Annotated in this window: 109 protein-coding genes and 15 pseudogenes (2 of these 124 only partly in view); 52 read left to right on the top strand and 72 right to left on the bottom strand. The window is 69.3% G+C overall.

All coding sequences use genetic code 11. The features are described 5' to 3' along the window. Positions 1 to 226, bottom strand: partial view of a GntR family transcriptional regulator gene (locus BLV72_RS01185; RefSeq protein ID WP_208905452.1) — the beginning only. It extends 527 nt beyond the left edge of the window; 226 of the gene's 753 nt are visible here — the first part of the coding sequence; its start codon is at positions 224 to 226; its stop codon lies beyond the left edge, outside the window. Positions 227 to 530: 304 nt separating this feature from the next. Between BLV72_RS01185 and BLV72_RS01180 the strand changes: the two genes are divergently transcribed. Beyond that, entirely contained in the window at positions 531 to 1889 is a 1359-nt protein-coding gene (locus BLV72_RS01180; RefSeq protein ID WP_093459656.1) for an MFS transporter, read from the top strand. 210 nt (positions 1890 to 2099) lie between these two features. On the opposite strand, the gene BLV72_RS01175 is transcribed toward BLV72_RS01180, so the two are convergent. From BLV72_RS01175 to BLV72_RS01155, 6 genes are all read right to left on the bottom strand, one after another. After that, positions 2100 to 3587 carry an aldehyde dehydrogenase family protein gene (locus tag BLV72_RS01175; RefSeq protein ID WP_208905451.1) on the bottom strand — a complete coding sequence of 496 codons (1488 nt, stop codon included), beginning with the start codon at positions 3585 to 3587 and terminating at the stop codon, positions 2100 to 2102. 112 nt (positions 3588 to 3699) lie between these two features. Next, on the bottom strand, positions 3700 to 3846 hold the full coding sequence (locus BLV72_RS49235) for a hypothetical protein (RefSeq protein ID WP_244320542.1): 147 nt from the start codon (positions 3844 to 3846) through the stop codon (positions 3700 to 3702). Continuing rightward, positions 3813 to 4931, bottom strand: a complete 1119-nt coding sequence (locus BLV72_RS01170) for an MFS transporter (RefSeq protein ID WP_244320541.1) — start codon at positions 4929 to 4931, stop codon at positions 3813 to 3815. The genes BLV72_RS49235 and BLV72_RS01170 overlap by 34 nt, the downstream gene beginning before the upstream one ends. A 112-nt stretch (positions 4932 to 5043) precedes the next feature. Next, the gene (locus tag BLV72_RS01165; RefSeq protein ID WP_093459655.1) at positions 5044 to 6438 is read right to left on the bottom strand and encodes an amidohydrolase family protein; all 1395 of its coding nucleotides are present in this window, start codon (positions 6436 to 6438) and stop codon (positions 5044 to 5046) included. A gap of 193 nt (positions 6439 to 6631) precedes the next feature. Continuing rightward, complete coding sequence (locus BLV72_RS01160) at positions 6632 to 7501, bottom strand: helix-turn-helix transcriptional regulator (protein ID WP_093459653.1); 870 nt, start codon at positions 7499 to 7501, stop codon at positions 6632 to 6634. Positions 7502 to 7557: 56 nt separating this feature from the next. Continuing rightward, complete coding sequence (locus BLV72_RS01155; RefSeq protein ID WP_093460008.1) at positions 7558 to 8442, bottom strand: helix-turn-helix domain-containing protein; 885 nt, start codon at positions 8440 to 8442, stop codon at positions 7558 to 7560. A 316-nt stretch (positions 8443 to 8758) separates the two neighbouring features. On the opposite strand from BLV72_RS01155, the gene BLV72_RS01150 reads away from it, so the two are divergent. From BLV72_RS01150 to BLV72_RS01140, 3 genes are all read left to right on the top strand, one after another. Further along, positions 8759 to 9601 (top strand): oxidoreductase, encoded by an 843-nt coding sequence (locus BLV72_RS01150; protein WP_093459652.1) that lies wholly within the window; start codon positions 8759 to 8761, stop codon positions 9599 to 9601. Between the two features lie 42 nt (positions 9602 to 9643). Next, positions 9644 to 10411, top strand: coding sequence for a meso-2,3-butanediol dehydrogenase (gene budC, locus BLV72_RS01145; protein ID WP_093459650.1), 768 nt, complete (start codon positions 9644 to 9646; stop codon positions 10409 to 10411). Positions 10412 to 10519: 108 nt separating this feature from the next. Next, positions 10520 to 12931 carry a SpoIIE family protein phosphatase gene (locus tag BLV72_RS01140; protein WP_093459649.1) on the top strand — a complete coding sequence of 804 codons (2412 nt, stop codon included), beginning with the start codon at positions 10520 to 10522 and terminating at the stop codon, positions 12929 to 12931. Between the two features lie 25 nt (positions 12932 to 12956). On the opposite strand, the gene BLV72_RS01135 is transcribed toward BLV72_RS01140, so the two are convergent. The 4 genes from BLV72_RS01135 to BLV72_RS01120 form a co-directional block, all read right to left on the bottom strand. Next, entirely contained in the window at positions 12957 to 13382 is a 426-nt protein-coding gene (locus BLV72_RS01135; protein WP_093459647.1) for a carboxymuconolactone decarboxylase family protein, read from the bottom strand. A gap of 425 nt (positions 13383 to 13807) precedes the next feature. Then, a complete protein-coding gene (locus BLV72_RS01130; protein ID WP_093459646.1) occupies positions 13808 to 14140 on the bottom strand; it encodes a cupin domain-containing protein in 333 nt (110 codons plus the stop codon). Beyond that, a complete protein-coding gene (locus BLV72_RS01125) occupies positions 14137 to 15075 on the bottom strand; it encodes an NADP-dependent oxidoreductase (RefSeq protein WP_093459644.1) in 939 nt (312 codons plus the stop codon). The genes BLV72_RS01130 and BLV72_RS01125 overlap by 4 nt, the downstream gene beginning before the upstream one ends. A gap of 132 nt (positions 15076 to 15207) precedes the next feature. After that, complete coding sequence (locus tag BLV72_RS01120; protein ID WP_093459643.1) at positions 15208 to 15846, bottom strand: HD domain-containing protein; 639 nt, start codon at positions 15844 to 15846, stop codon at positions 15208 to 15210. A 137-nt stretch (positions 15847 to 15983) separates the two neighbouring features. Between BLV72_RS01120 and BLV72_RS01115 the strand changes: the two genes are divergently transcribed. Beyond that, a complete protein-coding gene (locus tag BLV72_RS01115; protein ID WP_093459641.1) occupies positions 15984 to 16958 on the top strand; it encodes a GlxA family transcriptional regulator in 975 nt (324 codons plus the stop codon). Positions 16959 to 17060: 102 nt separating this feature from the next. On the opposite strand, the gene BLV72_RS01110 is transcribed toward BLV72_RS01115, so the two are convergent. The 12 genes from BLV72_RS01110 to BLV72_RS01055 form a co-directional block, all read right to left on the bottom strand. Continuing rightward, positions 17061 to 18698, bottom strand: coding sequence for an AMP-binding protein (locus BLV72_RS01110; RefSeq protein ID WP_167746230.1), 1638 nt, complete (start codon positions 18696 to 18698; stop codon positions 17061 to 17063). Positions 18699 to 18753: 55 nt separating this feature from the next. Beyond that, the gene (locus BLV72_RS01105; protein WP_093459639.1) at positions 18754 to 19167 is read right to left on the bottom strand and encodes a Zn-ribbon domain-containing OB-fold protein; all 414 of its coding nucleotides are present in this window, start codon (positions 19165 to 19167) and stop codon (positions 18754 to 18756) included. 1 nt (position 19168) lies between these two features. Beyond that, positions 19169 to 20332, bottom strand: coding sequence for a thiolase family protein (locus BLV72_RS01100; protein ID WP_093459637.1), 1164 nt, complete (start codon positions 20330 to 20332; stop codon positions 19169 to 19171). Between the two features lie 104 nt (positions 20333 to 20436). Continuing rightward, positions 20437 to 21063, bottom strand: coding sequence for a GntR family transcriptional regulator (locus BLV72_RS01095; protein ID WP_208905449.1), 627 nt, complete (start codon positions 21061 to 21063; stop codon positions 20437 to 20439). Positions 21064 to 21257: 194 nt separating this feature from the next. Beyond that, positions 21258 to 22412 (bottom strand): acyl-CoA dehydrogenase family protein, encoded by a 1155-nt coding sequence (locus BLV72_RS01090; protein ID WP_093459636.1) that lies wholly within the window; start codon positions 22410 to 22412, stop codon positions 21258 to 21260. Continuing rightward, positions 22409 to 23488 carry a MaoC family dehydratase gene (locus BLV72_RS01085; RefSeq protein WP_093459634.1) on the bottom strand — a complete coding sequence of 360 codons (1080 nt, stop codon included), beginning with the start codon at positions 23486 to 23488 and terminating at the stop codon, positions 22409 to 22411. The genes BLV72_RS01090 and BLV72_RS01085 overlap by 4 nt, the downstream gene beginning before the upstream one ends. Next, the gene (locus tag BLV72_RS01080) at positions 23485 to 24372 is read right to left on the bottom strand and encodes an HpcH/HpaI aldolase/citrate lyase family protein (protein WP_093459633.1); all 888 of its coding nucleotides are present in this window, start codon (positions 24370 to 24372) and stop codon (positions 23485 to 23487) included. Before BLV72_RS01080 ends, BLV72_RS01085 begins: the two co-directional genes overlap by 4 nt. After that, the gene (locus BLV72_RS01075) at positions 24369 to 25319 is read right to left on the bottom strand and encodes an SMP-30/gluconolactonase/LRE family protein (protein ID WP_167746229.1); all 951 of its coding nucleotides are present in this window, start codon (positions 25317 to 25319) and stop codon (positions 24369 to 24371) included. Before BLV72_RS01075 ends, BLV72_RS01080 begins: the two co-directional genes overlap by 4 nt. Before the next feature lie 14 nt (positions 25320 to 25333). Next, a complete protein-coding gene (locus tag BLV72_RS01070) occupies positions 25334 to 26086 on the bottom strand; it encodes an SDR family NAD(P)-dependent oxidoreductase (protein ID WP_093459631.1) in 753 nt (250 codons plus the stop codon). Beyond that, positions 26083 to 26676, bottom strand: coding sequence for a Rossmann-fold NAD(P)-binding domain-containing protein (locus tag BLV72_RS01065; protein ID WP_093459630.1), 594 nt, complete (start codon positions 26674 to 26676; stop codon positions 26083 to 26085). The genes BLV72_RS01070 and BLV72_RS01065 overlap by 4 nt, the downstream gene beginning before the upstream one ends. Beyond that, entirely contained in the window at positions 26673 to 27827 is a 1155-nt protein-coding gene (locus BLV72_RS01060) for a thiolase family protein (RefSeq protein WP_093459628.1), read from the bottom strand. The genes BLV72_RS01065 and BLV72_RS01060 overlap by 4 nt, the downstream gene beginning before the upstream one ends. Further along, positions 27824 to 28240 carry a Zn-ribbon domain-containing OB-fold protein gene (locus BLV72_RS01055; protein WP_167746228.1) on the bottom strand — a complete coding sequence of 139 codons (417 nt, stop codon included), beginning with the start codon at positions 28238 to 28240 and terminating at the stop codon, positions 27824 to 27826. Before BLV72_RS01055 ends, BLV72_RS01060 begins: the two co-directional genes overlap by 4 nt. 116 nt (positions 28241 to 28356) lie before the next feature. Here BLV72_RS01055 and BLV72_RS01050 point away from each other — a divergent pair, with 116 nt between their 5' ends. The 12 genes from BLV72_RS01050 (at position 28357) to BLV72_RS00995 (ending at position 40990) form a co-directional block, all read left to right on the top strand. Then, on the top strand, positions 28357 to 29472 hold the full coding sequence (locus tag BLV72_RS01050; protein ID WP_093459625.1) for a CaiB/BaiF CoA transferase family protein: 1116 nt from the start codon (positions 28357 to 28359) through the stop codon (positions 29470 to 29472). 203 nt (positions 29473 to 29675) lie between these two features. Continuing rightward, positions 29676 to 31007: an MFS transporter gene (locus BLV72_RS01045; RefSeq protein WP_208905447.1), complete on the top strand. Its 1332-nt coding sequence runs from the start codon at positions 29676 to 29678 to the stop codon at positions 31005 to 31007. Between the two features lie 131 nt (positions 31008 to 31138). Next, on the top strand, positions 31139 to 32635 hold the full coding sequence (locus BLV72_RS01040; protein WP_093459622.1) for an aldehyde dehydrogenase family protein: 1497 nt from the start codon (positions 31139 to 31141) through the stop codon (positions 32633 to 32635). A 48-nt stretch (positions 32636 to 32683) separates the two neighbouring features. Further along, a complete protein-coding gene (locus BLV72_RS01035) occupies positions 32684 to 33796 on the top strand; it encodes an NDMA-dependent alcohol dehydrogenase (RefSeq protein WP_093459620.1) in 1113 nt (370 codons plus the stop codon). A 49-nt stretch (positions 33797 to 33845) separates the two neighbouring features. After that, entirely contained in the window at positions 33846 to 34004 is a 159-nt protein-coding gene (gene mftA, locus BLV72_RS48585; RefSeq protein ID WP_244320540.1) for a mycofactocin precursor MftA, read from the top strand. Beyond that, complete coding sequence (gene mftB / locus BLV72_RS01025; protein ID WP_093459616.1) at positions 33982 to 34287, top strand: mycofactocin biosynthesis chaperone MftB; 306 nt, start codon at positions 33982 to 33984, stop codon at positions 34285 to 34287. The genes mftA and mftB overlap by 23 nt, the downstream gene beginning before the upstream one ends. Before the next feature lie 69 nt (positions 34288 to 34356). Further along, positions 34357 to 35550: a mycofactocin radical SAM maturase gene (gene mftC, locus BLV72_RS01020; RefSeq protein ID WP_244320588.1), complete on the top strand. Its 1194-nt coding sequence runs from the start codon at positions 34357 to 34359 to the stop codon at positions 35548 to 35550. A gap of 40 nt (positions 35551 to 35590) precedes the next feature. Then, positions 35591 to 36763, top strand: coding sequence for a pre-mycofactocin synthase MftD (mftD, locus tag BLV72_RS01015; protein WP_093459613.1), 1173 nt, complete (start codon positions 35591 to 35593; stop codon positions 36761 to 36763). A 16-nt stretch (positions 36764 to 36779) separates the two neighbouring features. Then, positions 36780 to 37568 (top strand): mycofactocin-coupled SDR family oxidoreductase, encoded by a 789-nt coding sequence (locus BLV72_RS01010; protein WP_093460004.1) that lies wholly within the window; start codon positions 36780 to 36782, stop codon positions 37566 to 37568. After that, positions 37565 to 38974 carry a mycofactocin biosynthesis glycosyltransferase MftF gene (gene mftF, locus BLV72_RS01005; RefSeq protein WP_208905446.1) on the top strand — a complete coding sequence of 470 codons (1410 nt, stop codon included), beginning with the start codon at positions 37565 to 37567 and terminating at the stop codon, positions 38972 to 38974. The genes BLV72_RS01010 and mftF overlap by 4 nt, the downstream gene beginning before the upstream one ends. Next, positions 38971 to 39669 (top strand): mycofactocin biosynthesis peptidyl-dipeptidase MftE, encoded by a 699-nt coding sequence (mftE, locus tag BLV72_RS01000; protein ID WP_093459612.1) that lies wholly within the window; start codon positions 38971 to 38973, stop codon positions 39667 to 39669. Before mftF ends, mftE begins: the two co-directional genes overlap by 4 nt. A 79-nt stretch (positions 39670 to 39748) precedes the next feature. Beyond that, on the top strand, positions 39749 to 40990 hold the full coding sequence (locus tag BLV72_RS00995) for a cytochrome P450 family protein (RefSeq protein ID WP_093459610.1): 1242 nt from the start codon (positions 39749 to 39751) through the stop codon (positions 40988 to 40990). 28 nt (positions 40991 to 41018) lie between these two features. Here BLV72_RS00995 and BLV72_RS00990 read toward each other — a convergent pair whose 3' ends face one another. Together BLV72_RS00990 and BLV72_RS00985 are read right to left on the bottom strand one after the other, a co-directional pair. Then, positions 41019 to 41231 carry a hypothetical protein gene (locus tag BLV72_RS00990; RefSeq protein ID WP_143059714.1) on the bottom strand — a complete coding sequence of 71 codons (213 nt, stop codon included), beginning with the start codon at positions 41229 to 41231 and terminating at the stop codon, positions 41019 to 41021. A gap of 265 nt (positions 41232 to 41496) precedes the next feature. Continuing rightward, positions 41497 to 43287, bottom strand: a complete 1791-nt coding sequence (locus tag BLV72_RS00985) for an ATP-binding protein (protein ID WP_244320538.1) — start codon at positions 43285 to 43287, stop codon at positions 41497 to 41499. 696 nt (positions 43288 to 43983) lie between these two features. Between BLV72_RS00985 and BLV72_RS00980 the strand changes: the two genes are divergently transcribed. After that, positions 43984 to 44856, top strand: a complete 873-nt coding sequence (locus BLV72_RS00980) for a helix-turn-helix transcriptional regulator (protein WP_093460001.1) — start codon at positions 43984 to 43986, stop codon at positions 44854 to 44856. Between the two features lie 255 nt (positions 44857 to 45111). Here BLV72_RS00980 and BLV72_RS00975 read toward each other — a convergent pair whose 3' ends face one another. The 7 genes from BLV72_RS00975 to BLV72_RS00945 all read right to left on the bottom strand — a co-directional run bounded on the left by BLV72_RS00975 (position 45112) and on the right by BLV72_RS00945 (position 51668). Then, entirely contained in the window at positions 45112 to 46023 is a 912-nt protein-coding gene (locus BLV72_RS00975) for a CU044_5270 family protein (RefSeq protein ID WP_093459606.1), read from the bottom strand. Continuing rightward, positions 46020 to 46628 carry an RNA polymerase sigma factor gene (locus BLV72_RS00970; protein WP_093459999.1) on the bottom strand — a complete coding sequence of 203 codons (609 nt, stop codon included), beginning with the start codon at positions 46626 to 46628 and terminating at the stop codon, positions 46020 to 46022. The genes BLV72_RS00975 and BLV72_RS00970 overlap by 4 nt, the downstream gene beginning before the upstream one ends. Positions 46629 to 46826: 198 nt before the next feature. Continuing rightward, positions 46827 to 48452 (bottom strand): Na+/H+ antiporter, encoded by a 1626-nt coding sequence (locus tag BLV72_RS00965; RefSeq protein ID WP_093459604.1) that lies wholly within the window; start codon positions 48450 to 48452, stop codon positions 46827 to 46829. 46 nt (positions 48453 to 48498) lie between these two features. Then, complete coding sequence (locus BLV72_RS00960; protein ID WP_244320537.1) at positions 48499 to 49065, bottom strand: flavin reductase family protein; 567 nt, start codon at positions 49063 to 49065, stop codon at positions 48499 to 48501. A gap of 160 nt (positions 49066 to 49225) precedes the next feature. Next, positions 49226 to 49516, bottom strand: a complete 291-nt coding sequence (locus tag BLV72_RS00955; RefSeq protein WP_093459603.1) for a hypothetical protein — start codon at positions 49514 to 49516, stop codon at positions 49226 to 49228. A 394-nt stretch (positions 49517 to 49910) separates the two neighbouring features. After that, positions 49911 to 50687: an SDR family oxidoreductase gene (locus BLV72_RS00950; RefSeq protein ID WP_093459601.1), complete on the bottom strand. Its 777-nt coding sequence runs from the start codon at positions 50685 to 50687 to the stop codon at positions 49911 to 49913. Between the two features lie 141 nt (positions 50688 to 50828). Next, on the bottom strand, positions 50829 to 51668 hold the full coding sequence (locus tag BLV72_RS00945) for an SDR family NAD(P)-dependent oxidoreductase (RefSeq protein ID WP_093459600.1): 840 nt from the start codon (positions 51666 to 51668) through the stop codon (positions 50829 to 50831). 234 nt (positions 51669 to 51902) lie between these two features. Between BLV72_RS00945 and BLV72_RS00940 the strand changes: the two genes are divergently transcribed. The 3 genes and pseudogenes from BLV72_RS00940 to BLV72_RS00930 all read left to right on the top strand — a co-directional run. Then, on the top strand, positions 51903 to 52184 hold the full coding sequence (locus BLV72_RS00940; RefSeq protein WP_093459598.1) for an Atu4866 domain-containing protein: 282 nt from the start codon (positions 51903 to 51905) through the stop codon (positions 52182 to 52184). A 1-nt stretch (position 52185) separates the two neighbouring features. Next, the gene (locus tag BLV72_RS00935) at positions 52186 to 52587 is read left to right on the top strand and encodes an SRPBCC family protein (protein ID WP_093459597.1); all 402 of its coding nucleotides are present in this window, start codon (positions 52186 to 52188) and stop codon (positions 52585 to 52587) included. Between the two features lie 669 nt (positions 52588 to 53256). Further along, a pseudogene (locus tag BLV72_RS00930) lies at positions 53257 to 53484 on the top strand (hypothetical protein); the annotation flags it as partial. Here the strand turns inward: BLV72_RS00930 and BLV72_RS00925 are convergent. Further along, positions 53477 to 54094, bottom strand: a pseudogene (locus tag BLV72_RS00925) (transposase); the annotation flags it as partial. The pseudogenes BLV72_RS00930 and BLV72_RS00925 overlap by 8 nt on opposite strands. A 157-nt stretch (positions 54095 to 54251) precedes the next feature. Then, entirely contained in the window at positions 54252 to 54827 is a 576-nt protein-coding gene (locus tag BLV72_RS00920) for a GNAT family N-acetyltransferase (protein ID WP_093459595.1), read from the bottom strand. 413 nt (positions 54828 to 55240) lie between these two features. On the opposite strand from BLV72_RS00920, the gene BLV72_RS00915 reads away from it, so the two are divergent. Then, complete coding sequence (locus tag BLV72_RS00915) at positions 55241 to 55882, top strand: nucleotidyltransferase domain-containing protein (protein WP_093459594.1); 642 nt, start codon at positions 55241 to 55243, stop codon at positions 55880 to 55882. 256 nt (positions 55883 to 56138) lie between these two features. Beyond that, a pseudogene (locus BLV72_RS51380) lies at positions 56139 to 56288 on the top strand (DUF6000 family protein); the annotation flags it as partial. Between the two features lie 211 nt (positions 56289 to 56499). On the opposite strand, the gene BLV72_RS00905 reads toward BLV72_RS51380, so the two are convergent. The 3 genes and pseudogenes from BLV72_RS00905 to BLV72_RS00895 all read right to left on the bottom strand — a co-directional run bounded on the left by BLV72_RS00905 (position 56500) and on the right by BLV72_RS00895 (position 58074). Then, positions 56500 to 56787, bottom strand: a complete 288-nt coding sequence (locus BLV72_RS00905) for a TMEM175 family protein (RefSeq protein WP_342030647.1) — start codon at positions 56785 to 56787, stop codon at positions 56500 to 56502. A 34-nt stretch (positions 56788 to 56821) separates the two neighbouring features. Next, positions 56822 to 57458: pseudogene (locus BLV72_RS00900) on the bottom strand (leucine zipper domain-containing protein); the annotation flags it as partial. A 280-nt stretch (positions 57459 to 57738) separates the two neighbouring features. Then, positions 57739 to 58074 (bottom strand): EthD domain-containing protein, encoded by a 336-nt coding sequence (locus BLV72_RS00895; RefSeq protein WP_093459592.1) that lies wholly within the window; start codon positions 58072 to 58074, stop codon positions 57739 to 57741. 67 nt (positions 58075 to 58141) lie between these two features. Here BLV72_RS00895 and BLV72_RS00890 point away from each other — a divergent pair, with 67 nt between their 5' ends. Beyond that, complete coding sequence (locus BLV72_RS00890) at positions 58142 to 58516, top strand: MerR family transcriptional regulator (protein WP_093459591.1); 375 nt, start codon at positions 58142 to 58144, stop codon at positions 58514 to 58516. 89 nt (positions 58517 to 58605) lie between these two features. On the opposite strand, the pseudogene BLV72_RS47110 reads toward BLV72_RS00890, so the two are convergent. After that, positions 58606 to 58794: pseudogene (locus BLV72_RS47110) on the bottom strand (IS5/IS1182 family transposase); the annotation flags it as partial. Positions 58795 to 58822: 28 nt separating this feature from the next. Here BLV72_RS47110 and BLV72_RS00885 point away from each other — a divergent pair. Together BLV72_RS00885 and BLV72_RS00880 are read left to right on the top strand one after the other, a co-directional pair. Beyond that, positions 58823 to 59602 carry a CoA transferase gene (locus BLV72_RS00885; RefSeq protein ID WP_167746227.1) on the top strand — a complete coding sequence of 260 codons (780 nt, stop codon included), beginning with the start codon at positions 58823 to 58825 and terminating at the stop codon, positions 59600 to 59602. Between the two features lie 8 nt (positions 59603 to 59610). Further along, the gene (locus BLV72_RS00880) at positions 59611 to 60393 is read left to right on the top strand and encodes an MFS transporter (protein WP_093459588.1); all 783 of its coding nucleotides are present in this window, start codon (positions 59611 to 59613) and stop codon (positions 60391 to 60393) included. On the opposite strand, the gene BLV72_RS00875 is transcribed toward BLV72_RS00880, so the two are convergent. The 3 genes from BLV72_RS00875 to BLV72_RS00865 all read right to left on the bottom strand — a co-directional run bounded on the left by BLV72_RS00875 (position 60376) and on the right by BLV72_RS00865 (position 62384). Then, positions 60376 to 60783 carry a VOC family protein gene (locus BLV72_RS00875; RefSeq protein WP_093459586.1) on the bottom strand — a complete coding sequence of 136 codons (408 nt, stop codon included), beginning with the start codon at positions 60781 to 60783 and terminating at the stop codon, positions 60376 to 60378. The two genes, BLV72_RS00880 and BLV72_RS00875, sit on opposite strands and share 18 nt — an antisense overlap. Positions 60784 to 61011: 228 nt before the next feature. Then, positions 61012 to 61224, bottom strand: a complete 213-nt coding sequence (locus BLV72_RS00870; protein WP_208905443.1) for a hypothetical protein — start codon at positions 61222 to 61224, stop codon at positions 61012 to 61014. Positions 61225 to 61547: 323 nt separating this feature from the next. Further along, the gene (locus BLV72_RS00865; RefSeq protein ID WP_093459585.1) at positions 61548 to 62384 is read right to left on the bottom strand and encodes a helix-turn-helix transcriptional regulator; all 837 of its coding nucleotides are present in this window, start codon (positions 62382 to 62384) and stop codon (positions 61548 to 61550) included. A 128-nt stretch (positions 62385 to 62512) separates the two neighbouring features. Between BLV72_RS00865 and BLV72_RS00860 the strand changes: the two genes are divergently transcribed. Both BLV72_RS00860 and BLV72_RS00855 read left to right on the top strand, forming a co-directional pair. Next, the gene (locus BLV72_RS00860; RefSeq protein WP_208905442.1) at positions 62513 to 62956 is read left to right on the top strand and encodes a nuclear transport factor 2 family protein; all 444 of its coding nucleotides are present in this window, start codon (positions 62513 to 62515) and stop codon (positions 62954 to 62956) included. Further along, complete coding sequence (locus tag BLV72_RS00855) at positions 62953 to 63819, top strand: NAD(P)H-binding protein (RefSeq protein ID WP_093459582.1); 867 nt, start codon at positions 62953 to 62955, stop codon at positions 63817 to 63819. The genes BLV72_RS00860 and BLV72_RS00855 overlap by 4 nt, the downstream gene beginning before the upstream one ends. Before the next feature lie 186 nt (positions 63820 to 64005). Here the strand turns inward: BLV72_RS00855 and BLV72_RS51755 are convergent. Further along, a pseudogene (locus BLV72_RS51755) lies at positions 64006 to 64083 on the bottom strand (transposase); the annotation flags it as partial. A gap of 843 nt (positions 64084 to 64926) precedes the next feature. Here BLV72_RS51755 and BLV72_RS00845 point away from each other — a divergent pair. The 3 genes and pseudogenes from BLV72_RS00845 to BLV72_RS49210 form a co-directional block, all read left to right on the top strand. After that, positions 64927 to 65130, top strand: a complete 204-nt coding sequence (locus BLV72_RS00845; protein ID WP_093459580.1) for a hypothetical protein — start codon at positions 64927 to 64929, stop codon at positions 65128 to 65130. A gap of 598 nt (positions 65131 to 65728) precedes the next feature. Further along, complete coding sequence (locus BLV72_RS49215; RefSeq protein WP_244320599.1) at positions 65729 to 65869, top strand: hypothetical protein; 141 nt, start codon at positions 65729 to 65731, stop codon at positions 65867 to 65869. Positions 65870 to 65976: 107 nt separating this feature from the next. After that, positions 65977 to 66072: pseudogene (locus tag BLV72_RS49210) on the top strand (aminoglycoside phosphotransferase); the annotation flags it as partial. Between the two features lie 552 nt (positions 66073 to 66624). Here BLV72_RS49210 and BLV72_RS51750 read toward each other — a convergent pair. Further along, positions 66625 to 66990: a restriction endonuclease gene (locus tag BLV72_RS51750; RefSeq protein ID WP_425288340.1), complete on the bottom strand. Its 366-nt coding sequence runs from the start codon at positions 66988 to 66990 to the stop codon at positions 66625 to 66627. After that, a complete protein-coding gene (locus BLV72_RS51745) occupies positions 66987 to 67256 on the bottom strand; it encodes a hypothetical protein (RefSeq protein ID WP_244320535.1) in 270 nt (89 codons plus the stop codon). Before BLV72_RS51745 ends, BLV72_RS51750 begins: the two co-directional genes overlap by 4 nt. Positions 67257 to 67688: 432 nt before the next feature. Between BLV72_RS51745 and BLV72_RS00825 the strand changes: the two genes are divergently transcribed. Continuing rightward, a complete protein-coding gene (locus BLV72_RS00825; protein WP_244320534.1) occupies positions 67689 to 69254 on the top strand; it encodes an FMN-binding glutamate synthase family protein in 1566 nt (521 codons plus the stop codon). Positions 69255 to 70669: 1415 nt separating this feature from the next. Here BLV72_RS00825 and BLV72_RS00820 read toward each other — a convergent pair. Continuing rightward, positions 70670 to 71575, bottom strand: a complete 906-nt coding sequence (locus BLV72_RS00820) for a LysR family transcriptional regulator (protein ID WP_244320533.1) — start codon at positions 71573 to 71575, stop codon at positions 70670 to 70672. A 119-nt stretch (positions 71576 to 71694) separates the two neighbouring features. Here BLV72_RS00820 and BLV72_RS00815 point away from each other — a divergent pair, with 119 nt between their 5' ends. The 3 genes from BLV72_RS00815 (at position 71695) to BLV72_RS00805 (ending at position 75193) form a co-directional block, all read left to right on the top strand. Beyond that, positions 71695 to 72579, top strand: coding sequence for an NAD-dependent epimerase/dehydratase family protein (locus BLV72_RS00815; RefSeq protein ID WP_093459577.1), 885 nt, complete (start codon positions 71695 to 71697; stop codon positions 72577 to 72579). Positions 72580 to 72772: 193 nt separating this feature from the next. After that, the gene (locus tag BLV72_RS00810) at positions 72773 to 73726 is read left to right on the top strand and encodes a DMT family transporter (RefSeq protein ID WP_093459576.1); all 954 of its coding nucleotides are present in this window, start codon (positions 72773 to 72775) and stop codon (positions 73724 to 73726) included. Positions 73727 to 73822: 96 nt separating this feature from the next. Next, positions 73823 to 75193, top strand: a complete 1371-nt coding sequence (locus BLV72_RS00805) for an amidohydrolase family protein (RefSeq protein WP_093459574.1) — start codon at positions 73823 to 73825, stop codon at positions 75191 to 75193. Between the two features lie 323 nt (positions 75194 to 75516). Here BLV72_RS00805 and BLV72_RS00800 read toward each other — a convergent pair. Then, a pseudogene (locus BLV72_RS00800) lies at positions 75517 to 76040 on the bottom strand (helix-turn-helix domain-containing protein). Between the two features lie 102 nt (positions 76041 to 76142). Here BLV72_RS00800 and BLV72_RS00795 point away from each other — a divergent pair. After that, complete coding sequence (locus BLV72_RS00795) at positions 76143 to 76838, top strand: SDR family NAD(P)-dependent oxidoreductase (protein ID WP_093459573.1); 696 nt, start codon at positions 76143 to 76145, stop codon at positions 76836 to 76838. Positions 76839 to 77451: 613 nt separating this feature from the next. Here the strand turns inward: BLV72_RS00795 and BLV72_RS47640 are convergent. After that, the gene (locus BLV72_RS47640; protein WP_086883752.1) at positions 77452 to 77607 is read right to left on the bottom strand and encodes a DUF6131 family protein; all 156 of its coding nucleotides are present in this window, start codon (positions 77605 to 77607) and stop codon (positions 77452 to 77454) included. 325 nt (positions 77608 to 77932) lie between these two features. Beyond that, a complete protein-coding gene (locus BLV72_RS50960; protein WP_280142993.1) occupies positions 77933 to 78061 on the bottom strand; it encodes an LPFR motif small protein in 129 nt (42 codons plus the stop codon). A gap of 404 nt (positions 78062 to 78465) precedes the next feature. Between BLV72_RS50960 and BLV72_RS50955 the strand changes: the two are divergent. Further along, positions 78466 to 78589, top strand: a pseudogene (locus BLV72_RS50955) (NAD(P)-dependent dehydrogenase); the annotation flags it as partial. Positions 78590 to 78697: 108 nt separating this feature from the next. On the opposite strand, the gene BLV72_RS46340 reads toward BLV72_RS50955, so the two are convergent. Next, complete coding sequence (locus tag BLV72_RS46340; protein ID WP_342030632.1) at positions 78698 to 78832, bottom strand: ATP dependent DNA ligase; 135 nt, start codon at positions 78830 to 78832, stop codon at positions 78698 to 78700. Next, on the bottom strand, positions 78819 to 79163 hold the full coding sequence (locus BLV72_RS00770; protein WP_093459568.1) for a helix-turn-helix transcriptional regulator: 345 nt from the start codon (positions 79161 to 79163) through the stop codon (positions 78819 to 78821). Before BLV72_RS00770 ends, BLV72_RS46340 begins: the two co-directional genes overlap by 14 nt. Positions 79164 to 79333: 170 nt before the next feature. On the opposite strand from BLV72_RS00770, the gene BLV72_RS00765 reads away from it, so the two are divergent. The 3 genes from BLV72_RS00765 to BLV72_RS00750 all read left to right on the top strand — a co-directional run bounded on the left by BLV72_RS00765 (position 79334) and on the right by BLV72_RS00750 (position 82238). Then, positions 79334 to 80110, top strand: a complete 777-nt coding sequence (locus BLV72_RS00765) for an anti-sigma factor antagonist (protein WP_093459567.1) — start codon at positions 79334 to 79336, stop codon at positions 80108 to 80110. A gap of 316 nt (positions 80111 to 80426) precedes the next feature. Then, a complete protein-coding gene (locus tag BLV72_RS00760; RefSeq protein WP_208905440.1) occupies positions 80427 to 81107 on the top strand; it encodes a serine hydrolase domain-containing protein in 681 nt (226 codons plus the stop codon). A 384-nt stretch (positions 81108 to 81491) separates the two neighbouring features. Further along, positions 81492 to 82238, top strand: a complete 747-nt coding sequence (locus BLV72_RS00750; protein ID WP_093459562.1) for a phosphotransferase family protein — start codon at positions 81492 to 81494, stop codon at positions 82236 to 82238. A gap of 76 nt (positions 82239 to 82314) precedes the next feature. Here BLV72_RS00750 and BLV72_RS00745 read toward each other — a convergent pair. Continuing rightward, positions 82315 to 83129, bottom strand: a pseudogene (locus BLV72_RS00745) (IS5 family transposase). 105 nt (positions 83130 to 83234) lie between these two features. On the opposite strand from BLV72_RS00745, the gene BLV72_RS00740 reads away from it, so the two are divergent. Then, positions 83235 to 83375 (top strand): hypothetical protein, encoded by a 141-nt coding sequence (locus BLV72_RS00740; protein WP_244320531.1) that lies wholly within the window; start codon positions 83235 to 83237, stop codon positions 83373 to 83375. A gap of 78 nt (positions 83376 to 83453) precedes the next feature. Continuing rightward, on the top strand, positions 83454 to 83738 hold the full coding sequence (locus tag BLV72_RS00735) for a hypothetical protein (RefSeq protein ID WP_093459561.1): 285 nt from the start codon (positions 83454 to 83456) through the stop codon (positions 83736 to 83738). 145 nt (positions 83739 to 83883) lie between these two features. Here BLV72_RS00735 and BLV72_RS00730 read toward each other — a convergent pair whose 3' ends face one another. Together BLV72_RS00730 and BLV72_RS00725 are read right to left on the bottom strand one after the other, a co-directional pair. Further along, positions 83884 to 84243: a hemerythrin domain-containing protein gene (locus BLV72_RS00730; protein WP_093459993.1), complete on the bottom strand. Its 360-nt coding sequence runs from the start codon at positions 84241 to 84243 to the stop codon at positions 83884 to 83886. A 72-nt stretch (positions 84244 to 84315) separates the two neighbouring features. Beyond that, positions 84316 to 84513: a hypothetical protein gene (locus BLV72_RS00725; RefSeq protein WP_093459559.1), complete on the bottom strand. Its 198-nt coding sequence runs from the start codon at positions 84511 to 84513 to the stop codon at positions 84316 to 84318. 130 nt (positions 84514 to 84643) lie between these two features. Between BLV72_RS00725 and BLV72_RS00720 the strand changes: the two genes are divergently transcribed. Continuing rightward, positions 84644 to 85228, top strand: coding sequence for a hemerythrin domain-containing protein (locus tag BLV72_RS00720; RefSeq protein WP_093459558.1), 585 nt, complete (start codon positions 84644 to 84646; stop codon positions 85226 to 85228). Positions 85229 to 86217: 989 nt separating this feature from the next. On the opposite strand, the pseudogene BLV72_RS00710 reads toward BLV72_RS00720, so the two are convergent. Then, positions 86218 to 86589, bottom strand: a pseudogene (locus tag BLV72_RS00710) (LysR substrate-binding domain-containing protein); the annotation flags it as partial. Here BLV72_RS00710 and BLV72_RS49185 point away from each other — a divergent pair. Next, positions 86555 to 86736, top strand: a pseudogene (locus BLV72_RS49185) (carbonyl reductase); the annotation flags it as partial. The pseudogenes BLV72_RS00710 and BLV72_RS49185 overlap by 35 nt on opposite strands. 331 nt (positions 86737 to 87067) lie before the next feature. Here the strand turns inward: BLV72_RS49185 and BLV72_RS00700 are convergent. Next, a complete protein-coding gene (locus BLV72_RS00700) occupies positions 87068 to 88174 on the bottom strand; it encodes an alcohol dehydrogenase catalytic domain-containing protein (protein ID WP_208905438.1) in 1107 nt (368 codons plus the stop codon). A gap of 102 nt (positions 88175 to 88276) precedes the next feature. Here BLV72_RS00700 and BLV72_RS00695 point away from each other — a divergent pair, with 102 nt between their 5' ends. Both BLV72_RS00695 and BLV72_RS00690 read left to right on the top strand, forming a co-directional pair. After that, positions 88277 to 89170, top strand: a complete 894-nt coding sequence (locus BLV72_RS00695) for a LysR family transcriptional regulator (protein WP_093459555.1) — start codon at positions 88277 to 88279, stop codon at positions 89168 to 89170. Between the two features lie 132 nt (positions 89171 to 89302). Further along, on the top strand, positions 89303 to 89923 hold the full coding sequence (locus BLV72_RS00690) for a DegT/DnrJ/EryC1/StrS family aminotransferase (RefSeq protein ID WP_093459553.1): 621 nt from the start codon (positions 89303 to 89305) through the stop codon (positions 89921 to 89923). Positions 89924 to 89929: 6 nt separating this feature from the next. Here the strand turns inward: BLV72_RS00690 and BLV72_RS00685 are convergent, their stop codons facing one another. After that, the gene (locus BLV72_RS00685; RefSeq protein ID WP_093459551.1) at positions 89930 to 90133 is read right to left on the bottom strand and encodes a hypothetical protein; all 204 of its coding nucleotides are present in this window, start codon (positions 90131 to 90133) and stop codon (positions 89930 to 89932) included. 297 nt (positions 90134 to 90430) lie between these two features. Further along, positions 90431 to 91123, bottom strand: coding sequence for a hypothetical protein (locus tag BLV72_RS47105; RefSeq protein ID WP_143059713.1), 693 nt, complete (start codon positions 91121 to 91123; stop codon positions 90431 to 90433). 449 nt (positions 91124 to 91572) lie between these two features. Here BLV72_RS47105 and BLV72_RS00675 point away from each other — a divergent pair. After that, positions 91573 to 92143, top strand: a pseudogene (locus BLV72_RS00675) (integrase); the annotation flags it as partial. Between the two features lie 250 nt (positions 92144 to 92393). Here BLV72_RS00675 and BLV72_RS00670 read toward each other — a convergent pair. Continuing rightward, positions 92394 to 93008 (bottom strand): TetR/AcrR family transcriptional regulator, encoded by a 615-nt coding sequence (locus BLV72_RS00670; protein WP_093459548.1) that lies wholly within the window; start codon positions 93006 to 93008, stop codon positions 92394 to 92396. After that, positions 93008 to 93856, bottom strand: coding sequence for an oxidoreductase (locus BLV72_RS00665; RefSeq protein WP_093459546.1), 849 nt, complete (start codon positions 93854 to 93856; stop codon positions 93008 to 93010). The genes BLV72_RS00670 and BLV72_RS00665 overlap by 1 nt, the downstream gene beginning before the upstream one ends. 296 nt (positions 93857 to 94152) lie before the next feature. On the opposite strand from BLV72_RS00665, the gene BLV72_RS00660 reads away from it, so the two are divergent. After that, positions 94153 to 95016: a recombinase family protein gene (locus BLV72_RS00660; RefSeq protein ID WP_093459545.1), complete on the top strand. Its 864-nt coding sequence runs from the start codon at positions 94153 to 94155 to the stop codon at positions 95014 to 95016. Positions 95017 to 95116: 100 nt separating this feature from the next. Here the strand turns inward: BLV72_RS00660 and BLV72_RS49180 are convergent. From BLV72_RS49180 to BLV72_RS00645, 3 genes and pseudogenes are all read right to left on the bottom strand, one after another. Next, positions 95117 to 95311 (bottom strand): annotated as a pseudogene (locus BLV72_RS49180) (NF041680 family putative transposase); the annotation flags it as partial. A gap of 55 nt (positions 95312 to 95366) precedes the next feature. Next, positions 95367 to 95600 carry a DUF5133 domain-containing protein gene (locus BLV72_RS00650; RefSeq protein WP_093459543.1) on the bottom strand — a complete coding sequence of 78 codons (234 nt, stop codon included), beginning with the start codon at positions 95598 to 95600 and terminating at the stop codon, positions 95367 to 95369. A 71-nt stretch (positions 95601 to 95671) separates the two neighbouring features. Further along, a complete protein-coding gene (locus BLV72_RS00645; protein ID WP_093459542.1) occupies positions 95672 to 96502 on the bottom strand; it encodes a SigB/SigF/SigG family RNA polymerase sigma factor in 831 nt (276 codons plus the stop codon). Positions 96503 to 96927: 425 nt separating this feature from the next. Between BLV72_RS00645 and BLV72_RS00640 the strand changes: the two genes are divergently transcribed. Next, complete coding sequence (locus tag BLV72_RS00640) at positions 96928 to 97851, top strand: SDR family oxidoreductase (protein ID WP_093459992.1); 924 nt, start codon at positions 96928 to 96930, stop codon at positions 97849 to 97851. A 258-nt stretch (positions 97852 to 98109) separates the two neighbouring features. Here BLV72_RS00640 and BLV72_RS47100 read toward each other — a convergent pair whose 3' ends face one another. Together BLV72_RS47100 and BLV72_RS00635 are read right to left on the bottom strand one after the other, a co-directional pair. Further along, the gene (locus BLV72_RS47100; protein WP_143059712.1) at positions 98110 to 98355 is read right to left on the bottom strand and encodes a hypothetical protein; all 246 of its coding nucleotides are present in this window, start codon (positions 98353 to 98355) and stop codon (positions 98110 to 98112) included. Between the two features lie 231 nt (positions 98356 to 98586). Further along, complete coding sequence (locus BLV72_RS00635) at positions 98587 to 99030, bottom strand: hypothetical protein (RefSeq protein WP_143059711.1); 444 nt, start codon at positions 99028 to 99030, stop codon at positions 98587 to 98589. A gap of 450 nt (positions 99031 to 99480) precedes the next feature. On the opposite strand from BLV72_RS00635, the gene BLV72_RS00630 reads away from it, so the two are divergent. Further along, positions 99481 to 99924 (top strand): SPW repeat protein, encoded by a 444-nt coding sequence (locus BLV72_RS00630; protein ID WP_093459539.1) that lies wholly within the window; start codon positions 99481 to 99483, stop codon positions 99922 to 99924. A gap of 611 nt (positions 99925 to 100535) precedes the next feature. On the opposite strand, the gene BLV72_RS00625 is transcribed toward BLV72_RS00630, so the two are convergent. The 5 genes from BLV72_RS00625 to BLV72_RS00605 form a co-directional block, all read right to left on the bottom strand. Beyond that, the gene (locus BLV72_RS00625) at positions 100536 to 101024 is read right to left on the bottom strand and encodes an ANTAR domain-containing protein (protein WP_093459990.1); all 489 of its coding nucleotides are present in this window, start codon (positions 101022 to 101024) and stop codon (positions 100536 to 100538) included. A 572-nt stretch (positions 101025 to 101596) separates the two neighbouring features. Further along, positions 101597 to 102103 (bottom strand): DinB family protein, encoded by a 507-nt coding sequence (locus tag BLV72_RS00620; protein ID WP_093459989.1) that lies wholly within the window; start codon positions 102101 to 102103, stop codon positions 101597 to 101599. Positions 102104 to 102293: 190 nt separating this feature from the next. Beyond that, positions 102294 to 103391 (bottom strand): alkene reductase, encoded by a 1098-nt coding sequence (locus BLV72_RS00615; protein WP_093459537.1) that lies wholly within the window; start codon positions 103389 to 103391, stop codon positions 102294 to 102296. A gap of 123 nt (positions 103392 to 103514) precedes the next feature. Beyond that, complete coding sequence (locus BLV72_RS00610) at positions 103515 to 104477, bottom strand: Lrp/AsnC family transcriptional regulator (RefSeq protein WP_093459536.1); 963 nt, start codon at positions 104475 to 104477, stop codon at positions 103515 to 103517. Positions 104478 to 105273: 796 nt separating this feature from the next. Beyond that, positions 105274 to 106011 (bottom strand): SDR family oxidoreductase, encoded by a 738-nt coding sequence (locus BLV72_RS00605; RefSeq protein ID WP_093459987.1) that lies wholly within the window; start codon positions 106009 to 106011, stop codon positions 105274 to 105276. A gap of 93 nt (positions 106012 to 106104) precedes the next feature. On the opposite strand from BLV72_RS00605, the gene BLV72_RS00600 reads away from it, so the two are divergent. Next, positions 106105 to 106944, top strand: coding sequence for a LysR family transcriptional regulator (locus BLV72_RS00600; protein WP_093459534.1), 840 nt, complete (start codon positions 106105 to 106107; stop codon positions 106942 to 106944). A gap of 394 nt (positions 106945 to 107338) precedes the next feature. Further along, positions 107339 to 107932, top strand: coding sequence for a DinB family protein (locus BLV72_RS00595; RefSeq protein ID WP_093459532.1), 594 nt, complete (start codon positions 107339 to 107341; stop codon positions 107930 to 107932). Between the two features lie 1006 nt (positions 107933 to 108938). On the opposite strand, the gene BLV72_RS00580 is transcribed toward BLV72_RS00595, so the two are convergent. The 3 genes and pseudogenes from BLV72_RS00580 to BLV72_RS00565 all read right to left on the bottom strand — a co-directional run. Next, positions 108939 to 109397 (bottom strand): peptidoglycan-binding domain-containing protein, encoded by a 459-nt coding sequence (locus tag BLV72_RS00580; protein WP_093459531.1) that lies wholly within the window; start codon positions 109395 to 109397, stop codon positions 108939 to 108941. Positions 109398 to 110338: 941 nt separating this feature from the next. Beyond that, positions 110339 to 110521, bottom strand: a complete 183-nt coding sequence (locus BLV72_RS00570; RefSeq protein WP_093459528.1) for a helix-turn-helix domain-containing protein — start codon at positions 110519 to 110521, stop codon at positions 110339 to 110341. Between the two features lie 285 nt (positions 110522 to 110806). After that, positions 110807 to 111067, bottom strand: a pseudogene (locus tag BLV72_RS00565) (MerR family transcriptional regulator) (its annotated part continues 414 nt past the right edge of the window); the annotation flags it as partial.

The raw sequence follows: 111067 nt of genomic DNA, 5'->3' as shown, positions 1-111067 counted from the left end.
CGCTGCCCTGCACCCGGTAGATGAGCCCCTCTGTCAGCAGTGTCTGCAGCGCCTGACGGACGGTGTGCCGACTGACGTTGTACCTGGTCCGCAGCACCTCCTCCGTGGGCATCTTGCGCCCCTGGGCGTACACGCCCGCTTCGATGTCCGCGCGCAGCGCGTCGGTGAGCAGGCGGTACGCGGGCGTCTTGCGCGGTGGAGAAGCGGGCTGCTCTTTGTCCGTCACTGGGGTCTCATCCTGTCCGGGGCCCGGCGCTCACACCGGGCCGGCTGCGTCCTACCGCACCCAGAATAGAGCTTGTACGGACCAATTAACAAGCAAGTCAAGGTGCCCCACAGGGTCACCATCGCCTTTCACGCTTGCAGAACGGTTGACGTGCATCCCACGCCGTCCCTACAGTCCAAAAACGTACGTACAAATTTCAGAAGTTCATGGTGTCGGGACGAAGAGCCAGAGCTGTGCACCGTCCCCGTGAAACCACCGGCCCCCGTCGTCCGACTCATCTGCGTCTCGAACAAGGACTTCAACGATGAACTCCCTTCACACCGCCTCGGCGGTCACCGTCCGCAGGGCATCCGCACGGAGAATCCTCGCCGCGTCGGCGGCCGGGAACCTGCTCGAGTGGTTCGACTTCGCCATCTACGGCTTCTTCGCGGTCACCATCGGCGAGCTCTACTTCCCGTCGCACTCCCCGACTGGCTCGCTGATGGCCGCCCTCGCGGTGTTCGGCGTCGCCTTCGTCGTGCGACCCGCGGGCGGCTTCGTCCTCGGCCGGTTCGCCGACCGCGCGGGGCGCAAGCCCGCGCTGGCTCTTTCCGTCCTGCTGATGGGCGGGTCCACCACCCTGATCGCCTTCGTCCCCACCTACGGCGTCATCGGGGTCCTGGCGCCCGTCGCCATCGTCCTGCTGCGCTGTCTCCAGGGTTTTTCGGCCGGAGGCGAGTACGCCAGCGCGGCCACCTACCTGATCGAGTACGCACCACGGGCACGCCGCGGCCTGTGGAGCAGCGTCATCTCGGCGACCGCCGCGCTGGGAGTCCTGCTGGCCGGACTCACCGCGCTGGCCATCAGCGCGTGGCTGTCCGACGACCAGGCGAGCGCCTGGGGCTGGCGCCTCCCGTTCCTGCTCGCGGCCCCGCTGTCGATCGTGGGGCTGTACATGCGACTCAAGCTGGAGGACACGCCGGTCTACCGCGAGCTGGAGCAGAGGCAGCAAGTCGCCAAGGATCCCGTGCGCCGGCTCGGCCGGCATGGCATGGCTCGTATCGCCCTGGTGTTCGCCTGCACCGCCATGGCGGGCCTCGGCTTCTACTACCTGGCGGTCTACGTCGTCACCCACCTCACCACCGTGGTCGGCTGGGGCAAGACGGACGCTCTACTCCTCACGGTCGCCGGACTCGTCCTCTACTCGCTCCTCTGCCCGCTCGCCGGGATGGTCGGCGACCGCATCGGCCGCCGCAGGACGGTGGTCGCCGGTGGCATGGGCTTGGGCGTCATCGCCGTCCCGTGCTTCCTGCTCATCGGAACCGGCGACGTCGGACTCTCCCTCGTGGGCCTGACGCTGTTCGCCGCATTCGAGGCGCTGGTGAACGTCATGCTGGGCGTACTGCTCGTTGAGCTCTTCCCACCCCACACCCGCGTCAGCGGCGGCGCCATCGGCTTCAACCTCGCCCAGGCCGTGATCGGCGGCCCGGGGCCGCTGATCGCGGCAGCATTGGCCACCGGTACCGGCATCGCCTTCGCCCCGGCCTTCTACATCGCGGGCGTTGCGCTGATCGCCTCGGTGGCGCTCCTGCGCTACCTGCCCGAAACCCTCGGAGCCGATCTCTCCGAGCGCGGGGAACCCGCCCATGGGCCGGGAGCCACGACGCAGGCCGCCGCCGGCTGATCCCGGCGGACGCTCCCCCTGCGCTCCCCGCGCAGGAGGCAGCTCCTCCGGCGAGCTCTCCGGTGTCTGCGACGCGACCGGCGCGCACGGGCTTGGGAAGTGTGTCGCCCGGCCACTCCCCAGGCCCAGCGGGCTGCGCACCATTGCGCATCCGGCCTTCCCCCCACGGCCACCCGGCGCGGCTCCAAGGGCTCCATCGGAGCGGCCTGGTCAGCCGAGCGGGATGCTGATCGTCTTGGTCTCCAGATAACCCTCAAGGCCGTCACGGCCGCCTTCCCGGCCCAGCCCCGAGGTCTTGTAGCCGCCGAACGGGGCGGTCGGGGTGGCGACGAAGAGGCTGTTGACGCCGACCGTCCCGGTGCGCAGCCGGCGAGCGACGCGGACCGCCCTGGAGGTGTCGCGGGTGTAGACGCCGGCCGACAGACCGTACTCGGAATCGTTCGCGATGCGGATGGCCTCCTCCTCGGTGTCGAACGGGATGGCCACCAGCACCGGGCCGAACACCTCCTCGTGGGCGATTTCCATGTCGGGGGTGACATCGGTGAACAGGGTCGGCTCGACCCAGTTGCCACCCCCGGGGACGGTGATCCGGTTTCCGCCCATGACAGGCCGCGCACCCTCGGCAATCGCACCCTCGATCAGCTGCATGACCCGATCGGCCGCGGCCGGGTTCACCAGCGGAGTGGAGGTGACGGCCGGATCGAACGAGTCGCCCAGGTGGACCTTCTTGATCTGCTCGGCCGCGGCGGCGATGAAATCGTCGTACACGGACCGATGTACCAGCGCGCGGGTCTGGGTCGAGCACAGCTGTCCGGACAGGCCCATGGAGACCAGGCTCATCGCGTACTGCGCGGTCCGGCCGACGTCTTCGACGTCGTCGAACACGATGCTCGGACTCTTGCCGCCCAACTCCAGCTGCACGCGTTTGAGACCGGGGGCGGCGGCTGTGAGGATCTGCTCGCCGACGGAGCGACGCCCGGTGAAGGCGACCTTGTCGACCAGCGGGTGCGCCACCAGGGCCTGTGACGTGCTCGCCGTTCCCGGAACCAGGTTGAACACACCCGCCGGCAGATCGAGCCGCTCGATGAGTCGTGCGTAGAGCGCGGCGACGTTGCTGGCGTACTCCGACGGCTTGAAGACCACCGTGCAGCCGGCGGCAAGGGCGGGCGCGACCTTCTGGGCGAACTGCATCACCGGCGCGTTGAACGGGGTGATCGCCGCTACAACGCCCACCGGCTCCTTGACGGTGATCAACTGGTTGTTGATCTGTTCCGTGTAGACGGGCGGGGCGAGACCGTCGAGCTTGTCGATCCAGCCGGTGAAGTACTCGAAGACGTCGGCGGCGAAGTGCGCCGAGAACCGGAATCCGCCGCCGACGGTGACCGGAAGGCCGTTGTCGAGCGACTGAAGCCGGGCGAACTCACGCTCGTGGGCGCGGATCAGGTCACCGAGCGGACGCAGTGCCAGCTTGCGTTCGCGGGCGGTCATCCGCGCCCAGGGTCCCTCGTCGAAGGCGCGCCGGGCGGCGCGGACCGCGCGGTCGACTTCGTTGGAGGAGCTGACGCAGACCGTGAAGTCCGGTTCGCCGCTCGCCGGGTGATGGTGCTGCCACCGCTCATCCGTCACGGCGTCGTGCCAGGCGCCATCGATATAGGTGCGGGCGACGCCCGCACCCAGCTCGCGGGCGCGCTCGCTCATCGGTAAGCCACCGGTGGTGACGAGCACGCCGCTGGAAGTGCGGGTTTCGGTGGTCCCTTGGAGGTCTGGCATGTCGCTGCCCTTCATACGGGGGAAGTGGGGGCCGGGGTGGTCATTCGGAGCGTTGGTGGCGCAGCGTCGGCAGGGCCAGGACGATGCCCAGGAGAAGCGCGGCGGCGGCGATGCGCAGGATGCCGCCGAACCCCTGGGCCGTGAGGGCACCGGTCAGCTGCGGGCCCAGGCTGGCGCCGATGAACATGCTGCAGGCATAGAGAGCCACGGCCGCGCCGCGCGCGCGGGGGCGGTGGCGTTGACGGTCTCGACGACGGCGGGTGCCGCCGCCGCGACAGCGGCCACGAACAGCAGCAGTGCTAGCGCCAGCAGCAACGTATGGCCGCCGAGCAGGGATCCCGCTGCGACGGTGACGGCGGCCACGGCCATGGCGAGGACTATGCGCAGCGGTGCGGGGAAGCGCTGAAGGACGGAGGCGAGCAGGGGGATGGCGACCATGGCGGGCAACGCGCTGGCCCGCAGGGTCATGATGGCGGAGGAGCGTCCGGCGATACCGGGCGGCCCGGCGATGGCCACCGCCGTGTAGACGGCGACAAAGGCCGCCATCAAGGTCATGGTGGACGCGTACAGGGCGACCAGACGCGGCCGGCGCAGCAGCCGTGGCATCGCGGCGAATGCCTGGAGCAGACCGCCGCTGGTCTGACGGCTCGGTGTGGAGTGCAGGATGCGTCGCACGGGCAACAGGCCCAGGGCGATGAGCGCGGCGCTGAGCAGGAAGACCGCGCGCCAGCCCAGTGCGGCTTCGACCGCCTGGGCGCCGATCTGCATGAGCACGGCGGCGGCGAGCATGCCGCTGGTGACGCAGGTGAGAGCGATGCCCCGGCGATGCGGTGCGATGTGGTGGGCGACATAGGCGAACGCGGCGGGCGTGAACGTCGCGGCCGTCAGTCCCTGCAGGACGCGCAGGGCGATGCCCCAGGCGAGGTGGGGGGCGGCGCTGACCGCCGCGGTGGCGATCGTGGCCGCCACCAGTCCGGTGCTGATCACTGCGCGTGGTCCGTAACGGTCGGCCAGCGGCCCGGCGACCAGGAATCCGGTCGCGTAGGCGAAGCCGAACGCCGTGGCCGTCCAGGTCACCTGCCCCGATGTGGTGGCCCATGAGTCCGCCATCGGGTGGAGCATGGCCAGGACCGTGTACATCTGGCCGACGACCAGGACGCCGAGTGTGGTCAGCAGTGCGATGGTCGCCGCGGCAGGCGCCCAGGCCGGGGGCTGCTCCGGGGCACTGGCCACTGGTACGGACGGTCCGGGAGAGGTGGTGGGGAGGGACACGAGAACTCCAGATGTGGCGCGTGGCCGGTTGGCCGCACGGTGCGCAGAGCGAGGTGGGCGCCGCCGGGCGAGAAATGACCAGAAGCCACCGGCGATGGTGGGAGAGTGCCGCTCAGCCGACGGGAGTGCTCAGCACGTGCTCACGTGAGGCGCGCACCTGGTCCCGGAGGGCGGGCAGGTCGACGTCGAGGACCTGGCCGTTCCATTTGCGGGGTTCGCCGTTGACGAGGACGGCGCTGATGTTGCGGGCGTCGGACCCCAGGACGACGGTTCCGATGGGGTCGTTGAGGGGCATGTTGTTCAGGTCCTCGGCCTGGATGACCAGCAGGTCGGCCCTCTTGCCGGGGGTGAGTGAGCCGGTGACCCCGGCCAGCCCGTTGGTGTGGGCGCCCTGGAGGGTGGCGAAGTCCAGGACGTCGCGGGTGGTGATGCGGGACGGCTGTCGATCGGTGTCGTAAACCGCGTTGACCGCGCGCATCCGCTGGATGGCGTGCAGCGCCCGCATCTGGGTGAACATGTCGCTGGCCAGGGCGACTTCGACATCGATGCTCAGACCGGGACGGATGCCGACGGCCAGCGCCTCATCGACCGCCGGGATGGCGGTTTCCAGTCCGATCTGTGCGTCGGAGGTGGGAGCGAGGGCCACGGTGGTACCGGACTCTCCCATCGCGCTCCATGCCTCGGAGGTCAGGCCGGTCGCGTGGATCAGGGTGACGTCGGGAGCGAGGATGCCGTCCTTCGCCCAGCGCAGGACGGCTTCGGAGGACGACGCGCCGAAGACCGCGTCGACGCTCACCCCGATGCCCAACTCCTGGGCGACTCGGGCGAGCTGGGGTCCGTAGGCGAGGGCCGGTCCGGCGATCTCCTCGGTGGCCAGCGTGGCCAGGCGCAGTGTCAGCAACTGGTCATCGCTGCTGAAGTACCGGTCCTTGAGCCGGGTCAGGTCGCCGGGCCACTGCCGATCCCAGTCGCCGAAGTGCGGGCCCATGGAGGCGTGCACACCACGGATGCCGGTGTCGAGGAGGGCTTGGATGGCGGCGTCGGAATGCTCGCGGGTGCGGGAGTTGTGGGAGAAGTCCAGCATGCAGGTGATGCCGCTGTCGATCGCCGTCAGGGCGGCCAGTTTGGTGCCGATGTACATGTCCTCGGGCCGGTAGACCGTGGCGTATCCGGCCAGCGTGGCCATGACGTAGCCACCGAGGTCGTCGACGTCCGGCATGATCCGTCGCAGTTGCGCCTCCCAGGCGTGCCGGTGGGTGTCGACGAAACCGGGGGTGAGGATCGCGCCGGTGGCGTCGACGACCACCGCGTCACGCGCGCCCAGGTCGGGTCCGACCGCCACGATGGTGTCGCCCTCGACGAGCAGGTCGGCGCGGTCGAGGACGCCGAGTGCCGGGTCCATGGTGACGATGGTCGCGCCGGTGAACAGGATGCGCCGTCGTGGGTCGGCGGACTGGTGGCGCAGCTGATCGAGCGCGGCGGCGCTGGTCGTGTCGTTGACGTCCATGAAGCGTCCTCCTCGTGGCCGGGGCGGTGGGTCCGCGCGGCACTGCTTCTGGACTCAGCTTCGTCCCGCCCAGCACGGGCAACCAGGCCGCCGTTTCCCCGGGAGTCCCACACCCACGATCGCGGCGTGACGGACGCGGTCACAGCCGGGCCCCGGTGGTGAGGGGGCCCGGAAACCGATGACGGAAGTGGGGTTACTTCTGCGTGGGAGCGAGATCCTGCTGGGTCATATCGCGGTCCGCGGCCGCGGCTTTCCCGGCCAGCGAGTGCCACAGCGCGAACGCGTCCGCGGTCGGGCTCGCCGGTTCGGCCTGGTAGACGACGAGCTGCTGGTGCGGGGCGCCGTTGACGGTGAAGGCGGAGAACTGGATCTCGAGGTCGCCCACCTGTGGATGCCTGAGGTTCTTTCCCTCCTGGGACTTGCTCTTCACCTCATGCCTGGCCCACAGCTCGGCGAACTCACCGCTGCTCGCCGAGAGGGTTTCGACGACCTCGGCGATCCGCGGGGACTCGGGGTCGTACCCATAGGCCGCACGGAGTTCCGCGACACAGGACTGGGCGGCCCTGTCCCAGTCCCGGTAGAAATCGCGGCCCGCCGGGTCGGCGAACACCATACGGGCGAGATTGTCGAACCGCTCGAAGCCACTGTGCAGCGCGGTGGCGAGGGCGTTGCCCGCCAGCACGTCCAACGCGGGGCCGAGAAGGAAGGCCGGAGCATGAGGCCAGCTGTCCATGAGCTGAAGAAGTTGCGGACTGACATCCGCCTGGCCCGAGCCACGGCGCTCGCGCCGGCCGAGGGTAAGCCTGCGCAGGTGATCGGTGGCCTCGTCATCCAGTCGCAGCGCCTGGGCCACAGCGTCGATGACCTGGGGCGAGGGGCTGTTCTCCCGGCCCTGCTCGATCCGCATGTAATAGTCCGCGCTCACCCCCGCCAGCAGGGCGACCTCCTCCCTGCGGAGCCCCGGAACACGGCGTCGACCGCCCGCCGGCAGGCCCACATCCTGCGGGGTGAGGGCTTCGCGCCGTGCTCTGAGGAAGGCGCCCAACGGCGTTGTATCGCTCATATCGCCAGGCTAGAGGAATGGGCCGCCGGCCGTATTGAAGCGATCAATAGATCTCCCTACTTCTGCGGTATCGTCCGGGCACCGCTGTCGGCAAGGGGTTCCCCCGACCATGCCGCCAGGAGCCGTAGGGCGGTCTCGGAGGGCGACCCCGGCTCGGTGGTGTAGACGAACAGGGTCTGGTCGGTCCCGCCGGGCAGGGCGAGAGCCTGGTACGTCACCGTGAGGTCACCGACGACCGGGTGGTGGTACCGCTTGGTTCCCTCGGTGCGCTCGTGCACCCGGCGCTCGGCCCAGTACTCGCGGAAGCACTCGCTGTGAGCCGCGAGTTCCACGACCAGCTCACCAAGCCGCGGATCGTCGGGGTGGCGCCCCGCGTCCATGCGCAGCATCGCGGCCGTGTCCGCGGCGACGGCTTCCCAGTCCGCGTACAACGTGTGCGCGGCGGGGTCGAGGAAGACGAACCGGGCCTGGTTCCGCTCATGCGCGGGCATGGCGTCGAAGTCGGCGATCAGCGCACGAGCCAGCGGGTTCGTGGCCACCACGGCGGTGTGCCGTCCCAGGACGAACGCGGGGCAGTAGGCCGCGTCGAGCGTGGTGAGCAGCTGGCGGGCCGCCGGGCTGATGCGCTCGGGCGGGGCGGACCCGACCTGGCGGGGCTGGGCGGGACGCCGATTCGCCAAATCAAACAAATGTGCGTGCTCGGTGTCGTTCAAGCGCAGCGCGATCGCCAGCGCCTGGAGGATCTCGGGCGACGCGGTACGGCTGCGCCCCTGCTCCAGGCGGGTGTAGTAGTCGACACTGACGCCCGCCAGCTGGGCGAGTTCCTCACGGCGCAGCCCGGGAACCCTGCGCCGCGCGGTCCTCGGCATTCCGGCGGCGACCGGGTCCAGCCGGCCACGGCACGAACGCAGGAATGCTCCAAGCTCCACGATGTGATCCATACCGCCATTCTGCGCCGCGCCCATCGCCACGTAGCGGCGGAAGAGTGGCCCTAATGCTCCCAGGATAAAAAGGGCGGGCCCGGACGACGGTTCATCGCCCCTCCCCGGCACACCGAGATCATCGTCCCTGCGCCCTATCGGGGTCCACTGGCCCGGACGTGCTCCGGCCGACCCGCATCACCGCGCCTGGGTATGGCGCACCCAGGAAATACCTGGCCTTCATCCGCGCGACCCGAGCCGCGAGTCTCGATTGTGCGCACACGGCGGCGAACGAAATGCGGCAGCCGGTGCGGATTCACACGAAGGGATACCGACCATGAACACACCGGATACACCGGTCTGGCTGGTGACGGGCTGCTCAACCGGTTTCGGCCGGAGCATCGCGGCTCACCTGCTGGATCAGGGCTATCGGGTCGTGGCCACCGCCCGCAAGACCGAGCAGCTCAAGGATCTGGCGGAGCGCGGGGACGCCCTCATCCTGCCGCTCGACGTCACCAGCGACAGCAGTGTCGCCGAGGCCGTGCGACGCGCGGAGGAGCACTTCGGACACATCGACGTCCTGGTCAACAACGCCGGTATCGGCTACTTCGCGGCGATCGAGGAGAGCGACCCGGCAGCGATCGAGAAGCTCTTCGACGTCAACTTCCATGGGGTCTCGCGGATGGTGCGTGCCGTGCTGCCGGGCATGCGCGCCCGGCGCTCCGGTTCCATCGTCAATCTGACGTCTGTCGGCGGCCTCCTCGGCCATCCGGCCGTGGGCTACTACTGCGCCACGAAGTTCGCGGTCGAAGGGTTCTCCGAGTCCCTGCACAGCGAAGTCGCGTCGCTCGGCATCCACGTCATGTGCGTCGAGCCGGGCGCGTTCCGCACCGACTGGGCCGGTTCCTCTCAGGAGACGCAGACACCGATCGCGGACTACGACGCCACCGCAGGCCAGGCCCGGCGCGACTACAACGCCTCCGTCGGCACCCAGCCCGGCGATCCGGCACGCGCTGCCCAGGCCATCGAAGTGGCGGTCACCGCCCCGACACCGCCACGCCATCTGCTGCTGGGCAACATCGCCTATGACGCCGCTGTCGCCAAGCTCGACGATCTGCGCGGTGAATTCGGGACCTGGGAGAGCACGGCCCGCGGGGCCGACTTCCCCACCACGGCCTGACCTCGCTCCTACCGGAAATCACCCCTCAAAGGATCACTGTCAATGAACCGTTTCCAGAACAAGGTCGCCGTGATCACCGGCGGCGGCTCCGGTATCGGCCTGGCCACCGCCCGCCGCCTCCTCGACGAAGGCGCCTGCGTCGTCATCTCCGGCCGCCGCAAGGAGCGCCTGCGGAAGGCCGCGGAGAACATGCCCGCCGACCGCCTGCTGGTCTTCCCCGCCGACGTCTCCGTCCGCGAGGACTGCGACGCCCTCATCGCCGCGGCCATCGAACGCTTCGGCCGCCTGGACACCCTCGTCAACGCCGCCGGCATGAACCTCGTCGGCACCCTCGAGGACACCACCGACGAGGACTGGCACAAGTGCCTCGGTGCCGATCTCAGCAGCGTCTTCTACACCACCCGCGCGGCTCTCCCCCACCTGCGCGCCGTCAAGGGATCCATCGTCAACATCGGATCCGTCTCCTCCCTCGGCGGCGGCTGGTCCCATGCCGGCTACAACGCCGTCAAGGCCGCCGTCGCCAACCTCACCCGCTCCATCGCCTGTGACGAAGGGAAGAACGGCGTCCGCGCCAACACGGTCTGCCCCGGCCTGACCGTGACCGAAATGGTCGACGCCATCATGGACGACGACGCCCTCCTCGAAAAGGCGTGGGAGCGCATCCCCCTGCGGCGCGCCGCCCAGGCCGATGAGGTCGCCTCCGCCGTGGCCTACCTGGCCAGCGACGAGGCCGCCATCGTCACCGGCGTCACGCTCCCCGTCGACGGTGGCCAGACCTGCACCGACGGCGGTCCCGAGTGGGGCAAGTAAGCCACTCGGCGTCCACCAGTGCCGCCCCGGTGCGTGCCCTCAGTTCCCGACATACTCCAAACCCGTCCGTGTCGCTCATACTGGAGTTCTCAGGACGAGGGGGAAGATATGGCATCTTCCATCGAGCACGCCGACGTCCTGCCGTTCTCCTGGGACACCGTCGCGGCGGCCGTGCTCGACCGGGACGGCACCGTACTGCACTGGTCGGGTGCGGCGGCGGAACTGCTGGACCGTAGTGCCGCGGAGGTCTGCGGGAAGCCGGTCGGGCACCTGCTCGCCGACACCTCGCACGGGCGCCTTCGGGACGTGGCCGACCGCGCCCACGTCCCGAAGGCGGGGCGGGCCCGGCTCCGACACCGGTCCGGCGACGACATCGAGGTCGCCTTCCAGATACTGCCGCTGGAGACCGGGTCCGGGTTCGTCGTCCTGGCCGCGTCCGCCCGTTGGGTCGGCGACGCGGCGCAGGGCGCGGCTCTGCTGCGTGCGCTGCTCGCTCAGGACCGGATCGGGATCAGCATTCACGACGCCGACTTGCGGCTCGTGCGGACCAACATCACGCCCGAGAGGTTCGGCGGACCGGGGACGCCCCTTGACCTCCGGCACGGTGCGGGGCTGTCCGCGGCGGACGCCGGGGCCGTGGACAGCGCACTGCACCGAGTGCTGGCCACCGGTGTACCGCTGGTCGGGCACGAGCCGCGGCCGAGCCCATCGCAGCGGGCCCCCGGCCGGCAATCGTCCTCCTCGCTGTCCGCTGTCCGGCTGGAGGACGCCCGAGGGCGTCCGGCCGGCGTCGCCGCGCTGATCACCGACACCGGCGGCCAGCACCGTTCTCACCAGCACGTGGAACTGCTCCACCGGGCCTCGGCCCGTATCGGCCGTTCCCTCGATGTGCGACGCACCGCTCAGGACCTCGTGGACGTCCTCGTCCCGGCGCTCGGCGACGTGGCCTGGGTAAACCTGGCCGAGGCCGTGTTCCACGGGGACGAGCCCCCCAAGCTGGTCGGCGCGGGAGATCCACACCTGCGCCGCGCCGCGCTGGCCTCGGCCGTCGAGCCCTGGCCCGACGCGCTCCTCCAGCCCGGCGCGCCCATCCCGCCCTACCGCGACACACCCGGCCTGCGGAGCCTCCAGCACGGCGGGGCCGTCATCCTCGACCCGGAGAGAGCGATCGATCTGGTCAACAACCAGGAACCGGACGAGCGGTACCTTCCCGAGCACGGCCACTCGGCCTTGTGGGCCCCGCTCTTCGCGCGCGGCCTCGTGCTGGGCACCGTCACCCTCTGGCGGACGGAGGAGCCCGCCCCCTTCGAGCAAGGCGACGCGGACCTGCTGACCGAGATCACCTCCCGGGCGGCGCTCAGCGTGGACAACGCCCGGCGCTACACCCGCGAGCACCGCGCGTCGCTCGCTCTGCAGCATCACCTGCTCCCCCGGAGGGCCACCGACACCGCGGCGGCCGAGACAACCGGCATCTATCTGCCCGCCGCCGACGGAGCCGAGGTCAGCGGCGACTGGTTCGACGCGATCCCCCTGCCCTCACTGCGCACGGCCCTCGTCGTCGGCGACGTCGTGGGCCACGGCCTGCGCGCCTCCGCCACCATGGGCCGTCTCCGGACCGCCATCCACACCCTCTCCGACCTCGAGATGGACCCTGACGAACTGCTCACCCATCTCGACGACCTCGTCACCCACTTCACTGCCGAGACCGACCCCACGTACAAAGACCCCATCGCCGCCACGTGCCTGTATGCCCTCTACGACCCGGTCACCCGCCGCTGCACCCTGGCCACCGCCGGGCACCCGCCTCCCGTCCTGGTCCTTCCCGACGGCACCGCACGCCTGATCGAGCTCACTCCCGGACCGCCCCTGGGCGTCGGCGGCATGCCCTTCGAAACCACCACCCTCGAGCTGCCCCCCGGCAGTGTCCTGGCCCTGTACACCGACGGACTGATCGAGGGCGCGGACCACGACCCGGTAGCCGGCCTCCGGCGCCTGATCGACCGCCTCGCGACACACTGCCGCGGAGACCGTCCCCTGGACGCCCTCGGCCGCGTCGTGCTCGCCGAGACCGCCGACCCGTCGCCCCGCGACGACATCGCCCTGCTCCTGGCCCGCACCCGTGCCCTGGCACCCGACGCGACGGCCGCTTGGGAATTCGCCGCCGACCCCGCCGTCGTCGCCCAGGCCCGCTCCGCGGCCACCCACCAGCTCGCCGCCTGGGGGCTCGACGAGGCCGCCTTCGTCACCGAGCTGATCGTCAGCGAACTGGTGACCAACGCGATCCGCTACGCCGGTGGCCCCGTCGGCCTGCGCCTCATCCGCGATGAGACGCTCATCTGCGAAATCACCGACTCCAGCAACACCCAACCCCGCCTGCGCCGTGCCCGTACCAGCGACGAGGGAGGCCGCGGTCTGTTCCTCGTCGCCCAGCTCGCCAGGCGCTGGGGATGCCGTTACGGCCAATCCGGCAAAACGATCTGGGCGGAGGAGCGGCTGGCCGCCGAGCCGATGACGGTGTAGACGTGAGCCCGGGGCTCCTTCGGGCTCACCCGGTGGCGACGGGGAGCAGGCCGTGCTCGCCGAAAACCCTCTTGGCGACGAAGGTGGCGTTGAGAGCCCTGGGCATGCCGCAGTAGACCGCGGAATGCAGGAATGCCTCGACGATCTGCTCAGGGGTGAGACCGACGTTGAGAGCGGCGTTGATGTGAACCTCGAGCTGAGGTTCACAACCGCCGAGGGCGGTGAGCATGCCGAGCGTGACGAGCTGACGGTCACGCGGGGCGAGTCCGGGGCGGTCGTACATTTCGCCGAAGGCCCACGAGACGACTTGGTGGCCGAGCTCCGGAGATACGTCGGCGAGGGAGTCGATGACCTTCTGACCGCCCTCGCCGTCCACGCGGCGCAGCACCTCCGTGCCGTGCTCGAAACGACGCCTGCGGGCCTCGTCGGTGTTGTTCTCGTCAGCGTTCATGAGTGTTCCGTTCCCGGCAACCCGTCCAGCTGCCGTTCGTAGGGGTGAGGGAGCTCCGGCCCGGCGCGCCGAGAGCGGCCTCTGTCCGATCCGGGAGGCGGTCCAGGGGGCCGGAGCCCGGCGGCGCCCGGACCGGCGAACCGCGTCAGGGGGATGAGAGGGAGTCGCGGCGCGGCACGCTCCCGAAGGCGAAGGGGACCGAGGCGGCCCCGGCTGTCTCCACACTGCGCCTCTCCGGCAAGGGGCAACCAGGCCGGTCTCTTCCCGGGTGCGCCGCACCCAGGGTCGGAGCGGTGGCTCATCGTGGCGTCGCTCCCCTGGAATCGCCCGCCAACGGCGCATCCCCCAAGACACTCGCGGACCGGTCCCGGCTCAGGCGATTGCCAAGACCTGGTCCGCGGTGAGTACGGCCGTGGCGGCGTTGGCTATGACTGCCGGTCGTCGACCTTGAGCTTGTCTCCTGTGTTGGAGACGTAGACCACCAGGAGCTTGGCCCGTTCGGTCCGGCTGGTGTTCTCGGTCAGGACGTGGCGCGCGCCCGGCCGCGGGAAGTCGACGACCACCGAGGTGAACGTCTTGCCCTTCACATTCGGGAGGGCCTGCTGGTGCAGGGGCTTGACGGTTTCGGTGGGATGCTTCGATGTCACGGCCGCGGTGGGTGTCTTGGCGTGGACGGACTGCTCCGAGGCGGTGCAGGCCGTGGCCGCGGTCAGCATGGCGACGGCCAGCAGGCCACCGGCGATCCGCACTCCGGTCACGAGGGGTCTCCTGATCCGTCTTCCGCGACGCGGATGATCGTCTTGCCCGGGGTACGGGTGGCGGGGGCGAACGCGGCGGGTGCTTCGGTGAGTGGCCGTACGGCGCCGACGACCGGCTCGAGCCGGCCGTCCCTCACCCGCGTGGCGAGGTCGGTGAGCCGGGCGCGGTCGGGTTCGACGACGAAGAAGACGGCCCGCCCGTCCTTGGGCTGGACCTTGGGCGGCATGACGACGGTGACCAATGTGCCGCCGGCCCGGACCAGGGCGGCCGAGCGGTCGAGGATGTCTCCGCCGATCACGTCGAACACGACGTCGGCCTCGCCGACATCCTCCAGCTTCTCGGTCTGCAGGTCCAGGAAGGTGTCGACGCCCAGCGCGAGCGCCGTGTCCCGGTCGGCGGAGCGGCCGGTGCCGATGACGCGGGCGCCGGCCCCGCGGGCGAGCTGTACCGCGATCGAGCCGACGCCACCCGCGGCACCGTGGATCAGGACGGTCTGGCCCGTGGCCAGGCGGCCGTGATCGAACAGGCCCTGCCATGCGGTCAGCCCGGAGATCGGCAGCGCGGCGGCCACGGTGTGGTCGATGTCCGCCGGCAGCGGCGCGAGATTGCGGGCCTCCACCGCGGCGTACTCGGCGAGCGAGCCGTTGCGGGCCCAGTCAGCCAGGCCGAACACCCGCTGGCCGACACTCAGGCCGGTGGTGCCGAACCCCAGCTCTTCGACGACACCCGACAACTCGTGCCCGGGCACGCTCGGCGTCCGGTCGCGGCCTGCGCGATCAGTCCACGTGGCGGGCCAGTCCAGCTCACCAGGGGTGAAGCCCGCGGCGTAAACCCGCACGATGACGTCGTTCTCGGCCGCATGGGGGTAGGGCATGTCCGTCAGGGACAGCCCGGCGAGACCGGCATCACGGTCCCGCACAGTGATGGCCTGCATAAAGGTCCTTACTGGGAGGAGCGAAGCGGCTCTCACCTGCTGTGACAGCTCGGACGCGCACGAGTTCGCCGGGATTGATGACCCCGCGGTACGCGGTGATCGGACCGTGCGGGCCCGTGCCCGTCGCCTTGATCAGCTCGGCCAGGGAGCGCCGATGATGCGCTCGACCGTGGTGGTGCGGCGGAAGCCGGGAACGAAGTGCTCCAGCACATCCGCATTCACGGTTCCGTTCGTGGTCTCCGGACGGTACTTCAGTCCGTCGACATAGGCCCGCAAAAACTCGTTCTTGAAGTCGCCCCGCGGATGGGCGGCGATGGTCTCGTCCACCTGGTCGCGATCCAGCTCGTCCAGACCCAAGCCGAGCACGTCCGTCAGAACCCCGAAATGCGTGATGGCGATCTCCGGGCCCATCCGCCCGGGAATTTCCGGAGTCGTGTGCAGCGCGATCGCCGTCCACACCACGTCGGCGGCCGTGGCCGGGAAACCGCGGTCGAGCATGAACCTACGTGCGTGGTCGGCTCCATCGACCTCGAAGCGCTGCTCTGCGTCGGAAAACGGCGTCAAGAGGCCGGTGTCATGAAACATGGCGGACAGATAGAGAAGCTCCGGGTCAGGCTCCAAACCGAGCCTGCGAGCATGAATGACGCCGAAGACGAAAACCCGCCGGGAGTGATCGTAGATGAGGGGACTCGTCATCTTCTGCATGAGGCGGGTGGCTTCGGCGACCGCCGCCGATTCAGGAATCTCCACCCCCGCGATGATCTCGCTCATGACCTCTGCGCCTTTCGATATCGGTGTGCTACGAATGGACGGTGCGTCCGTCTTCCACAGTGCCGACCACCCGGTGTCCGGCGCCGCCTCGGTCCGGCCATGAGTCACCCGAATCCGGACAGGCGAGCGGCCCGGGTGTGGGCTCCGCCACGCATCGGGTCGCGATCCTCGTCTATGACGGGGCCAAACTCCTGGACGTCGCCGGCCCCGCGGAGGTATTCGCGGAAGCGAACGGGCTCGGTGCCGACTACAAGATCGTGCTGGTGTCACCGACCGGTACCGATGTCACCTCGTCCAACGGGATCCGGATCGCGGTCGACGCCGCCGCCACCACGGCGCCTGCTCCCGACACGTTCCTGGTGGTCGGCGCAGACCTCTACCCGCGCACACCTGTCCCCCGTGAGCTGATCGAGGCCGTGCGGACGCTGGCGGTGAGGGCCGCCCGGGTCGGGTCCATCTGCACCGGAGCATTCATCCTCGGCGCCGCCGGCCTCCTGGACGGCAAGCGTGCGACCACGCACTGGAAGGTCGCGCACGAGCTCGCCGCCCGCTGCCGGGCCAGCCGCGTCGAACCCGACGCGATCTACGTCCGTGACGGCACCACCTACACCTCGGCGGGCGTGACCGCGGGCATCGACCTGGCACTGGCACTCGTCGAGGAGGATCACGGCCCTGATCTGACCCGCGATGTCGCCCGCGCCCTGGTGGTCTATTTGCAGCGTTCGGGCGGCCAGTCACAATTCTCCGCCCCACTGCAAGGACCGCCGCCCCGATCTCCGGCCCTCCGCAAACTCACCGACTTGATCACGGCGAATCCCGGGGGGAAATACTCACTCGGCGAACTCGCCAAGCACCTCAATGTGAGCCCTCGGCATCTCACGCGGCTCTTTCACGACGAGCTGTCCACGACGCCGGCCCGGTATGTGGAGATGATCCGGTTCGGCATGGCGAAAGCGCTACTGGACCAAGGGCATACCGCAACGCGGACGGCATCCCTTGCCGGGTTCCCGAATTACGAGAGCATGCGGAGAGTTTTCGTTCGGCAATTGTCGATCAGTCCCGCCGCCTATCAGCGCCGCTTCAGTACAGCGCGCCGAGCCAACGCGGGGTAACGGTAGGGCGATGTCCTCGCCGCACGGACATCGCCGCGTTACCGGCACGGCCTTCCCGGGCGAGCTCAGCGAGTACGTCCACCGCCTGGCCTACGGCCGCTCTCAGAGGCCGAGGCCGATCTCGCGCCGGGCGATCTCCCGGAGGGCGGCCTTGGGCACCTTTCCGCTGGCGACGCGGGGCAGCTCGGCGGCATCGCGGAAGATGACGTGGTGCGGCGTCTTGTACTTGGCCGCGGCGGACCGCACATGCCGCGTCACATCCTCGGCGGACAGCCGCTCGGGGTCGGCGTCCACGAACGCCACGATACGGTCGCCGAGCTGCGGATGCGGGACCCCGACCACATGGACCTCGCGGACGGCGTCGAGTCGCGCGATGATGAGTTCGACCTCCAGCGGGCTGACATTGATCCCGCCGGGTTTCATCATCTCGGACAACCGGGAGTGGAAGACCAGGTCCCCGTCGGCCGTGAAACTGGCGAGGTCGCCGGTGCGGAAATAGCCGTCCGAAGTGAAGGTGTCCTTGTTGCGCTGCGGGTCTTTGTGGTAGCCGCGCGTGGCATGGCCGCGGATGAGGACTTGTCCGACGGCCCCCTGGCTCAGCTCCTCGTCCGTCACCGGGTCGGCCACCTTGATGTCCCAGCCCGGCAGCGGGCGGCCGATGGTGTCCCTCGCCCTCTCGAACGAGTCGTTCCGATCACCGGCGGCGCACAGTCCGTAGGACTCCGTCAGACCGTATATCGCCGTCCCGTGAGTGAGTCCGAGGGCGTCGTGCGCGAGGCTCTTGTCCACGGGGGTCAGCCCGAGGACGCCCTTGGTGAGGTTGATGCGGTGCTTGCCCCAGGCCGGGTGCTCGACCAGGCTCCGGGTCATATTGCCCAGCCCGTAGAAGGCGGTGCAGCGCTCGGACTCGAGAACGCGGAGTGCCGCGCCCGGCTCGTACACCTCCATCAGCACGACACAGCCGCCGTGGGTCCACGTGGCGCCGACGGCCTGCAGCAGGCCGAGCCCGTAGAAGAGAGGGGTGGCCAGGAAGGAGCGGTCCTCGCAGGTGATGCCCTGCCTCTCGCCGATGTGGAAGGTGTTGTCGATGAGATGGCCGTGCTCCAGCAGAACCCCCTTGGGCCGTGCTGTGCTCCCGCTGGTGTAGATGAGATAGAGCAGGTCGTCATCGCTCACCGCGGCTTCCGCCGCGTGCAGCTCCGCCACCGGCACCGACTCCGCCCGGGCCAGGAAGTGCCGAAGCGTCTCGGCACCCGGCAGGCGGTGGGGCCCGAGCTCGATGACGCGCTCGAGGCACGGCAGCAACGGCTCGTCAAGGCGCGAATCCTCGGAGGGCCGGCGGGTGGCGGCCGGAACGGCTTCGGCCATGATCTGGGCGTAGTCGGTGGAGCGCAGGCGGTCCGTGCAAAAGGCGATCTTCACATCACCGTGCTCCAGCACATAGCCGAGCTCGTCGGCCCGATGCCAGGTGTTGAGGGGGACCAGCACCGCGCCGATCCGCGCCGATGCCATGGCGACATAGAGCCACTCGGGGCGATTGCCCGCCAGCACGCTCACCGACTGCCCCTGTTCAATGCCGCAGGCGAGGAGCGACCGCGCCCATCGGTCCACCGTCGCGTCGAGTTCGGCGAAGGAAATCTGCCGCCCCTCGAACGCGATCGCCGGGCGGTCTCCGTACCGCGCGGCCATCTCACGGAGCAGGGCGCCCATCGTCCGGGAGGCTGGTGCTTGGGATGTCATCTCGGCTGTTCCTTGTCTGTTCATGGTGCAACAGGCGGCTTCACAAGGGGATGGGTCACTCGGTGGTGAAGATCAACTCGCGGCCGTGTCCGGTGTCCTCGAACCGGGCGGTGACCGGCATGGCGACCTCGAGGTCGGCGTAGGGGGCGTCGACGTTGCCGTAGATCAGAGCGCCCTCCTCCAGCTCGATCACGGCCACGACGTAGGGAGCTGCCAGCTTGAAAGTGCTCGAGTACGTCTTGTGGAACTCGACGAAGGACCACAGCCGGCCGCGGCCGGACGAGACGATCCAGTAAGCCCGGCCCACGGTGGCACACCGGCCGCACACCGGTCGCATGGGAAGGCTCACATGGCCGCAGCCGGCGCATCGTGCGACCAGCAGCCGGCCTTCCTTCAGGCCCTCCGCATGGGGCCCGACCGGATCGATGACCTTCTGGGACGGGTCCGGGCCGGTGAGGGGAGTGGGCACCTCACGCCTCCGTTCCGTAGAGAATGGACGAGACGATGGGGGCCGCCGCCACGTACTGGACGCAGGAGGCGCCCTCGACCTGGCGGGGCCCGCACTCGCCGCGCAGTTGCCGCACGGCCTCCACGTTCAGCGCCCATCCCTGCATATAGCTCTCGGACAAGTGGCCGCCGGAGGTGTTCAGCGGGAGTTCACCGCCGAGTCCGATGCGCCCGTCCTGGATCCAGGCACCGGATTCACCGGGCTCGCAGAAGCCCAGACCTTCGAGGGAGAAGAGCACGTTCGGGCTGAAGTTGTCGTACACCATGAGCGCGTCGACATCCTCACGCTCACGGCCGGCCATGTGGTAGGTGTCGCCACCCGCGGCGCCGATGGCAGCGTGCCAGTAGTCCTCGGGCGGATAGTCCGAGTCCCGCAGCCGCCCCCGCTGGCCGAAGCCCACGATGTGCACGGGGCGGTGCGGGAGGTCGCGGGCGATGTCCGCGCGGGTGATGATCATGGCCACGCCGCCGTCATTGATCAAGCAGTAGTCGAACAGGTGCATGGGCTTCACGACGTACCGGGAGTCCAGGTAGTCCTCCGTGGTCAGCGGGGTACGCAGGACGGCGGAGGGGTTCAGGCCCGCGTGGCGCCGGAAGGTCGTCGCCACGGTCGCCAGCTGCTCCTCGCTGGTGCCGAACTGCGCTCGGTGCCGCTGCAGCATGAGGGCGTAGTAGGCACCGGGCGAGGTCATGCCGTACGGCCGGGTCAGCTCGGGTACCGTGCCGTATCCCTCGGCCGCGGCGCTGGAGCTGGCCCCCTCGCCACCGTAGGTGTGACGGCCTGATTTGCCGTTGTTGCCGTACACCAGCGCCACCGTCGTGCACATTCCGGCGGCGATGGCGAGGACGGCGCTCTGGATGGCCGGACCGGTCATCCGGCCTTCGGCGGGCAGCTGGAGCGACCACCGCGGTTCGATCCCCGCGCGAGCGGCCATGGTCTCGTAGCCGCTGACCCGGCTGGCCACCAGGCCGTCGATCCGCGAGGGAGCGAGCTCCGCGTCGGCCATCGCCGCCACCAGGGCCCGAAGGCCGAGATCATCCGCGGAGCAACCGGGCAGATGCCCGAACTCCGTGCTGCCGAGGCCCACCACGGCGGCCGCTCCCCCGGGCCACGAGCTTGTCGCCATCGAACCCTCCTTGATATTTGATACATTATCTAAGCCTTCTTCTGTCAGGGCAAGAGGTTGTTCCGCAGGACAGGTGGTGCCCGTCTCTTCCGCCGGGACTCTTCTCAGTCCAGGTCGTCGGCCAGTATGCCGTCGCGCTTCAGCTTGGCGATGACATAGTCCGCTTCCCTGGCCATGTGCTGCCGGGACAGCGTGTCGGCGCGCGCGCCATCGGCCGCTTCGAGCGCCTCGATGAGCTCCTGGTGGTCCCGGCTGGCTTCCGGGTCGGCCCCGGGAGCCACTTCGTACACCTCGCGCGGCAGGTTGCGGGCCAGTTGCCGCAGGACCGAAAGCAGCCGACGACTGCCTCCCGTCTGGTTGATCAGAGCGTGGAACTCCCAGTTCAGGCTGTGCAGTTCACTCTCGTCCTCGGTCTTCCGCATCAGCTCGTGCAACTGCTTCAGCCGCGCCATGGTCGGCTCGGTGATACGCGTGGCCGCACGGCGCGCGGCCAACCCTTGCGCCATCCCGTACACCCGGTAGTGATCGGCGATGTCCTCCTGGAGGATCGGCACCACATAGGTACCACGATGCGGCTCGGAGACGACGAGCCCTTCCGCCTCCAGCGAGATCAGCGCCTCACGCACCGGCAGACGACTGACGCCGAGATCGCGCGCGATCGTGTCCTGCGGCACCCGCTGCCCGGCCTTCAACGTGCCGTCGAAGATCAAAGCGCGGATCCGGTCGACCACCTCACCGCTCAGGTTGCGACGCGCGACCCGTCCGGAGCCACCGTCCCGTGAGCGTCCTGTGGACGCCGACCGTTCCCTCCGGGGACTCGGAGCGTCACCGAGACCTTCCACCACACGAATCAGCCTCCCAGCACATACACGACTGGATAATACATCCACGTGAAGGGGTCCCGTGTGGTCACGGGCAGTCCGCGTCACGGTTCGATGCCCCCTCGCTTGACCATCTGTGAGGCGATGACGCCGCGCTGGATCTCGTTCGTCCCCTCGCCAACGATCATCAGGGGAGCGTCGCGGAAATACCGCTCCACGTCGAATTCGGTGGAGTACCCGTATCCGCCGTGGACCCGGATCGCGTTCAAGGCGATCTCCATGGCGGTCTCCGAGGCGAACAGCTTGGCCATCCCGGCTTCCATGTCGCACCGGGCGCCGGAATCGAGCCGCTCCGCGGCGTACAGGACCAGTTGGCGGGCGGCCGTCAGCTTGGTACCCATGTCGGCGAGGTAGTTGCCGATGGACTGGTGCTTCCAGATCGGCCGGCCGAAAGACTCCCGCTCCTGCGCGTACCGCAGGGCATCGTCCAGCGCCGCCCGCCCCACACCGGTGGCACGGGCCGCGACCTGGATGCGCCCGATCTCCAGGCCCTTCATCATCTGTGCGAAGCCCTTGCCCGCCACGCCTCCGAGCAGCGCGTCGGCGGGCACCTCCGCCCCCGCGATGGAGAGTTCGCAGGTCTCGATACCCTTGTACCCCAGCTTGGGAAGGTCCCTGGAAACCTCCAGGCCCTCGCTCCTCTCCATGAGGAGGATGCTGATGCCCGCGTGGACCGGGCTCGCGGAGGGGTCGGTCTTGCACAGCAGCGCCACCAGCCCGGCGCGGCGGGCGTTGCTGATCCAGGTCTTCGTCCCATTGACCACGTACCGGTCGCCGACGCGCCGGGCGGTGGTCCGCATCGCCTGCAAGTCGGATCCGCCCCCGGGCTCGGTGAGGGCCATCGTCGCCCGCAGCTCGCCCGTGGCCATGCGCGGCAACAGGCGCTGTTTCTGTTCCTCGGTGCCGTAGAGGTCGATGAGTTTCGCCACGACGGTGTGGCCGCCCATGGCCCCGGCCAGGCTCATCCAGCCGCGGGCGAGTTCTTCGGTGATCAGGGCGTAGCAGGGGGTGGAGACCTTGATCTCCCCATAGGGCTCCGGCACCGCCAGCCCGAAGATGCCCATCTCCTTCATCTGCTCGATGAGCTTCTCGGGGTAGGTGTTGGCGTGCTCCAGTTCCTGGACCACGGGCCGGACGTCCTTGTCGACGAAGTCCCGGACCGTGGCCACGATGAAGCGTTCCTCTTCGCTCAGGTTCATGCTGTTCTTCCTTCCGGGCCATGTGGTGCGCGGATTTCCGTGCCGCGGGGCAGGAGTGCGGTGTATCGCCAGTCCAGTACGAAGCGGGGCTGGTCCTGAGGGGTGCTGCGGGCCCACACCTGCGAGCGCAGGCGGATGAGTTGTGCCGCCGGGGAGAAGGGCTCGACGGACTCGATCTCCAGCTCGCTGTGCAGGGTGTCGCCCTCGCGGACGGGACCGGTGTGGTCGCAACCGCGCCACCCGGTGACGGTGATCAGGTCGGGCAGGACGCGGTTCGCCTGGGACAGGGCCAGCCCGATGGTGTGTCCGCCGTAGACCAGGCGGCCCTCGGACGACGCGGTGGCATCGTGGTGCACGGCGGCGATGTTGAGCGTCAGCCGCGCCAGTTCGGGAGCGGACGAGACCACATCGCCGCCCTGGACCGCGACCACCTGCCCCTCGGGCGGGACACCGGCTCCCCCGGCGGAGGGGAAGGCCGTCAGGTCCCACGTGCCCACCTGTGCGGCCACGCTCTTCTCCTCGGCCTCCGCATCGGTGTCGGTGATGCCGACGAAGTCGTCCGCGTGGCCGGTTTCGGCGCTCTGGTCCCCCAGCGGGAGCATCGCGCAGCGGACGAAGTCCAGCACCGGTCGGCCGGCTTGGTCCGTGGTCGTCACCCTGAGGGCGGCCAGCCCGGTGGGGGCGCGGCCCGGCTTCCGGCTGTTCTGGCGCAGGCCGACGACCTCCGTCCGCGTGTGCAGGGTGTCGCCGATGACGGGGTACCGGCGGAAGACGAGCCCGCGGTAGAAGAGGTTGGCCACCACGTGGTGGGTGACGGTCGTGGACTGTCCGATGGCGACGTTCCAGACCAGGGCGGGAGGGGCGAGGGGGGTGTCGGCGCCGGTGACCCGCCGTGAGAGCGTCGTGTCGAGGGACAGGCGCATGCGGTCCCCGAGGATGGCGCGGTGGGTGTCCGCCATACCGCTGGTGAGGGTGAGTGCCGGAGCCGACTCGAAGGCATCGCCGACGGACAGCTCCTCGAAATAGGGCCCTCCGCCCTCGAACCGTACGCCTTCGGCCCTGCGTGTGTTCGTCATGGTGTGCTCAGCTCTTTCGCGTTGGCCAGGACCCGTCGTGCTCTCACCACGACGGCCTCGTCCACCATCTGTCCGTCCACGGCGACGGCACCGGCCTTCCGGCGGCCCGTCCGATGGTCCAGTGCGTCGATGATCTGGCGGGCCCACGCTACTTCTTCGTCGCTGGGGCTGAACGCGGCCGTCACCGTCGGCACCTGACGGGGGTGTATCGCCCATTTTCCGTCGAAGCCCAGATCCCGGGCCCGTCGGACCGCGGCCTCGAACCGCTCGTCCGCCGTCAGCCCCAGGTAGGGACCGTCGAGGGCCTGAAGCCCATGGCGGCGGGCCGCCCACAACAGGGCCTCCTGGGCCGGCAGCCACGTGTCGGTGTCCGCCGAGCGGCGTCCGAGGGAGGCGGCGAGATCGGCATAGCCGAGGATCAGCGTCCGAAGCCGCGGAGAGGCCGCGGCGATCTCCGGAAGCCGCTGCAGTCCCTCGGCCGTCTCCACCAGGGCCTGGATGCCGATGGGCCCGGACCGGCCGGCTTCCCGCTCCGCACCGTCGAGCAGGCGGTCGACGAACTCGACGTCACCGGCGCTCTCCACCTTGGGCACCACGACCGTGGTGAGCGGGAGGTCGATCCGCGCGCAGGCCATGAGGTCCAGATGCGCCCAGGGCGTGCGCGGGGCGTTGACGCGCACCGCGACGGACGGCGCGCGCCACGCGGTGCCCGCGAACGCGGTGCCCAGTGCCTGCCGGGCGTCCGCTTTGCGCTCGGCCGCCACCGCGTCCTCCAGATCGAGGACGATCTCGTCCACGGCGAGGGACGCGGCCTTGGCCACTTTGCGCGGGTCGTCGGCGGGCACGGACAGGCAGCTGCGGCGAGGTGTGGAGTGGGCGCTCATGGACGGTCTCCTGTCGGCTGCCGCCTCTGCCCGGGGACGGTCCGGCCGGGGAGGTGTGGCCGCCACACCGGCAGCGGGAGGCCGGGGTGGGGCGGCCGCAGCAGCAGAACGGACCCCCGCTTGGGGGACGTGACAACGAGATGTTCCAGGCCGGGCCCCGCGAAGCAGAGGCTGGTGGCGAACATGCCCTCGCCGAGATCGATGTCCTCGCGCAGCCGGCCCGAGCGGTCGAAAGCCATGATGTTGTTGCCCCGGCTGCCGGCGACCCACAGCCAGCCCTCGGCGTCGACGGCGATCCCGTCGGGGTGCCCGCGAGGGATTTCGGCGCACCATCCGTCGGCTGTCGCTCCGGTCGCGGTGGCCTGGTAGCGGCGGACCACCCTGGCCGACGTCTCGGCGACATAGAGTTCGGCCGGATCGGCGCCGAAGGCGATGCCGTTGGGGAACATCAGGCCGTGCAGACGGGTTTCGATGCGGCCCGATGCCGGGTCCCAGGTGCGCACCCGGCCCGGCTTCCCCGGCCCCTCCATCACGTGGTCCGCCGGGTCGGTGAACCACAGCAGGCCGTCCGGCCCGGTCACGCAGTCGCTCGGCGCGTCGACCCGGTGGTCCGAGGGGGACGTCAGCCGGTCCCCCGCCAGGGTTTGGATCGAGGGCACCGCCGGCACCGAAGAGCGTGACGGCATGGCGGTGGCACCGTTCTGGGCGATGTGGATCTCACCGCCCGTGCCCAGGGCGAGTCCATTGGGCCCTCCCCCGCAGTCGATGAGCGGTTCGGGATCGCCACCGTCGAGGCCGAGGCGGTAGACGGTGCCACGGTTGACGCTGGCGACGGCGAGGGTGTTCCCGTCCAGGACGATGGGCCCTTCCGTGAAGCCGAGCCCCGTGGCGAGCACAGTGGCTTGTCCAGGTGGCGGAAGAGAGCGGCTGTCGCGGGATGTGATCATGGGATCCTCCGGGGTCAGGAAGCTTCCGCTATGGGCCGGCCGATGCCGCGTCCTCCGCATATGAGCAGCGTTTGGCCGGTGCAGTAGCCGTTGGAGGCGAAGAAGACGACGGCCTCCGCGACGTCCGCGGGGTGGCCCGGCCTGCCGATCGGAATGGCGGCGAGGATCCGTTCACGGATCCTCGGCGGGAGTGTGGAGGTCATGTCCGTCTCGATGAACCCTGGCGCGACACAGTTGACGGTGATTCCGTCCGGCGCCAGTTCCAGGGCCAGCGACCGCGATGCCCCGACAAGGCCGCCCTTGGCCCCGGAGTAGGCGGTGGAGCCGAAGGTGCCGAGCCAGGCGCGTGAGGCGACGTTGACGACCGATGCGGTGCCGGCCGCCCGCAGATGCGGCAGTGCGGTATGGATGAGGGCGAGCGGGCCGATGAGGTTGACCTCGAGCATGGACTCGAACAGGGAATCCTCCAGCTTCTCGATGCGTGCGTCGCGCAGGACGCCCGCACAGTTCACCAGGAGGTCCAGCCCGCCGAGTTCACTCACGCAGCGGCTGACGGCGGCCCGGCGCGAGGTGTCGTCGGTGACGTCGAGCGCGATGGCGACGGCACTGCCGCCGGCCTCGGTGATCGCGTGCACGGTCCGCTGGGCGGCCGCCTCGTCGATGTCCGTCACGGCCACGCGGTGGGAACGGTCGGCCAGGGCCAGGGCGCTGGCCCGCCCGATGCCGTTGCCGGCGCCGGTGACCAGAGCGACGCGTTGACGCGTCATGGGTGCAGCCTCCCGAGATCCGCTCCGCCCGCGACGAAGACTTCCTGCCCGATGACCGGTGCCGTGTCCCCGAACAGGAGGGTGTCGAGGAGGGCGGTGAGAGCCTTGGTGTTCGCGGAGGCCGACAGGTCACCGCTGTAGAAGAGGGTGTTGACGCTGATGTTCCGCCGCTCCAGCTCCATGGCCAGGGTGCGCAGCATCGAGACCGCCGCTCCGCATACGGCGGCGGCGGGGAACCCGTCGGCGGCCCCCATGCTGGGCTTCTCGGGGAGCAGGACGACGATCCTGCCGCCTTCCGGATTCCGGCCCATCGCCCGTGCGGCCTGGCGGAGTTCGGTCATCAGGAGGGTGAGCGTCCCGCCGATGGAGGCGTGCAGATGTTCCGCGGACGAGTCCTGGAACGCACAGGGCTCGGGCATGGCCGGGACGAGGCACAGCCGTCGCACCGGCCCCGGCGTGTGCTCCAGGGAGCTCGCCGTGCCGACCCCGCGGCCGAGCAGGGAGGCCAGCACGGAGGCCGCTTCGGGGGCGCCGATGATCCAGTCGCCGGTCGAGGCGGCCGGGATGGTGATCGCGTCCGAGTCGTTCATCGGCTGATCACCAGCGTCGTCACCGATCCCCCGTCCGTTCCGCTGACGGTGCCGCCCTTGCAGTAGGCGAGTCCCACCCGGGCTCCGTCGACCTGGCGTCCGGCTGCTTGTTCCCGTAGCTGCCACGTCAGTTCGCACGCCTGGGCGACGCCCGTCGCTCCTACCGGGTGGCCGCGCGAGAGCAGCCCACCGCTGGCGTTGACGGGCAGCTTTCCACCGATCCTGGTGTGCCCGAGCTCCGTCCACCGGGCCCCTTCTCCTCGCGGGATCAGGCCGATTCCCTCCAGCCGTACGATCTCGGCGATCGTGAAGCAGTCGTGCATCTCCACCAGATCGATGTCCTCGGGTCCGACGCCGGTGAGCTCCCACGCCTGTTCGGCGGCGCGGCGCGAGACGTCTTCGGCGTTGAGATCGTCGGTTCCCAGCTGCACGCTCCCGCTGACCAGGGCGCAGCCGAGTACCCGCGGGGTAGTGCCGCCGATACCCAACCGGGCCAGGCCCCGTGGGGTGCACAGGATGAGGGCGGCCGCCCCGTCCGAGATGGGGCTGCAATCCAGCAGGCCCAGCGGTTCCGCGATCGGGCGCGCCCCCAGGACCTCCTCCAGCGACACCGGCCGCTGATACTGCGCGTAGGGGTTGTGGACGGAGTGGGCGTGGTTCTTGACGGCGACCGCGGCGATCTGGGCACGGGTCGCGCCGTGATCGGCCATGTAGCGGCGCGCGCTCATTCCGTGCCCGGCCGCCATGACGAAGCCCATCGCGGCGTCCAGGTCCCCCGGGTCCGGCCGGACACCGCCTGCCACTCGGTCCGTCATCTTCTCCACGCCGATGACCAGCGCCACGTCGTGCAGTCCCGCGGCGAGTGCCGTCCATGCCTCCCTGATCGCCGTCGCACCGCTCGCGCAGTAGTTCTCGTGGTTGGAGACGGGCAGACCGTCCAGTCCGAGCTGCACGGCGATGCGCTGGCCCGCGACCGGGCCGCCGAAGACATGACCGACGTAGACGGCGTCCACCTGGGACGCCGTCGCGCCCGCGTCGTCCATGGCCGCGTGGGCGGCCCGCACGGCCATGGACTCCAAGGTCACGTCGGCCGGGTACTTGCCGAAGCGGATCATTCCCGCCCCGGCCACATGGGCGGGTGCCGGTGTCATGACGACTCCCTCGGGATGACGCGGAAGCGGTAGCCGACGGCGTCCGGGCCGGTGGCCCGGAGCATGGCCATGGGTTCCAGTTCGACCACATCGCCAATGGCGTAGGCGTGGCCTTCCTCGGCGACACACGTCGCCATGACGCGGCAGCCTTCCGGCAGGAGCACCTGGGCCAGGACGTAGGGAACCTCCGTCCCGGGCGGCGCCTGCCGGACCACGGTGAACGTGTGGATCTCCCCTCTCGCCGACAGCTCGATCTCGGTGAGCTCCCGTCCGCGGCGGCAGCGCGGGCAGAAGGATCGGATCGGGTAGGTGACATGGGCACACAGGTCGCAGCGCGAGCCGAGCAGCCGGAACGGTGATCGGCGGAACAGCCCCGTTCGGAAGGGCTCGGCCTCTGCCAGAGCGTCGCTCATGGTTACCCGCCTCCTCTCTTCGGTGATGAACATGACGAGATAGGTGTGGCGCACATCGAGTGTGGCTTATATTTGATACATTATCAATGACGTCTTCTGGAAAGGAAGTGCCACCGATGGGCCCCCTGGACGGTACGAAAGTCATCGAAATGGCCGGACTGGGACCGGTCCCCTTCTGCGCGATGATGCTGGCGGACATGGGAGCGGACGTGGTCCGGATCGAAGGTCCGGTCCGCAACACGGAAGATCCGCACGACCGCCGGGGACCCATCTGGCGAGGGCGTTCCACTGTTTCCCTGGACCTCAAGAACCCGGCGGACCTGGCCCGCGCCAAAGAGATCCTCGGCCACGCGGACGTGGTGCTGGAAGGTTTCCGGCCCGGCGTCATGGAACGCCTCGGACTCGGCCCGGACACCCTGCTCGCCGGGAACCCGGCACTGGTGTACGGGCGCATGACGGGCTGGGGGCAGAGCGGGCCCCTCGCCTCCGAAGCGGGACACGACATCAACTACCTCGCCGTCGCCGGCGTGCTGCGGCAGATCGGCCGGGCGGGCGAACGGCCGGTACCGCCCCTCAACCTGGTGGGCGACTACGGCGGCGGGGGCATGCTCCTGACCGTGGGCGTGCTGGCGGCGCTCCTGGAGCGAACGGCCTCCGGCCGGGGACAGGTCATCGACGCCGCCATGATGGACGGCGCGGCCCTGCTCATGACGTCCGTCCTGGGATGGATGGCGCGCGGTCAGTGGGCCGAGCCCCCCGGCAGCAACATCATTGACACCGGCGCGCCCTTCTACGAGGTGTACGAGACGGCGGACCTGCGCCATCTGGCCTTCGGCGCCGTGGAGCCGCGCTTCTACAAGCGGCTGGTATCCGTGCTCGGCTTCGCCCCCGAGGACCTTCCGCCGCAGTACGACCGCCACACCTGGGCCGGGACCAAGGAGCGGTTCGCCCGTGTCGTCGCGCGCAGGACGCTGGCGGAATGGGTCGACGCTTTCGAAGGGCAGGACGCCTGTGTGAGCCCCGTCCTGACGCTGGCGGAGGCGGCGGATCACCCCCACCTGGCCGACCGGCGGGTCTACACGACCGCGGACGGCACGCTTCATGTGGCTCCGGCGCCGCGGTTCTCGCGTACCCCCAGCCAACTCCACGGTCCGCGCGCGGTGGAGACGCCCTCGGGCCTCGTGGCCAGATGGAAGGCGGGCGAAGCGGCGCGAGCCACGGACCGGCCTTAGGCCCCCACACGCATCGGGCACCGTGATCCGTTCTTTTGATGGGCCCAGGGGGTTGCGGTCCCGCCTACGATGAAGGACTGTATCAAATATCAAGTCTCGCCCATCCCGTCGTCCCCATGGATGGGCGACGGCACTACCCACCCCAGCCATGCAAGAGGACCGCTGTGTCTACAACGATGTCGACCAAGCTCCCCGCTCCGGGTTTGTCAAGACGCAAGATCTTCCTGGCCACGTCCTTCGGCCACGCGATCGAGTGGTATGAGTTCTCCGCCTACGGCTTCATGGCGGTCTACCTCGCCGCCGTGTTCTTTCCGAGCGGAAACCCGACCACCGGCCTGTTGGCCACCTTCGGAGTCTTCGGACTGACCTTCTTCATCCGTCCCCTCGGAGCCGTGGTCTTCGGGCCGCTCGCGGACCGGATCGGCCGTAAGCGCGTGCTCGTGATCGTCCTGCTCCTGATGTCCGGCTCGACGGCGCTGATCGGAGCCCTGCCGGGCTATGCCACGATCGGCGCCGCCGCGCCCCTGCTCCTGGTCGCACTGCGAGCGCTCCAGAACTTCTCCGCCGCCGGCGAGCTCGGCAGCGTCAGCGCCTTCATCGTGGAGTACTCCGGCCCCCGGCGCCGTGGCTTCGGCACCAGCTGGCTCATGTTCTCCGCGACCATCGGGTTCACCTCCGGCAGCGCGCTCGTGTCGGGTCTGGTCTCCCTGGTGGGCGATACCGCGATGGAGCAGTGGGCCTGGCGCATCCCCTTTCTGCTGGCCGCCCCCCTCGGGCTGATCGGCCTGTACATACGGCTGCGGCTGGAGGACACCCCGGAGTTCCGGACGCTCAAGAAGGCCGACAAGGTCGCGAAGTCCCCGCTGCGGGAAGCCCTGAGCTACCGTCGGCAGATCTTCACGACGATGGGTCTGGCCGGTCTGCACGCCTCCTCGTACTACATCGTCCTGACCTTCATGGCCTCCTACATCACCACGACCTTGGGCTTCGGCTCCGGCGTCGCCCTGACCGGGACGCTCTCGGCAGCCGTCGCCACCATGGCGGTCATCCCGGTGGTGGGGGCGCTCTCCGACCGGGTGGGCCGCCGCCCGATCCTCATCACCGCCAGCGCCGCGCTCGTGATCGCCCCGTTCCCCGTCTTCTCCCTGATCACCACGTCACCTACGGCCGTGGTGGTGGGCCAGGTCGTGCTCGGGCTCCTGGTCGGCACCCTCGTCTCCACGACGCTGGTCTCGATGACGGAGATATTCCCGGCCCGGGTGCGGGTGGCCGGCTCCTCGTTCGCGTACTCCATCGCGAACGCGGTGCTCGGTGGGTCGGCCCCCTTCATCGCCACCTTCCTGATCGACAAGACGGGCAGTGCGATATCACCGGCCGCCTACCTGGTCTTCACCTCCCTTCTCGGCCTGGCCGCGAGTCTGGCCTACCGGGATGCCTCCGACGCGAAGGCCGTCGGCGCCCCGGTACCCGACCCGGCTCACACCACGGACCCTCAGCGACTGCCGCTCCCGACCCCGGAGCGGGGCAGCGGCTGAGCGGCGCCCCGGGGCGGGCCCTCGCACAGCCCTCCCCGGGGACAAGACTCGCGACGTCGCCAATGGCGTGTCGCAGCGTCCGCCCCATATGCCTATCGGATCAAAGATTTAAAGAAGGTGGCTGCGCTTCCATGACGATGACAACTCCCTCACACGTCTCCCCGCGGGTGCGCGAGCGGCTGGCGGCCCCGCCTCATCTGTTCATCGACGGCACGGCGGTGTCCGGGGTGAGCGGGGAAGTCCTGTCCGTGACCGATCCGGCGACCGGGTCGCGGATCGCCACCGCCGCGTGTGCTGGACCGGCTGATGTCGCCCTGGCGGTGGCGGCCGCGGAACGCGCGTTCGCCGACGACTCCCCCTGGCGGCGGTTCAGCCCGCTGGACCGAGGCCGGATGCTGTACCGCATCGGCGAGCTGATCTACGAGCACGCCGACGAGTTCGCCGAACTCGAAGTCCTCGACGCGGGCAAGGTCCGTCAGGCTGCGCGCACGATCGATGTGGAGTTCGCGGCGCGGGTGTTCCACTACTTCGCCGGCTGGCCCACCAAGATCGAGGGCGCCACGATCCCCGTCTCGCACCCGGGCATCCACGTGCGCACCGAGCGGGAACCGGTCGGTGTGACGGGCGCGATCACCGCATGGAACTTTCCGCTGCTGCTGTTCGCCTGGAAGGTCGCACCCGCGCTCGCGGCCGGCTGCACGGTGGTGCTCAAGTGTTCGGAGGAGACTCCGCTGTCGGCCCTGTGGCTCGCCGAACTCGCGACCGAGGCCGGTCTGCCGCCCGGTGTGATCAACGTCGTTCCGGGCCGGGGGCCGGAGGCCGGCGAGGCGCTGGTGACACATCCGGGTGTCCGCAAGCTTTCCTTCACCGGCTCGACACAGGTGGGCAAGCGGATCGCGCGCCTGGCCGCCGACCAGGTCAAGCGGGTGACCCTGGAACTCGGGGGCAAGAGCGCCAACATCGTCTTCGCTGACGCCGATCTCGACGCCGCCGTCGCCGGCTCCGCCGGCGGCATGTTCTGGCACTCCGGACAGACGTGCAGCGCACCGTCACGTCTGTACGTACATCGCGATGTCCATGACGAGGTGGTCGAACGACTCGCCGCCGCCGCGGCCGATCTGCGCATCGGCCATGGGCTCGACGAGGGCGTCGATTTCGGCCCGCTGGTCAATGAACGACAGCTGGATCGCGTGCGGGGCTACGTCGAGCGAGCGGCGCACGACGGGGCGACGGTGCACCAGGGGGCCGAGCTCCCGGAGAACACCGCGGGTTTCTTCCACCGGCCGACGGTGCTGGCCGGAGTCCGTGACGACATGGAGTGCGTCCGCGAAGAAATCTTCGGGCCGGTGGTCGTCGTGCTCCCCTTCAGCGAAGCCGACGAGGTGGCGCATCGGGCCAACGCCGGCGACTACGGCCTCGCGGCGGGCATCTGGACCTCCGATGTGAACACCGAACACCGCGTCACGCGCAAGCTGCGGGCCGGCACCGTCTACGTCAACGGATGGGGCCTGACGGACCCGGCGGCCCCGTTCGGCGGCTTCGCCCAGTCCGGCTACGGACGCGACCTCGGCCCGGAGAGCCTCGACGGCTACCTCGAGACGAAAGCCGTGTGGACCATGCACGGCTGACCCGCTCTTCCTTCCCGCCCCCGCCATGCCCTTCCGATCGGAGCAGACATGAAAACCCGAGCCGCGGTGCTCACCGCGCCCCACGCGCCCTTCGAAATCATGGAACTCGACCTCGACGGCCCCGCGCGGGGCGAGGTGCTGCTACGGGTCACCGCCGCCGGACTGTGTCACTCGGACCTGCACATGATGGACGGTGACCTCACCGTGCGCTACCCGATCATCGGCGGCCACGAGGCCGCCGGGATCGTCGAGGAGGTCGGGCCCGGCGTCACCAAGGTCGCCCCCGGTGACCACGTCGTATGCAGCTTCATCCCCAGCTGTGGCACCTGCCGCTACTGCTCGACGGGCCGGCAGAACCTGTGTGACGCCGGCGCGACGATCCTCGAGGGCAGCATGCCGGACGGCTCGTTCCGGCTGCACAAGGACGGCACCGACTACGGCGCCTTCTGCATGCTCGGCGCGTTCTCGGAGTACACCACCGTCTCCGAGCTGTCGGTGGTCAAGGTGGACGACTGGCTCCCCCTGGACAGTGCGGTCCTCGTCGGCTGCGGCGTGCCCACCGGCTGGGGCAGCGCGGTCAACGCCGGTGGGGTGCGGCCGGGCGACACCACAGTGATCTACGGCATCGGCGGCGTGGGCATCAACGCCGTACAGGGTGCCGTGCACGCCGGGGCCAAGTATGTGGTGTGCGTCGACCCGATAGCGTTCAAGCGCGAGACCGCCGTGAAGTTCGGCGCCACCCACGTCTTCGCCGACGCGGCCGAGGCGCAGGCCGAAGTCGAGAGGTTGACCTGGGGTCAGGGGGCCGACCAGGCGCTCGTGGTGATCGGCACGATGGATGAGCCGACCGTCTCCGCCGCGTTCGCCGTGGTGGGCAAGGGGGGCACCGTCGTGATCACCGGTGTCTCCAACGCCGCCAACCTGACCGTCCAGCTGTCCGGATCCGACATGGTCTTCCTGGAGAAGACCGTCAAGGGGACACTGTTCGGCTCGTCGAACCCGCAGTACGACATCGTGCGCCTGTTGCGCCTGTACGACGCGGGCCGCCTCAAGCTCGACGAACTCATCACCACTCGTTACTCACTGGACGACATCAACCAGGGCTATCAGGACCTGCGCGACGGCAAGAACATCCGCGGCATCATCGACTTCACCGGATGAGCGCGCCGCGATCGGTCACCCGCCAACCATCACACGAGGAGTGAAGACGGTGCGCACACCAGAGCACATCGCCGCCGAGGTCGCGGCCGAGGCCGCGGGCGACAACCGGTCCGATCCGCGGCCGGACCAGGGCCCCGACGGACGGGAGCCGGTGGAGGAGTTGCTGGTCGAGGAAGTGTCCATCGATGGCATGTGCGGCGTCTACTGAGACCGCAGGCGGGGACCGCCCCTTCGACCCGGGGCGGCCCCACCGTCTCAGCCCCACCGTGTCCGTGCGCCCCGAGCCGTTCGGTGCGCTGGTCTACGACTTCGACACCCGACGATTGTCCTTTCTGAAGGCCCTCCCCCTGGTGACGGTCGTCCAGGAGCTGGAGCGCCACCCCGATGTACACGGCGCGCTCGCCGCCGCGGGGATCCCGCCCGGCGAGCGGTCCCGCTATGTCGACGCGCTGGCGGGACTCGCCGCCGCGGGCACCATTCAGCCCCGGTGAGTCCCCGGGCGCCCGCGCGGCCCCCGTCCCGTCACACACCTCGTCCCGCAAGGAGGAACCTTGAGCCTGGTGGACCATTTCCAGCGTGGTCTGGACGCACCGATCTGTCTGACCTGGGAGCTGACGTACGCCTGCAATCTGGCGTGCACCCACTGCCTCTCGTCGTCAGGCCGACGGGATCCGCGGGAACTGTCGACGGCCGAGTGCAAGGCGGTCATCGACGAGCTGCGGCGCATGCAGGTCTTCTACGTCAACATCGGCGGTGGTGAACCGACCGTACGCCCGGATTTCTGGGAACTCCTGGACTACGCGCTCGCCCATCAGGTCGGGGTGAAGTTTTCCACGAACGGTGTCCGCCTGACCGCTGAGCGTGCCGCGTATCTGGCCGCGACCGACTACGTCGATGTCCAAATCTCCTTGGACGGCGCGACCACCGAGGTCAACGACGCGGTTCGCGGCCACGGCTCATTCGCCACCGCCTGGCGGGCCATGGAAAACCTCGCCGAGGCCGGTGTCCGTGATTTCAAGGTCTCGGTGGTGATGACGCGTCAGAATGTCGCGCAATTGGATGCGTTGAAGGCCATCGCGGACAGGTTCGGCGCGCGGTTGCGCATCACCCGGTTGCGGCCGGCGGGCCGGGGCGCGGACGTGTGGGACGAACTGCACCCCACCGCCGCCCAGCAGCGCACGCTCTACGACTGGCTGGTGGCACACGGCGAGGGCGTGCTGACCGGCGACTCGTTCTTCCACCTCAACGGACTGGGAGCGACGCCGCTACCGGGGTTGAACCTGTGCGGAGCGGGCCGGGTGGTGTGTCTGATCGACCCGATCGGGGACGTGTACGCCTGTCCGTTCGCGATACACGACCAGTTCCTCGGCGGCAACGTCCGCGATCCGGGCGGCTTCGAGGGAGTGTGGCGCACCTCGGAGTTGTTCGGCGAGCTGCGCCGGCCCCGGACCGGTGGTGCGTGCTCCTCGTGCTCGGCCTATGACTCCTGCCAGGGCGGATGCATGGCCGCGAAGTTCTTCACCGGCCTCCCCCTGGACGGACCGGACCCGGAGTGCGTCAAAGGCAACGGCGAGCGGGCCCGTGCGACGGCCGTCGCCAGGGGCGATGCGGTCCCCAGACCGGAGAAGGACCATTCCCGCCGCGGGGCGCCGAGGCGCTCCGGCGTACCGGTCACCATCGGCTGGGGTCCGCCCGCGCCCGACCGCCGTCCCGACCGTGCCTGCGACACCAGCCCGCTCACCGGCCTCCCCTAGGCCCTGTCCGAGCCCGCCTCCGACGGAACAAAGGAGCCCCATGGCCAGCACCAAGCAATGGTTCGAAACGGTCGCCGAAGCCCAGCGCAGGGCGAAGAAGCGGGTGCCGAAGTCCGTGTATCTCGCGCTGCTCGCCGGAGCCGAAGAGGGCCGGACCCTGTCGGAGAACGTCGCGGCGTTCGGGGAACTGGGTTTCCGCCCCCGGATCGCCGACCTGCCCGCGCAACGGGATCAGACCACGACCGTCATGGGCCAGGAACTCTCCCTCCCGGTCATCCTTTCCCCCACCGGCGTGCAGGCGGTCGCACCGGACGGCGAGCTCGCCGTCGCCCGTGCCGCCGCCACCTCCGGCACCGCGCTCGGGCTCTCGTCATTCGCCGGCAAACCCATCGAGGATGTCGTCGCGGCGAACCCGAAGACGTTCTTCCAGGTGTACTGGCAGGGAGACCGCGAGGCCATCGTGCGACGGCTGGAGCGGGCCGCTCGGGCCGGGGCGAAGGGCCTGATCGTCACGCTGGACTGGACGTTCGCCCACCGCCGGGACTGGGGCAGCCCCGCCCTGCCGGACAAGGTGAACCTCAAGTCCATGCTCGCCTTCGCCCCGCAGGTGATCGCCCGCCCCCGATGGCTCACGGCATTTCTCCGGCGGGGCACTCTGCCCGATCTCACCACGCCCAACCTTGCCGAGGCCGGGCAGGCCGCGCCCACCTTCTTCGGCGCCTACGGCGAGTGGATGGGCACGCCACCGCCGACCTGGCACGATCTGGCGTGGCTGCGTGAGCGGTGGGACGGCCCGTTTCTCCTCAAGGGGATCAGCCATCCGGAGGACGCCCGCCGCGCCGTCGACATCGGCGCCTCCGCGATCTCGGTGTCCAACCACGGCGGCAACAACCTCGACTCCACCCCGGCCTCCATCCGGCTGCTCCCCGGAATCGTCGACGCGGTGGGTGGCCAGGTGGACGTGGTGCTCGACGGTGGCATCCGGCGCGGCGGAGACGTGGTGAAGGCGCTCGCGCTCGGGGCCCGGGCCGTTCTCGTCGGACGCCCCTACCTGTGGGGCATGGCCGCGAATGGCGAAACCGGTGTGCACAACGTTCTGGAAATCCTGCGCGGCGGCATCGACTCGGCCCTGCTCGGCCTTGCCCGGTCCTCGGTCCGCGATCTGGTCCCCGAGGACGTTCTCGTGCCTGACGGATTTCGGATCGACCACTGAGGAGGTGACGATCCAGATGCACACGGGACGGACCGCTGTCGTCACCGGCGCGGCACGTGGCATCGGTGCCGCGACCGTTCGTGGACTGGCCGGAGCGGGCTGGCGCGTCGTGGCCGTCGACCGGTGCGCCGACGATCCGCGCGTCCGCTACCCCCTCGCCCGGGGTGAGGACCTCGCAGCGCTGGCGCGTGAGTTTCCGGGCACCGTCCTGGACGTCGTCGCCGATGTCCAGGACCGGGGGGCGCTGCGGCACGCGGTGGCGCTCGCGGAGGAACGCTTCGGCGGGCTCGACGCCGCTGTCGCGGCCGCGGCGGTGATCGCCGGTGGGCGGCCGCTGTGGGAGGACACCGAGCAGGAGTGGGCGGCGCTGTTCTCGGTCGGTGTCGATGGTGTGGCCAACCTCGCCCGTGCCGCGATCCCCGCGCTGTTGCGCAGACCCGCGCCACGGTCCGGGCGGTTCGTCGCGCTCGCCTCGGCCGCCGCCCACCGAGGTCTGTGGCACCTCGCCGGGTACAACGCGGCCAAACACGCCGTCGTCGGTCTGGTCAGAGGACTCGCCCACGACCTGCGCTCCACGGGAATCTGCGCCACCGCTGTCTCCCCGGGTTCGACCCGCACCCCGATGCTCGACGCCTCCGCGCGCCTGTACGACCTGGACTCCGCGGACGGCTTCGCCCAACACCAGCTGGTGGGCCGCCTCCTGGAGCCCGCGGAGGTCGCCGCCACCGTGTGCTGGCTGTGCTCGCCGGACTCCGCCGCGATCACCGGATCAGTCGTCCACGCCGATGGAGGGTTCACCGCATGATGCCGATCGGCCGCCCCCGGAAGACGTCCGCACCGCGCGAGCGGCGCACGCCACTTCCAGCCGGGACGCGTCTGGTGCCCGACGACTCGCTGCGCCGCTTCGACGGCGGCAGGGTACTGCTGGGCGGGTCTCCGCTGCGACTGCTCCGTCTGCGGCGCGACGCGGCGGGGCGCGTGGAGGACTGGCTGGAGGGCCGGCCAACCGACGGCGACCGCGCCGAGGGCGCCCTGGCCAGACGGCTGATCGACGCCGGGATGCTGCATCCCCTGCCCGGAGCGAGCGCGCTCGGCCCTGCCGATGTGACGCTCGTCGTGCCCGTGCGCGACAACCCCGAGGGCGTGGCCCGCCTGCTCGCGGCGACCACCGGGCTCGCGGCCCGGATCGTCGTCGACGACGGCTCCGTCGTCCCGCTCCCGCAGGCGACTCACCGGCACCGCGCACCAGCGGGCCCGGCCGCCGCCCGCAACACCGGCTGGCGTCAGGTCACCAGCTCGCTCGTCGCGTTCCTCGACTCCGACACGATTCCCGAGCCGGGCTGGCTGGAGTCGGTCCTCCCGCTGTTCACCGATCCGGAGGTCCTCGCGGTGGCGCCGCGTGTCCGCAGCCTCCCCGGCCCCGGCGCCCTCAGCCGCTACGAGGCGGAGCGGTCCAGCTTGGACCTGGGGCGCAGGCCCGCCGCCGTCCGGCCGATGAGCCGCGTCGGTTACGTCCCCAGCGCCGCTCTCGTGATCCGCAGGACGGCGCTGTCCGCCGTGGACGGATTCGACGAAGCCCTGCGGTTCGGCGAGGACGTCGACCTCGTCTGGCGGCTGATCGCGACCGGCGGAACCGTGCGCTACCAGCCCCAGGCCACAGTGTGGCACCAGCCCCGGCCCACCCTGCGAGCCTGGCTACGGCAGCGTTTCGCGTACGGCACCTCGGCCGCTCCGCTGGCTCTCCGGCACCCGGAGAACCTCAGCTGCGCCAGCCTCTCCCCCTTCAGCGCGGCCGTCTGGGCATTGCTGATGACGGGGCGTCCGCTGGGCGGCCTTTCGCTCGCCGCCGCCACGTCGGCCCTGCTGCCCCGCAAGCTCCGCGGTCACGCCATCCCGGTCGGCACCGCCTTCGGCCTCGCCGCCAGGGGTCACCTCGGCGCCGGGCGGATCCTCGCCGACGCCACCCGGCGCGCCTGGTGGCCCCTGGCACTGTCCGGCAAAGCGGGCAGGCGCGCCCTGATCGCCGCCCTCCTCCCCTGCCTCATCGAGGGGTGTTCGTACGGCCACGAACTGGACCCGGCACGTTGGACCGCGCTCCGCATCACCGACGACCTCGCCTACGGCGCCGGTGTGTGGACCGGTTGTCTCCGTCACCGTGTCATGACCCCGCTCCTGCCACGTCTCACCAACTGGCCAGGACGCACCCCATGAACCTCGGCGGTATGCGCTCCCCGCAGTTCGCCGGGCGCGGCGAAGATCTGGTGCTGGCCGTTCCGATCGGCGCGACCGAACAGCACGGACCCCATCTCCCGCTCGACACCGATACGGCCATCGCCGCCGAACTGTGCAGACGCCTCGCGACACGAATGACGGACATCGTGGTGGCACCCGCCATCCCCTACGGCTCCAGCGGGGAGCACGCCGGGTTTCCCGGCACGTTGTCCATCGGCCATGACGCCCTCGAACTCCTTCTCGTCGAACTCGTCCGCTCCGCCGACCACTTCCACGGCGTCGTCCTCGTCAACGCCCACGGCGGCAATCACCAGCCCCTGCGGGCGGCCGCCTGCACCCTCCACGCCGAGGGGCGGCGGGTACTGGCCTGGTCCCCCTCCTCCGCCCCTGGTGACGACAGCCACGCCGGACACACCGAAACCTCAGTCATGTTCCGGCTCCGCCCCGAGGACGTCGTGCCCGAACTGGCCGAGCCGGGCAACACCCAGCCGCTCTCCGGCCTCATCGGCCGCCTCCGGGCCCATGGGGTCGCCGCCGTCAGTCCGAACGGTGTACTCGGCGACCCCACCGGCGCCAACCCGGGCCACGGGGAGACCGTCCTTCGGCGATGGACCGGCTCCCTGGTCACGGAGGTCACCCGCTGGATGGGGCCCGCCGCCGATGGTTCCTCCTAGGTGATGCTCGGTGCGCTGACCCGCACATGACCCCCGAACGCTCTGGTGGCTGAGCACATCCCGGGCCGAGGGTGGCGTCATGACCACGCGCCATCTCATCGACCCCGCTCAGGACCCCGTCCCCGTGGGCACCCCTGAATTCAAAGCACACGCGCACGAGCGCTACGCGCAGTTGCGTTCGCTCGCGCCCATTCACCGGGTACGTCTGGCCGACTCCTCAGTGAGCTGGCTCGTGGTGGGGTACGACCTCGCCCGCGAAGCGCTCGCTCATCCGAAGCTCAGCAAGAACCCCGAACCGTACGCGGAGGCCCTGCGGGCCGCGGGCCGGGAGATCCTGCTGGCCGGTACCGGCTTCGGCGGCAACATGCTGATGGCCGATCCGCCGGAACACACCCGGCTTCGCCGTCTGGTCGCCGGCGCCTTCACGTCCGGGGCCGCGGAGAGGCTCGCGCCGAGGATCGAGGAGCTGGCACACGAGCTGATCGACGCCATCGCGGACCGCGGGGAGGCTGACCTGGTGGCCTCGTACACCGGGCCCCTGCCCATGGCGGTGATATGCGAGCTGCTCGGCGTCCCCGCGCAGCGACAAGCCGATCTGCAAGCCTGGACCCGCACTGCCGTGGGTAACCCCTCGGCGCCGCAGCGGTCGAGTCTGCTCGCGCTCAACGCCTACCTACGGGACCTCCTGGAGGTCAAGCGGCAAAGCCCGGCCAACGATCTGCTCTCACGGCTCATCGCGGTCCGTGACCAGGACGGTGGCCGACTCTCCGAAGCCGAACTGCTCGGCACGACCGTCATCCTGGTCGTGGCGGGGCACGAGACCACGGTCAACCTGCTCGGCAACGCCGTGGTCGCGCTGCTGCGCCATCCCGACCAGGCGTGCGCGCTGCGGGCGCGGCCGGAGCTCATTCCCGGAGCCGTGGAGGAGTTCCTGCGGTTCGACGCCTCCGTGGAGACGACCCCCGCGCGTTTCGCCACCGAAAGCTTCACGCTCGGCGGCCAGACCATCAAAGCGGGAGACACCGTCGTCGTCGCTCTCGGGTCAGCGGGACGGGACGCGCCGGTGGAGCCGGGAGGCGACCCCGATCGGCTGGACGTGGGGCGAGCGTCGTCCCGGCACCTGTCCTTCGGTCATGGGATCCACCACTGCATCGGTGCTCCTCTCGCCCGGCTGGAGGCGGCCATAGCGCTTCAGGCCCTGCTCACCCGGTTGCCCGATCTGCGCTGGGCCGACCCGGCCCATGAGGTGGAGTGGCTGCCCGCCGGCATCACGCGCGGACCCGTGCGGCTCCCGGTCCGTTTCACTCCGGCAGAGCGCTGACCGGCGTCAGCGACCTGCCGGAGTGCCATCACTCCCCCGCGTCGTCACCGCCATCGGCACGTTCTTCCCGGAGAATGCCGCGGGCGATGATCGTCACCCATAACCCTCCCACCATGGTCCCCACGCCGAGGCCGATATCACCACGCCACAGGGACGGGATCGCGACCAGGAGGGTGATCAGAAGTATGGCGGCAGTTGTCGCGCCAGCCACAGCCGAGGTCTTCCTGCGCACACCGTTCATTGATTCTCCATGTCAGCGATGGGACGTCCGTAACGGCCATGTTGCGTTCCCACGACGCCCTGCCTGCTGGTGGGATCGCATGTCCACACCCGGCTCCCGCCCTCTCCATCACCTGGCGGAGTGGCTTCGCTTCCTTGCCGTGAGCGATGAGGGGAGCCTGTCAGCGAGTGCTGGGCGCCGAAGTTCGGCCGTGTGAGCCAGGTTTCAACAACCTCGCGCTCAGCCACCAGGTCGCGTCCGGTTCACAACCGGTTCACGCCGCGGGTCAGCGCTGTGGGGTGTCGGCGCCGCGGAGTTCCTGGTTCCAGAGGTCTTCGATGAGCCGTTCCATACCGCGCGCGAGGTGACGGCGGTACGTGCTCAGCGAGACGCCGAGCCGCCGGGCGCGTGCTTCTCTCGTGGTGGCCCCCCGCATGAACGTCGCGGCCACGGCCCGGTGCCAGGCTGCCGCGTCGGGGTCGGCACCCAGAGCGTCGACGGCATCGGTGATCACTTCCCGAACCGCTGCCACCGGGTCGTTCTCCGGACGCCCGGAGACGAGCCGACTCCTGGTGAGGGGGTTGTCGGCGAGGTGACCCCTGCGATGCCAGGCGTTGAGGGCCTCCCGCACCGCCAGCCCGAACTGCTCTCGGGTCAACACGGCCAACGGCCCCGGCGCTGATTCCGCCGCGGCGGCAGGCTGGGCGACCGGCCCCTCCAACTCGACGAGCCCGCTCACCTCCAGCCATCGCTGCACCGAGACCGTCCGCCAGTCGTGGGCGTACACGGTGTAGTGGTGTTCCCCGACGCTCACCGGCTGTACCAGCGGACGCTGATCGATGTAGGTCATCAGGCGCTGCCAGAAGGGACTCTCGGCCATGACGACGAAAGACCAGGCAAGTTTCTCCCCGTGGATGAATTCCGCGAGGATCCGGTGGATCATCAGGTCCATGACCGGCGAGGGACGCTGGTAGGCGTCGGGGGCGACCATGTATCTGGCGATGGCGAGATGCTCGCCCGAGCGAAGAGGCCGCCGAGACCTGGCGTGCCGCCAGCACGCGGCAGTCACCGGGTCCCGGGCCACCTCTTCGTCCAGGGGGAGGCTCAGCCTCAGCCACGCGGCTACGGCGACCGCTTCCCCGTCCCTGCGGTAGACGCGGAACGCGGCGGGCTGCCGGTCCAGCCAGAAGGCCGCGATGTGAGCCGACTCCGCTCCCTCGGCCACTTCGATCAGGCTCAGTACCGCTCCGCGGTCGCTCGGGCGGTAGGTGTCCTCATGCACTCCGTCCGGGCTTTTCCAGGTGATGAAACGGGATACGAACCCGTTGTGGCGATGCAGGTACGTGAGGGCGAGGGTGGCCGGGATGACGGCCGTAGTCGTCGCGCTCCTGGCCTGTTCGACCAGATGGCGGCGTATTTTTCCATGCGTCGTCTCGTATCCCGTCCGATCACGCCAGCGGTGATCGGAGTCGATGACCTCCCGTATCAACTCCCACGGATGGACACCATTCGCTCCCGACTCCACGTACGGGAGCCTTCGAAGCCAGTCAAAGGCGCTGGACGCGTCCTCAGGAAGGACGGCCCGCAGCAGACTCTCGTCCGTCGTCCACGCATGGGCGCAGACCTCCAGTGCCTGACGGTGCGCCGGCGAGGGCAATTCTCCGACGATGCGATCCAGCAACTGCCGGGCCAGCGGCGGCGTCAGCTGCCGGCCTCGGCTGTGTTGCCCCTCTCGTACGGCGGCTGCCGCAAGGCCGAGAGCGAGCGGGTAGCCACGAGCGAACCCGAGCACGTCCTCGTGCCATGCGGTCGGCACCCCGGCACTCTGGAGATACCGGGCGGCCTCTCCGGGGAGCAAGGGTCCCAGACGGCGCACCACAAGCGCCCGGCTCCAGCCGAGGTCCAGGTGCCAGGCCGACGCGGGCGGAAGCCGAGCGACGATGACCGCGAGGGCACCGACAGGCAGCTGTGGAAGAATTCCTTCGGCCAGCCACTCCTCGATCTTCGGGTATCTCTCGACGCCATCGACGAGGAGCAGACCGCCGGGATCGTCCGATATCGCTTGTGCCTGGGCCAACGACGCACTCGTCGCCTCGCCCGGGCATCCCCTCACCTGGTAGACCGTGCGCTTGTGCAGCCGCGCTTCCGCACCGATGCGCTGAAGCAGTGCCGTCTTCCCGATTCCGCCGGGACCGTGGAAGAAGAAAACCGACGGAGCCGTTTCCCCTGCGCCCAAGGCCGCTCGAACCGCGTTTAACTCTTCGGTACGTCCGACGAAGGTGTCAGCACGAACGGTCTCCAGACTTTCGGCGAGGTGAACGAGGTGGCGACTGGTCACGTGGCGTGCTGTTCCTGTACGAGTTACGGGGCTGCTGCCGAGACATGACTCGGGCACGGGTGAGGAACCTGATCCGGTCCCTCCTTCGACCTACGGCATTCTCGGTCCGAGGCAGTGCCACGGGTAAGGGCGAAGGGTAGCCCCATCACACCCAGGCAAGACCATCGGCAGCACGGAACGGGTCACGCTGATCAGACCGAACACATTCAGGTCGAACAGCGAACGGGCCATCGAGTCTGCCCGTCGTGCCCAGGAGCGGGAAGGCCAAAGGTTTCCTGGGAGGACCACACCCAGGCCGCGGAATCGCGGTGTGGGCGCGCGGCTCCGCCGCGTACCAGACCCGCGGCACTTCGCGGGAGGTAACACGATTCCTGGGTGCAGCGCGCCCACCCTCACTTCACCGACCAGGCCGAATTCCGCCTTAGCCTCAAGGCCATGGACAGTGACAAGCGCCCCGCCGCCGAGAACGTACTGGGGGGGTTTCTCCGAGCCCGGCGCGCGCTGCTGCGCCCTGAGGACACCGGCCTCACGACGTCCGGCCGACGCAGGGTGCCCGGTCTGCGCCGGGAGGAGGTCGCAGCCCTCGCCGGAGTCAGCACGGACTACTACACACGCCTGGAACAAGGCCGGGAACGCCACCCCTCACAGCACGTGCTCGAAGCCGTGGCGAAGGCCCTGCGCCTGGACGAGGAGGCGATGGCGCACTTGCGCAGGATCGCCGTCCCGACAGCACGCCGCACGCGCCGCTCGTCCCGAGCCGAGCGTGTCAGGCCGCAACTGCGCCGACTGATCGACGCCTGGAGCGACACACCCGCCTTCGTTCTGGGCCACGCCCTGGACGTACTGGCCCGCAACCGGCTCGCCACCGCCCTGCACTCCGGTTTCGGCCGGCCCGAGAACCTCCTGCGCATGACATTCCTGGAGCCGGCCGCACACGACTTCTACCGCGACTGGAACCACGCCGCCACCTCGTCGGTCGCCGCACTGCGGCGGGCGGCCGGGATGGATCCGGACGACCCCCGGCTCATCGAACTGGTCGGGGAACTGTCCATGAGGAGTGACGACTTCCGCACCCTGTGGGCCCGCCACGACGTACGCGGCAAGACCCATGAGGCGAAGCTCTTCCACCACGCCGAGGTCGGTGACCTGGACCTGCACCATGAGGCGTTCAGCGTCAACAGCGCCCCCGGCCAGCAGCTCATCGTCTACCAAGCCGAACCCGGCAGCCCGTCCGCTGACGCGCTGGCGCTTCTCGGATCCCTGAACGCGGCCCCCATCGCCCGGCGCTCGACGACCACTCCCGACTGACGGAACGGTTGGCCAACGCGGTTCGGCCCCCGCACCACACGCCGGCTGCCGCTGAAGCGAGTCAGGCTCCCTGGCGGCCGGCCAGGCGGTGCAGGCTCCGCCGTGGCCGGCCGACATGGGTCATATCCGCTTCATGAGGTGGGGAGAGTGCGGCGCCGAGCGGCGTGTGCGTATCCCCTGGAGCAGGCTGGTGCCCTGTTCAATGTCGCCGCCCATGGCACCAGCCTGAGGATGGCCGAGGGACACGGACCCGGTTCAGGGGCGCTGACCGGCCTTGTCGACGACGGCGCGCTCCAGGACCGCACTCGTGCCCCGCAGCTTGCCGTTCTCGTCGACCACGCGCTCGCCGAGATACGTGGAGGTCTTCGCGTCGAAGATCTGCTCCTCGCGCCCGTGGCCGCTGTGCAGGGTGACCGCGATCCCCACACGGCCCACGGAGTCCTTCACGTTCTGGGTCACCTGGACGCCCGGGATCTTCGCGGCGGCCCGGTAGAGCGCCGCACTCACCCTCGGCGGCATGAGCGACTCCTTGATCATGTCGCCGAAGAGGACGAAGGCCGCGTAGTCCCTGTCCGACCGCTCATCATCGACCTGCTCGGAGCTCACCCGGTACAGCCAGTCGCGCATCTTGTCCGGGTCGGTCGGCAGTTTGGACAGCGCGCGGTAGTTGGCGGCCCGCTCACTGCCCGGCAGGCCGGACTTCAGCACCTCGCGGCCGACGCCCTCCCTGCGGTCCTCCACAAGCCCCGGGTGCTCGCCGTCCACCGAGAGCCAGATCTCCCGCTCGCGGACGGGTCCGAGCTTCTGGGTCCCGTTGTCGGTCTGGGACGTGTAGGCGTTCTTGCTCTTGATGTAGACGAACTGATCGTCGCGGATGCCGGTGGACGCGTCGGTCTTGTCGGCCGCCAGTGCGACGTTCTCCAACAGTCGCACGGCCTGCTTCGAGGGCGCGGGCCTGCCGCTGTCGCCGGACGACGGCAGGACCGTGAAGGTGACGGCGGCCGCGCTGGCGACGGCGGCCACCACGATCGCGGGCCGCAGCCATCCCCTGCGCCGGGGTACGGACGTGGTGGGGCCGTGCTGTTCGCGCCGGATCTCGGTCATCAGATGCTCCTTGAGGAGTCGGTGGCGGCCCGGCGGAAGGTCTTTCTCGGAAAGCTGGTTCATCGGTTTCCCTCCCTCAGGGGCCTGACCGCTCTGCCGCGGTCACCTCTCATCTGTCCGGGATTTGGGTATGGTTCCGCGTCTTCGACATATTTAGCGAGCTTTGTCCTGGCCCGCGAGAGCCGCGACCGTACGGTTCCCACCGGAATCCCGAGAGCCTCGGCGGCCGCCGCGTACTCGAGTCCGGACCACGCGCAGAGGGCCAGCACCTCGCGCTCGGCCCGCCGCAGTTTCGCCAGCGCGGCCTGTACGCGGGCGAGCTGCGCCGAGTCGTCCAGGCGCCCGGTGAGCTCGTCGGCGAAGTCGTCCACCACCTCGTTGGGCGGCAGCCGGGCCACGGCGGCCGCATGTCTGCGGGCCGCCCGGCGGGTGTTGCGGGTGACATTGGTGGCGATGCCGAGCAGCCAGGGCCGTAGCGAACCGCCCTCCTCGTCGACCTTGCCGCGCAGCCGCCAAGCGTCCAGGAAGGTGAGCGATACGACGTCCTCGGCGGTCGCCCACTCCCCGGTGAGCCGGAAGGCATGGTTGTAGACGGATCGCGCATACGCATCGAAGAGCTCGCCGAAGGCGACATGATCCCCCGCGCGAACGCGTTTCCGTAGATTCATCTCCACGCCCCTTCCCTGTCCGTGCGACGGAAGCCGGTTCCACGGTGCGGCCGGGACCGTGGAACTGACGCCGGCCAGCGGCCGCAAGGCAGTCGGGGGCATATCGGCGACCATCGCGTTCACTCCGGGGCCGGGACCGGCCGGTGTACTCCGCGCCCTGCCCACCGAGATGATCGAGACGGGCAGGCCGCGCTCCCGTCACCGCGTGAAGCCTCCATCGGTACCGTCGGCGTCGGGTGGAAGCAGTGCGGTTCTCAGCCGCAGGTGCTGCTCCTCCGCGTCCAGGAAGCGCTGCACCCGCAGCAGCACGACGTCGTCGATGCGGCTGTGCCGACGCAGGTCGCTGAGTGCGGCACGCTTGATGTCCAGGAGCGCCGCCTGCAGCGCGTAGGCGGCGTTCATCTGCCGCCGCAGGTCCGGACTCCCGTCGTCGTGCGTCCCTCCCGAGCCCACGGTGGCCTGCTTGCGCAGATCCTTGGCGATCTGAGCCGTGGCCGCATCCGGCGTGTCGAAACGGTGGGCGAGGGCGGCCATCTCCGCGAGGGCGGTGGTGGCCAGATGGCGTACGGCGAGGGTTTCCTCGGCCGCTTCGGTGGTGTCCTCGCCGAACCGTGCCCACCGTACGACGGCTGGGAGAGCCGGGCCGAGCACGGCCAGCGTGACGACGATGACGACCACGGTGATGAAGACGACCGCGTCGCGCTGCCCGAGCGGACGGCCACCGGACGTGGTCGCGGGGATGGTGAGCGCGGCGGCGAGGGAGATCGCCCCCCGCATGCCGGCCCATGCGAGCGGCAGCCGCTGCCGTGCGCTGATGCGCCGCTCGCGTTGCCGCGGCCGGCGGTCCAGCAAACGGATCACGTAGGGGATGGTGTAGAACCAGGCCACGCGCGTGGCGATGACCGTCGCGCTGACCACGGCCGCGATCACGGTCGCCTGGAGTAGCGAGATGGAGGTCAGTGCGCGCACCGCGGCGGGGAGCTGTATGCCGACGAGGACGAACAGCGCGCCGTTGAGCAGGAAAGTCGTGACCTCCCAGAAGGAGGTTGCCTGCAGTCTCGCGTCGGATCCGATGACGCGCGGACCGACGCGGCTGGTGACCAGACCGCAGGTGACCACGGCCAGCACCCCCGAGACGTGCAGGGCCTCAGCCGGCAGACAGGCGAGGAACGGGGTGACCACACTCAGTCCGCTGTGCAGGATGCGGTCGCCCACATACCGGCGCACCGGCACGAGGAGCAGAGCGGTCGCCGCGCCGACGGCCGCACCACCGGCGTAGGCTTCGAGGAACCGCATCGCGGTGTGCGACCAGGAGAACGGCTCGCCCGTCGTGAGGACTTCCAGGCCCACGGCCAGGAGGACCAGGGCCATGCCGTCGTTCAGAAGGCTCTCCGTGCGCAGCAGCGTCAGCATGCGGCGCGGCATGGCCCTGGCCACCGCGGCCACGGCCGACACGTCAGTGGGCGCAAGCACCGCACCGAGCACGAAGGCGAGCGGCCATGAGTAGCCCAGGGCATGGGCGACCACGGCCACGGCCAAGGCCGTCACCAGGACCAGGCCGGTGGCCTGCAGCGCGATCGACCGGAAGTTGTTCTTGACCTCGCGCAGCGAGGTGGTCAGCGACTCCCAGTACAGAAGCGCCGGCAGGAAGAGCAGCAGCACCACATCGGAGGGCGGGTGGATATCCGCGAAGCGCGGCAGGAGCCCAATGAGGATGCCGCCGATCAGCAACAACAACGGTTCGCTCACCCGCAGGCGGTGGGCGGTCCAGGTCATCAGCAGTACGGCGGTCACCACCACCACGATGAGCTCGAGGCCCGTCACGGGTGCTCCTCACCCGTGTGACGCGGACGCGTCGACGGTGTGGGGATCACAGGAGGTACTGCCATTTGTGCATGCGGTCTTTGAGGTCGATGGCGTCACCGTCACACGTGAAGGTGCCGTCGCCGCGGTGGTGAAGCATCCGCAGCCGCGGATGCGACGGATCGGTCCAGGCCCGGACCGCTTCGAGGACGAACAGGTCGTACGTGCCGACGAGAGTGGTGTCGACGACCCGGCATTCGATGTTCGCGAAACACTCGGCGATCAACGGCGCCTGGACCTGCTGCGCGGCCACGGGAGTCAGGTCGAACTCCTGGAACTTGTCCACGTCCTGGCCGGAACAGTTACCGATGTCGACCACGGCCACGGCGAGTTCGCGGTCAGGGATGGAAATGACGCACTCCCCCGTCTCCCGCAGCGCGGAATAGCTGTAATCCCAGGGTCCGATGGTGCATCCGATCAGCGGCGGAACATGGCGGATCATCATGTTGAAACCATTGGTCATCACGTTCGGAATACCGTGCTGCTGGGTGGTCACAAGGATCACCGGGCCAGGTTCCATGAGGCGGTGGACCTGGTCCAAAGGGTGCTCCCGCAAATCGTCGACAGTAATCATCGCTGTCCCTCCTGGAGGTTGCCGGGAAACCCGAGCGAGAGTCCCGGTCCAAGGACGGACTGCTCGGGGAATTCCGTTGTATCTCCAGTCTGGCCAGTGAAAGGTGTCTGTGAAGGCCGAGAATATCCTGGGTGTGGGACGGCCACCTTACGGTATGTGCTCAGCGCGGCACCGAGCCGCCGGACCCGGGCAGATGCCACTCACCCACGGGGTCACGCCGCATCTGGCGAATCTCAGTCCAGTCAGGGTCGACCGTGGCGTCGCGGCGGGCTCCGCGCTCCGCCACACTGTGGACGCGACGCGCCGCCAGCTGCCTCGCATGCTCCGCGTCCGTGGCTCCGTCGACGAGGTAGTAGTGACGTACCAGCCGGCCCGTCGCCGCCCGGAAGCGGAACCCCACCAGCCACCGCTTCCCGCCGGGTGCGGCGGGCAGAGAACGGCGCTCATCCACCCCGTCGCCTCCACCGGGGCCCGACACATCCCGCGACCCTTCGATCACTCCCGATGACGAGAGGTGCGGGACTCCGTGCGTGCTGCCGGGACAGCCGTTCCCGGGTGTCTGACGCTGGGGGGCCTGGGGCCGCGGGGCGTGGCCCGGATCGGTGGCTTCGATCATGGAGTCGTGGACACGGTCGTCACCGCCGCCCGCTCCCTTCGCCGCGGGCGCTTCGGCCGGGGTCCGTGGGGTCGGGCTCCTCATATCAGGGCACTCTCTCTCCGCATGGGCTGGTCGCGATGGCAGGTGCTGTTTCCGGCTGTCTGACTCCCGAGCTCGGAGGGGCCGGCGCCCTGGCCGGGCGCCGGCCCCTTCTGTTCCGGGCGGTTCAGGTCGATGCGGTGGGGTGTCAGATGGCTTGTGCGGTGGGCATGATGGTGAGTTCGGTGAGGTTGACGTGGCGGGGGACGGCGGCCATGAAGGCGACCGTCTCGGCGATGTCGGCGGACTGGAGACAGTCGATGTCGTGGATGAGATTGGCCATGAGGGTGCTGGCGTCGGGGTCGGTGACGTGGTCGGGGAGTTCGGTGTCGACCATGCCGGGCTCGATGGCGGCGACACGGACCATCTTGGGCCCGAGTTCCACGCGCAGCAGCCGGGTGAGGTGGCTGATGTATGCCTTGGTGCCCGAGTAGATCGAGAACTTCTCCAGGATGCGGGTGGCCGCGATGGAGGACGTGTTGATCAGGTCGGCGGGCCTGCCGTCGGCGGCGGAGGCGGTGAGCTGGGGCAGGAAGGCGCCGATGACGTTCATGACACCGGTGACATTGAGGTCGATCTGACGCTGCCATTCGTCGACCTTGAGTTCCTCGATGCCCGAGATGAGCTGGACACCGGCGTTGTTGAACACCAGGTCCACCGTGCCCAGCTCATCCGCGATCCGCTGGGCCGCGGCCTTCACGCCCTCGCGGTCGGTGACGTCGACCGCCAGGGCCAGGGCGGTGCCGCCCGCCGCGTGGATGTTCTCCACCACGCCGTCGAGCTTGTCCTTGCGGCGGGCCAGGACGGCGACCTTGGCACCGAGCTGTGCCAGGCGTTCGGCGGTGGCGGCGCCCATGCCGCTGGAAGCACCGGAGACGACGGCGACACGACCGGTGAGCGGAGTGCCGGACAGGAGAGCGGACATGTTCAGGTCCCTTCGGGTGTGGTCAGGTGTGGGGTGGGGTGCCCGGCCGGGCCGGTGCGGGGGATTGTCCGGCCCGGCCGGGCTGTCAGAGGGTCCTGCTCTCGCAGGCCCAGGGGGGTGCGCGCCTGGTACGAGCTGGGCTCAGACGGCGTCGTCGTGGGCGGTGGCGGCGGACTTCTCACGCCAGGGGGCGAGGTCGTCCTGGATCCGCTGGAGCTTGACCTCCAGGCGCTCGAGGGTGTCGCGGCCGAGGTAGAGGTGGGTGGGCAGCTTCTCGCCACCCGCCACCTCGACGATCAGTGCGGCGCCCTTGATGGGGTCGCCCAGTTGGGCGTGGTTGGCCTGGTCGATCCAGTCCAAGGTCACGTGGGCGGGAGTACCGTCGTAGTCGCTGATCCGCTGGGCCGCCACCGACAGGGAACTGGCGTCGAGGAAATCAGTACGGAACACGCCCGGCTCGACCACCATCGACTGGATGCCGAACGGGGCCATCTCCACCGACAGCGCCTCGCTGACGCCCGCGACAGCGAACTTCGAGGCCGAATACATGCTCACTCCCGGCTCACCCTCGAAACCGGAACGTGACCCGATATGGACGAGCTTGCCCGAACCCTGCCTGCGCATCACCGGCAGCACCGAACGGGTCACGTTGATCAGACCGAAGACATTCAGGTCGAACAGCGAGCGCGCCTCGGCATCGGAGATCTCTTCCAGCGCACCCAGCAGACCACGCCCGGCATTGTTCACCAGAACATCGATACCGCCGAAACGGTCCACAGCGGCCTGTACAGCACCCGGAATACTGTCGTTGTCGGTCACGTCCAGCGCGACGGCCAGAACATTGTCCGCGTTCTTGAGGTCCTCCGGGATCCGGTCCGGACTGCGAACCGCGACCACGACATTATCCCCGCCTGCGACCGCGGCCCGGGCGACTTCCGCGCCAAGGCCCCGGGAAGCACCGGTCACAAACCACGTAGCCATGAAAAAACTCTTTCCTGAGGAGGATTCGATTCACCGGTGGATCGTCCGCCGGCGAAATCGAGTCTGCCCGTCGTGCCCAGGGGCGGGAAGGCCAAAGGTTTCCTGGGAGAACCACACCCAGGCTGTCCGGTGGCAGCGGACCGTCGAAAACACTGGGTGGGCGGCACCCAGGAAGCGCGCCCCCGGGGAGAGCACGGCCTGGTTGGTCCTCGCCACCGGGCCGACCCTGGAGCCATGACGAGCAACGCCATGCCCCACCCTCCGCATCCGTACGTCGGGATGTGGGTGACCGCGGACGGACTCATCCGGCAGGAGCTCCTTGCCAACGGCCGCTACGACGAGGCCCGCGGAAACCGCAAGAGCGCTTACACCGGCAGTTACACCGTCACCAGCCATCACATCGACTACCGCGACGACACAGGCTTCACCGCCACCGGCGACGTCCGGGACGGCATTCTCTTCCACGAGCACCTGGTGCTCTACCGCCAAGGCGACCAGCGCGCCAAGGGAGCGTGACATGACCCAGCTCCACCTGAAGGTGGTCTCCGAGGCCACCCCCGACCAAGTGTGGGACCGCATCAGCGACTTCTACTCCATCCACACCTGGCAGCCCCTGATGACGGCCACCACCCCGGACCCGGAGCACGCCGACGCCCGCCGCATGACGCTGGTCGACGGTGGTACGGCCGTCGAGCAGCTCATCGAACAGACCGGCCGCTCCTGCCGCTACCGGCTCCTGAGCGGGCCCGTTCCCGTACGGGACTACGAAGCCGTCCTCGCCGTGCACGACAACCCGCAAGGGGCCGGTGCTCTGATCACCTGGGACGCCACGTTCGAGCCGGAGGGCGCCGACGAGGACACAGCCGTGGCCGTGATGACCGGGATCCTGCAGGCCGGGCTGGACGCCCTTGCGCGATAGCCGGAATGCCCGTCGGTCTCGTTCCCGCCTCAGGGAACGAGACCGGCTCTGTCGCGCCCGCCCGGTGTCCGCTGCCGCAGCCGATCGCTCCGTTCACGGACCGCGTGCGTCAGGCAAGGACGTGCTGCGGATGCCGTCCCCGAAGCTCTACCGGGTCGTGCTATTACAGATCGCGCCGCACGCCCGGCCCACCGGGCAGCAGCCGAGCAGCACGAGCGGGAGCACGAGCACGAGCAGCGCCAGGAGCGGCGGTCGGGTGCAGCGAGCAGCAGCTGCGGGGGCTGGGCGCGGGGTCTCGCGGTAGCCGAGGGGTGTTGCCGCCGCCCCGAGATGGCTTCTGGCGGCGGCTCGCCGGGCCGCCGCGATCCTTGGCGGCATGCTCTGCGGCGGGCTGTCCCCGCCGACGGCCTCAGCCTCTTCGAACCGGACGGGCAGCACAGGGCCGGCCCGGTCCAGGACGTTGGACCAGACGCCGCCGAACGCCTTCAGGGGCCCACTCCAGTCAGGGGCGTCAGCCACAGGTCCGCGTACGACTGGGGCCGCCGTTCCCCACAGCGGTGGCCGAGCATGACCTCACGCGGCATCCAGCCGTCGCCGTGCGTGGCCCACGGTGCCGGGCCGGCACCGCCCGGAGGGGGTGCCCCTATGCCTTTGGTCAAGGGAAACGGGGCTGCGTTCCGTTTCCATGCCGACGATGAAGTCGACTTCGACGTCGACCTGCGGGAGTTGCGGGGCCAGGATCGACTCGATGTGTTCTGCGGCTTCCTTCGGGAGATCGGCCGGCGGTTGGGCAAGCCGGTGCTTATGGACCCGGAAGGCGACTGTGGCCATCCGATGCTTGGCTCCGATGTCGAGGCCGATCGAGTCGTTCTCCTCGCAGACCCGCAGGTCAGGTGACTGAGGCCGACGGCTGGGGTTCGTAGAAGGTGCCGTCGCGGAGCATCGCGAAGAGGACGTCGGTCCGGCGCCTGGCGAGACAGAGCAGGGCCTGGGCGTGGTGCTTGCCCTGGGCCATCTTCTTGTCGTAGTAGGCCCGGGATGCGGGGTCGCCCAGAGCAGCGAAAGCGGAGGGGAAGAAAGCCCGTTTGAGCTGCTTGTTCCCTCTCCTGGAGGGCTGTTCGCCGCGGATTGATGAGCCCGAGCACCGGGTTGCCGGGGCGAGTCCGGCGTAGGCGGCGAGGTGGCCGGCCGTCGGGAAGGTGCTGCCGTCGCCGACCTCGATCAGGATCCTGGCTCCGGTCCTGACGCCGACTCCCGGCATCGACGTGAGGACTTTGGGAAGAGGGTGGCCCTCCAGCAGTTTCTCGATCCGCCCGGCCAGGAGTTTCCGCTGGTCGAGGGCGGCCGTCAGCGAGGCAGCCAGGCTCGGGACGATCAGCGCGGCCGCCTCGGTGCCCCGGACCGTCACGGTCTGCTCATCCAACGCCGCGAATATCTCCTCGACGAGCCGCTCGGCCATCCTCGGAGCCTGCGGCCGCAGCAAGGTGATCAGCCGCCGCCTGCCGGCCTATCGCGCTCGATTCGCCAACTACCGCGCTGCTCCGCCAGCTGAAGCGCTCCGGTTGAGTTGGCCGGGGTGAGCGTCGTGGTTGGCCCGCAGGGCGACGGTCAGCGCTTTCACTTTCGGGGCTTCGGGCGGTTGAACTGTCGGTGGCCTTGAACCCTCATCTGAGCTGATCTTGATTGGTGGGCCGCGCGGTTGTGTCCGCCATCCCGGCGGTGATGGCCCAGCGCTCATGGTCTCGCCACTCGCCGTTGATGCACTGGAAAGCAGCCGAGTAGCCCTCGCGCTGGAAGCCCAGGCGCTTGACGAGGTTCAGCGAGGTGATGTTGTCCGGCTGGATGTTCGCCTCCAGTCGGTGCAGTCCGAGCTCGACGAAGGCGTGTTGGATGACGAGCCAGAGTCCTTCGGTCATGTAGCCGCGGCCGGTCGTGGAGGCGTAGGCGGTGTAGCCTAGAGTCCCGCTCTGGAGGGCGCCCCGGACGATGTTGTTGATGTTGACACCGCCTACGATTGCGCCAGTGTTGCGGAGGCAGATCACGAAGCCCTCGTGGGTGGGCTGCTCGAACCGCTTGAGGTAGCCCTCGAACACCTCCACCGTGCTCTCACGTGCGCCTAGCCAGCGGCTGAGCATCTCGGCGCTCTCCTGGGCCAGCGCCGTGAGCTCGTCGTAATCTTGACGACGGACGTGACGAATGACCACTCGCGGCCCTTGCGAGAGGTAACTGGTGATTGCCATCCGGGGATCCTATGCAGCCCACGCATACAGGCAGCCGGGCGCCCACTTCGCCTGATAACACCGCAGGTGAGAGCGCTAACCGTTACCCTGCGGGCCAACCACGACGCTTACCCGGGCCAACTCAACCGCTCGCGGGCCACCTCAAGGACTCAGTCACAGGACCTGTGGCTGAGCGCTCGACTTGGCCCCGTTTCGCCAACTGAAGCGCTAATTTCTCAGGCGCTTCCGCGGCACGCTTTGGGGAAACCGGCCTCGGTACTGGTGGGCTCGCGTAATCAACTGTCGCCAGTGCTCCCCGGAGCTCAACCGGCTGGTGACCTTATGTGATCGCCAGCGGTGCACGGCGCAGGTCCCGCCGATCTCCTTCATTGACCACAGCCAGGGGCCTTCGAGTCCGCTGATAAGTTCCTGCGGTGAGCGATCAACTGCCCAGCGGCGGCATCGAGCTGTCACCCGACGAGATCGAAGCTCTCCACGCCAGGTGGTCGTCGTGCTGGAGCCCGAGTGAGGTCGCGCAGCAGTTGGCCGGCATCAGCACACCCTGGTACGTGGCTGCGGGCTGGGCACTGGACCTGTTCCGCGGCAGGCAGACGCGCGCGCATGGGGACATCGAGATCGCGATTCCGGCCTCGAGCTTTCCCGAGGTCCGCAACCGCTTCCCCGGGTACGTCTTCGACGCGGCAGGCAGCGGCCGGATCTGGGAGGACGCCACACCGGAGGTGCTGGACGCCGTGCATCAGACATGGCTGCGCGATCCGGCCACCGGCAGCTACCTGCTCGACGTGTTCCGCGAACCGCACGACGGTGACATCTGGATCTGCCGACGCGATGAGAGGATCCGGCGCTCCTACAGCGACATCATCCACCGCACCCAAGACGGCATCCCGTATCTGGCGCCCGAACTGGTCCTGCTGTTCAAGGCCAAGCACGCACGCCGGAAGGATCAAGCAGACTTCGACGCGACTGTCCCGCATATGACCTCGGCTCAGCGCGAGACCTTGGCCCAGCTACTCACCCGCGCACATCCGGGGCATCCCTGGCTCGCGGATCTTTAGCCCCCGCTTCGTTTGGTTTCGGACTGAGGCGCACAAGCCCGAAGAGGTCCTCGGTACTGGTTACTGGTGGGCTCTCGTATCAGCTGTCGCCGGTCCCCCGGGGAGCCCAGCCTGTTGGTGATCGTTTGCAGTGCGGGCAGGTCATCGGGGCGGAACGGCTGGGCCCGATCGGCGGCCCGGAAAGAGCTCTACCGCTGCTTCCCGAGACCGTGATCGGTTTCGGCGCCCACCACAGTTCGATCGTTCCCCGGAGCCGATGTCAGCCGTACAGCGACCGGACGTTGAACGATACGGTTACCTCGACCGCTATCTGCCCCGACCCGACCTCTACGACGACCAGGCAGCCGCCCTCGGCACGCTCCTGTTGCTCGACGGCAGGCTCGGTGCCGGCCAGGCGGCCCGGTTCCTCACCCCAGACGGCCTCTGGCAGCAGTGGATCGACGGACCGCCCAGCAAGGACTCGACGCCCCCGACAGCTACCGCGAGTTCATCGGCCAGCTCTGCGATTTGGCTGATGAGAGTGCCAGACATTGCATGGCAAGAACCACGAACAGGCGGTGCCGTTCAGGCGAGGCCCGAAGCCGGTAGCCGCTCCACGACCGGCGGGCCCGCGGCCGTTACGTCCGGTTCCCGCGGCCGCGTCGACGCCGGACCTTGGCGATCTCGCCCGCGATGGGAAACCAGCAGAAAGCGGTGCCGTGGAGGACGACGGCGGTGCGCTGCCCGTGGCCGTCGCGGAACGCCTCTGCCAGTACGGAGGTGGCGAACGGCAGGAACGCGATGTCCATCAGCAGCACGGTGTTGAGGAACAGCACCACCCGGTCGGCGCCGCGGATGTGGTCGAACATGAGGTGGTGGTTGGCCCACACCTGCCCGATCAGCATGAAGGTGACGACATAGGCCAGGTAGGACGGCCAGAGCGCGGCGAGGCCGTGCCTCGACCCCGCGTGCGGCGAACCAGTCGGTGGCCCGTCGCAGGAAGGCCGCGCAGGTGGCGGCTTTCTCGTCGGACAGGTTCTGGCTGTAGGCCAGGCGGGAGTGGTCGTCCAGGGCGGTGTGCGGGTAAGCGTAGCCGGTGCCGTTGCGGCGGTCCTGGTTGGCCCGGCCGGCTGCGCGGCCGAGGACTTTGTGGCCACCGCCGTCGAGGACGCGGCCGAGCATCTTGACGTCGATGTGGACCAGTTCGGCTGGTTGGGAGCGTTCGTAGCGGCGGACGGGTTCGCCGGTGGCCCGGGTCGCAGGCGGCAAGTGGTGGCTGGCCGTGACGGATGAGGATGCGGTGAGCGGTGGAGGCGGCGACGGCGGCACGGGCGGCCGGCCACAGTGGGCCGATCCGGTGTTCCCGACGCATCCGTAGTACCTGATCCTCCACACAGGCGGGTGTCCGGCGTGGTGAGTGGTGGGGGCGGCTGGAGTGGTCGGTCATGCCTGCCGCCCGTGGTGGCGGTAGCGCCGGGCCCAGCGCGCGGCGGTGGTGTGGCTGACCTGGAAGCGTTCAGCGGCCAGTCGTCGTCCACGACGCACGGGCCAGACGCAGCCTGCCGGTCGGGGTCAGCGGGGCGTTACGGTGGATCAACGAGGGCCTCCTGCGTGCCGGTGCAGATGTCGCAATCCCCACCGAAACCAGAAGGCCCTCGCCGCGTTCAAGCACCACTCACGGCGCGTCGCCCGTCACCAACGTGCCGGGACAACACACCTGGGCCGTTTCGTTCGGATCATCTGATCGTGGGTTCGGGTGTGCCGTTGACTGATGCGCTCTGAGCCCGGGACGTCAACGATGTGGCGGGCGCGGACATCAACGTGTAGGCGGGTCGGCCGCAAGGGCTGAGTTCGTATCCGCCCGTCGAGTCGGTCCGTCAGATGACCTCCTTCTCCTCGGTGACCATCACGGCCACCGAGTCCATGTCGATGAAGCGCGCTTCGTCGGGGTTGACCAGCGTCCGGTAGTTGTCGGAAGCGAAGAAGGCGTCGTGGTCCTCCCAGTCCTCGAACCAGATTTCCGTCAGGCCGTCGTAAGCCCGGGGCGGGTAGTTCTCGGCGGGGATCGGGTGGGACACGGTGTACTTGCGGACGTAGCGCTCCGCCTCCGGGATGGAGGTGAACAGCGGCGCGTGCTGATCCCGGTGGTGCTCGACAAAACGCTCGTACGACATTCCCTCGAAGCGGTTGATCATGAAGATGAGCTTCAGCATGGAGTTAACCTAAAAGCTCACATCGATGTCAGGGGCAAGTGAGCCAGGAGCATGGGAGGGGTTCGGCATGCGCATCGGTGAATTGTCCGCCCGGACGGGAGTCAGCCGCCGGTCGCTGCGCTACTACGAGGAGCAGGGCCTGCTTGTCAGCTCCCGCTCGCCCAGCGGACAGCGCCACTACGAAGACGAGCACGTCCAGCGGGTGCGCCTGGTGCAGGCGTTCCTGGCGGCGGGGATGTCCAGCGGCACCATCGCCGAGATGGTGCCCTGCATGGCCGAGCCGAGCGAGGACAGGGCGCGGCAGGCACTGGAGATCATGGGCCGCGAGCGGGCCCGGCTGTCCGAGGACATCGACGGCCTCGCCGCCGCCAGGGACGCGCTGGACCTCCTCATCGAGGACAACCATGCGTACCTGACACAGTCGGCGGACGACGAGGCGTGAACCGGGCGGCGTTTGGATCAGCGTGCGGACCAGAGGAAGACACCTGCGACGTGGAGTCCGGCCAGGTAGATGGTCGCGGTCTTCTCCTAGTGGGTGGCGATGCCGCGCCACCGCTTCAGGCGGTTGATGCACCGCTCGACGGTGTTGCGCTGCTTGTACGCCTCCCGGTCGAAGGCAGGCGGTCTGCCACCGGCCCGTCCGCAGCACATCCGGTTGGCCCGCTGGTCGGCCCGTTCCGGGATCACCGCGCGGATACCGTGCAGCCGTGCCACCCTCCTTCAGGCGGCGCTGGACCACCGCCTCGCCGTGCCGCCGGTCCGCACGCCACGTGAACTGCGGTACGACCCGCAGCTGCTGTCTGGCGCGACACCGAATTCGGCGGCACGAAGCGCCTGGTACTGGGACCTATGTGGCGACCGATCAGCTACGTTCCCGGCGCTGACGCGTTCCGGGCACCAACAGGCGCTTGACCTGTGCCGGAACAGCGACCTGGTGATCACGAACTTCGCTCCCGGCACCATGGACCGCCTCGTCCTCGGCTTAGACGAGTTCCGCAAGGTGAACCCCACCACCGTGCTGATCGAAATGTCAGGGTTCGGCGCAACCGCCCCACTGCGGGCGCACCGCGCCTACGGCCAGACCATGGAAGCGATGGCGGGGATCACGTCGCTGATCGGGTATTCGGCGGAGTCCGGCCCGCTGGGCTCCGGGTCCGCATACCTCGACCCCATGGGCGGACTGGCCGGCGCGGCAGCAGCCATCACCGCCCTCCAGCACCGCAACCGCACCGGGCGGCCCCAGCATGTCGAGCTCGCCCAGCGCGAGGCCGCCACGTCCTGGATCGGCGAGATCATTCTCGGTGCCATCGAAGCTGGCGTGGACCCCTCGCTGAACGCAAACGCGCACCCCTCGGCCTTCCCGCATGATGCCTCCCCGTGCCTGGGCGAAGAACAGTTGCACTGGCCATCACCCTGCTCCCCCCTGCTCACCAGCTGGCTCAGCCGGCACGACTCCCGGATCGCGCTCGGCGGCCTCATGGCGTTGTTCGCCCTGGGAAATCTCGCCGTCGCTGCCGCTCCAACCTGACCGGCCTCATGATCGGCCGCGCGGTCGCCGGCGCCGCCCATGGCACGGTCTTCGCGCTGGGCGCGCCCGTTGCCGCCTCCCTGGTCCCACGGGACAAGTCCGGCAGCGCCATCTCCTTGATGTTCATGGGCCTGACCGTGGCGATGGTCGTCGGTGTCCCGGCCGGCACCGCGATGGGCACGGCCATCGGCTGGCGCGCTACCTTCATCGCCGTCGCTGCGCTCGGGCTGGCTGCCGCCATCGCCGTCTGGGCGCTGATCCCCAACGCCCCCGCCGGACAGGGCGTACGCCTGCGCGAGCAGCTGTCCCTGTTGTCCCACCGCTCGCTTGCCCTGACCTACGCCATTACCGCGCTCGGTTTCGGCGCCACCTTCGCCGTGTTCACTTACCTCGAACTTGCTCACCGGCCACGCCGGATACACCTCGACAGCGGTGACCTGGGTACTGGTGCTGTTCGGCGCGGCCACCGTGATCGGGAACCTGACAGGCGGCCATCTCTCCGACCGTCACGGCACGGTGTTCGTCATCCGCACCGCGCTGACAGGGCTGATCGTTTCGCTGAGCGCCCTTCTCGTGACCCCGGGCCACCCGTTCCTGGTCGCGGTCAATGTTGCCGTCTGGGGCGTGTTCGCGCCCGCCACTCGGCGAAACCCCCACCCTGGGCCGGCCGACCGTACGAGGTCGTACGGTCGGTCGACCCGAGCGTCAGCGCGTGTCCGGCCCCCGCCGCACCGTGGTGGCCGGAGCGCCCTCGTATGCGCCTCGGTGGCAGCTCAGCCCTGGACAGCTGACGAGTCCATCCACACCACTTCCCAGGTGTGACCATCGGGGTCCTGGAAGGACCGGCCGTACATGAAGCCGTGGTCCTGGGGTTCTCCTGCGGGCGCGCCGCCCGCGGCCAGTGCCTTGTCCACCAGCTCGTCGACCTTCGCGCGGCTCTCCGCGCTCAGGCACAGAAGCACCTCGGAGGTCTTGGCGGAGTCCGCGATCTCCTTGTTGGTGAAGTCCTGGTAGCGCTCTCTGGTGAGCAGCATGGCGACGATCGTCTCGCTGATGACCACACATGCGCAGTCATCCGTCGTGAACTGCGGGTTGAGCGAGTAGCCGAGCTCGGTGAAGAACTTCTTCGAGGTCTCCAGGTCGTTCGTCGCGAGGTTTACGAAGATCATCTGCTGGTACACGGGCCGTCTCCTTCGTCTGTGGCCTTTCACAGGGATAGACCGCGTCGCCCCACGGAACTCATCGCCAGCCGAGAGGAATCTCCGAGAGGTTCTCAGGCACGCGATGGCGGCGGCGCACGGGAGACGTGGCCCGGCCGGCCCGCCCCCACCGAGAGGTCGACGGCGGCCCACTCCCCCGCCGCGGGCGAAACGGGCACGCATCTCCGACCGCCCGCCGACCCGGCGGCACTACCGGAACACAGTGTCGCCATTGCGTGTTCCGACGGGGGCGTCGATCCGCTTGATCACCACGATCGCGGCGAACGCTCCGGCCGGAGGGGCGAACGCGTAGACGGGCGGCAGCGAGGGATTGCCGGAGAACTGGGCGGGGACGAACTCGCGGGCGAGGTTGGCGATTTCGCCCGACAGGCTACCCAAGGCGATGATCTGGGCGGCGATCATGGTGCCGACGGGCCCAGGAAGTGAAGGGGCAGCCGGGGACCGGGGTCGCACCGGCTCAGCTTCTCGATGCCATCCGCCGCTGCCCGGGAGGCGGACGCCGCGCGGACGCCCTGACCCCCACGGGCCCAACAGGCACAGTCCGGTGACCGACTTCCGGGCCGAGCCGACCGACCACGCGCCCGAGACCGGACGGGTCCGCCGCTGGCCCTGTGCTCCGCTTATGGCCGCGGCGGTGACGTACGGCGCCCGCCGCCGCGTCCCGCGCTGCAGGCGTCGAGCGCCGAGCGCCGAGCAGACCGGACAGCTAGAGGTTGGGGAAGGGCTCACTGCGGGGTCTCGAGCCGGGCGAGTGCGAGGGCGGTCGGGCTGCCGGGCTCCGCCGTGTACATCACCAGCTGCAGGTTGGTGCCGGGCAGCAGCAGGGTGTGGCGCTCCACCTCCAGTTCGCCCATCTTTGGGTGGTGCAGGTGCTTGCGCAGCGTCGGTATGGGGCGTACGTCGTGGCCGCGCCAGCCGGCGGCAAAGTCCGGGCTGTGCGCGGCGAACTCGTTGACCAGCTCGCCGAGGACGCGGTCGGCCGGGTAGCGGGCGCTGGCCGCGCGCAGTTGGGCGGCGGACTGCCGAGTGAACTCGCCCTCCGCGCCCGCCGGTGCCGAACAGAGGGAGTCGCCCAGCCGGAGCGACAGCCGCACGGCGTTGCGCTCTTCGGGGGGCAGCAGCCCGAAGTCGGTGATCAGCTCGGCTGCCGCTCTGTTCCAGGCCACGATGTCCTGCCGCTCGTCGACCAGGTAGGCGGGTATTGGCCCGAGCCGGTCCAGCAGTCGGCGAGCGTCGGCGGGCACCGGCCCCCGATCGGCGGTCGTGCCGGGCGGGATCTGGCCGGCCAGCCGCGCCAGGTGTTCGCGCTCCGTGGCGGTGAGCCGCAGTGCCGTACCCAGCGCGGCCAGCACCTGCGGGGACGGGCGCGGTGCTCGGGCCTGCTCCAGCCGCTCGTAGTAGTTGACCGACACCCCGGCCAGTGCGGCCACCTCTTCGCGGCGCAGTCCGGGAGTGCGCCGGGCACGGCGGCCCGGCGGGTGGATGGCCGTGGCCGGCACCTGGTCGGGGGGCAGTGCCTCCCGCCGGCGGCGCAGGAAGTCGGCAAGTTCGCTTCTGCTCACCCCATTCATGGTGGCAGGAGGTGCCCGGCCCAGCCACGGACCGGCGGTCCGGGGCTCAGCTGTCAGTTCCCCGGCGGCAGGCCCGCGTCCAGTCTGGACTTCACACCCATTGAACACCGGAGGACACCATGCCGCGCGCTCCCGAGGAAACGATGCGCCGACTGCTGGAGCTGATGCTGACCAAGGACATGGACGCCGTCGCCGACTTGTGGGCGGAAGACGGCACTGCGGAGTTCCCGTTCGCCGCCGGGGCCTCGCCGCGGCGGCTGGCCGGGCGGGAAGCGGTCCGTGGCTACCTGGTCGGCTTCCCGGAGGTGTATGACGTGCGCGAGATCCCCTCGATCACGGTGCACCATACGGAACGGCCGGACACCGTTGTGGTGGAGTACCACGCGAAGGGGCACTCGGTGCGCACCGGAGAGCCCTATCGGATGGACTACATCGTGGTGATCACCGTCCAGGACGGTCTGATCACCCGCTTCCGGGACTACTGGAACCCGCTGGCCAACGCCACAGCAGCGGGGACGCTGCCCGAGCTGCGCGATTCGCTGCGCTCGGGGAGTGCCCGATGACCGGCGTGCTGGTGACCGGCGGCACCGGGAAGACCGGGAGCGCACTGGTGGAACTGCTGCGCGGCAACGGTGTGCCAGTCCGGGTGGCCAGCCGCCATCCGTCTGCCGGTGATCCTGACGCGGTCCGGTTCGACTGGGATGACCCGGCCACTCACCCGGCCGCGCTGCGCGGGGTGGACCGGGTCTTCCTGGTGCCTCCGGTGCACACTGTGGACCCGATGCCGCTGGTCGGCCCGTTCCTGGCCGAGGCGCAACGCCTCGGGGTGCGCCGGACAGTACTTCTCGGCTCCGCCATCGTATTGCCGAACGCTCCCAGTGCTCTGGAGCTGGCCGCGCAGGTGCGGGCCCGGCCAGGGTGGGTGGTACTGCGTGCGTCCGGGTTCATGCAGAACTTCCTGAGCCCGCACCCGGTGGGCGAGCGGATCCGGCGGCACGGCGAGATCCGCACCGCCGCCGGTGACGGCCGAGTGGGCTGGATCGACGCGCGGGACATCGCGGCCGCCGCCTCCGCCCTGCTGGCCGACCCCGGGGCCGAGCCCGGCGACCAGCGCGACTACCTGCTCACCGGGCCGAAGGCGTTGAGCTACCGGGACGCGGCGGCGATCATCACCGCCGGCACCGGACGGCCGGTCCGGGTGGTGCCCATCGGGACCGGCGAGCAGGCGGCCCACTACCGGGCCGCGGGCATGCCTGCCGAGTTCGCCGCCGACCTCGCCGCCGTGGAAGACTGCATCAAGGCGGGCCGGGAAGACCAGGTCAGCACCACGGTGCTGGACCTGACCGGCCGCCCGCCCCGCACCTTCGCCGAATTTGTCCAGGACCACGCATCCGAGTGGGCGCACGCTGGGTCGTCCGAGTGCTGAGCTCGTCGCGAATCTGAAGAGACCGAAAGGGCCTCGAACTGGGTCATTCACCTGGTCGTTCGCCGGGCTCGGGACGGGCCTCGGCCTGATCACGTGTTCTGATCGAGGACGCACTGATCAGACCGAGGCCCGTGGAGACGAGTGTGCTGCACAGGCCCCCCGAAGGAAGCGTTGGCGACGCTGTCGGCGTTCACCCTGCTTGCAACAAGCCAGAGCAGCGATGGACAAACGGCGCTGGGAGCGTCCCCGCATCCGGATCACAGGCGCCGCTTCGATGTGCGGGACACCCGGATGGCGGGGCGAGCGCTTCGGAGCTCTGAGCGGCGGGGTCGGTCGGCGTCATCACTGCGGTACCTCCGAGGCTGGATCGAGGGCGCGATGGAGCGGGGAACTTTCGGGGGTGCCAAGCGGACGGACCGCCCCCGGCGGCCCGCTGCCCCAAGTGCGGGCACCTCGAGCTGTTCGCCACCGACGAGGTGTGATCGACCCTCATTGTCCCGGACGCCTGGGCGGGCGGTCGCGCATCGCGCGAAATGACGTGATTGCACCACCGGGGCCTGTGCCCCTCGTGCGCACTCGCCGACCTTCTCGACCGCCTTCTGGCAGGCCCGACGCCGCGTGCCCCTGGTCCCCTCCGGGCTCGTCCCGGTCGCCGCGCAGGGCAGCCGGCCCGCCCCGACCATCTGTCCGCACTCCTCCACAGGACCGGGGTCCCGGCCGCCGCCGCCCGCGGCGCCGCCATCCGTCAGCAGCTCCTTGACCTGCCTGCCGCCGTCGTTGCGGACGCTCTCGCCTGCCACGACAAAACCACCAGCCGCCTCCTCAGGGAGACCGGTGGGACGCGAAGCCGATACGCCGCTGAAGATCACGGAAATCGACCGCCACGCCCGGCAGCGCCGACAATGTGAGATCGGGACCGAACGCGCCCAACAGTCCAGGATCTGGGGTCCACCAAAGGCATCGTGCTGGACGGGCAGCACGCCGATCGCATTACTCTTCCCTGAACGCGCAGAAGGAGCCCTGCATCCCCAACTGGGTTCTCAGGCCGCGGTGTTGGGAGGGCCCCTTGCGCGGTGTCCAGCACGCTTATGATCGAGAGGACTCCGTATGGAGGAGAGTAACGCGAAACGCCAGCCGAAGCACCCGTCCCGCTGGACGATCAGGCTGCGCGCCGAAACCATCCTTCACCTGCGGAAATGGATGCACCAGCAGGGCTCAAACGTGCCGGGCGAGTTCCTGCAGGGCGCGGCCTACAGGCTCGGCAGTGGCGCAGTGACCCTGCTCATCCTGTGGTGGGAGACCCGCCACTGACGCACTGCCTCTCCGACGGCGGGCCCGCCACCTGGCGGGCCCGCTTCAGCTTGTACGTCAGCAAGGGCCCAGCAGGCCGTCGACGCCATCGTGCACGCCGCCAACCCCTTCCTCCTGCTGCGGAGAACCGGCGCGCCCCCTTCACCACTGCGCAAAAGCACCGGCGGTGCCGTGCGCACTTGGTGCACGCCGTGGGCGGCCGGAGGCGCGACGGCGCGCCTCCGGCCTCAGCGCGGCGAGCCGTCGATTGGCGCGCCAAGGTGGCTCGGTTGCTCAGCGGTCGGCTCCAGCGCCTCCAGGTCGGTGCGCAGGGCCGCGACATCGGCCACCGGACGAGTCGCGCCGCAGGCTGCTGCTCTTCCTCCGGGGTGCCTCGAGCCAGCTGCACGGGCATCGCGGCCTGCTGGTGCGGGGCCGGGTCGTGAGGGGCTTTCCATGTCGATGTCGGCAGCGGCCTCTCCGAGCGCGAGGCCTGGCTGAAGGTGCCGGAAGCGTCCGCGGCGACGTATGCGTCGTATCCGGCGGCCGTCGCGCAGATCGCGGCAGTGCCGCGCATACCTCGAGCGACACCCCGGCGAAGATCAGCTTCCTCCGGCCGGTGGCCTCGATGGCCGTGCGGGACCGGTCGTCGTGCCAGGCGTTGACGGTGCTGCGGTCGATGATCTCCTGTCCGGTCGGCAGCGCCTGGACCAGTTCAGGGGTGGTCGGCCCCCACATGCTGTCGGCCGCGGTGGTGTGACGACCAGCGGGATGTCGAGTACGGTCGCGGCGCGCGCCAGTGCCACCACATTGTGCTTGAGCTCGCCGAGCGGGATGTCCCGGACTCCGGACAGGAGGGGCACCTGGCCATGGCGGGAGGCAGGGAGGACAGAGCTGACGACGCGGGCCGTGGAGAAGCGACTGAATGTCTATGTCTCCGCCCTCATGGACGCGCTGGGCTGAACCAAAGCAGCCCGGGGCGCGGGCACGGTGGCGAGCGCCGGGCCCGGCTGCCACGTCCGGGAGCGGAGCCGATCGCACACCCGCACCGGGGCGCGCCCCGAGTACGGGCCGGCTCCCGGCCGACAGCTCTGCGACGCCTCCGCATCGCACGGCAATATCACCTCGCCGTAACAGCTCCCCAAGATCTGTGCCAGAGCCCGCAACTCACCAACGAAACCACCAGCGAAACTGATGTGGTGATCCACCGTGCCGCGAGAGGCTCTGAAGGGCCGGCTGTTGGACAGAGGTGCCTGTGCTGTGGAGCTGTAGCGGTTCGTCGACTTGACGGGCGCCAACGGCGACCACCTTGACGGCGGTGACAGTGGACGACGTCGGCGAGGGCGCCGGTGGCACTGCCGCCCACTCGCGGCTGCGAGACCGTCCGCAAGGTGCCGTAGCCCCCCACTGCGGCGCGTGTCCCAGGAACGCAACATCAAGCTGCGGGACATCGCCCGGCAGATCTGCGAGCGAGGCGACATCGCCTACAGAGGCTAACGGGATGGCGCCATTACGCTACTCCGTCCACGGAGCCGGGCCCGTGCTTGCCCACGTGGCGAGCTCCTGCCCGTCGATGCACAGGATTCCGCACTGCGTGGCGTACTCGGCGGCGGGCTTGGTGAACTCGCTGGTCGTGACCACCGCGGCGATCTGGGCGTCGTGGACGGCGAAGCACGTTCCGCCGAAGCGCTGAACATCCTGCGAGCCGACCTTGTGAGTCCAGTCGTATCGCTTGCACTGGATGACAATGCGCTGGCCGTCGGGGGCGGTGGCGAGGACGTCCGCGCCCAGGTCGCCCGCGCCGCCCTCCACGCGGCTGACCTGGCAGCCGTCCCGTTCACACAGGTCCGCCACCGCCTGCTCGAACTCACTGGCCGTCATCGCCTCGAAGTCGGCTGCTCCGAGGGAATCCTCCTCGGGGAAGCGGGGGCCGTACGGCGGTGGCGCATCACGACGGCGGCCAAAAGAGTGAGCAGGCCCACGGCCACGGCGGCGGCAGGTTGGGCGCCGGTCGCGCCGCCGGCGGCTCTTACGGTGACGCCCACCCCGAAGACAACGATGGCGATCAGCCCGAAGCAGACTGAGAGATTCCGCAGGCTGAAGGCGTACTGACGCCCGATACGCGGCCGACGGCCGGAAGTGGCCATGGGTGGCGGTCCTCTCGTGTGGTGACATCAAGATCGTCACTGCCGACTGCCCCGGTACGCCGCCTCCACACCCGCTGCAAAATCAGCGGGTGTGGCGGGCCGACGTATCCACCACACGCATAGCGCGTCAGCTGAGGGGAAGCCGATAGTCGGGCGCCCCGCCATTTTCGCCATTCTGACGATGGGATATCTGCCATGACTTCCGCCCTGCACCGCCTGGACCGGGGACTGCGCCTCATCGGGTTGTCCCGGAGGAAGCGCCCGACCGGCACCCCGTCGCGGCTCGGCCGAGGTCCCCATGGAGTGTCCGCCGTGGCGGTCATCCGGCAGGCCGTGCGCACACTTCGCACACAATCCGGTTCGGCCCGGCGGAAATAACCGCATCGACTGGTGCGAGTGGGGTAGCCGTGCGACGTGCTGAGACTCGTATTGATGACTGGTCCTGCCCTGACGGTGACGATCGGCGCGGCGCTCGCGTGGTGGGTATCGCCGTGGTGGTGGCTTCTGGTCGTGGTGGCGGCGGCCATGACGGCCGTGGCGGTCCGGGATGTGGTGCAGCGCGAGCACTCCGTCCTGCGCAACTATCCGCTACTGGGCCATCTGCGGTTCCTGCTGGAGGCACTACGGCCGGAGCTGCAGCAGTACTTCATCGAGCGCGACTACGACGGCCGCCCGTACGACCGTGATGTGCGCAGCATCGTGTACGAACGGGCGAAGGGTGTGGACGCCGAGGAGCCGTTCGGGACGGAGCGGGACGTCGGTGCGGCGGGGTACGAGTTCCTGGTCCCTTCGCTGGCGCCCAAGGCCACGCCGGACCGGCCGCCCAGGGTCCGGGTTGGCGGGCCGGACTGTGCCAAGCCTTACGACATGGCGCTGTTGAACATCTCGGCGATGAGCTTCGGATCTCTGTCGGCCAACGCTATCCTCGCGCTCAACCGTGGTGCGGCCCTGGGTGGTTTCGCGCAGGACACGGGTGAGGGCGGTCTCTCGGAATACCATCTGCGCCACGGTGGCGATCTGATCTGGGAGATCGGGACCGGGTATTTCGGGTGCCGGACGGACGACGGTGACTTCGATGCGGCCATGTTCGCCGAGAAGGCGGCCCATGACCAGGTGAAGTGTGTTTCCCTCAAGCTGTCGCAGGGCGCGAAGCCGGGCATGGGCGGAGTGCTTCCGGGCAGCAAGGTCAACGCGGAGATCGCGAAGGTGCGCGAGGTGCCGCAGGGGCAGACGGTGGTGTCGCCGCCGTACCATCGGGTGTTCTCCACACCCCGCGAGCTGGTGCGGTTCATCGGCCGGATGCGGGAGCTGGCGGGTGGCAAGCCCACCGGCTTCAAGCTGTGCCTCACCTCGCGGCGGCAGTTTCTGGCCGTGTGCAAGGCCATGCTGAGCGAGGGCGTCACTCCGGACTTCATCGTGGTGGACGGGGCCGAAGGGGGCACCGGCGCGGCCCCGCTGGAGTTCGCCGACCATGTTGGCACGCCGCTGACCGAGGGCCTGATCACGGTGCACAACGCGCTGGTCGGCACGGGGTTGCGGGACCGGATCAGGGTCGGCGCCAGCGGCAAGGTGGCCACCGGGAGCGACATGGTGAAGCGGATGGTGCAGGGGGCGGATTACACCAACGCGGCGCGGGCGATGATGTTCGCCACCGGGTGCATCCAGGCCCAGCGCTGCCACACCAACACCTGCCCCGTCGGGGTGGCCACGCAGGATCCTCGGCGGGCCCGCGCACTGGACGTGGGTGACAAGTCGGCGCGCGTGGAGCGGTTCCAGCGGGCCACGGTGTACGGGGCGACGCAGATCATGGCGTCCATGGGCGTCCATGACCCCACCGAGCTGCGTCCGCACATGCTGCGGACGCGGGTCGACCCCTTCACCATCCGCTCCCACGCGGAGCTGTACGAGTGGCTGGTTCCGGGGCAGCTGCTCGCCGAGCCCCCGGCGACGTGGGCCGAGGACTGGGCCGCCGCCCACCCCGGCCAGTTCACCGTCTGACCCGGCACGGCACAGGTCCGCAGAACGCGGTGCCGCGTCGTCAGATGAACGGCAGGGTGGGTATGAGCCCGTTGACCGGTTCTGGCTGGCTGCGTTGTCGGGCCTGATACCCCGCTGCCGGTGGCGTGAGGTCTCCCCGCTACGCCGCACCGCCCCGACCTGGCGCGAGTTCCTCACGAATCAGGCCAACGTCCTCATCGAAGCAAAAGCATCGTCCTGCCTGAGATCGGTCAGTTACTGGAGATCGATGACCCCTGGGAGCCCTGCCAGTTGCTGGACCCGTTTGGGAGACCGGTCGAGCCGGCGGCGGTGTACTTCCACGGATCTGAAGTCGGCGGACTGTTCGCCGTTGACGCCGCGCTCGTACGGCATGGACCTGCTGCGATGGTGGCGCTAGCTGTGTGGTGCCACGAGAGCATCAACAGCACGATGAGTTATGCCGTGATCTACCCTGTCGACGCCATCGAAGCACACCGCCCCTTCATCGCCCGACGCCGCCAGACCAGACCATCTGAGGAATACCGCGCAGTCACTCCAGAAGTATGAAACGAATTCCTCAGCCAGGACCGGCTCATCCCTCAGTGGTCGGCTCCGGAAGTCCTTCGGAGGTTGGCTCCGGTGCCGGTGTTGCGTCTGAGGTTGGTGAGATCTCGACCCTCATGGCATTACCGTTCAGAGGGTCTGCGGTTTCAGGAGGGTTAGTAGTCGAACCTCCCGCCTGTTCGTGGAGATGCACGTCTCCGTGGATGGCGCCAGCTTGGACGATGCTCCTGGCTGCCGCGTGGGCCACCGTGTTTTCCACAGCGCTGGGGGTCGGATTCGAGTGAGAGCGGCGTCGACGATTGCCGCTCCCAAGCACAGGCGTTGCCCGAGTTCATGTATCCGCGCCTTCAGTTGCCCGATTCTGCTTTCGATCGCGCGTTCTTCCTTGATCAGGGCTGCTCGTCGGACCACTACGCCGTCGCTGTGGGGATATCCAGCGTTCAGTTCGGCAAGGGTGCGTCGCAACCTTCTCGGCACACGCCCGTGGATTCCGGCCTCACTGAGCAGACGTACGAGCGTGCGCGCCGACTTCTGTTCCTCGACGCACAGCCTGTCGGCCCTCCCGCGCAGTTTCCCCAAGGCACCGTCGGAGCGAGGGCGAGCCGGGCCTCCTTCGCTCGCGCCAGTTCCGCGTCTTTCATGTCGATGTCCGTGGCCGGCGTGATCACTCCGAGATACCGTCGTGTGACATCGTGTGTGTCAGGCCATTCTCGGACCGGCCCTACGGCGAGGTGAACCTCGATATGGGCGCCCGCCTCAACCTCGCCGCAGCCTCCGTACCGGGCCCTCGGGCCCCGGCCGACCAGGCGGCGCGATCCACCGTGGAGAACGAATGAACCTGCGCAGCACTGCGAGCGGCCGGGGACGTCCGTTCAGAACACGCGGTCGCGCCGGATGTGGTGCGGGATCAGGTCGAGGAAGGCATGCAGCGCCCGCGTCGGCGGACGCGTCGCGGAGGCGACCACGCTGAGCGTCCAGGCCAGGCGGGCGTCCGCGAGGGGGACGGTACGAACGGCGTCCCCGGCCGCCGCGGCGAAGTCCGGGGGCAACAGCGCCACGCCCAGGCCGTGCGCCACGTAGTCCGCGATCGTGGTGATGTCCGAGACCTCGATGAGGACCCGCCGGAACAACTCCTCCTTCGTGAACGCGTCATCCACGATCTGGCGTTGCCCGAAACCGGCGGGCATGTCGACGAAAGGTTCCCCGGCGACGTCGCTGAGCCGGACGCTCTTCCGGCGGGCCAGTGGGTGATCGGCGGGGACCAGCAGCTGGACCTCGTACCTCTTGATGGCCGTCGATTTGAGGTGTTCGTCCTTGATGTCGGCTCCCACGAAGGCCACGTCGACGTGGCTCTCCTTGATCCGCTCGATCAGCCCGGAGGTTCCCCGCTGGGAGGTCTCGGTACGCAACCGGACCTCGGGATGACGCCCGTGGAACTCACCGGCCAGCGCGGGTACGTCGATCACCGTCAGCCCGCTGAGGACGCCCACGGTGAGGCTGCCGCGCAGCCCCGTGGAGAGCGGCTCCACTGCCGCCCGGGCCCGGTCGAGTACTTCGATCGCGGTCCGCGCCTCGGGGAGGAACACTGAGCCGGCCTCCGTCAGTCTGACCGACCGCGTGGAGCGGAGGAGCAGTTCGGTCCGGAGTTCGTGCTCCAGGGCCTTGATGCCGGCCGAGAGCGTGGACTGAGTGACGTGCAGCCGCTGGGCCGCCCGCGTGAAGTTCAGCTCCTCGGCGACGGTGATGAAGTACTCCAGCCGCTTCTGGTCCACACCCATCCCCATTCATCGGTATCTCCGATCGCGCATTCGGAAACATTCGTTGGACACGATAGCCGGGCAGCGCGACTGTTGCCATGCGGGCCAACGCCCCGACCAGGAAACGTCAGCGAAAGAGGATGACCATGCGCGTACTGCTCACCGGCGGCACCGGCTACATCGGAGCCGCGGTGCTCGATCGGCTCATCTCCGGCGGCCACCAGGTCACCGCCGTGGTCCGCTCCCCCGAGAAGGCCGAGCTGGTGCGGGCCAAGGGCACCGAGCCCGCGGTTGCCGACCTGGCAGACGGCGACGCCCTGGAGGAACTCGCGGCTGCGAGCGACGGCGTGATCCACGTGGCGTCGCCGGGCGACGAGACCAGCGCGACCGTCGACGAGGTGGCCGTCACCAGCTTCCTGCGCGCGCTGCGGAACACCGGCCGGCCGTTCGTGCACACCACCGGCGTCTGGCTGCACGGCAGCGGTTCGGCGATCACCGAGTCGGCCGGCATGAACGCCCCGCGGCTGACCGCCTGGCGGGTGCCGCTCGGCAAGCTGGTGCGCGACGCGCGGAGCGTCCGGACCTCGGTCATCGCACCGGCGGTGGTGTACGGCCACGGCGGCGGTTTGCTGAACCTCGTCGCCGCTGGTCCTCGAACCGCCGGAAACACCCCGGCGCTCACCATGATCGGTACCGGTGACCAGCACTGGAGCACCGTGCACGTGGACGACCTGGCCGAGCTTTACGTGCTCGCGCTGGAGAAGGCCCCGGCCGGTTCGTACTTCATCGGCACCAGCGGCGCGAACCCGACCGTACGGGAGATCACCGAAGCGGTGAGCCGCTCTGTCGGCCTGGCCGGACGCGTCGAGCCCGAACCGGTCGTGCAGACGCTCGACCGGCTCGGCCTGCTCGGCGAGGCTCTTCTCCTCGACCAGCAGGCTTCGGGCGACGCGGCCCGGCGTGTCCTGGGCTGGTCCCCCACGGGACCGTCGGTCCTCGACGACATCGCGCGTACGGACTTCTGAGGGAGATACGCGCTCCGGGCCCCGCCGCAGGCGGGACCCGACCGACCATCAGCGGACGCGTCGACCGGGCCCTGTCCGGCCGCACCCCTTCTCGAGGAACTTCGACATGAGCACTCCCACCGCACCACCCGGGTCAGGTCATCGCCGTCCTGCCGGGCCCGGCCCCCAGTCGGCGGAACAGTCCCGCCCATCCGTGCCTCGCGGCGGCTCGCCGGCCGTCGTGGCAGCCATCGCAGCCGGCATGGTGGTACCGGTACAGGCCCGTCTGAACGGCGAGCTGAGCCATCGCCTCGACGACGGCATCGCTGCGGCGGCGATCAGTTTCTCGGGCGGACTCGTCCTGCTGTCCCTCCTCGCGCTCTTCTCCCCCGGGCTGCGCGGCGCGCTGCGCAGCCTGGCCGGCGCTTCACGGCACAGTCGGTTCCCCCGCCGGTACCTGCTGGCCGGGGTGCTCGGCGGCACGTTCGCCCTGGCCCAGTCCACCGCCGCGCTGGTCACTGGAATCGCCGTGTTCACGGTGTCGGCCATCGCCGGTCAGACCTTCGGCGGTCTGATCGTGGACAGCCGGGGTATCGGTGGCGGCCTGCGGCAGCGCCCGGGCGCTGCCCGGCTCACGGGAGCGGCCGTCATCCTGGTGGCCGCAATCGTGTCCGCCCTGCCGCGTTTCGCCGAAACTCCCGCGCCGGCCACGATCATCCTGCCGGCCCTCGGCGCCCTCGCCGCCGGCTTCCTCCTCGGTGTGCAGCAAGCCCTGAACGGAGCGACGACGGCCGCGTCGGGCTCGCCGCTCGCAGCGACCTGGCTCAACTTCCTTGTCGGTGCGGTGTTCCTCGTCGCGGCGTGGGGGGTGAAAACACTCGTGCAGGGGAGCGTGGGCCACTCCCTGCCCACCAGCTTGTGGGTCTACCTCGGTGGTCTGTGCGGCGTGGTGTTCATCGGCGCCTCGGCGTTCCTGGTACGCCGGATCGGTGTCCTGCTGCTGAGCATGGCCTCCATCGCGGGGCAGCTCGCCGGTTCGATCGCCCTGGACTTCCTGGTCCCTTCGGGCGGTCGGTCCCCCTCCGTCCTCACCGTCCTCGGCGCGGTGCTCACGTTCGGCGCCGTCTGGGTTGCCTCCCGGCGCCCACATGGCACCACCGCGAAGTGACCCACGTCCGCGCGGACCGGACGCCGACCCGACCCACCATCCCTCTGCGGATGAACAAGCAACACAGTGCCGCCCAGGGCACGAAAGGAACCACAGATGTCCCAGAACCAGCCGCAGAACAAGGAACGCATCCTGATCAAGGGCGCGTACCTGATGACGCAGGACAACAAGCTCGGCAACTTCGTGGGCGACGTCCTCGTCGCCGACGGCAGGATCCTCGAGATCGGCCGGGACCTGTCCGACGACCGGGCCAGGGTCATCAACGGCACAGGGAACGCCGTGCTGCCCGGTTTCATTGATACCCATCGCCACAACTGGCAGGGGGCGCTGCGCAACCTCGGCCCCGCCTGGACCTACCAGGAGTACCGCAGCCAGGTGCAAATCGGTCTCGGACAGTACTTCGATCCCCGGGACGTACACGTCGGCAATCTGGCGGCGGACCTGATGTCCCTCGACTCCGGGGTGACGACCGTGCGGGACGAGTCGCACATCAGCAACAGCCCCGGGCACTCGGACGCGGCAATCGCCGCGCACTGGGAGTCGGGCATCCGCGCCGTCTTCGACCACGGCTGGCCATCGACGGAGGCCGAGCAGTGGCAGTTCGGCAGTGACCGCACACACCCCGACGACATCCGGCGCATCCGCAACGAGGTGCTCTCCGACGACTCGGCGCGGGTGACCCTCAACGCAATGCTCCGCGGACCCGAGCTGTCCACCCCCGATGTGTCCGAGCGAGACATCCGGCTCGCCCGTGAGCTGGGCCTGCTCATCAGCATGCACGTGGGCCTCGGCGAGTGGGGGGCGGAGCAGCAGGCCGTACGGCAGTTGGAGGAGGCCGGTCTGCTCGCCCCGGACATGACGTTCATCCATCTGTGCACGTCGACCGACGAGGAGCTGAGAATGCTGGCCGCCCGCGGCGCCACCGCGTCCGTGGCCGGCGCCCTGGAGGTCTTCATGCCGGGCCTGGGCCAGCCGGCCACCAACCGGCTGCTGGCCGCCGGTGTCCGCCCGAGCCTCAGCGTGGACACCGAGACGATCGTGAGCGGTGACATGTTCGGTGTCATGCGGGCGACACTCGCCTACCAGCAACTGATCCTCGCCGGTGCGGCCGGGCCCATGGACCGTGTTCCCGGCCTGCCCACGTTCGACGCCGCCGACCTGCTGTCCTTCGCGACCATCGAGGGCGCACGGGCCGCGGGGATCGACGACCGCACCGGCAGCCTGACCCCTGGCAAGGAGGCCGACCTGATCATGGTCCGCCTCGATCACGCCAACATGCTGCCCGCCACGGACGTCGCGGCCACGATCGTCGCGGGCGGCCACGCCGGCAATGTCGACCTGGTCGTGGTGGCCGGTGACGTCCTCAAGGAGAACGGTGTGCTGAAGGGAGGCGACGCCGTCTTCGACGAGGCCGCGGCCTCCCGTGACCGGCTCTTCCACGCCGCCGGTCTGCCGCTCCCGGTCTGAGCTGACCGCCGGGCAGGCGCGGGGTCATCGTGATCGTGGCGCCGAGTCCGAGCCCGAACCGTGGTGGTGCCAGGTGTGCTGTCCCACGACGTTGATGACGGGCGACGCGCCGTGAGTGGTGCTTGAACGAGGCGAGGGCCTCTGGTTTCGGTGTGGATTGCGACATCTGTACCGGCGCCAGGAGGCCCTCGTTTCAGGCCAGCCACCGGCCAAGCAACCGCGTCGGTTGCGTCGGCGCACGTCCATGATGGGAGCCGTGAGCGGTCGTTTTCACTGACGGACCTGACCTCTGCTTGCTGGACGAGATCCGGCCGGCCCGATCGTTACGGCGTGGAGAACAGGCCGGGCCCCGGAGGCGCGGGGCCGTCGGCGCGGACGCCGTTCGTGACCCGCAGGAACTCCGGCTTTTCCGCATCGGCGGAACCCGCCGCCACCGTGTAGACGATGAGGCGGACGTCGCAGCCCGGGACGGTGAGCACCTCGCAGTCACATGTCACCTCGCCGACCTGGGGGTGCACGATGGTCTTGCGGGCCGAGACGTGCGGTCCGACCGCACCCTCGTCCCACAACCGGGTGAACTCCGCGCTGGTGGACCGCAGTTCCTCGACAAGGTCGATCAGGCCGGTTGCAGTGCCCTGGCCAGGCTCGCGACGACCTGCGCCGAAGGGCTCGTGGCGCGCCCCTGCTCCAGCCGCACCACATAGTCGACCGACAGCCCCACGAGCTCGGCCAGCTCCTCGCGTCGCAACCCCACCGCACGTCGTCCGGGCCGCGAGGCCCGCCCGACGTCGGTGGGAGAGAGCCGGTCGCGCCAGCGGCGCAATGCCGTGCCAAGGGTCTCGTCCACTCGACCATTGTGTCCGCCGTGCAGCCGTTGTGCCCGGTACTGGCTGTCCTACCGTCGCAGAGGACACTGGTTGTCCTCTCGTCACGGGCCGAGAGTGAACGCATGACGACAACATTCATCACAGGAGCTAACAAATCCCTCGGGTACGAGACCGCCCGCCGCTTGATCAAGGCCGGCCACACCGTCCTCGTCGGTGCACGCGATCCAGAGCGCGGCCAGACGGCTGCCGACGCGCTCGGCGCCCGATTCGTCCAGATCGACGTGAGCGACGACGCGTCGGTGGCCGCGGCCGCCGCCGACGTCGCGGCTCGCGAGGGCGGCATCGACGTCCTGATCAACAACGCCGGCGTCTTCGGGACGCACAGCCCCGCCGACCAGATCACGGCCGCTGACGCCAGCGCGGTGTTCGAGGTCAACGTCGTGGGGATCGTCCGGGTGACGCACGCGTTCCTGCCTCTGCTGCGCAAGTCCGCGAACCCGGTAATCGTCAATGTGTCGAGCGGCATGGGGTCCTTCGGGGCCACCCACGACACCGAGCGCGTCGAGGGCCGGGCCATCGCGCCGCTGTACACGGCGTCAAAGGCTGCCGTGACCATGCTGACCACGCAGTACGCGAAGTCCTGGCCGGCCGTTAAGGTGAACGCGGCCGACCCCGGCTACACCGCGACCGACTTCACCGGGCACAGCGGCCCGCAGACAGTGACCGAGGGGACGGACGCGATCGTCGAACTCGCCACCATCGGGACGGATGGACCGACCGGAACCTTCCGTGACCGCCACGGTGAGATGCCCTGGTGATCCACCCCTGAATCCGGGGCACGACCGGCACGGACGAACTTCACGGCCTTGGAGATCGGGACTCAGCTGCGCAGCCAGATGAGCAGAGCTGCGGTGGTTACAGTCCCGAGGAAGACGTAGCCGCGCTTGTCATAGCGAGTGGCCACCGCCCGAGACTGCTTCAGTCTGTTGATCGCGCGCTCGCGGATGCCCCGGCGCCGCAGGTACTCGGGACACGGGCCGTTGCTGTATCTCTTGTCGGCCGCGACGCTGTCGGGCTTCGGGCGGGGCCGACCCGAAGGGGCGCGGGTCATCGAGGCCGCGACCGGAGGGGGTGAGAGCGCGGACGATGGTGAGCATGGCGGCATCGGCCTGCGTGGCGCTGGTGGCGTGCGCGTGCGGTCCGGAGAAAGCGAAAGAGGACACGGGCCCGAAGCCTTCGCAGCCGTCCGCGTCCACGCGGGCAGAAGAGCCGTCGGCCACGCGGTCCGCGTCCGCTCGGACCGAGAAGCCGTCGGCCACCCCGACCGGAGACCAGCATCGGTGACCGCCGGTCGTATCGGGCTTTCCCCGTCCCGTTCGACGAGCCTACGAGGGCCAGTCCAAACGTGCAGCCCAGCCTGCAGCGACGGCTCTACCAGTAGTGCCGACGACCGCCGATCGCATGGCCGAGGGCACCCAAGGCCCACAGGATCGCTCCGATGACGAGGAGGACGATCCCAATGGTCCAGAGAACGCTGATGCCGGTCACAAATCCGACGACGAGGAGAATGATCCCCAGGGTGATCATGGAACCCTCCACTCCTTCAGGGATGTCCCACCTCCACTATTGCCCCGAGCAGCCTCACGGCCAACGGGCCGGGTCCCACTCCCTGACGGAAACTCGCCACTGCGTCCACTTTCCGAGGGTCCGGTCATCCGAGAAATCGCCTGGCACTACTCGCTGATGCGCCTCACGGGCCCCGGAGGCACCACGCTCCCCAGCGGATTAATCGTGACGATGCCGACGGTCCAAAAGGCCGCGCTTTCCGCCCACCCGCCGCCGTCCGGCTTTTACCGGCAACGCCGACGACCTCCTCACGGCCAGGTACGGCTGGCGACAATTGCGGGCGGGTTCAGTGATGGCCGTACGCGGTGTCCGATGCTCCGCCGAAGAGCCGAGCCACAGCCCGGAAAGGCAGCGTGACGACGGTGGCGATGGCCCCACCGATGGCCCGGATGACATCTGCAATGGCCCTGAACATAAGTACGAACCTCCATTGGGCCGCCGTGGCGAAGCCCTGGTGGCAACTGCCGCGGTATGGCCGCTCATCAAGCGCGTTCCCGATCATCAGGTGAGGAAACTGTGTCTCGCCGGGCGCTTCGAACAGATATGGCGGACAGCCGCTGACCCGCTATGGCGACACCCGATTAAGGGATCTGGTGTCGAAGTGTCTTGGCCACAGTTTCGCTACGGTCTGCGCGAACTGGTCGGCTACCGATCCGGACTGGAGATCGTCAAGCCCCGCTGGGCCGGAAGGGAGGCCTTTGGCTCCAGGGCGGATGGTTTGTGCGTGCCGCCATCGGGCACCCAGGGCATTCGGTTTCTCTTGTCTGCCTTCGGCTCGATCGACATCCTCGTCAACAATGCCGCCTTCGAGATGGCAAACATATCCCGGAAGGCCGCAGCATCATCAACACCACATCGGTGCAGGCGTACAAGCCCAGCGCTCATCTGCTCGACTACGCGACGACCAAGGGCGCCATCGCGACCTTCGTGTCCGCCCTGGCACGGTCGTTCCCTCGCCCAGCCCCTCCTCGGGTTGGAGGGCCCCATGCCCATGCGGCCATTTTCCCGCTCTCGCTCGGCATTCACCGGCCGCACGGACGTGAGTGCCCGATCACTCGCGCACGGCGTCGCGGGCCGATTTGTCCCGCCGCAGCCCCTGGTAGCGGGGGTGGCGCAGGCGTCCGTCGCGGGTCCGCTCGGTGAAGGCGATCAGAATGGCCGCCAGTGCCGGGTCAGCGCCCCTCATGCGACTCGGCGGCGAGGGTGGTTACGTGCCCGGTCTCCTGGCGCGCCAGGAGTGACAGCAGGTCTGCGACAGTGGCGCCGACATCTGCCGGATGACGCAGAGACGTGTCGGGCGCGATGCGGTAGACATTCGACCGGCCCTGCCGGACGTGGGTGAGGTATCCGTCCTCTTCGAGGTCGGCGATGATCTTCTGCACGGCGCGTTCAGTGAGCTGGCAGCGGGCGGCGATGTCGCGGACACGGATCGTGTGGTCTTCAAAGATCGCGATCAGTACCCGGGCATGGTTAGTCAAGAACGTCCAGCCTGCATGCGGTTCCGGTGGTCGGTTCATGTCCCCACGATACGGCGTCTGATTCGCGCATACAAAAACAGGAACTACATTTCATGTAATGGTTGACGTGAAGCAGAGTTATGGTGATCCTGGGAGCACAGAGACGACGGTATGCACCGGGAGCCCCCATGTCCCATCACCCGACCCTTGCCCGAGACGAGGGGCCCTGCATGGAGTGCGTCACCGCTCTACAGGAAATGCAGCCGCCGGTGCCCGTGACAGTGAATGTCGACGCGGTCGGCGACCGGTTCATCGTGACAGCGTCCGGCGAGTTCGACCTGGAGAGCGGTCAGGTACTGCAGCAGACGCTGAGCGATGCACTGGACCACGCTGTGGGCGGCCTGGAACTGGACCTCGCAGGAGTCGAGTTCTGCGACTGCTCCGCCCTCAACGTTCTGCTGCGCGTGCGCCACCGAGCCCTCCAGGCATCCAAGAGCTTCATCCTGTGTGCCACCAGCCCGGCCGTGGCCCGCCTGCTCGCCCTGACCAGCACCCTTCCACTCTTCACCGCCGGAGAGGAGGGGACGGTCGAACATCTGGCCTCCTCGTCCCATCCCACGTACGCCGAGGCGGGAGATCCGCCCGATTGCGCCGGTGAGGAAGATGTGGTCCCAGCCGGGGCCGTACAGCGCACGCCGTCCTCGGAACGGCTGCCACGGATAGCAAAATCATCCGGCGACGATCAAGCGGCCGAGAACGCCCAGCTGCGTCGGGCCATGCAGACCCGACCAACGATCGATATGGCGCGCGGCATCCTCATGGCATCGTTCCAGCTGACCAGCCAGCAGTCCTGGCAGGTGCTGGTGACCGCCTCCCAGCACAGCAACATCAAAGTGCGCCTGATCGCCGACGCACTCATGCAGACCTTCAACGGCCAAGCCCTGCCCGAACCCCTCGCCGATCACCTGGCTGCTGCGGTACAAGCACACGGCACCCCGGCCCAGTAGACAGCGCGCCCAAGTCCCACTGAATCCTCTTCCTCGGCGATGGGCAACGTCCGGGAACACCATCACCTCGCGACACCCGTGCAACGGCTGATGACCGGCCTCGAGGGTTGGAGCCGACGTATCGACATCGCTGAGGGTGCGTCGCGCGACGCCACCGAAGCCGGCGCCGCTGGTCGTGTCGCTCCAGCTCTCATAAGCGACGCCCAAGGCGAGTGTCCAGTTCGGCGAGGCGGCAGGGTAAAGCGGTGGCCCGCGGGCGGGCTGCTGACGATCATCACCGATGGCTGGTGAACTTTCTGCTGCGAGGGGGTCTGCGGTGACGATCGTGACGAGGGCTGACGGCTTCGATCCAGCTTGCCTGGAGGGGGCCGTTTCCCGAGCGGCAGGAGGGAAAGGGTTCTCCGGCACGGTCCGCGTCACGCGGCACGGGGAGCCGGTATTCACCCGCGCGTTCGGGATGGCGTCACGGCGATGGTCCATACCGAACACGTGCGACACGCGCTTCCGCGTGGCGTCGGTGTCCAAGATGTTCACAGCGGTGGCCGTCCTGCAGCTCATCGAGCGAAAACAGGTCCGCCTGGACAAAGCGCTGGTGGACTTCGTGAGAGACCACATGCCTCAGCTCGATCCGCGTGTCACGGTCCGCCACGCCCTGACGATGACAGCGGGCATCGGCGACTGGTTCGAAGAGGGCAGCGACGACTGGCAGGCCGAATGGGCTGTCCTGACCTCCTCCCACCCGCTCTACCTGCTGCGGGGCAACAAGGACTACCTGCCGCTGTTCGCCAACAAGCAACCCCACTTCCCTCCCGGGGAGCGTCATCTCTACAACGGCGCCGGCCATCTCCGCTGGGGCCACACCGGCGAAGAGGACGGGGTCAGCGCCCGCTTCTACCACTACCCGCAGCAGGACCTGGACGTCGCTGTCCTCGGCAACATCAGCTGGTGCGCCGGCGACATGGGTTGGGCCATCCACGACGCCGTCGTCGGTAATTGAGACAGCCGCATGTCGCGACGGCGCTGAGCAGCTGACTCACCCTGTTCTCCTCGGAGATCTGGCTACGGGGTTTCGGCTACCCCTACGACGCCTTCGGCACCATCCAGCGCGACCGCCGGTGCACACGCGGCCCCCAGACCCCGGACTTCCTCCTCGAAGACGGTTCGGATCACCCCCCTCGGCCGCCTCTGACAACTGCCCCGCAACCGATCGCGTCAACTAGGACACTCAGCCCCGCTGAGGACTCCTCACAAAAGTGGTGGGCTTGGCCTGGTCAGCGGTCGGTGTCGCGCACGAGACCGCCGGGGGGCGGGACGCGGTCAGCCGCAGATCACATGCGATAATCCCGGCCACGTGGATGGTCATCACGGGATACTGGTCGCCATGGATGAGGTCAAGGTCGTCGTCGCCCATTCCGAGCGCGCGACCCTGCGCGTCGGCGAGGTGTTCCTGAAGGTGGACGCCGATCAGGCGCGCATCGACGTCGAGGTCGAGGCGATGGCCCTGGCGCCGGTCCCGACCCCGGAGGTCCTGTGGCGTAAGCCGCCCGTGCTCGCGATCGCCGCCGTCCCGGGGACGGCGCTCGGCCGCCTCGGCGAGCCGTCGACCGCGTCGCCGACGGCGTGGGCCACGGCGGGTGCCGCCATCCGGAAGTTGCACGACGCGCCGTTGCCGTCCTGGCCCGGCCGGGCCGGCCGGGGCCTCGTCGAGTTGGCCGCGGATCTCGACGGCGAGTGCGAGCGGCTCGTGACGAACGGCGTCCTGCCCGCCGACCTGGTCACCCGCAACCGCCAGGTCGCCGATGCCGCGCTCCGGCCGTGGACTCCGGCGTTCACGCACGGCGACCTGCAGATCACTCACGTGTTCGTCGACGGCGACGAGATCACTGGCATCATCGACTGGTCCGAGGCGGGCCGGGGTGATGCCCTGTACGACCTCGCCACCTTGACACTCGGACACGAGGAACACCTCGGCGACGTCGTCGCCGGCTATGGCACCGACGTCGACCTCGACGTGATCCGCGCGTGGTGGTCGTTGCGAAGCCTGCTGGCGGTTCGCTGGCTGGTCGAGCACGGCTTTGACGCGTTCGCGCCGGGCTGTGAGGTCGACGTGCTGAGATCCCGCATGTGAGGCTGCGCGGGCCCGACTGCTACCAGTGCGGTTTGACGCATCGAGCAGGCCATCTCCTCAAGCGCGTCGCCAGCCCCTACTCCCAGCAAAGTTCGGTGCGGAGTCGTCGCCGGCAGATGACGGCGCAGCCGAGGGTGACGAACCGGTGGTGGCAGTCGTCGCGGATCTCCCAGCAGGTGGGCAGGCGGCGGAACCAGTGCAGCAGCGCGATCGCGCCTTCCACGACCCAGCGGTACACGCCCTGGCCGGAGCCCTGCCCGGTGCCGCGCCGGGCGATGTGCGGGGTGATCTGGAACCGGCGGACCTTGTCCCGGTAGACCTCGTGGTCATAGCCGCGGTCGGCGTGCAGGTGCTTGGGGTGGCGCAGTGGCCGACCGCACTTGCCGCGGCTCGGTGGGACGGCCTCGATCAGCGGGATCAGTCGGGTGACGTCGTTGCGGTTGCCGCCGGTGCTGATCAAACGCGAGCGGGATGCCGTGCGCCTCAACGATCAGATGGTGCTTGCTGCCGGTCTTGCCCCGGTCCACCGGGGACGGACCGGTGGCCGGCCCACCGGTCCGTCCCCACTTCGTCGCGCGGATGCGGCTGGAGTCGACCGCGGCGCGGGAGAAGTCCAGCAGGTCTGCGGCCCACAGCGCGGAGAGGCAGCAGCTCGTGCGGGCGCTGCCAGACCCCGGCCTCGTTCCAGTCCCGCAGCCGTCGCCAGCAGGCCATCCCCGAACCGAAGCCCAGCTCCTGGGGCGGAAACTCCCAGCAGATCCCGGTGTACAGCACGAACAGGATCCCGCACAGCACCTTGCGGCTATCCAGACGCTTACGACCCGGACGCCACGGATGACTCGGGACGACCGGCAGCAGCGGCTCGATGCGCGCCCACAACTCGTCGTCGATCTACCACGGCCTGGCAGCGGTCTTCCTCGTCTCGACTGGCTCGCAGGGGGCACACGCCCCCTGGGGCGGAGGCGCCGGCCGAGCCGGAGCAAGGTCGTCGACCTTATGTCCGTCCTTCAGGACAGCGTGCGGGCCGCGAACCAGGGCCGCGGCGAGGAAGGCGACGAAGGTGAGGGGCGGGAGACGCGGCCCAAGAAGAAAGCCCCCACCCAGAAGGCTCCGGCGAAGAAGCGGCCCACGTCCTGAACCCCTCCTGTGTGACCCGCCGAAACATGGGCATACGAGGGTGGACCTGAGGGGGGACCCTCTCTAAGGAGCACCGCCGTGATCAAGAAGCTTCACGACATCGGCCTGCGCTCGGAGTACGCCTACACCGCCGCCGTCGCCTCCATCGGCCTGTCGGTCTTCACCTGGGCCACGTCCCTCCGCGCCGAACCCGGTAAGGGCCTCGACCGGGCGGACCGGTGGGGCATCTTCATCGGCGAGTGGGCACCCACCTTCTTCTGCCTCGGCCTCGCCCTGTCCCACTACGAGCAGGAAGAAGGCTCGCTGATGGGCAAGGCGCACACCGACGGCGAGCGGCAGCGGCAGCGGGTGGGCGCCCCGTAGCGCGATGCTCCACGGCTGTCAGCGAAGCGGGTGGTCGCCGACGGGGCGGGCCGCGTAGGCCGAGGCCCTATGCTCCGCGCGCGTCACAGGCGTGGGCGGCGACCATCAGCAGCCGCTCCGGGACCCTGGAGGATCGTGCGGCTGCTCAGCCGTCCCTGCCCATGGTCTTGCGGATGGTGTCGCGGGTGCGGTCGATCATGGCCGCCATCGGACCGGCCATGATGTTCTTCGCGGCGGTCTCCACGCCCGGATGCGGATGAGTGGGAGCCATGGCTTCGGCTGCCTTGACCGCCTTGGCCACTCGGGCGAGCCGATGGGCACCGGTACGCCGCCGCAGCTGGACGAATTCGCAGCTTTCCTCCTCCGCCGTCTCGTGGAGGGCCAGCATCCGCACCAGGCGGCGGAAGGCGTCCCGCCGGTCGTCACCGGTGGACCGCTCCACCTCATCGAAGAGGTTGCGGATTTCGCCGTGCTGACGCATCAGGAGCGCCACCACATCGTCCATGCCGTCGGCGGCGTGGCGCTGAGTGCCATCGGTCACGATGTCCCAAGTGCCGGGGCCGGGGGCTGGGGCGGGTCAGTCGCGGGAGCGCCGCGACGGCGCCGGGTGCTCGCCCTCGGTTTCCAGCCGGTACTCCCGGCCGAACATCTGACGGTGCCGCGCCATCAGGCGCTCGCTCGGCGGCTGATCGCCGTCGTTGAGGTGCGCCTGCATGGCCTCGAACCGCTCGTGCGCCTCCCGTACGTCACCGGCGCCGAGGGTCGTGAGGTCCATCTGCGTGGCCAGCAGCTCGCGGACTGTTCCTTACCGTGACATTTGGCCCTATCGCCGGTTCATCGTTTCCGTCGCGCCCGCGGGGTGACCCGTGGGGGCGGGGAACGAGGAGCGAGGGAAGGACGACGCGATGAGCCAGGCAGACGAGGAACGCCGGGAGGCCGCGCGACTGCCGGAAGGCGACGTGGTGGCGATCCTGCTGGAGCAGCACGCACGCATACGCGACCTCTTCACGGAGGTGAAGAGCGCCGAGGGCACACACAAACAGCAGGCGTTCGACGAGTTGCGCGCCCTGCTGGCGGTGCACGAGACGGCGGAGGAGATGATCGTCCGTCCGGTCGCCGAGGACACCCTCGGCAAGGACGAGGCCGAGGCCCGTAACCGCGAGGAAGCAGAGGCCAACAAGGTGCTGGCCCGGCTGGAGAAGATGGACCTCACCAGTTCCGACTTCGACGCGCAGCTCGCGGCGTTCGAACAGGCTGTGATCGCCCATGCCGAACACGAAGAGCGCGAGGAGTTCCCCGGTGTGCACGCCGGGCGCAGCGAAGAGCAGCTCAGAAACATGGGCACGCGCCTGCGGGCCGCCGAGAAGGTCGCACCCACCCATCCGCACCCCTCGGCGGCAGGGTCGCCGACGGCTCAGTGGACGGTGGGCCCCTTCGCGTCCCTGGTGGACCGGACGCGCGACGCCATCAACGAGGCCACGCGCAGCTGACCGCGAGCTTCCCTTCGCATGGCGGCGCCCCTGTGCGGCGCTGTCAGCGTCACCGCGGACATCACGTTGGTACTGGCCCGGCCGACGACGCGTCTGGACGTCGCGGGACGGGACCAGGGTCGCTGGGAAAATCGGGGCGTGTGGCGGGGCGCAGGGCGTGGACCGCCATCTGCCTCCAGCCGAACGGGCGACGGCGTGGCGCGGCACGCCGGCAACCTCGTCGGCCCGGTGCCCGGTCACAGGGCGTCCATGCTCCTCCTCACCGCGCCCGCGACCCGGTTCACGCGGACAACACAGGAAAGTCCGGCCATCGCGGCTGCCACCCACGCCACCGGGCCCTGCGCCGCGCAGTGGGTCACCGAGGCGCCGTACGCCGAGGGCGCTGACGTGCCGGGCACCGTCGGGCAGGTGCTGGACGTCGATTCTCCCGGGGAGGGGTCCCGGGCCCGGCGGGATAGGAAAGTCGAGCAACGATCCGCCTTGCATACCAGAGGTCCAACAGATGAGTACCGGTATGCGCCACGGTCCGCGACGACCGCCGTGACGCTGGCCATGGGGGCACACTCGCGTTCGGCCTCATGACGCCGACGGCGTCTGCTGCCAACGGACCCTGCTACGACGGGCGATGCAAGACCACCGTGTCGGCGCCCAAGACCATCACGGTCGACAGCCGCAAGTTCGGGTTCGGGAAATTGAAGATCACAAGCGTAAGCTCCCGGTCCGCGAAGATGTCGGCCGCCGGCGGGGAGCCTCAGCGGCAGCACCAGCCCGGGCGGCACCGTCAAGTTCAACAACCTGAAGATCTGGGTGAAGTCGGTCTCCGGCGACAAGGCCAACCTCCAACTGTTCCCCACACGGTACTGAGCCTGTCGTCGAACCCCGGCGCGTTCGTCTCGCGCCGGGGTTCGCGTCCCCGGACAGCAGGCGCAGCCGCGCCTCGCGCGTTGAGATGTCGCGCAACGGAGCACGAGGAACCTGCGTCCGCGCATGTCGGTCTCGAGGGCCGCGGCGCGCAGGTCGGTCGCCACGCGGACGACCGGCTGGGTCGGTGGGTGCGGGAGGCGGGCCAGGAGGAGACGCCGCTGTTCCTGGGGGCCGCCGCGGACCGGGAGGATGCGGACGCCCGGTGGCGCGGCGGAGGCGAGGGCGGCGGGCACGGTGGTCAGCCCGCGGCCGACAGCGAGGAGATGGAGCTTGGCGAGCCAGTCGCGGGCGGTGTGCGCGATCTCGGGGCGCTCGTCCAGGCCCGGCCACACGCCCATCAGCCGGTCCTCGCCGGAGGACGAACCCGCGATCCAGCGCTGCCCGCGCAGGTCGGCGACGTCGATGCACTCGCCGCGGGCCGGCGGGTGGGTGGCGGGCGCCGTCCGCGAGGTCGCCTCGTTGCCCGGCACTGCGCCCGCGTCGAGGCCCGGGTCCTGAATGTCACGGACACCGACGCCATCGCCCGCCTCGCCGAGGATCGGCGTGCCCGGTTCGGCGGGGTCGACATCGTCATCTCCAACGCGTCGCGGGTCTCGACGGCTCGACGGCTCGATGCCTCCGCGCCACGGCCCGGGGCCCCGGTCCGGCCGACGGTGTCGATCACCAACTGCCGGGACCAGGCGGCGTCGCCCGGCCAGTCGTTCAGCGGTGTGATGGCGACGGCCCAGGCACCCGCGGTCGCCAACCCGGACGACCGCGCGCACACTCCAGCGGCGCGATGCCGAGACCGTCCCGCTGAGCAGGGCGGCGCGTCGACGGATGAAGATCAGGGCAATCCCACCGCGAGCGCGTTCACGCGACCTGACCGCACGCCGGGCCGCCGGGCGCGGTCCCGTGTGCTCACGGCAATCGGGATCACCTGCCCGGGGGCCTCACACTCGCCACTGGGAGGAGGGCGGTGCGGTCGAACGGGCCGCCGTGGGAGGCGGCGTACGCGACGGCGTCGTTGACCGCATCGAGACCGAAGGTCCGGACGCGTTCGGGGCCGAGGTCCAGCGCGCCCGAGGCGAGGAGCCGGATCATGCCGACGTTCGCTGTGCGCGGGTACATCCACTGACCGCGCACGGTGACCGAGTTGCGCATGATCCACGGGTACGGGAGCGCGAGATCGTCGCCACCGAGCATGCCCACACCGCCCATGAGGACGACACGACCGTACTCGCGCACCGTCATGGCCGCCACACGCACCGCGGAGCTGGGTGCGCTCGGCGGGAGCAGATCGATCACCATGTCGATCGTGCCCTCGCCCGCCGCGGCCATCGCCACCCGGTCCGTGTCCTCGTCCCCGGTCAGCGGCACCGGGCGCACACGCGGACCGAACCGGTCGGCGAGCAGGTCGAGCACTGCCCGGTTTCGGCCCGGCGCGACCACGCGACCCGCCCCCATCGCGAGCGCGACCGCCACCGCACTGCTGCCGAGGTTGCCGGTGGCCCCGCTGACGAGCAGCGTCTCACCAGCCGCGAGTCCGCCTGCCAGCAGCCCGCCGTAAGAGATGGTGTGCACACTGAGCGCGGCCCAGCGGGCCGGGTCCTCCCCAGCGGCGGCCGGCAGCGGGAAGACATTCTCCGTCGGGACCCGCATACGTTCGGCGAACGACCCGTCGTGCAGGTACCGGGCCAGCCGCGCGCCGCCCTCCCCGCGGGAACTCCAGCCCTGAAGCGTGATGTCGGGCGTCAGCACGTCGTCCCGCGAACGCACCGTACAGTCGCACCACACCAGGTCCCCGGCACGCAGCCGGGTGGCGTCCGGACCGACGTGGACGATCCGCCCCACGCCGCCGACCCCGGGCACGACGGGAGGGACCAGAGGGTAGTTCCGTTCGCCGCCGAAAACCTCACCGGCGTACGGGGGGACGCAGGCAGCCAGCACCTCGACCACCACCTCACCGCTCCCGGCCTCGGGGTCGGGCAGCTCCCGCACCGAGAGCGGGGCGCCGAACCGCGTCAATACTGCTGCTCGCACGCGATGACCTCCATGTTCATCCGAATCCGTCGGCATCGACACTAGGAGCCCGGTGGCCATGCGGGAAGCGACGATCCGGCATCTGTGGTATGCGTATGCCGCATGGACATCTCCAGTACGGGTCTGCGGGTCCTGCAGCAGATCGCCGAATCCGGCAGCTTCACCGCGGCAGCCGCCAGGCTCGGCTACACACAGTCCGCGGTCTCACGACAGGCCGTCTCCCTCGAACGGAGCGCGGGCACCACCCTGTTCGACCGCCGCCCCGACGGGGTGCGGCTCACCCCGGCGGGTCTGACCCTGCTGCGCCACGGCCGCACCATCCTGGACTGCCTCGCCGCGGCCGAGTCCGACCTCACCGGCACCGTCCCACGAACCGAACTGGTGCGGCTCGGGGTGTTCCTGAGCGCGGGCGCCGCCCTCCTGCCCGGCACGCTCACCCGCCTCACCGCAACCGACCCGCAGATCACCGTCACGACGACCGAGGGCACCACGCCCACCCTGATCCGGGCGCTGCGGGCGGGCTCGATCGACCTCGCCGTGCTCACGTCCCGCCCGCCCCACCGGCCCTTGGACAGCGAGTCGCCGCCCCTGCACGTCGAGACCGCCGTGGACACCGAACTGGTCCTGGCGACACCTTCGACCGGGAAGTTCGCCGGCCGCACCACGGTGCATGTCGACGAACTGGTCGACGCCGCGTGGATCGCCACCCCGTCGTCGAACTCCGAGCCACTGCTCGGCGTCTGGCCCGGCCTGCCCGGACGACCGCACATCGTCCACCGCGCACGCGACTGGCTGACGAAACTCCAGCTGGTCGCAGGCGGCTTCGGGGTGACGACGGTGCCGTTGCGGCTCTCGCCGGTGCTACCGCCCGGGGTGAGCCTGGTACACGTCGAGGGCGCGCCTCCCGAGATCCGCCGTGTTCTCGTGGCGCGCCTCCCCGGCCACCCCACCCCGGCGATCACAGCCGTCACCCGAGCGATCACCTCGACCGTCTGACACGTGCCGCCGGGGCGGACCGGCCAACCCCGGTCACCGTCCGCGCGATCCCTGCCCACCTCCCCCGGACGCACCCCCGCCTCCCCCGGACTCAGCGCCGGAGAACCCATCTCCGAGGACACGGGACCGCACATGCATCTGCCCCCGCGCATCGGCGAACCCTCAGCCCGCCCGGGACGATTCCGCAACGCCTGGCGGGCCGCTCACGCGCCCGTCGCCGGAGTTTCCCGGCGTCTGCAACTCACCGCCTACGCCATAGTCCATGCGGCCGTCCTGGTGGACCAGCTCGATCTCCTCGACAAGCAGAACGTGCGTCGCAGCCGGTCCGCCGACCATCTGACCGCGCGTCTGAGCGCGTTGGGCCTGTCCCCGCAGGCCACCTCGGCCGAGACGACGGAGCGGTCCTACTACCGCTACGCGGTGCGGCTTCCGGAGGAGGTGCTGGCCGTCGCTCCCGTTGACCGCATCGCCCGGGCACTCACCGCCGAACTGGGCTTCGCGGTCGTGCAGACGCACCGGCCGCTGAACGACAATCCGCTCAACCGCCCCAGTACGCGGCGCGGGTTCGCCCTCGACCGGGAGTACGCGGCGCGGGCGAACGCGGCCCGCTTCGATGTTCCGATCGCCAAGCGCATCCAGGGCAGCGTGGTCAGCTTCGGCCATGAGGTACTCCTGGCCCCGCTCGACGCGATCGGCGAGATAGCGGTGGCGTTCGAGAAGGTCCTCGCCCATGTCGGAGAGCCGGCCGGCTGATGGGCGTCACAGCGCGCCGGTCGGCTCCGCGTGGCCGTGGACGAGCGACCTCAGCCGATCGGCGAGCAAGTCCGGCGTGGAGATGTGCAGGGTGCACAGCCCGAGCGCGGCTCCCGCCCGCAGCACCGGGAGGCGGTCGTCGACGAGCAGTGGCTCCCCGGCCGTCGTCCGGCACCGGCTCATGGCCTCCGCGAAGAACGCCTGGGGCAATGGGCACCGTCGGCCACCTCGACCAGCTCGCCGAGCATCCAGCCGATGTCGACCTCGGCCGGTCCGAAGCAAGGCTCTCTACGATGCGCAGAACGGGCGATGAGGTACCGCGTTCATCCGCTGCACCCGCACCGAACTCGAAGCCGCCGCCTACTGAGCTTGAACTCGTGTTGTCGTGGGTGTGAGGGATGTCCTCCTGGGCCGGCACGACGAACGCGACGAATTCCTCATCGCCGCCGTCGCCCCGCGGGGCCTGCCCGATGCGGACCGCGCCCCAGGGGCGGGCTGCCCTTCGCCTCAGTCCCCCGTGGGCCCCTCGACCAGGGAACGCAGCCGTTTAGTCAAGTCACGGCTGGAAACGTGCTGATACGCCGCTTCGCTGGACGCGATGTCGCTCTGCTCGACCGGGCAGGAATCCCAACCACTCACTGAACCGCTCAGGTTGAACGTATCCACCAACCGCCCTGTCTTGGCTTCGAGCACCCGATAGCTGTATCCCGCCGAGTACACAGGCACGCGGGTGCTGACAGATCCGTCACCACCCAGCTCCTCGTACTCGCATGTGATCAGCTGGGCGCCCACGGATTCCTTCGCCAGAAATTCGCAGACGATCAGCTCCGGATCACTGGAAGAAGCCCATTTGTCAGGCAACTTCGGCTCGTCATCGGCCTCGGCATCCGACTCCGTGCCCGACTCGTCAAAGTCGGGACCGCCCTTGAACAACGTGACGCTGTGCGTTCCGCCACCCGTGTAGGCAGGCGCCTCCGGATCCCAGGGAAGGACATCGTCAGCGTCGAACTGCGTATCACCGCATGCCTGGGCGATCGAGTCGGCGCTCGGCGTCGGGGACGGAGAAGGTGAAGGCGAACGCGAAGCGGTCGCGGGGGATTTCCGAGCCGTGGCGGCCTCCTCAGGAGACTCCTTGTCCGAGTCGTCAGAGGCACCGGAACACCCTGCCAAGGCCACCAGTATCCCGACACTCACCACCACCCGCAGCCGACCACCTCTCGGCCCTCGCGCCATGCCCCACTCCATCGCGCCCCCTCTGGCCATGTCCCACCTCCGTCACAGACGGTACGGCCCTGCCACGGGACCCCTCCCGAATCGCCGAACCTTTCAAGGCAATCCCGGGCTCCGCTCATGCCGTGGAGACGCTGTACGGGCGAGCGAGCTCGCGTCGGGCTGGGCGCGCGGAGCGACGACGGCCCGCCCCTGCGTGGGGACGGGGGAATCCACCGGCTGCCAACAGAAACACCTATGTGCACGACACCTGTCGCGCAGAGCCACCGCCCCCAAGGCAGACTTCTTCCACATCGACACCGCACTCGGCAGGCGGGTGTGCACGCGACGGCGCAGTGGTGCCATCATGACCTGTCGCGCTGCTGCGCCTCGCTTACCTCGCCGTGACCAACGCGTTCTCCATTCTGCGCTTGCTGCCGATGAGCGACCGGGAGAAGGACATCGAGATCCTTGCCCTGCGGCATCAGCTTCTCGTCCCGCAACGGAAGGTCGGTAAGCCCGCGTTCACCGCCACCGATCGCGTTGTGCTTGCTGGCCTGCTCCACCGGTTCCCCCTGGGCAAGCTGCGTCGCTTGCTGCTGATCGTCCAGCCGGACACGATCCTGCGCTGGCACCGCGACCTGCTCAAGCGCCGCCATGCCCCACCTGCGTTCCCAGGCGCCGCGGACGGCCACCCGCCGTCCGCTCGATCCGCGCTGTGATCCTGCGCCTGGCCCGCGAGAACCCGTCCTGGGGGTACCGCAGGATCCACGGCGAACTCGCAGTCCTGGGAATCAAGATCGCCGCGTCTACCGTCTGGGAGATCCTCCGCGAGCACGGCATCCCGCCCTCCCCGGCACGGCACAGCACGACTTGGAGCGACTTCCTGCGAAGCCAGCCCAAAGCACTGCTCGCATGTGACTTTTCGAAGTCCGCACACTGACGGGCGCGCGCCTATATGTCTTCACTGCCATCGAGCACGCCACCCGGCGAGCAACCGATCACCGAACCAGCTCAGATCAGACACCTGGAGATCCACCGACAAGATCGACTGGGTGGCACCCTCCACGCGTACCACCATGCAGCGTGACCTGGGCGGATGATGATTCGGCACCCGCAGCGTCGGATTACCGGTCCTCTTGCAGCTTGAGCATCTCAAAGAAGATCGAGGTCGCCCCCCGACTGACGAGATCATCGAAGGTGCCCGAATCGGCGATGCGCCCTTTCGGGCAGCGCGGCCCGTAGCAGCATGCCAGATGTATCAGGCGGTCAGGCGGGCGCTGACCAGCCAGATGTGTTCGCAGGTCAAGGATGCCTTTTGCAAACTCTCGCGGGACTCCTGCGAGGCGTGGTAGAAGGTGCGCTCGATCATCCAGCACAGAGAGCGTGCCATCGCCGACGCTTGTTCTGGTTCGGTGCCCGCCTGAATGCCGGCTCGTTCCAGGACAGCGGTGATGGCTGTGATGAACAAGTCAGCTGTGCGGCTCCACAGCTCACCGATCTCCGGCACGGTCAGTGACAGGTCGATCGCCGTGCGCATGACCAGGCCGTGCTCGTTCCACAGCTCGACCGTGCGCCGCATGGCAGCTGCGATGGCCTGGCGTGGCTCGTTGGTCTGCGCGGTGGTCCGGGACCGCTCCCACAAGTGCTCCACGGTCCGGGCCACGAGTGCCGTAACCACCTCTTGCTTGGAGCCGAAGTAGAAGTACAGGGCTCCGCGTGTGATGCCGGCGCCCTGGGCGATGTCGCCGACGGTCATGGCGTCGTAGCCTCTGTGCGCCAGCAGAGCTTCGCAGGTGTCCAGAATGGTCCGCTCCCGGACGTCGCCCTTGCGTTCGGTGGCGCGTCGGCTTCTCGCGGGGTTGTGGCCGGGCATCAGAGCTGAGCACCCTCGGTGAAGTCGGTCGTACGGGAGAGCGTCTCCCACGCGCGGATGTCCTCGTCCACGGCCGTGCGCGCGGCGGTGACCAGTCGCAGCGCATCCGAGCCCAGGACGAGATGGGCCGGCGGCTGGTCTACCGACGCGATATGCACGACGGCGTCTCCGGCCTTGGCCGGATTGCCCAGCTGGTTCCCGCTGGCCTTCTGCCGAGCTTCACGGATGGGGGCGAACAACTCGTCGTAGTCGTCGATGGACCGCGCGGCTCGTGTCATGGACCGTCCGGCCCAGTCGGTACGGAAGGACCCGGGCTCGATCGCCGTCACGTGGATCCCGAACTGCGCGACCTCCTTGCCCAGCGCCTCAAGGATGCCTTCGACGGCGAACTTGCTGCCGCAGTAGGCGGACATGCCGGGCACGGCCATCAGCCCGCCCATGGAGGTGACGGCCATCAGGTGTCCGCGGCGGCGCCGACGCATGTGGGGCAGGGCCGCCTGCAGCGTGGCCACTGCCCCGAATACGTTGACCTCGAACTGCCGCCGCACCTCGGCCAGCGGCGTCTCCTCGAAGGTGCCCTCCACGCCGTAACCCGCGTTGGCGACGACGACATCCAGGGGGCCGACGCCCTGCTCCACCTCCGTGATCACACTCGAGACGGCGTCGCCGTCCGTGACATCCAGGATGCGGCCGTGAGCGTACCCGGGTTTGAGCCCTTCGAAGGCCCGCAGGTCCTCCTCGGAGCGGACCGTGCCGACGACGGTATGCCCGGCGGCCAGGGCCGCTCGGGCGAAGGCACGTCCAAGGCCCGTGCTGACGCCGGTGATGAACCACTTCTGCTGCTGCACTGTTCCTCCAGTCAGGACTCGGAAGGCGTCTGGTCGCCTTCTCACCTAAAACTCTACACGATGTCGATTTTTATCATCGCCATGCAGATTCTGGTGGCGCCTCACGGCTCCGTCGACCGCCCCGGGCGACCTTCCCCGGGCCGGAGCAGGGGTCGGAGGCGCACACAGTCACACTCACAAACGGTCCTTTGCGCGAGCAAGATCAATCATGAGCCACTGGCCCCCGTCGATCCCGGATTCGTTCGCTGACCCCGTTCTCACTTAAAAGTGGGGCGTACCTGCTTCTGAGGCTTGCATTGTGCGAGAATCCGGGCCCAGCCCCTCAGCCCCCTTCCCCGACCGACCCGTCGGACGCGGACGACGTCGAGCGGCACGCCTGTCCGAAGTGTGATGCTCAGCCCGGCTCGCCGTGCCGCTCACGCGGCGGCGCGGTCGCCTCCGCCTACCGCATCCGCCGCTTCGCCCAGGTGCCCCGGCTGAAGAAGGCGCTGCGGGTGCCCACCCCCGCCGACCGCGGCCCGGGCCGCCCGTGGCGGCCGGGCACCCGGGTCCGGGTCCGTCCCCGGTTCGAGGAGACGCTGAGGACAGCGCGGGAGGTCAAGGCACACGCCCCGCACCGCCGGGTCATCTTCACCGTGTACGAGATGAAGCGGCTCGGCCGCGACGCCGCCGAACTCACCGCGCTCGCCGACCACCTCACCGCCCACGGCCTGGTCCCGGAGATGCTCGCCGGCCCCCTGTCCGGCATTTACGACCCCACCGGGCCGGGGAAGCCGCTGTTCGCGTTCTTCGCCGCGATGTCGGAGACCGAGCGGGAGAACATCCGCGAGTCGACGCTCGAAGGGCTGGACACCGCGGCACGAAAAGGCGAGCACGGCGGCCGGCCGCCCGTCATCACCGACGACATGCTGCACACCGTGCTCCGGCGCCGCGCGGGCGGCGAGTCCGTCGAGCAGGTTCAGCCCGACCTGATCATCCCAACCGGCAAGCGCAAGGGACGGAATCCCTCCGTCGCGAGCATCTACCGGGCACTCGCCGAGCATGCCAAGCGCGAGGCATACCCCGAAGCCGTCGAGCAGACCCACGCCGACTTCGCCGCCCTCCAGATCGGCGAAGTCCCCGGACCCCGCCTCGCTCTCCCAGACCGAGCGTCACTCTGATCACAGAGAGCTACTCGTCGCTTCGTCGTAGCTTCGGGAGAACAGGGCCGACGCGAGGGCAGCGGGCGAGTGCCCGTGAGCCGACGTGTCAGCTCGTTCTTTATGGTCCGACTTGGTCACCCTCGGCGAGGGTACCGGGCCGCCTGACCGTTTTGCCCACGTCGTAGCGGGTGGCGGGATGCCGGTTCTTCGAGCCGGGCGGTCGGCCGGGCTTCGGCGCACGGCCCGGGCGAGGCAGGTTCGGACGGAGGTTTCTGAACCGCCGATGGACCCGGGCGGGGGTGAGCCGGCCGGGCTTTCACGCCCGGGCGCTGTGGGCCCGGCCGGCGCCGGGCCCACAGTGGGGTTTCTCAGGTGCCGGGGATGAGGAGGGAGTCGTCTTCGGTCCGGGCGCCGGGGAGCCGGTGGCGGGCGGCGATCAGGGCGGTGTCGACATCGCGGGTGCCGGTGGCGATGCATAGCGTGTAGGAGACATCATCCAGCCGCTGTTGTGCCTCCGGGCCGCCGTTTTCGGCTTGCAGGCCATGGAGGGTCTCGTACTGCCGGACGAGGTCGGTGAGAACTGCGGGGTGGGCCATGAGCATGGCAAGCTCCTCTTCGTGGCGCGGCGGCGGTAAGGGCTGTGCTGGCAGAGGCCCGGTGTGAGCACGAGGCGTCAGGCGGCAGCCGGGATCGACTGGGGCCGCGGCTCGGTCTCGACCTGTTCGCGGATGTCGTGGCAGCTGCGGGAGATGAGGCGGGAGACGTGCATCTGGGAGATGCCCAGCTCATCAGCGATGCGGGCTTGGGTCATTTCGCGGAAGAAGCGCAGGTACAGGATGTGCTGTTCCCGTTCCGGAAGCCGGTGCAGGCAGGGCTTGACCGCTTCGCGGTCGAGGACCGTCTCGTAGCGGGCCTCGGGCCGGCCGAGCGTGTCGGCCAGGGAGTAGCCGTCATCCGCACCCGTCAGCTCGGCGTCCAGGGACAGGGAGCGGTAACTGCCGAGGGCTTCCATGCCGATGAGCACGTCCTCTTCGTTCATGCCGGCCGCTTGGGCGACCTGCGCCACGGCCGGGGATCGATCGGCGCCTTCGGTAGTGGCCATCTCCTGCACGGTGGCGCGGACCTTGTTGCGCAACTCCTGCACCCGCCGGGGGACGTGCAGGTCCCAACTGCAGTCGCGGAAGTACCGCTTGAGCTCCCCGACGATCGTGGGGATCGCATACGGCTCGAACGCGCCGCCACGCTGCGCGTCGTAGCGGTCGACGGCCTTGACCAGGCCCATCGCCGCGACCTGCTCCAAGTCCTCGAGGTTCTCTCCGCGGTTGCGGTAGCGGAAGGCGAGGCGGTGGGCCATCGGCAGCCAAGCCGCCACCAACTCCTCCACCAGCACTTCCCGCTCGGGCCCATCGGAGGCCGCAGCCAGCCGCTCGAAGTCGGCCGCGGTGTCAGGGGCGTCGTCGTGAGAGTGGCGGGCACGTGCGGGTGCGGTACTCATCGGTGTCATCTCTGCTCCCTGCTCGTTGCTGTCCAGCAGCGCGGAAGCCCAGCACGGCACAGCTGGGGCCCACAGCGCGCTACGCGCGGCTCCCGCGGGTGTGCCTGCTGTCCGAAGCACCTCGGTCACTGACTCTTCTAGCCCCGCATACTGATGTCAAACCGTTGCGTTCCAGTGCTTGGCAACTTCTCTCGCATCCTCCAACGCGTCGGGACGAGCTGGGAGGCGAGCTGAATGAGTGGCCGTGTGGCCAAGGTTCCCTGCTGTCCGGGTCCGTTCGCCGTCCCCACCTGCTGAAGTCCCTCCACCGACCGTTTCGTACTCACCTGCCCCGGGCACCCGCCTGCCCAGCCTCGGCAGCACAACGTGGCCGCGCGGCAGCCCGGCTGCCACGGCCACCGAAACGAAACCGCACCGTCAGAAAGAGGATGGCCATGCCAGAGCGAGACGCAACGAAGACCGCCGCCCACGAGACCGCGCCTCAGGTCGTGTCGGAGCCGGCACCCCGATTCCGTGCGCTGAAACAGGACCCTCCCGGCCTCGAACGGGATATGGATCCCCGCCCTCGCTACCATGCCGAGAACTACAAAGCCGCGGGCAAGCTGACCGGCAAGGTGGCCCTGATCACCGGTGGTGACTCGGGCATCGGCCGGGCCGTCGCCCTGCTGTACGCGCGCGAAGGCGCCGACGTCGCCATCGTTTACCTTCCCTATGAACAGCCGGACGCCGAGGAAACGCAACGCGTCGTAGAGGAACAGGGCCGTACGTGCCTGCTCCTCCCCGGCGACCTGCGCGACCCCGACTTCTGCCGCGAGGTCGTCGAACAGACAGTGCGGCGATTCGGCGACCTGAACATTCTGGTCAACAACGCGGCGTACCTGAACAGCAAGCTGGAGCTGGAACAGCTGACCGCGGAGGACTGGGACCGCACCTTCAAGACCAACGTGTATCCCTATTTCCACCTGGTCATGGCGTCGCTCCCGCACCTCGGCCAAGGCGATGCCATCATCGCCACCGCCACCGAGGAAGCGCTCAAGGGAAGCACCACGATGATCGACTACGCGGCTTCCAAAGCGGCGCTGGTCATCTTCACGAAGTCCATCGCCCCGCACCTGGCGGAGCGAGGTGTCCGCGCCAACGTCGTCGCACCGGGCCCCACTTGGACCGTCCTCAACATCGCAGACGACCACATGCCGCGCGAAGGGCTCGCTGATCTGGGCAGTGAAGCACCCCTGGGCCGCCCGGCCCAGCCGGAGGAAATCGCACCGGCGTATGTGTACCTGGCCTCGGATGCGGATTCGAGCTACACGGTGGGCGAAGTGATCGCCGTGACGGGCGGAATCGTGGACACCCGCTGAGACGTCGGCCCCCTGAACACATGCGCACTGACGTGCTCGCCCCCGGCTTTCGGGTGCTGGGGCGAACCGGCCGGGGAAGGAAACATCCCACGTGAGTGATCCACTGCGGCTCCTGTCCGCCTCGGAACGCGACCGGCTCCGCCCGCCGCCAACGGGTGGAGTCGAGGCGTTTCCGTCGCCGGAGTCGGTCGGCGCCCACGGGATCGCTGTGCAGGCGCGCGAGTAGGCCCGGACGGTGCAGTTCCGTAACCGGCGCCACTAGGTCCGGGTGTCGCAGTAGCGGCCGCCTTCCAGCCGCTCCTCACAAGCCGGTGACATACGAAGCGCTGGTCCAGCGTATCCCGACCACGGACGCCTTAAAATGGCGAACAGGCCCGGTTCGCCCGGAAGGGACCAGTGGTCGGGGAACGCCTTGCGCAGTCCTCCCTTGCCGCGTTCCATCAGGGGCATCCGGCGGCCGAGCACTTCCGCGACCCGCTCGCCGCGCGCCACCGTGTCCTTCACCTCCACCTCCTGGGCGCCGGCCGCCGGGCCGGGCGCCACACAGAGGTCCCCGAGGACCGCCGACCGCGAAACACTTGTTCCACCAATCGGGGATCTTCAGCTCTCCGGGTCGCCGCTGAGGCGTACCGCCGCCTCGAGGCTCGCCCAGGGGCCGGTCGTCATGGTCAAAGCGGTAGAGGTAACCGTCTCCGGACAGCCGTTTCCTCGATGAACCGGCGGGTGAGCGGCCCGCTAGGGGTCGCCCGGAGGAAGGCAGCCGCGGGCCGGCGGCAGCAGCAGGGCGGCTTCCGGCCCTTCGTCGTCCTCGGCGCGAGCCCAGTGGCCCGCAGGGCTCAGGCAGCTACAGCGGGTCTCGCGCAGGATCGTGTCGGCCAGGTCGTCGCAGTCCCGCGCGGCCCGGCCCCGCACCTCGCGCGCCACGGCGCGCAGACCGGCTACCGCACAGAGCCCTGAATGAGTCCACCAGCGGTTTTCCCACTCCCGGGGCGGACGCCGAGCCTCAGCCGTACGGGCATCGCCGCGCACCGCCCGGATCCGGCGCAGCAGGACCAGCCGGCCGGGGTCGGCGGGCGCGGCCAGCGCCTCCCGGCATTCGATCTCGCTGTCACCGGTGACCCAGCGGCCGACGTGGACGAGGGTGCGCCTTCCTCGTAGTAGCCGCCCCATACGTTCCACTGGTCCTCCGGGCCGAGGAGGTGCTCCTCCGGCCCACCGATCAGGGTGGAAAACACCGCGTCACTGTCCCAGCGGGAGGCGCACAGCCACCCATCTCACCGCGCGGCCCCACGAGGGCGCCCCGTTCGCCGTCGCCGAGGAAGGCGTACGCCCGGAGGGCCCACGGCGACGACGTGTACTGGCTCGCGGGGGGCGTGTCATTCATCCTTTGCCTTCCTCTCCCTCTTCCTCTTCCCGTGTGGTGCCCGTGCCCGTCCGCCGGGTGATCCACGCGATCAGTGCCGCGCCCGCGATCAGCAGGAGGAGCCCGACGAGCATGCCGTACAGGGGCGGTCCCGGCCGGGCGATAAGGTACGGCGCCTGCCCGGCGAATCCGGCACAGGTGCTGTGATTGGGCCCGCGTCTGGCGGCTACCCGGCGCTGAACGCCATCGGAAGGAAGTGCATCATCATGACCACGCACGGCTCCCGCATCGAAGAGCATCCGGACCTGATGGAGCTCAGAGCCCGCTATGAGCGGGCGGCCACGACTCCGCAGGCACGAGCCGTGGAGGGTCTGACCCTGCTGGCCGGCCTGTACCTGGCCATTTCTCCGTGGGTGGTGGGCTTCTCCGCCACCACGGCGGGGCTGACCGTCAACAACCTGATCACCGGACTGGCAGTAGCGATCCTGGCGCTCGGCTTCGGCTCGGCCTACGAACGCACCCACGGCCTGGGCTGGGTCGTGGCCGCGATCGGCGTCTGGACGATCATCACGCCATGGGTCGTCTACGGCCCCTCGGCCACCGCAGGCACCATCACGAGCAACGTGATCACCGGTGCGGTGATTTTCCTCCTGGGGCTCGCCACCTCGGCCTTCGGGATGAAGGGCAAAACCCGAACGCAGCAGCGGTGAAGGGTTCCGGCGAACGGCCACGACCACGGAACGCGCGGGGCCTTCGACGACCGGGCGACGAACCACAGCACCCAGCTGTGGGCCTCCCAGCACCACGGGCTGCTGGCCGCCGTCGACACAGCCACCGCGGCCATCGCGGGCGCACTGACCGTCCGGCGCGCACGGAACTGAACCACGGACCGAAGTGACGAAGCGACGGAGTGGGCGATGCCGCCAGGATTCCGCTGGTGGAGACCACTCATGCCCGGCAGGAGCTGGGATGGGAGCCCCGGCACACAGCCGCCGAGGGCCATCGAGGAGTTCCTGCCGCGGACTGCGTCAGGGAGCGGGTGGCCGCACAGCGTCGCTGGCCGAGGACTCGCCCGCAGGCCCTACCCATGAGGCGGCGACCGGGGTGGGCAAGCGGCCCTGACCAGGCCGGACGGGCTCGTTTTCCCGGTCATCGCCTGGGAACACGGGGAGGTCAGGCCGTGGGACGGCGGTGTCCAAGTAGCGCGTGTTCCACAGCACCACGGCTCCCCGGGCCCAGGTCAGCCTGGCCAACTGATCTTCATGGCCCTCGGGGTACGCCTGCGGATCTGGCCACCAGCCGTGCGCACCTGGGACGTGCTTCACAGCATGTTGAAGGCGTCGTCATCGCTGATCTTGAGGCGCTCCATGAGGATGCCCATGGCCTGGCCGATGGTGTGCCGGGTGCCGAGCGCCTGGTGGAGCTGGTCGGCGGTGCGGGCGCTGCAGAAGGCGACCACGGCGTGTGAGGCCAGCAGCCAGCCGACCGTCTCATTGCGCTGGGTGAACGTAGTCAGCCGCCGCGACGGCTGGCTCAGGAGAGCGGCATCGAAGCCCGGGCCCTCAACGAGTCGCTCCTGCAACTGGTCGGAGCGAACCACCAGCCCGTCGGTGGGAGCCAGGGTTTCCACCCTCTTGCCGTGGATGACCAGGATCCCGGCCGCGTCACACCCCCCGATGATCTCCACAGCACACGCGGTGACCCGCTCGAGGGTCGCCCCCACCGAGTCCTGCGCCAACAGGTCCCGCGCCATCGTCGCCATCTGCTCGGCGAGCTTTTGCCAGTCCACGACCGCAGTGCCTCTGGCCATCACCGCGGCTGCCGCACACCCGATGGACCCGGGGCGTCGCTCGTCGTCAGGATAACCGGGGATATCGGGAGGCCGTGCAAGAGTAACGACGGTGCTTCAGCGAAGGGATGCCCCCACCGCGCCTGGGGGCGCCCTTACCCCTCCTCGGGCCTGATGGGGACACGTTGGGTGTCTTGATGCACATGAAGGCGCTGGGCACGGGCCACGTCCGGGGATTCACTGAACTAAAGTCGGCGGGTCGTGCCAGGGGCGGCGACGCACGGTGTGAGAGACCGACGTGCGGCTTCGAGCCGCAGCCGAGCCCTCGCCATCTCGACAGGAATCCTATGTGGCCGTATAAAGCACGAGGTCGGCCAGTTCGGCGTCGGTCAGCTCAGTCAGCGCTGCCTAAGAGGGTGCCTCACGTGGCAAGTTGCGCGAGCTTCTTACAGCAGGTCAGGGCAGCGGCCAGACCGAGGAAGGCGAGGAAGTGCGAGCCCTTTCGTTCGTATCGGACGGTGAGGCGGCGGCAGCCTAAGAGCGAAGCGATCGACCGTTCGACAGCACGCTAGTGATCTTTTACTGGACAGCGCTTACTCGCCGACGGCTCCGTCGATCGCCTCGCGCAGTAGGTCGGCGTGGCCGTTGTGCCGCGCGTACTCCTCGATCATGTGGGTGAGGACGTAGCGGAGCGAGATGGTCACGCCGCCGCAGTTGACGGTGTCGTCGAGGGAAGCGAAGGAAGAAGCGACTGCGCGGGCACGGACGCATTCTTCGCGCCAGACTCCGAACGCCTCATCCACGTCGGCGTCCTCGACGTGGAACTCGGCGGACGTGCCGTCGACCTCGCCAGGCCAAAGCGACCTGACGTCCTCGGCGCCCAGGGCGAAGCGGAACCAGCTTCGCTCGATGGAGGCCGCGTGGCGTATCAGGCCCAAAAGTGTGAGCCCTGAGGTCGGGATCGCCTTCTGTTTCAGCTGCTCGCCGGTCAGCCCCTGGCACTTCATGGCCAGGGTGGCCCGCTGGTAGTCGAGGAACGAGGTGAGCGACGCACGGTCGTCGGCCACCTTCGAGGGGTGTATGCGCTGGTCATCGTTCACCAAACGATGATGGCAAGGACCGCCCCCGCGAGCCACCCCTCGTGCCAAGAGCCGTATCCCAACGCTCAGCCTTCCCTTTGCCACCCGGTGACCTTGGTTGCTGCGGAGCGGGCGGCACGACTGAGGTTTGCGAGGCTGATGCGACTGCTGGCACCGCTGACCACGGCGATCGCGCTGCGCAGGACAGTGGTCACGAGAGGACTTCCCCCCAGCAGGGGTAGTCGGTGTAGCCGCGGTGGTCGCCGCGGTAGAACGTGGTCTCGTCGGCCTCGGCGAGCGGCGCGCCGAGGCGGAGGCGGTGCACGAGGTCGGGGTTGGAGATGAACAGCGTCCCGAACGAGAGGATGTCCGCCAGCCCGTCGTCGACCAGGCGCAGTTGCCGGGAGTCGGCGGGCCAGTCGTGGTGGGTCTCGTGCGGATTGAGCATGAACACTCCTGCCCAGTGCTCCCGCAGTTTCACCGTGAGGTCGCGGTGGCCCGGAAACTCGAATACGTGCAGGTAGGCCAGGTCGCGTGGCAGACCGTCGACCAGGGTCAGGTAGAGCTCGTGCAGGTCCGGCTCGTCGAGGCCGAACGCGGTGCAGCCAGGGGAGATCCGCAGTGCGAGCCGCCCGGATCCGATGCGCGCGGCTACGGCATCGACGAGGTCGAGCGGGAACCGGACGCGCCCGGCGACGCTGCCGCCGTAGCGGCCGGTGCGGCGGTTGGCGTTGCCGGAGAGGAACTGCTGAATGAGGTAACCGTAGGCTCCATGCAGTTCGACACCGTCGAACCCGGCGTCGATCGCGTTCGCGGCCGCATCGGCGAAGTCGGCGATGGTATCCGCGATGCCCCGCATGGTCAGGACTTGCGGTATCGGGTACGGCTTGCGCACGGCCGGTTCGCCGCCGTGGACGCGCACGACGCCTTCGGCGGCACACGCGGACGGCGCGAGCGGGTGCAGCCCGCCGCCGAGGAGTTCGGGGTGGCTGTTACGGCCGGCGTGCATGAGCTGTGTGTAGATCCGGCCGCCCGCCTCGTGCACGGCGTCGGTGACCGGGCGCCAGGACTCGACCTGCGCGGTGTCGTGCAGGCCAGGGGTGTCGGTGTAGCCCTGGCCGACACGACTGGGTTGGGCGGCTTCGGCGACGATCAGTCCGGCGGTCGCGCGCTGTCGGTAGTACTCGGCCATGAGCGGGGTCGCTGACAGGCCGTCGCCGTAGGCGCGGCGGCGGGTCAGCGGGGCCATGGCGACGCGGTTGGGCAGGGTAAGCGGTCCGATGGTGATCGGGTCGAATGCGTTGGGCATCGGGAGTTCTTTCTCGGGAGCAATGTATCTTCGTGCCCCGCCACGATCCCCTCGCGCTGAGCCCCGCGGCAGGAACACCGTCCCAGTGGGCGCTATCCGACGCGAAGGGCCTCGTACGCGGCGCTATCCGACGACCGGAGACGCCCCCTTGACCACCCGCATACTCGGCGCGGTCTCCACCGACAGCAGCCCGGGCAATGCCGCCACCGGGCCCGTCAGGTACTCGTACAGCGCCGTGCCAGTGGGGCACTGCACGCTCGCGTACAGGTTGGACACACCGGTGGTGGCAGCCGCGAAGCTCACCTGCGGATGCTCCGCCAGCGCCTCACCCGCAGCCGCCAGCTCACCCGGCGCGACCGTCAGCCACAACCCCGCCGAGGTCCACGACCCCAGCAACGCCGGGTCGACATCGACGTCGAAGTACACCACCCCGCCCGAGCGCAGCTCCGCCAGCCGCCGCCGCGCAGTCGTCTGCGACCAGCCCGTCGCCGTGGCCAGCGACCGGAACCCCGCCCGCCCGTCCAGCGCAAGCGCCTCCAGCAACGCGTTGTCCTCCGTCGACAGTTCCACCGGCCCGGTCACGCGTTTCGCCGCCGGCGGCGACAGCTGCGCGCACTGCTCCGCCGTGAGCGGCCCGTTCTTCGTCAGCGGACTCTCACTTCCACCGAAGAACGGGTCCAGCACGCGGTGCGCACTCACCCCGGTGACCCGGGGCGTGCGGGGCAGGCGAGACAGCACGGTCGACTCCGCGGCCGGCGTGTCCGTTACCGCCTGAACCATGCACAGGACCTCCGCGCCACCCGAGGCGATCTGCACCCACGTCGTTTCCGCCTGCTTCGCCAGCGCTCGCGCGAGCCCCGCCACCGCCTCCGGTACGCACCGCACCCGCACCAGCCACAACTGCCGCCCCACCGCCTCCGGCCACACCGCACCGATCACCCGAACGCCCGCCTCGTTCCGCAGCCGCGCGTACCGGCGCGCCACTGTCTGGTCCGAAACCCCCAGCACCGCACCGACCAGCGAGAACGCGACCCGCCCATCGATCTGGAGCGCCTGCAGCAGCCCGCGTTCGACCGCGTCCAACATGTGTCCCGTCCTACCGATCCGACTCATCCGGCGCGCCCCGTGGGCTCCCCGTACCGGCCACGCCCGATGGGCTCCGCTAACTACGTATCAGGGTTGATGCTCCAATCTCGACGCCGTTGAGACTGGCCTGGCGTTATACGACAGACCGCTGACCGACGGGGGTGCTATGGGTCGATGAGTTCGGCCCGCTGAACCTGATGCCGCGCAAGGCCAAGGCTTGGCGCCTGGCGGCCAAGCCTTGGCGCCTGCGGGCGCACGTACAACCGCTAGCGGCGGGGTGATTCACGCGCTCGCAGCCCTCGACCTGGCCACCGGCCAGATCTGCTACCGGATCCTCAAACGCTGACGCGAGTTCCTCGGCCTGGTCAAGACACTGCGGGAACGCTGGCCCGGGGAGAAGCTGTGTACGTCGTGCTGGACAACTTCTCCCCGCAACAAGCACGCCGATGTCCGCCCCCTTGGCCGCACGTCGAGCCGGTCTTCCTTCCTACCTACCCACGGCTCCTGGCTGAGCTGGATCGGATCCGAGTTCGCCGCGCTGCGCTGCTTCGCTCTCAAGGGCACAGGCCACCAGACGCACGACGAGCAGAACGCCGCCATCGCCGCCCACATCCGCTGCTACAACGCCCGCGCCGAGCCGAAGAACCGCCCCGCACCCAAGTCACCCACCGGCAGTGGACCGAGTACTCGGCCAAGGCTGCGTGACAACGGCCAGCGGCAGCGATCTTCGCGGGGTGCACGTGGGTCCGACGCGCGGTTACGGCCTGATCGAGGGGGAACGCATCCGAGGGTCAGGTCACCAGGGGAGGACCCCGTTGTCGTCGAAGAGCTGGCCGGTCGGGCCGTCGTCCGGCAGGGTCGCCAGTCGGATGGCGATCGCCGCGCCCTGCTCGGGGGTCTGGGTCCCGCTGAATCCGTTGAGGTCGGTGGCCACGTAACCGGGGCAGGCGTTGTTGACCAGGATGTTGGTGCCGTTCAGCTCCTTGGCGTACTGGATGGTGACGGCGTTGAGGTAGGTCTTCGTCGGCGCGTAGGCCCCGCTGATCCCCCCGAGGTCGACGCCGGGCGTGGTCTGCAGGGTCAGGGAGCCGACGTGGCTGGACTGGTTGACGATCCGCGGGTGCGCCGAACGGCGCAGCAGCGGCAGCATCGCGTTGGTGACCCTGATGACGCCGATGACGTTGGTCTCCACCAGCCGCCGCACGGTCTCCAGGTCGAGGGTCGTGGGTTCCTCCGGCCAGCCGCCGGCCACGCCGGCGTTGTTGACCAGTACGTCGAGCCGTCCTGCCCGCTCCTCGATCAGTTGGACCGCGGCGGTCACACTCTCGTCGTCGGTCACGTCCAGGGGTACGCCGAAGGCGTCGGCACCGGCCGCGCGCAACTTCGCCACGGCGTCCTCCCGGCGCTGCTCGTCCCGGGCGCCGACACCGACACTCCAGCCCCGCGCACCGAGCCCGGCCGCGATCTCGTACCCGATTCCCTTGTTCGCGCCAGTGACCAGCGCGATCGTTTTCTCGTTCACGACAGCAAGCATGCCCGTGCTGCGGCCGGGCACCAACACCCGCTCGGTCGTGCAGCAATACCCGAGCGGTATCGATCAGCCGTGAGCCGTCATTAGCCTGGGCGCATGGACATACGCGAGCTGCGGTACTTCGTCGCCGTCGCCGAGGAGCTGCACTTCGGCAAGGCCGCCCAGCGCCTTGGGATAGCCCAGCCGCCCTTGTCCCGCACGATCACCCAGCTCGAACGGCGGCTCGGAGTCGCCCTGCTGGAACGCACCAGCCGCAAGGTCACGCTCACCGAGGCCGGAGGCGTGCTGCTGGCCGAAGCACGCGCGATCCTCAGCGCGGTGACCGCGGCTGAGCGGCGTACCCAACGGGCCGCGACAGCACATCCCAGCCTCGTCCTCGCCGTCAAAACCGGCACCGTCGGCGAGCTGCTGACAAAGTTGCTCGACGCCTACGCCGCGGAACCCGGCGCAGCCACCGTCGATCTGCTGCTCTGCGAGGCACACCAGCACCAGCAACTGTTGCAGGACGGGCAAGCGGACGTGGCTCTGCTCCACCTGCCCTTCGACTCAGCAGTCGGGCTCGACACCGAAACCCTGTACACCGAGGGGCAGGTCGCGATCCTGCCGGCCGCACACCCGCTCGCCGGCCGCTCCCAGGTCCGGATGGCCGACATCACCACCCTGCCGACCCTCCCGATGGCCCGCTGGCCCGGTCCGGGCGGCAGCTACCCAGAAGGACCTGGCCCAGAGGTACGGAACCTGACACAGCTCTTCCAGCTGATCGCGCTCGGCCGTACCACCGTGGTCATTCCCGAGTCCGCCGCCGCCGACCTGCGCCGAGACCTCGCCGCCGTGCCGGTCCTGGATGCCCCGCCCGTGACAACGGTGATCGCCTGGCCGCCGCACAGCCGCCTTCGTACAGTTGCCGACCTGATCCGCGTGGCAACACGTCTTTGAACCCGGACGAGGAGGGCGGGAGCCGGGTTGCCCAGGATGTCCCGGGCCTGGAGGTGCGTGCGGATGGACCCGGCGAAGGTGAGGGCCTGGGCCGCGGCGTGGATCGCTCCCGGCCGGGCCTGAGATTCCGGTTCCGGCGGCGAGTTCGTCGTGCAGGGTGGTGAGGGTGCCGGCGGTAGCCCGGGCGGTTTCGATGTCGAGTAGCTCGCGGATGCCGCCGCGGCCGCGGGCTAATGGTGGAGTCGGCTATTGCAACTGTCCGAATGCCTGCTGCATCAAGGCTCCCGGGGACGGCCGGTCCACGGCATAGGCGGCCCAGTCGTTGGCTGATGCTTTGTGAGCGACCGGGAAACCCATGCGACCGCTGTCGGCGGGCGGTGCGAGACTCAGCCCCATGAAGCCCAATGACCCTAAAGATGACCTGCACCGCTACCTCAAGGCAGCCCGCGAAGCCGTCGTCTGGAAGCAGGACGGACTGTCCGAGTACGACGTCCGCCGCCCCCTGACACCGACTGGCACCAACCTTCTCGGCCTCGTCAAGCACCTCGCCAGCGTCGAACTCGGGTACTTCGGCCCAACCTTCGGCCGCCCGCACAATGAATCCCTCCCCTGGCACGAGGAGAACGCCGAGCCCAACTCGGACATGTGGGCATCCGCCGACGAGTCGCGCGAGGATATCCTCAGCCTCTACCAGCGCGCCTGGGCGCACGCGGACGCGACGATCGAGGCGCTGCCACTCGATGCGATGGGCCACGTCGCCTGGTGGGGCGACAACGACGGCGTGACGCTTCAGCGGATCATGCTGCATATGACGGCCGAGACGAACCGTCATGCCGGCCACGCCGACATCGTCCGCGAACTGATCGACGGCAAGGTCGGCATGCGGGAAACCAACAGCAACATGGATGGTGGCGACGAGGCCTGGTACGAGGAGTACTGGAGCAGGCTGGAGGCGTCTGCCAAGGAGGCCCAGGCCAAGTCGAGCTGAACGGAGTTCGTTCGGGGAGGTGGGGACTTGCTCTGGTTAGCTCGCGTTGTTGCTACCTCCCCACCCCCATCTCATGAGGGCGTCGTGCGTTCTGCACGTTGATGACGCGAGGAGCTGTGTCATGACGGCGTCGTAGGTGCCAGAAACCTCATCGGTGCTGGTCATGATGGGCGAGCGCTGCGGTGGGCCCGCCAGCCTCGTTGCCGCCCCAGCCTCTCCCCCACCGGCATGGTGGAGTGCTGCTGCGACTGCTCCACCTGACCTTGACGAGCATGTTCACCCTGATACGGCTCCTACCGAGGAGTGACCACGACGAGGACGCCGAGATACTGGCCCTACGCCATCAACTCACCGTGCTGCAGCGACAGACCCACAAACCGAAGCTCACCTGGCCAGACCGTGCGCTGCTGACCGCATCGCACAGTCCCACCGCGGGCACGAGGCACATCCGAAGTCCGGTAGCGAACGTCTCCCGCCCGCAAAACGACGCGTCAACGCCCTGCGAACACCATCCCGGCCGGATGCCCACCGAGCACCCCTATGGGACCTGATGAGGTAAGGCGCCTGCTCGGCCAGGGTGCAGATCAACCACGGCCGCAGCCTGCCCGCGCGGACACCGTCGCGGACCGGAGAACATGGCCACCTTGCGCAATCTCACCGTCAGCACCCTCCGACGGGCCGGGCACCAGAACATCGCCGCCGTCCTCCGGCACATGCGCCCGACTTCGTCGACCTCGAGAACGACGCCCTGGAGGACGTCGGCGAAGTCGACCTGGCGTTCGGCACCATCGGCGGAGACATCGGGAAGCGGTCCGCAGGCCTGATCCGGGCCGGAGGAACGCTGGTGACCATCGCAGGACCCCAAGAGGTCCGGCCCGCCTAGTGACCGCGCCGTTTCTCAAATCTCCCAGCGGCGTACGGACGAACAGCGGGGCCGGACGGGTGACCCTGTCCGGCCCCGCTGTCGTCTATTCGCGGTGGCCACTCACCTCAGCAGCCGGGATGGTCATCCGCAGCCGGGATAACCATCCGCAGCCATCCGTTTGAACGCCGCCTGCGACCCCGATCCGAAGATCCCGTCGATCGCGCCGGTGTAGCCCCAGGCGTCCTTGAGAAGGCGCTGCAGGGCCTTCTTCGTGCCGGTGCCGACGATGCCGTCGATCGCGCCGGTGTAGCCGTAGTTGCCTTGGAGATTGCGCTGGAAGGCCTTCCAGCTGTTGGTCCCGAGTTGCCCGTCGATCGCGCCGGTGTAGCCATAGCCGCGCAGCCAGCACTGGATGTTCTTGGCCTCGGTCGTGTTCAGGCCCAAGTTGTTCACCGCCAGCGGAGTAACTGCCTCAGCACGCACCGCCGGCTTCGAGACCGACGCGGACGCCGCGAAGCTTGCGCCCGCCCCCGCCAGGCTTCCGGCGGCGATACCAACGACGGCAATGGTACTGACGAGCCCCCTCGTCAAAACTCGCATTCTTTTCCCCTTTTGGCTTGAAGTGGAAATGCGGCACCTGACGAGCCTGGTGTACCAATCATGAGTCGCACGGCGAACCAGCGTTCGAAAGCAGGACTCGGGAGCTGAAACCCCGGGCGCCCATCAATGACAAGTGCAGCGCCCCAGGACTTGTTCAGCACCCGACTCCGCTACGGTGAACAACTCATCCACGCCTGCGGCATTGGGTGTCCGGATCGGCCACCGGCCCTGTCCCTCATGATGGCGAGGCCGGCCCGGGACCCGTCCCGGTGGCCTGTATGGCCACTGGGCCTGGCCCTCATGAGGGACAGGGCCGGCCCGGGGCCGAGAAGGGCCTGGGCGGCGCTTTCTGGCTTGCAAGCGGCTTCCGCACACAGGTACGCCGCTGGAGTGCAAGCCGTCGACGCCGCTCTTCCTCCACGCACTCCCGGCACATCCGATGCACGACGTAGTCCCGGACGTCCTCACAAGCCGGGCGCGTGCGCCGAGCCGTCATCGCCGCCTGCGGCTCAGCCGACAACGGCCGCATGGCCGCCGCATCGGCCGGGTCACACAGCGGAAACTCGCCCCACCCGTGACCACGCCGGTACTTCCGCGGCAGCGCAACCAGACCTTTGTCCCTCCCCCGACGCTGACGGTCCTGAGTGACCTCGTCGCCGTCCCGCGCGAGGACGACCTCGCGGGTCGAGAGGCGGTCTCTGGGGCGCATGATCAGCCCGGTGATCGTGCGGGGGCTGGGGATGTGAGCGGGGCGGGGACGGCGACGTTCTTGCGCAGTGAGAGCACGTAGCGGGTGAGGGTCGAGTAGCCTCCGCGGAATCAGCGGTTCACGATCTGCTGGTAGAGCTCGGCTGTGTTGGTGTTGCCCGCCGCGTACGGGGCTTTGAGGAATGGCTTGTAGCGGTCGAGCGGGGAACTGCGCCGGTCACGGGCTGAGGCGATCAGGGTGTCGAGGTCGGTGTCGCGGTAGCGGCGAGCGGTCTTGCGGTCTTGCGGGCCAGATTGAGGCGCCGGGCAATCTCGCTCAGCGGGTAGCCGGTGTCGACCAGGCGGTTGACCTCCTCGTGTCGCTGCCGAACCCGGTCGAGGATCAGCGTGGGCGGCAGCGCGTCAAGCAGTGGCATCCTGGGCGGGTCCTCGGCGACCTGTGGCCACCGTCGACCGGCCGGCCTTCAACGGCGCCCCATCATCCAGACCGGCAGCCAGTCCTGCCGCTTCGCCCACACCAAGTCCCAAGCCGAAGAACCCCAGGCCCGCTGACCGGGCGCCACACGGGACCGGAGCCGAGCCGCCTGATGACCAGCCGCACCAGCGGGCCGTCCAGAAGACGCCATGACGCTGAACCTGCGACGCGGGTCAGGCTATGAGCAGGCGGAGGCCGAGATCTGCCGCGTCCAGGTCGGCGAGGTCCCCGCTATCGGGTCCCCCCAGTGGTGAACGGTGGAGACGGCCATCGCCACGTCGAAGGACCGGTCCTCGAACGGCAGACTCTCCGCGGCGGCGGCCACACACGGCGCCGAGCCGGCAGGCCGCTGCCCCCGCATGACCGCCGATGGCTCCACCGCGGTCACCTCGCGATCAGCAGGCTCGTAGGAGCCGGTGCCCGCCCCGACATTCAGCACCGTCTGCGCGTCGCCGAGCGCGTTCCAGATCTGCGCGGCGATCCGCGC

Source organism: Streptomyces melanosporofaciens (assembly GCF_900105695.1).
GTDB lineage: Bacteria > Actinomycetota > Actinomycetes > Streptomycetales > Streptomycetaceae > Streptomyces > Streptomyces antimycoticus.
The sequence above is the reverse complement of the archived record's forward strand: the minus strand, read 5'-3'. Positions and strand labels throughout refer to the sequence as shown.

Excerpts from the sequence above, each read along its gene's own strand:
- BLV72_RS01180 (WP_093459656.1), top strand. The coding sequence starts at position 531 with ATGAACTCCCTTCACACCGCCTCGGCGGTCACCGTCCGCAGGGCATCC.
- BLV72_RS01175 (WP_208905451.1), bottom strand. The coding sequence starts at position 3,587 with ATGAGCGAGCGCGCCCGCGAGCTGGGTGCGGGCGTCGCCCGCACCTAT.
- BLV72_RS49235 (WP_244320542.1), bottom strand. The coding sequence starts at position 3,846 with ATGTTCATCGGCGCCAGCCTGGGCCCGCAGCTGACCGGTGCCCTCACG.
- BLV72_RS01165 (WP_093459655.1), bottom strand. The coding sequence starts at position 6,438 with ATGGACGTCAACGACACGACCAGCGCCGCCGCGCTCGATCAGCTGCGC.
- BLV72_RS01160 (WP_093459653.1), bottom strand. The coding sequence starts at position 7,501 with ATGAGCGATACAACGCCGTTGGGCGCCTTCCTCAGAGCACGGCGCGAA.
- BLV72_RS01155 (WP_093460008.1), bottom strand. The coding sequence starts at position 8,442 with ATGGATCACATCGTGGAGCTTGGAGCATTCCTGCGTTCGTGCCGTGGC.
- BLV72_RS01150 (WP_093459652.1), top strand. The coding sequence starts at position 8,759 with ATGAACACACCGGATACACCGGTCTGGCTGGTGACGGGCTGCTCAACC.
- budC (WP_093459650.1), top strand. The coding sequence starts at position 9,644 with ATGAACCGTTTCCAGAACAAGGTCGCCGTGATCACCGGCGGCGGCTCC.
- BLV72_RS01140 (WP_093459649.1), top strand. The coding sequence starts at position 10,520 with ATGGCATCTTCCATCGAGCACGCCGACGTCCTGCCGTTCTCCTGGGAC.
- BLV72_RS01135 (WP_093459647.1), bottom strand. The coding sequence starts at position 13,382 with ATGAACGCTGACGAGAACAACACCGACGAGGCCCGCAGGCGTCGTTTC.
- BLV72_RS01125 (WP_093459644.1), bottom strand. The coding sequence starts at position 15,075 with ATGCAGGCCATCACTGTGCGGGACCGTGATGCCGGTCTCGCCGGGCTG.
- BLV72_RS01120 (WP_093459643.1), bottom strand. The coding sequence starts at position 15,846 with ATGAGCGAGATCATCGCGGGGGTGGAGATTCCTGAATCGGCGGCGGTC.
- BLV72_RS01110 (WP_167746230.1), bottom strand. The coding sequence starts at position 18,698 with ATGACATCCCAAGCACCAGCCTCCCGGACGATGGGCGCCCTGCTCCGT.
- BLV72_RS01100 (WP_093459637.1), bottom strand. The coding sequence starts at position 20,332 with ATGGCGACAAGCTCGTGGCCCGGGGGAGCGGCCGCCGTGGTGGGCCTC.
- BLV72_RS01090 (WP_093459636.1), bottom strand. The coding sequence starts at position 22,412 with ATGAACCTGAGCGAAGAGGAACGCTTCATCGTGGCCACGGTCCGGGAC.
- BLV72_RS01085 (WP_093459634.1), bottom strand. The coding sequence starts at position 23,488 with ATGACGAACACACGCAGGGCCGAAGGCGTACGGTTCGAGGGCGGAGGG.
- BLV72_RS01080 (WP_093459633.1), bottom strand. The coding sequence starts at position 24,372 with ATGAGCGCCCACTCCACACCTCGCCGCAGCTGCCTGTCCGTGCCCGCC.
- BLV72_RS01075 (WP_167746229.1), bottom strand. The coding sequence starts at position 25,319 with ATGATCACATCCCGCGACAGCCGCTCTCTTCCGCCACCTGGACAAGCC.
- BLV72_RS01070 (WP_093459631.1), bottom strand. The coding sequence starts at position 26,086 with ATGACGCGTCAACGCGTCGCTCTGGTCACCGGCGCCGGCAACGGCATC.
- BLV72_RS01065 (WP_093459630.1), bottom strand. The coding sequence starts at position 26,676 with ATGAACGACTCGGACGCGATCACCATCCCGGCCGCCTCGACCGGCGAC.
- BLV72_RS01060 (WP_093459628.1), bottom strand. The coding sequence starts at position 27,827 with ATGACACCGGCACCCGCCCATGTGGCCGGGGCGGGAATGATCCGCTTC.
- BLV72_RS01055 (WP_167746228.1), bottom strand. The coding sequence starts at position 28,240 with ATGAGCGACGCTCTGGCAGAGGCCGAGCCCTTCCGAACGGGGCTGTTC.
- BLV72_RS01050 (WP_093459625.1), top strand. The coding sequence starts at position 28,357 with ATGGGCCCCCTGGACGGTACGAAAGTCATCGAAATGGCCGGACTGGGA.
- BLV72_RS01040 (WP_093459622.1), top strand. The coding sequence starts at position 31,139 with ATGACGATGACAACTCCCTCACACGTCTCCCCGCGGGTGCGCGAGCGG.
- BLV72_RS01035 (WP_093459620.1), top strand. The coding sequence starts at position 32,684 with ATGAAAACCCGAGCCGCGGTGCTCACCGCGCCCCACGCGCCCTTCGAA.
- mftB (WP_093459616.1), top strand. The coding sequence starts at position 33,982 with ATGGCATGTGCGGCGTCTACTGAGACCGCAGGCGGGGACCGCCCCTTC.
- mftD (WP_093459613.1), top strand. The coding sequence starts at position 35,591 with ATGGCCAGCACCAAGCAATGGTTCGAAACGGTCGCCGAAGCCCAGCGC.
- BLV72_RS01010 (WP_093460004.1), top strand. The coding sequence starts at position 36,780 with ATGCACACGGGACGGACCGCTGTCGTCACCGGCGCGGCACGTGGCATC.
- mftF (WP_208905446.1), top strand. The coding sequence starts at position 37,565 with ATGATGCCGATCGGCCGCCCCCGGAAGACGTCCGCACCGCGCGAGCGG.
- mftE (WP_093459612.1), top strand. The coding sequence starts at position 38,971 with ATGAACCTCGGCGGTATGCGCTCCCCGCAGTTCGCCGGGCGCGGCGAA.
- BLV72_RS00995 (WP_093459610.1), top strand. The coding sequence starts at position 39,749 with ATGACCACGCGCCATCTCATCGACCCCGCTCAGGACCCCGTCCCCGTG.
- BLV72_RS00990 (WP_143059714.1), bottom strand. The coding sequence starts at position 41,231 with ATGAACGGTGTGCGCAGGAAGACCTCGGCTGTGGCTGGCGCGACAACT.
- BLV72_RS00980 (WP_093460001.1), top strand. The coding sequence starts at position 43,984 with ATGGACAGTGACAAGCGCCCCGCCGCCGAGAACGTACTGGGGGGGTTT.
- BLV72_RS00975 (WP_093459606.1), bottom strand. The coding sequence starts at position 46,023 with ATGAACCAGCTTTCCGAGAAAGACCTTCCGCCGGGCCGCCACCGACTC.
- BLV72_RS00970 (WP_093459999.1), bottom strand. The coding sequence starts at position 46,628 with ATGAATCTACGGAAACGCGTTCGCGCGGGGGATCATGTCGCCTTCGGC.
- BLV72_RS00960 (WP_244320537.1), bottom strand. The coding sequence starts at position 49,065 with ATGATTACTGTCGACGATTTGCGGGAGCACCCTTTGGACCAGGTCCAC.
- BLV72_RS00950 (WP_093459601.1), bottom strand. The coding sequence starts at position 50,687 with ATGTCCGCTCTCCTGTCCGGCACTCCGCTCACCGGTCGTGTCGCCGTC.
- BLV72_RS00945 (WP_093459600.1), bottom strand. The coding sequence starts at position 51,668 with ATGGCTACGTGGTTTGTGACCGGTGCTTCCCGGGGCCTTGGCGCGGAA.
- BLV72_RS00940 (WP_093459598.1), top strand. The coding sequence starts at position 51,903 with ATGACGAGCAACGCCATGCCCCACCCTCCGCATCCGTACGTCGGGATG.
- BLV72_RS00935 (WP_093459597.1), top strand. The coding sequence starts at position 52,186 with ATGACCCAGCTCCACCTGAAGGTGGTCTCCGAGGCCACCCCCGACCAA.
- BLV72_RS00920 (WP_093459595.1), bottom strand. The coding sequence starts at position 54,827 with ATGGCAATCACCAGTTACCTCTCGCAAGGGCCGCGAGTGGTCATTCGT.
- BLV72_RS00895 (WP_093459592.1), bottom strand. The coding sequence starts at position 58,074 with ATGCTGAAGCTCATCTTCATGATCAACCGCTTCGAGGGAATGTCGTAC.
- BLV72_RS00890 (WP_093459591.1), top strand. The coding sequence starts at position 58,142 with ATGCGCATCGGTGAATTGTCCGCCCGGACGGGAGTCAGCCGCCGGTCG.
- BLV72_RS00880 (WP_093459588.1), top strand. The coding sequence starts at position 59,611 with ATGATCGGCCGCGCGGTCGCCGGCGCCGCCCATGGCACGGTCTTCGCG.
- BLV72_RS00870 (WP_208905443.1), bottom strand. The coding sequence starts at position 61,224 with ATGATCGCCGCCCAGATCATCGCCTTGGGTAGCCTGTCGGGCGAAATC.
- BLV72_RS00860 (WP_208905442.1), top strand. The coding sequence starts at position 62,513 with ATGCCGCGCGCTCCCGAGGAAACGATGCGCCGACTGCTGGAGCTGATG.
- BLV72_RS00855 (WP_093459582.1), top strand. The coding sequence starts at position 62,953 with ATGACCGGCGTGCTGGTGACCGGCGGCACCGGGAAGACCGGGAGCGCA.
- BLV72_RS00845 (WP_093459580.1), top strand. The coding sequence starts at position 64,927 with ATGGAGGAGAGTAACGCGAAACGCCAGCCGAAGCACCCGTCCCGCTGG.
- BLV72_RS51750 (WP_425288340.1), bottom strand. The coding sequence starts at position 66,990 with ATGACGGCCAGTGAGTTCGAGCAGGCGGTGGCGGACCTGTGTGAACGG.
- BLV72_RS51745 (WP_244320535.1), bottom strand. The coding sequence starts at position 67,256 with ATGGCCACTTCCGGCCGTCGGCCGCGTATCGGGCGTCAGTACGCCTTC.
- BLV72_RS00825 (WP_244320534.1), top strand. The coding sequence starts at position 67,689 with ATGACTGGTCCTGCCCTGACGGTGACGATCGGCGCGGCGCTCGCGTGG.
- BLV72_RS00820 (WP_244320533.1), bottom strand. The coding sequence starts at position 71,575 with ATGGGTGTGGACCAGAAGCGGCTGGAGTACTTCATCACCGTCGCCGAG.
- BLV72_RS00815 (WP_093459577.1), top strand. The coding sequence starts at position 71,695 with ATGACCATGCGCGTACTGCTCACCGGCGGCACCGGCTACATCGGAGCC.
- BLV72_RS00805 (WP_093459574.1), top strand. The coding sequence starts at position 73,823 with ATGTCCCAGAACCAGCCGCAGAACAAGGAACGCATCCTGATCAAGGGC.
- BLV72_RS00795 (WP_093459573.1), top strand. The coding sequence starts at position 76,143 with ATGACGACAACATTCATCACAGGAGCTAACAAATCCCTCGGGTACGAG.
- BLV72_RS47640 (WP_086883752.1), bottom strand. The coding sequence starts at position 77,607 with ATGATCACCCTGGGGATCATTCTCCTCGTCGTCGGATTTGTGACCGGC.
- BLV72_RS50960 (WP_280142993.1), bottom strand. The coding sequence starts at position 78,061 with ATGTTCAGGGCCATTGCAGATGTCATCCGGGCCATCGGTGGGGCCATC.
- BLV72_RS46340 (WP_342030632.1), bottom strand. The coding sequence starts at position 78,832 with ATGAGGGGCGCTGACCCGGCACTGGCGGCCATTCTGATCGCCTTCACC.
- BLV72_RS00770 (WP_093459568.1), bottom strand. The coding sequence starts at position 79,163 with ATGAACCGACCACCGGAACCGCATGCAGGCTGGACGTTCTTGACTAAC.
- BLV72_RS00765 (WP_093459567.1), top strand. The coding sequence starts at position 79,334 with ATGGAGTGCGTCACCGCTCTACAGGAAATGCAGCCGCCGGTGCCCGTG.
- BLV72_RS00750 (WP_093459562.1), top strand. The coding sequence starts at position 81,492 with ATGGATGAGGTCAAGGTCGTCGTCGCCCATTCCGAGCGCGCGACCCTG.
- BLV72_RS00740 (WP_244320531.1), top strand. The coding sequence starts at position 83,235 with ATGTCCGTCCTTCAGGACAGCGTGCGGGCCGCGAACCAGGGCCGCGGC.
- BLV72_RS00730 (WP_093459993.1), bottom strand. The coding sequence starts at position 84,243 with ATGGACGATGTGGTGGCGCTCCTGATGCGTCAGCACGGCGAAATCCGC.
- BLV72_RS00725 (WP_093459559.1), bottom strand. The coding sequence starts at position 84,513 with ATGGACCTCACGACCCTCGGCGCCGGTGACGTACGGGAGGCGCACGAG.
- BLV72_RS00720 (WP_093459558.1), top strand. The coding sequence starts at position 84,644 with ATGAGCCAGGCAGACGAGGAACGCCGGGAGGCCGCGCGACTGCCGGAA.
- BLV72_RS00695 (WP_093459555.1), top strand. The coding sequence starts at position 88,277 with ATGGACATCTCCAGTACGGGTCTGCGGGTCCTGCAGCAGATCGCCGAA.
- BLV72_RS00690 (WP_093459553.1), top strand. The coding sequence starts at position 89,303 with ATGCATCTGCCCCCGCGCATCGGCGAACCCTCAGCCCGCCCGGGACGA.
- BLV72_RS00670 (WP_093459548.1), bottom strand. The coding sequence starts at position 93,008 with ATGCCCGGCCACAACCCCGCGAGAAGCCGACGCGCCACCGAACGCAAG.
- BLV72_RS00650 (WP_093459543.1), bottom strand. The coding sequence starts at position 95,600 with ATGCTCATGGCCCACCCCGCAGTTCTCACCGACCTCGTCCGGCAGTAC.
- BLV72_RS00645 (WP_093459542.1), bottom strand. The coding sequence starts at position 96,502 with ATGACACCGATGAGTACCGCACCCGCACGTGCCCGCCACTCTCACGAC.
- BLV72_RS00640 (WP_093459992.1), top strand. The coding sequence starts at position 96,928 with ATGCCAGAGCGAGACGCAACGAAGACCGCCGCCCACGAGACCGCGCCT.
- BLV72_RS00630 (WP_093459539.1), top strand. The coding sequence starts at position 99,481 with ATGACCACGCACGGCTCCCGCATCGAAGAGCATCCGGACCTGATGGAG.
- BLV72_RS00625 (WP_093459990.1), bottom strand. The coding sequence starts at position 101,024 with ATGGCCAGAGGCACTGCGGTCGTGGACTGGCAAAAGCTCGCCGAGCAG.
- BLV72_RS00615 (WP_093459537.1), bottom strand. The coding sequence starts at position 103,391 with ATGCCCAACGCATTCGACCCGATCACCATCGGACCGCTTACCCTGCCC.
- BLV72_RS00610 (WP_093459536.1), bottom strand. The coding sequence starts at position 104,477 with ATGTTGGACGCGGTCGAACGCGGGCTGCTGCAGGCGCTCCAGATCGAT.
- BLV72_RS00605 (WP_093459987.1), bottom strand. The coding sequence starts at position 106,011 with ATGCTTGCTGTCGTGAACGAGAAAACGATCGCGCTGGTCACTGGCGCG.
- BLV72_RS00600 (WP_093459534.1), top strand. The coding sequence starts at position 106,105 with ATGGACATACGCGAGCTGCGGTACTTCGTCGCCGTCGCCGAGGAGCTG.
- BLV72_RS00595 (WP_093459532.1), top strand. The coding sequence starts at position 107,339 with ATGAAGCCCAATGACCCTAAAGATGACCTGCACCGCTACCTCAAGGCA.
- BLV72_RS00580 (WP_093459531.1), bottom strand. The coding sequence starts at position 109,397 with ATGCGAGTTTTGACGAGGGGGCTCGTCAGTACCATTGCCGTCGTTGGT.
- BLV72_RS00570 (WP_093459528.1), bottom strand. The coding sequence starts at position 110,521 with ATGCCACTGCTTGACGCGCTGCCGCCCACGCTGATCCTCGACCGGGTT.